Origin of the sequence: Endozoicomonas montiporae CL-33 (assembly GCF_001583435.1) — a bacterium.
Lineage (GTDB): Bacteria > Pseudomonadota > Gammaproteobacteria > Pseudomonadales > Endozoicomonadaceae > Endozoicomonas_A > Endozoicomonas_A montiporae.
Window position 1 is genome coordinate 4,187,330 of record NZ_CP013251.1, and the last position, 115,343, is coordinate 4,302,672.

A 115,343-nucleotide genomic window follows, 5' to 3' on the forward strand; every position below is an offset into this window, starting at 1 on the left:
AATGAAGTCCTTAATCTGCTTAACAGAATCATCTAAATCGTTACCGGCCTTAATAAGCGATACATCGGTTTTTCTTTTGGCAACCGCCTGTTGAAGCCTTCGTGTATCAGTGCCAGCCATTTCTTCAGCCTCTGCAATCACTGATCGGGCTTCTTCTTCGCTGACTGTGCGCCCCTCTCTGTTGGTCGCCTGCTTTTTTTCTGCTTCACCCGCAGAGCCTTCAGGGTTCTGCGGGTCAGGTAGTTCAGGCTGAGGGTTTGATTTTGACGGTCCCGGAGCATCCATTAGAAAATGACCTTGTTATACGATTATAATCTGTATCGACCAGCCCGGGAATTTCTCAGGAAGAGCGATTCTGAATGGTTTTGAGGTAATCCATCGCCAACGTCCGGGCATCGCTGCGCAAGCAGAGATCACTCTTCCTCAACTCAAGATAAAGGCTTGCTGCAACAGTGGTTGCATTCAACAAAGATTGCTTGTCAGGAGTAGCCACCGTTTTTTTAAGCTTCTCTGTGAAATCAGGCAACAGCCGCTCAATATTGCGCACACCCCGGGCATCATACCCGGCTTTCTGTAACGCCATGGAACCCAGCACCTGCATTCTCAGAAAGCTAAGAAACTCCAGGGCTTCGAAATACTCACCCCGGCCAATTTTGATGCCCGCGTAGTGCATCCAGACCCAGAAACGATCTTCAACCCATTGAGGATCGACAGCCGGATAAGCTCCCTTTCCCTGACTTAATGCCTTCTCAAGCCTTGAGTCTCTGGACCAGAGTATCACCGGTTCATCCACCCGAACGGCTGCGTCCTGCACTTTCAGAAATTTAAAGTCCACATGGAGCGCTTCAGGACTGACGTCCCTGTTTCATCATGCATTTCCAGCACTGTCCACAGACGACATCAACAAAGCAATGTATGAAAACGACCTCTTATACCAATTCCGTTTTCTAAATATGACCATGAGCAAGCCAATCCAAATCGCTGGGCAAGGAAGAACGACGAGTAATAGCTGGAGCTGGCTATTGCGAGGAGTTCTGACGCAGCACCAGCGGTTTGGAATGGCTGCGCAATTCATGTTTAGAAGACGGAATTGGTATTATCTACAGAACAATGGAAAGAAAAACAGGAGCGAAAGATGTATCTTGTATTGATCCTGATTGCCGTGGTCGCCTTTGTTGTCATTGCCACCTCCCGTTACAAACTTCACCCCTTCATAACGCTTTTACTGGCAGCCTTTGCCACGGCACTGCTGGCAAGGATGCCACTGTCTGATATTGCGCCCACCATCAGTGCCGGGTTTGGCGGTATTCTTGGCTCAATCGGTATCGTTATTATTCTTGGCACACTGATCGGAACGATTCTGGAAAAAACCGGAGCGGCCATTACCATGGCTGACTCGATTATCAAACTACTGGGGGAACGCTTTCCCAAGCTAACCATGTCCATTATTGGTTATCTGGTCTCCATCCCCGTATTCTGCGATTCCGGTTACGTCATTCTGAACTCGCTCAAACATTCAGTCGGTAAACGGCTGAATGTGTCTGCAGTCGGCATGAGTGTTGCACTGGCAACCGGCCTGTATGCAACACACACTTTCGTTCCTCCCACTCCGGGCCCAATCGCTGCAGCTGGTAATCTGGGGCTGATGGAAAATCTGGGGCTGGTGATTGGACTTGGCAGTATTGTCGCTGCCTGTACGGCTCTGGCAGGTTTATTCTGGGCCAGCAAGGCGACCAAACACCTGACCTGTGAAGAAGATCAGGAAGTGGTAGAAAGTTATGAAGAGCTGAAAGCTCAGTATGGCGAACTGCCCTCACCCGCTAAAGCCTTCGCTCCTATCATGGTTCCGATTGTGTTGATCTGTCTGGCATCCATCGCCAACTACCCCACCAAACCTTTTGGTAACGGTAACAGCTTCCAACTGCTACTGCTGTTTCTGGGTACACCACTGAATGCCCTGATGGTCGGTCTGGGTCTGGCGGTCACTCTGATCCGGGGTGAAAAGCGCACAAAGCAGTTCACTGACCTGATTGGTGCCAGCATTCTTGCCTGTGCGCCTATCCTGTTAATCACCGGAGCAGGTGGTGCATTTGGACGAGTTCTGTCTTCTACTGATATTGGCACCTACCTTGGTGAAGCCCTGTCCGGCCTTGGCATCGGCATATTCATGCCCTTTGTGGTAGCTGCTGCCTTAAAGACAGCACAAGGGTCTTCCACTGTGGCACTGGTCACCACATCGGTTCTGGTAGCACCCATGCTGGGCGATATCGGCCTTGCCAGTGAAATGGGTCGTGCTCTGACGGTTCTGGCTATTGGTGCGGGTGCTATGACGGTATCCCATGCCAACGACAGTTTCTTTTGGGTGGTTTCACAATTCAGCAAAATGAATGTAGGTACTGCCTATAAAGCACAAACCATGGCGACACTGGTACAGGGCATTACCGGTATTGCTGTCGTCTATATGATGAGTCTTGTGCTTCTTTAATACCTTGCAGCTCACTAATTCAAACCGTGAGCTGGTCATTCCACGGATACTGCCCTGCATTTCCTTGCAAACCATCTACACTCTTTATCTTAAGTGAATCTCACAATCTTAAGTGAATCTCACAACCTGACTGTTAACGACTTGCGACCACCATGCAGCTTATGATCATCAGCTTGCCTGCAAGCGAACAGGTTGCCAACCTTAATCACTCGCTGAATGCCGACGAGCTGTTTATCGGTCAGTCAGAGTCCTGCCAGATCCGATTACCTGATCGTCAGAACCTTGTTACTGACCAGCATATCCGTCTGATTCGGGAAGACAGCCAATGGTATGTGGAAAACCTGAGTGACCACCCATTGCGTATTAACCAGGTAGAAGTGCCGGAGCGAGCCCGTCAACGCATGCTATTAAGCGACGGCGACATTATTTTCTGTGGGGACTATCAACTGGCTGCCAGTGATTTCAGCCCCTGGCTCGGCAGCTCTGACCTGCTTGAACCCCCTGATCTGGTCACCGCACAAAATCAGACACCGGACTACTGCGTTCTCCCAACCACCAGTGAAGAACACGAAACTGATCTGAACGATCCTTTTGCCCTGGAACCGGTAACCATTGACAACACTGTAAAATCTGAAGTCAACGACTGGCAAAAGCCTCAGGATGATACGGCCCTGGTGGAACTCTCACCGTCCTCAACCATGAGTCATGTCACCTCAGAACCAGTCAGCAGCCAGAGCCTGCAAAGCCGCAGCTCATTAATCGATGTGCTGTCTGAAGCGGATGAACTGGATAATGACTGGAACATTCATCGGGGGCTCTGGTACGGAAAAATTACTCAGCCGCAGGAACCCGCCGAGACCTGTTTTCACTCACCACTGTCAACAGAAAATACAGACAGCACTCATCCGGTGGTCACCCGGATTCCACGCATTTTTTCCCCACCGGCTGATGCCGGAAAGCAGTCGAAATCAACTTCCCGCTCGTCAGGTGCACACCAGCGATCCATCTGTCAGGCAATGCTTTCAGCGCTTGATCAGACAATGGCAGACTTCAGCCCGGATCAGCTGCTTAAACAATTTAAACGACCAATGTCGTCATCACCGGTCACTGACACAAGCCGGACAAAACGGATACGACATTACCTTGGCTGCCAACCGAGACGACCGGAAAGAAACGATTTCCAAAATGACTACCAGCATTTTTACCAACAGTTAATGACCAGCAAACAATACCGGCTATTGTTTTTACAGCGGTTTCGTCAGGCACTGAAAGAACAGGAGCATCCGGTCGGGGACATTGATTTAAGGAGTGGTGATATAAATACCGATGGTGTCAATAGCGACGATGTAAGGAGCAACGATGATGGAACGTAAAAAAGCCGTCTTTGTGCTAATCATGGTGGCCATACTTCTGTTCGGCTGCAGTTCAAAACAACCACCCCGAACGACACTGACCCTGAACATCGAGGCAGGCTACGACATCAATACAACCAGCCCCGGTCAGGCGGCTCCGCTGCAAACGCGCCTGTATGAACTCGGCAGTAAAACATTATTTGAACAGGCAGACTTTCTTGACCTCTACCTGAAAGACGCCAGTACTCTGCAAGACAGCCTGAATCGGGATAGGGTGGAGCCTCGCGGCTCCACTCCTCCCACAACACCCAGCGTACGGGTCCGTACTGGGCGTTTCGGTTAGTTAAGCGTCTACCATCAGCACAAACATGACAATGGAAGGGTCAGTGATACAAGACATATGACTCACACCACCCGCCGGGCTTTTGTAATCCTGTAATGCCGATATAGTCTCAGCTCTTATGACCTTGCAGCTTTCGGTTCCGCCGTCACCGCTTGGCATGAGCACCAGTGTTTGCTGGCCTTTGTCTGCGTCCGATATATCGAGAAACAGAAACTAATCACCGCTCTAACCGTTCAGGCCTTCACTGACTTCGCCAGCTACTATGCCGTCTGCTGACTTCTGTATGGCGATCAGGACATCTTACGATGACCTCAGTCTGAAATATCAGACACCAGACAGACCTCCCGAGGTAAGTTACACCGCCTTCCCTGCACAACTGCCGGATTTACTGTCCGAGTGTCCGGATGAGTATGGGACTTCGTCATCACATGCTGACTCGTCCTCACGCAGACAGCCTCATATCCGATTTCTATTCGTCAGCTCGCAGTTTTGCTCCACACTGCCTTCAGTCTGCACCTCGCGATACAAACCTTGTGCTTCGCTAGCCCTTCGCCCTCATCTGGCTGGGCAGGGGACTTTCACCCCCAAGCTGTGCAACATGCTCGGCACACATGAACTACCCCGGAGCAAGCTCCGGGGTATCAAGTTAGCTTCTGAGTAACTCCCCATGAGCTCGCCGGTTAGCAAGCCCCTAACCGACAGCAGTTTCAACCGGCGTTAATGTGAAGCCCATATCTTTAGCCTTCTGCTTCAGGGTTTTCAAAACTCTTTCTCTGTACCGCTGCTCAAAGTATTCCTGACCTTCATCTACATACTGGCTCCCATGCTTGAGCATACTGTAAACCAGCCTTGCCAGCTTATGCGCTGTTGCCGTAATCGCCTTTGGAGCACCAAGCTTGCTTCGCATTCTTCGGTAATAAGCACCCAAAGCACTTTTTGATCTGGTCAGTGAATAAGCCGCCAACCTGAATGCTGTTGCGGCTGCGCCTGGCAAACGCTTGGTTTTCCGGTTCAGAACTTTACCACCGGATATTTTGGTTCCGGGACAGAGCCCTAACCAGGAGGCAAAATGTTTAGCGGAAGGCCATCGACTCATATCCAGACCGATTTCTGAAACAATCTTCAGAGCCGTATTTTCATCAATGCCATCGATATCAGTCAGATCGACACCACTCACCCGGTTGAGCTCTGAACGCACATCAAAGTCTGGAGCGCAACGGGACTTCCGTTTTTTTGAAGGCTTATCTGGCGTAGAAGGCTTTTGAGAGTCTTTATCATCTTTGCTGTCAAATGTGTTGAGCTTCTGTTCCAGAGCTTTGTCACAAGCCCTGATTTTTTCATCATAAGTATCGTAAAGTTCAACAGCTTGCCGCAGAGCAAATACATGCTCATCCCGATAATGCCCCTTCAGGGATTTGGCGATTTCTTCCTCGGATTTTTTGCAGTGCTTGTCACGATATTTAGCCAACTCCACAGGATTCCGCTGCCCATTCAGTATGGCGCGGATAATAGTCATACCGGTTTTTCCGGTAATATCAGTCACCACATTATCCAGTAACAGATTCATCTGTCGAAGTGCCTTTTGCATATGCTGGATGTGGGAAGCACGGTAGCCAACAATAGTGTCACGTTGTCGTCTATAAGATCGTAAAGAGCAAACCTGCTCATCAGGGCGGAACGCGCCATTGAGCAACCCGTAAGTATGTAACTGCAAAAGCCATTGGCAGTCCAGAACATCATACTTACGTCCGGCAACATTCTTTACATGTCGTGCATTGACCAGCTTTACATCAAGTCCCCGGGATTCCAGTATTTCAAACGCAGGTATCCAGTAAATTCCGGTTGACTCCATCACAACGGTGGTAATGCCAAGCTTTACGAGCCAGTCAGCCATAGCTTCAAGGTCTGCGGTAAAACAGCCAAACGAACGCACCGGTTGTTCATCTAACTCTTCTGGCACAGCAACAAAATGTGACTCTGACCCGATATCAATACCGGCGGCAAAGAGATTGATTTTCTCCAGATGTCCAGCAATACGCTTTTTGACTCTGTCAGAATGGGAACGGTTGGATTTGCTGCGGCGAGACATGGTTTACCCTCTATACTTCCGTGCGAAGGCATATCCGGATATGGGGCTGTCGATGATTCGCATTCTTCCGAACGAGATCGCATATTGCGTCATCAGTGATGTTGTCGCCAGCTCCCCGACCACGCTTTCAAACGGGCAAAAGGCACCAGTGTGTTTACGGTCTCTGGTCCGGATATGTCTTCCTTTCTATCATAGGCATGTAGACAGTAGTTGGGAGAAAAGTTACTCATAGATGTTCAGCCGAGCCCGGCTTGGAGCGCTCTAGAGTAGACGCTGTGGGTTAAGACTGCCTGTTTCAGGCCAGTAATCCGAAACCGTAGATTACGAGTTCAGGCGCTTGCGACCGTCAGACCGACTTCCTGACCATACGACAGTTCAAGGTTATGCCCGTCCGGATCTTTAATAAACGCCCAGTAGCCCGCAGGGTAACCGGTATCCACAGGCTCACGAACCAGAATGTTCGCTTTACGGGCACGGTCGCATAATTGATCCAGCACCTCCCGTGATTCACAACCCACTCCGATATGAGCAAAAGGTCCAAGGGTGGGGGCAGGCTGGTTTGATTCCATCAGTACAATCACGAAAGGTCTGGTTTTATCGGATAGCCAGACCACTCGTGTTTCATCCGGCTTCAGGCCACGCTGGTGAACCACTGACATGTTGGCATAGTCGGCATAGAACTGAATGCTGGCATCGATGTCCTGTGACGTCAGGGCGATATGGGTCAGGCCGATACCCTTATTCATCCAATGTTCTCCCATCATACGGGCTGTTTTTTTATTCTTGTCACCTAACCATACTGGTAATTCCTATTTCGAGCTATAACTATGTTCGAGCTATAACTATGTTCGAGCGATAACTATGGCAAAAGTTTCCAGTGACGAGAACAGGCAAATAACACCCACAAATCTAATAGCCAACTATCGAATCCACTGATCAATATCAGTAAAACATTCAATTTAACTGATAAGGTCACTCACCATACAATGCAGTTAGTGATTTTTTAATGTTCTGACAAGCTTTCTGGTTAAGGTTTCCATGCGCTTCCAAGCCGCTGTCGAACCAAAGTCTGCTTACCAACGATAGCTCCATTGGGCCAGAGCCTGACAGAACCTTTGCCAGCCTATACAAACAGGCAATACCAGACATAAACACAGTAATGGTATTCTTCTGGTGCGCAAAAAAGGTCAGAACCGGACACGGCACCAGCACTGATAAACAGCAATCAGAACCTTATGTGGGCGATAAAGCGGTTATTGAAACCCGGGCCCGGACTCAAGGGCTGCCAATATGAAAGCAGCCAGACAAAACGATTATGATGAAAAAAAGTTTACTGAATTTATTCTCCGGGTTGTTACTCACAGCCACTGCAGCTTCTGCCCAGATGGTTATTGTGCCGGATGCGCCCCGGGTCAATGCCAAAGGCTATGTGCTGATGGATTTCCATTCCGGCAAAGTCATTGCGGCCTCTAATGAACATGAAGAGCTGGCGCCCGCCAGCCTGACCAAAATCATGACCAGTTATGTCATAGGGCAGGAGCTGAAAAATGGTCGTCTGGCCCTGGATGACAAGGCCACTGTCAGCCGCAATGCCTGGGCCAGGAACTTTCCCGGCTCTTCTCTGATGTTTATTGAAGTCGGTGAGAAAATTGCGATTTCTGATCTGTACCGCGGGCTCGTAATTCAGTCAGGTAATGATGCCTCTGTAGCACTGGCAGAACACGTTGCAGGCAGTGAAACGGCCTTCGTACAGTTGATGAACAACTGGGCTCGGCAGATAGGTATGACCAGCACGCACTTTACCAATCCTCATGGTTTAGACAGTGACGGCAAACACACCACTGCTCTGGATATGGCAAAGCTGTCACGGGCTTTGATTCGTGATATCCCGGACCAGTATCCGTTGTACAGCGAACGCTCTTTCGAATGGACAGGCATCACCCAGCAAAACCGCAACAAGCTGCTGTGGGATAAAAGCCTGAACGTCGATGGTATTAAGACCGGTTATACCGCAGATGCCGGTTTCAGTCTGGTAACCTCTGCTACTGAAGACGACATGCGTCTGATTACCGTGGTGATGGGAACCCCCAGCGAACAGGCTCGTATGGATGAAAGCCGCAGGTTGCTGCAATACGGTTTCCGCTTTTTCGAGACCAACAAACAGCTGAATGAAGGCGAAACCCTTGAAAACGCCAGAATCTGGCAGGGTCAGGTGGACTACGTACCAGCCGGTGTCTATAACGATGTTTATATTACGCTGCCAACGACCCAGATGAACCGTATGAGCATGTCTTATGAAATAGACAGCGCTCTCACAGCCCCTATTGCCAAAGGTGACAGCATTGGTACTGTAACCTGGACAGTAGGTGAAGAGGTTGTGGAACAGCGGCCGATCATTGCTCTGGAAGCGGTAGAACGTGGTGGACTGGTGAAACAACTGCTGGACACAGTTCGTCAGTTTATTGATTCTTTGAAAGTCAAAATATTTGGCTGATGAACCGCTTTTGCTGCAGGCTGAACTGAACGCTATTACTCAATCCAGCCTGCATATTATTAATAAATTAATGGTACTGACTTAACTACTTCCTACATGAAAACAAAGAGCTGTAGGTTGGGACGAACGAAGTGACTCCCAACACGGTGAGCCTGTTTTCAAAGGTTGTTTTGATGCCGTCATACTGGTGCGCTATATGGACAGTCACCGTGTTGGGAGTCGCGTTCCGCTCGTCCCAACCTACGCCCGGATTCACCAAATGACGTGTCAGATGTCTCTATTATCAGGGCACTTGACCTTTGGTCATCACCATTGATCAATAAAGTTCAAACGAATATTTAATGGGAAATACTACAAGACATTGGATGCCTGAAGGTCTGAAATATATTCTGGTATCGTCACTGGCATTTGCACTGATGTCGAGTTGCGTCAAACTGGTCAGTACTTACGATATTCCTGTGCTACAAATTGTGGCAGCAAGGGCATTTATTTCGCTGCTTTTGAGTTATGCCGTCATCAGGCGCAAGGGTATTCCGGTGCTGGGCAATAACAAGCTGCTGCTGACCCTGAGAGGAGTGGCTGGTGTGATTGGTCTCATGTGTATTTTCTATGCACTGACCATATTGCCATTGGCAGAAGCCAACATTATTCAGAACCTGACGCCTGTTTTCACTGCCGTTCTGGCTATCTCGTTACTTGGAGAAAAGGTTCACCGTTCAACCATTGCCTGCATTGCATTGTCACTGATTGGTCTGGTTATTACCGTAAAGCCGGGACTTCTGGTCAACAGTGCGACGGATCTGCCAGCAACGGGTGTTATTGCAGCGTTGTTTGGCGCGGTGGCCAGTGCCATTGCCTATACCACCGTGAAAAAACTGAGCACCACGGAAGACAGCTCGGTCATTGTCTTTTATTTTCCTCTGATCGCTCTGCCGGTATCCCTGACGTTACTGGGAACCGATATTGTGATGCCGGAAATAGAAGCTCTGGTATTGCTGATTCTTATCGGAGTACTGACACAATTGGCACAAATCTGCCTGACCAACGCCATGCGGGTGGAAGCCGCCAACCGTGTGACCGCTTATTCGTATATCCAGATTATTTTCTCAATGATTCTGGGCGGATTGCTGTTTAATGAAATACCGTCTGTCTGGACATGGTTGGGGGGCAGCCTGATTGTTACAGGCGCCCTGATTAACGTGTTTGGTAATGTACGGAAACAGAGTCAGGTCAGCGATATGAAAACCCGCACCACCTGAAACATAAAAAACTCCGGACACAGTGGCTATTCTTTTTATTCACCACTGTGTCGGAGAGGATTGTGCATCCTTTCACCGCTCGGAACCTTGTTTGTAGATGAAAAGTTCGTAAATGAAAAGTTCATAGATGAAAAGTTCAAAAATGAAACATTCAGAGGTCAAAAAACGGCTGCAATAGTCGTGGAATCAATCCTGTGAATTTCAGCGGTGCATCCGTTGCGATCAGGCAGATACAGTCTTCGTGTGTATCTACCATGGGCTGATGACTGATATCACCGTCCAGATCGGCAATATCTCCTGCACGGAAACGGCCCAGTTCATCGCTGTAAGAACCCTGCAACACCAGAGTAAGCTCCGAGCCGGTATGGCTGTGCTTGGGCATACTGGTTCCGGGGGCGATTTTCAACAGTCGCAACTTGCCTTCCGGAGCGGGGATGATGAACTGCTTCATTCCCGGAGCCATAGTGCGCCAGTGCAGCTTATTCAGGTCTTCGCCCAGCATGGGCTGCAGGGGAGCCGGAACATTACCCACAGCCTTGACCGGTGAGGACTGGAAAGGTTCCGGAGCAACGTTGTCGAGCATGGCCAGCATATTGTCACGGGCACCGTCAGACATTGTCACCGGTTCCAGCTGTTCCAGCAGGGTACGACCAACATCTTCAGCATCAGAAACCGCCTTCCGACAGTGTTCACAGCTGGACAGATGGCAGGCAATGACCATGGCAATGGATTCCGGCAGGCTGCCAGCTGCATAACTCATCAGTGAACTGGGGTCAGGATGATGGATAGCTGTCATGATTCCCCTCCTGTGCTCAGGTCTGCGTGACCTATTTGCTTACGCAGTTTGTCAAAGGCCAGGCGCAGACCGGATTTCACACTTCCTAAAGGAATGTCCATATCGTCTGCTATTTCGCGGTGGGACTTCCCTTCAAAATACACTTTATAAACCAGTTGTGATTGTTGGTTGGGCAGGCTGTTAATGGCCTGCCGGAGCTTGTCAGAATCGGCCGAAGCATAGCTGGGTTCGAAGCCGAAGTCGGGATAAACCTCCATCGGAACAATGAAGCCCGGCTTATCTTTTCGCATCCGGTCGATCCACAGATTACGGGTAATCCTGAAGATCCATGTCGAGGCAGTGGCTTTATCAGGGTTATAACTGCCACAGTGACGCCAGACCGATAACATGGCTTCCTGAACCAGTTCTTCTGCCATTTCACTGTGCGCCCCTTTTCGTATCAAGTGGTTTTTGAGGCGAGGGGCAAAGTAATCGTACAGACGCACAAACAGTTGTTTGTCCCGGTATCGGGCAAGATCGACCAGATTCTGCCTGAGTGCATCCGGAGTAGTGTTGTCTGATTCCATATTGTTTTTATACGCAATAGCAGTGGGTATCATGTCGGCTGCCACAGTGTTGTCTTATTCGCTTTTACGGCGGGCAACCGATTTCAGATCTTAGAAGCTGTTCACGATCTTGTTGTCATACGATGAGTTAACGACGACTTTTTAAGATATGTATGACCTTCAGACCTGTCCATAGTAGAACAATAATCAGACCCAGCATAACGCTAAATACACCCAAGGGCAGAAACAGGCTTTCATGAAGCCGGCCCGCATCATCTACGTATTGGTAAAACCGGTTTTCAAGCCAGAGAAAAATAAAACCTGCCAGAATAAGAGTCAGCCCCGGAAATAACACATATCTCTTTGAATAATACTGTCTTTTTTGCTGTTTCAATACATTGAGCTCCTTTCCGTGACTGCTCCCCCAACTAAAGAGGGTGTCGCAAAACCCACTACAAGCCGGTAATCTGGATATAAAGTAGCTTTACCGGCTTCAGTATGACAACAAGACCGCAAATCAAGATTAATACAGCTCCACAGCTCGATATTTTTTCAGGTGCAGCCAGTAGTCCGGATCACAAAAAACACGATAAGCCCAAAGGATCAGGCAACAAAACAGACAAACGACGTTTTGTTGCTCCGAACCCCAACGCCATCACCCTTGGCAACTCTAACTTGAAAGAACACCTTGAACTAACTGGTCAGAAAACACCTTTTACTGTTGCATCCCTTCTTGATGAGCAAGACTGGTCTGATTTTGAGCAAAGGTATGCCTCAGAAGGTCGCCCTCCTTATTCACCCCGTAACATGATGGGTTTGATTCTCTATGGCATTATGCAGGGCATTACCTCGCTGAGAACTCTGGAGCGACTAGCCCGTGTTGATCTTGGCTGTATGTGGGTTACCGGTGGGATTTTTCCAGACCACGCCATTATTGGTCGCTTCATCAATATGCATAGCAAGTCCATGGCCGGTGCATTTTTTGAAAGCCTGACACGAGCCGTCCTCAAAAAGACGAACTCTGATGGTAGCTGTCTGGCTGGTGATGGAACGGTCATAGAAGCCGCCTGCTCAAGCTACAACCTGATGAAGCAGGAGGCTGCACAACAGGCTCATGAAACAGCACAAAAGCAAGCTGACAACCATCCAGACTGTCCTGAAAACAAAAAGAAACTGGAGATGGCCAGCAGTACTCTCGAAGCAGTTATTGAACGCAACGAGAAGCGAAAAAAGAATGGTAAATCAGGAAGTGCTGTCGTTAGCCCTACAGAGCCTGAAGCCGTTGTTCAAAAGATGAAACGGGGGCGAGGTTATACAACGGGTTACAAACCATCCGTGTTAGCCAATAACAAGCGGGTGGTACTGGCTCAGGCTGTTGATCCCACCAATGAAACAACTGTCGTAAGTCCAATGCTTGATCAGTCAATGCAGATCACGGGCAAACCAGTAGATGAAATGCTTCTGGATGCTGGTTACTTCAATGATGAAGTCATTTCAACCAGTCTGGAACGCGACATCAGCCTGCTATGCCCTGAGGGTAAAGAGCCAGGCAAGCCCAAAGAATCCAAAAAGTTCCAGAAGGGACATTTTTATTATGATGAGACTAATGACGTTTATCGTTGCCCTGCAGGAAAAGAGCTGGTTCTCATCGGGCAGATAAAGGGAAGCATTCGCACAAAAGAGCAAAAGATATATGGCAATGGACCGTGTGAAGGTTGTCCTCTCAAAGATCAGTGTACGACCAATAAGAAAGGGCGCCGCATAAAACGCTATGCGATGGATGATGCCAAGGATGCACTGAGGCAGGTTATGCAGCACCCGAAAGCTAAAAAGTCTTTCAGCAAAAGAAAGGCGATGGTTGAGCCTGTCTTTGCCTATTTACGGGATATACAGGGGTTAAACCGTTTTCGTCGCAAGGGGTTGGAGAAAGTTAAACTGGAGTTTGGCTTACACCTGCTGGCCTATAACCTGAGCCGGGCTGTAAAAGCCAGTTTTCACGCTATTTTCAGGTACAACAGGATTCTCTGGCTGTACTTTGAGCGGTATCGGCCATTTGACAGAAAATGGGGCAGCTGGGAAAGAGATCCAGTGAAGCGTCATTCTTTGCAGAGAAAAGTGCTTCACTGGGTTTAAATTTTGGCTTTTAAGACACCCTCTAAAGTTGGGGGCTTCTGACTTCTCAGGCAGCAACCAGCACTGTGCTGGATTTACGCTTGCCTCCATCAGCAGAGACGGACAGCCCTTCCGCCTTTAATTTCAAAATACCTTGCTTCTTCACGTTGATGGCAGCGTTGATGTCACGATCTGCGACATACCCGCATTCACACGTCCATGACCGGATATTCAGCGGCATTTCCTCTTGCTTTCGATCACAGCAGGAACACGTCTTCGAGGAAGCAAACCACTGGTCGATCTTCACCAGATGCTTACCTGCCTGTTTCGCTTTGTAGTCGAGCTTGATGACAAGGGAGTGCCAGCCTGCATCAGCTATGGATCGGGCAAGGCAATGGTTCTTGAGCATGTTCTTGACCTTCAGCGTTTCCACAATCACCGCTTGGTTTTCGTCAATGAGTTGTCTGGAAAGTTTGTGCTGAAAGTCATTACGGGCAAAGGCTACACGCTCATGCGCCTTTGCCACGAGTAATCTTGCTTTGACTCTGCCTTTAGAGCCTTTCTTGCATCTTGATAAAGCCTTCTGTTTTCGCTTCAGGTTGCGTTGTGCATTTTTTATGAATCGGGGATTGCCGGTTTTTACTCCGGTACTGGTAATGGCAATGTCAGTTAAACCAACATCAACGCCAACTATGCGAGAGCTTTGCAGTTCGGTTATCTGCCTCGCTTCAGACATATCATCTTCAGCCAAAACAGAAGCGTAGAACTTACCTGTTGGTGTTTTGGTCAGAGTGATGGACTTGACTGTTCCGGTTATTTCTCTGTGAATCCTTGCCTTGATTGGTTTGCACTTGGGGACTTTGACCCAGTTTTCGCCCACAGCAACCGACATGCAATGGTAACTACTCTGTTTACCGTGTTTCGACTTGAAGCGGGGAAAGCGGGCTTCCAGCTTCGGGTTAAAGAAGTTCTGGAACGCCTTGTCCAGATTGATAACAGACTGCTGCAAGGCAATCGAATCAGCTTCTTTCAGCCATGAATATTTGCGGCTTTTCTTGGCAGTGACCAGCAGAGGTTTCAGGTCTTTTCTCGGGGAAAGATTCTGCTCCCGTACCTTATAGTAATGAGTCTTTATCGCCAGTGCCTTATTCCAGACCATACGCACAGCACCAAACTGACGGTTTAAAAAATCCGTCTGTTCTGGCGTTGGGTAGATGCGTACTTTAGTGGCTTTAAGCATTGGTGTATATCTGCTATATACTTTGATTTAAATATTTATAACGCATAATAGCAGGTTGGTGTATTTTGACAATACGAAAAGGTAGGCACTGCGCTTTTGAGCTTCACGCCCACTTGGTTTTCTCCACCAAATATAGAGGTAAAGTGTTTAATGATAAGCACCTCAAGACTCTGGAAAATATTTTCCGGCATGTGTGCAATGAGTTTGAGGTAGAGCTGATCGAATTTAATGGAGAAACTGACCATATACACCTGCTCATTCACTATCCACCAAAAGTACAGCTATCAAAGCTAGTGAATAGCCTCAAAGGGGTCAGCAGCCGAAAAATGAAGCTACATCATCCAGAACTGGTAAAGCCTGCCTATTTGAAAAATGCTTTATGGGCAAGAAGTTACTTTGCTGGCAGTTGCGGCGGCGCAAGCATTGATGTGCTCAAAACCTACATTGAGAATCAAGCCAGACCTGATTAGGAGTCCTTGCGGACTCCCGCCTTATATCCCCTGCCTAAAGAGGGTGTCTTAAAAGTCAAAACTCAAATCCAGTGAAGCACTACTTTTTGCAAAGCATGATGCTTCATTGTGATTCTTCCCTTATTCGTTCGTTTGCTGCCAAATGACCAACGTGATCCAGATAGCAACCAGAGAAGCCAGTTTAACCATAAAATGACGTAAATACTGACTTTTACAGCACGACTCAGGTTATAGGCCAACAGGTGTAGGCCAAATTCCAGTTTAACTTTCTCCAGTCCCCTGCGACGAAAACGGTTTAACCCCTGTATATCCCGTAAATAGGCAAAAACAGGCTCAACCATCGCCTTTCTTTTGCTGAAAGACTTTTTAGCTTTCGGATGCTGCATAACCTGCCTCAGTGCATCCTTGGCATCATCCATCGCATAGCGTTTTATGCGGCGCCCTTTCTTATTGGTCGTACACTGATCTTTGAGGGGGCAACCTTCACACGGCCCATTGCCATATATCTTTTGCTCTTTTGTGCGAGTGCTTCCCTTTATCTTGCCGATGAGAACCAGCTCTTTTCCAGCAGGGCAATGATAAACGTCATTGGTTTCATCATAATAAAAATGCCCCTTCTGGAACTTTGCTGACTCTTTGGGTTTGCCTGGCTCTTTACCCTCAGGGCATAGCAAACTGATATCGCGCTTCAGGCTGGTTGCAATAACGTCATCATTGAAATAACCCGCATCCAGTAGCATTTCATCAACAGGTTCACCCGTTACTTGCATTGACTGGTCAAGCATTGGGTTTACAACAGTCGTTTCATTGGTAGGGTCAACAGCCTGTGCCAGTACCACACGCTTGCTATTGGCTAATACCGATGGTTTGTAGCCTGTCGTGTATCCTCGCCCCCGTTTCATCTTTTGAACAACGGCTTCAGGCTCTGTGGGGCTTACGACAGCACTTCCTGATTTACCGTTTTTCTTTCGCTTCTCATTGCGGTCAATAACTGCTTCGTAAGCACCGCTGGCCATCTCCAGGTTCTTTTGATTTTTAGCGGAATCTGGATGGTTGTCAGCTTTCTGTTGCGCTGCTTCAAGAGCTTGCTGCGCGGCTTCCTGCTTAATCAGGTTGTAGCTTGAGCAGGCTGCTTCTATGACCGTTCCATCACCAGCCAGACAACTTCCATCGGAGTCTGTTTTTTTGAGAACAGCTCGTGTCAGGCTTTCAAAAAATGCACCGGTCATGGACTCGCTATGCATGTTGATGAAGCGACCAATAATGGCATGATCTGGAAAAATCCCTCCGGTAACCCACATACAACCAAGGTCAACACGAGCTAATCGTTCCAAAGTTCTCAGCGAGGTAATGCCCTGCATAATGCCATAGAGAATCAAACCCATCATATTACGGGGTGAATAAGGAGGACGTCCTTCCGGGGCATACCTTTGCTCAAAATCAGACCAGTCCTGCTCATCAAGAAGTGCTGCAACCATGAAGGGCGTTTTTTGACCAGCCTGCTCAAGGTGCTCTTTCAGGCTCGTGTTACCGAGGGTGATAGTGTTGGGGTCAGGAGCAACAAAACGACGATTGTCTGATTTATGGCCTCCTGATCGTTTGGATTTGTCCTGCTTTTTGTGATCAGGACTACTGGCTGCACCTGAAAAAATATCGAGCTGTGGAGCAGTATTAATCTTTATTTGCGGTCTTGTTGTCATGCTGGAGCCGGTAGAGCTACTTTATATTCAGATTACCGGCTTATGAAGGCTTTTGCGACACCCTCTAAAAGTCAGGGGGCTTACGGCGAAAATGCTAACAACCATTTATATGGGTTAGCAGCACGATCACCTTTGTCACCTGACAACCCTGAACGTCGGACTTTTCAGTCACTCTGACCTACCAGGTATTTTTCAGGGATAGAAAATGAACGTTCAAGCAAATATATGCCCCGGGCTGATATGTGGCTATATACCTGACATCAGTTCTGCGTCAAACAGTGACTTAAATCACACATACCTGACTTTTGCTGAATTCGACTGTACCCGGCAAAAGTGTCTCGCTATGCTGATCCGAAAACTACATTTTAAACCATGAATTATTACAAACTCATGTTACGCACCCCTTCATCGACTGAAGTTTCTGGAACGATGATTTCAATGCAGTGAGATAAAGCTTTGCCCGCAACTCAAAATGGTTTAAATCAAGCTTATTAGCCAGCACCTCGAGACGAAATGCCGAATATATCGACATAAACAGATGATTACTCTGCGTCAAAACTGTATAAGTCGGTGACTTGGCCATTGACGCATTAGATTTGAGTGTTTTATGGAAGACTTCAACTTTCCACCGTTTTTTGTAGATCGCCTTCAAAGCCTCTGCGTCACACTCAAGATCACTGCATATCAGATAGAGAATGCCCTTACTGCCATCTTTGTTTGTAAAGACCTGCCGGAACAGCAGAACGGGGAAGTCCACGCCTGCAATCCAGCCTTTGATAGGCTTTTCTTCTGAGAAATCAATGGAATCTATGCGCTGTGAGCGCCCCCGACTTTTATCTTCCTCACTCAGCGAAACCTTCCGGTTTGACTTGCTGGCCATGACAAAATGCTTATCGCATTCGTGTCGTATATACAGCATGTTGTCGTTAGAACAGAACCAGCTATCTGCCAGCACGTAACGAAATTTGAGCTGATTATCACAGCAAACTTTCAGCATCTCCCGAAAGTCTTCGTTCTTGGTGGTTTCAGCCTTGCGTTTAACTTTTTTAGTTTTTACGTCGGAGTATTGAATAGGCTTTTCGATAAGCTTGTAGGCCACGGGAATAGAGATATCACCGACATGGTAAACAAAGTTGAGAAGGTTGATACCTTTTACCGAACGACCAAAGGTGTGATCAAAGTGCCATGCAATCAGGTCGTTCTCATCAGTGTAGAGTTTCTCCTGAATAGTGTCGTCGGCAATAAGTACTCCATCATCGCGCTCTTCCTGACGCACAACGGCTTTAACATGGTGCCAAAGAGTCTTACTGTCGAAGTGATTACGGGACAGAAGGCGTGTTACCTGATCATGGCTGTATGCGCCGTCCAGCAAAGATGACAGCTGTGTAGCTGTCGTTTTGCCGAATGAGGACAGCAGGTAATCGCTATACAGCTCAAACAGCTCTGTGTTCATGCTCTAAAGCATGGCAGATTTTTCTGGGTGCGTAACATGAGTTACAAATACTGGGGAAAAGCAAAGTACGAGCCGGATCACCACAGCAGTGAATACCATCTGCTGCCCTATCACTGTCTGGATGTCGCTGCGGTAGCAGATCTCTGGCTAAGTGAGTCAGGTTCCCTGCTCTCACAAATCTCAAGGCACTTGAACACGCCCCCGGAACAAGCAAAAAGTGTTGTGCTGTTTTTCATACTTCTGCACGATCTGGGCAAGTTCGACGCCCGCTTCCAGAATTTTCGGGAAGACATCAGGGTCTCATTGCAGGGAAGTGAATGGGAAGTCGATGCCGATCCCGTTTATTATTCTCACGGACCATCTGGTTATAAACAGTTTTGCAGACTCTACGATACCAATGAAGCAATGAAAGCTGTGGCCGGTCATCATGGCTATTGTGACACCCTGTTCGACTACCACCCGCCTGAAGCAGACGACGAATTACTTGAACTTGATGATAAAGCTCGCAAAGAATGGATTCAGTTCTGTCTGAACTTCTGCCGCCTCAGCTCTGTCCCTGATGTTGGAGACATCCCGCTACTGGCGGGGCTATGCAGCGTGTCAGACTGGATAGGTTCATCAATTACCAACTTCACCACCGACTCTGACATTGATCTTTGTGATTACTACCAGCAAACCCTTCCAAGAGCAAAAAAAGCCCTGACAGACGCAGGCATTATTAACCCACTACTGGGGGCGGGTTTTAACTTCCTGTTCCCAGACTACCAGCCCCGAGGCATCCAAACCCTGCTGGGGCAATTACCACTGGAAGCCGGTCTTACCCTTGTAGAGTCAGACACCGGTTCAGGAAAAACAGAATGGGCTTTGGCCTATGCGTCCAAACTGATTGAATCCAACCTTGCCGATGGCATTGTGTTTGGCTTGCCAACTCAGGCAACAGCGAACGGTTTGTTCGACCGGATTGGCGAAGCCGCTGACAAACTATTCCCCGATGCCAAACCGACTCTGGCTCATGGCAAATCCCGCTATCTGTTTTCTGATGAGAGTGGCTTCTTGCACCAATCCAATAAACGGGCTTTTTTAGGGTCAGTATCCGTCGCCACTATCGATCAGATTCTGATGGGAGTGCTTAGTATTCGTCATCAGTTTGTTCGCTCCTTCGGCACTCGTAAGTCCGTGCTGATCCTGGATGAAGTACACAGCTATGACGCCTACATGACCGGTTTGATTGAACAGGTGCTGAAAGGTCAACATGAAGCGTTCTCAAGTGTCATACTGCTCTCTGCCACCTTGCACGATCCTTTAAAAGAAGCATTGCTCTCATGCTATCAGGGGCAATCACACACCAAACACTACCCGCTGATTAGTCATACGAGTTTACAGGGCACTACCCGGCACTTTTCATTAGACCACTCCTCTGAACCGACCAAAGTCATCACAACACAATGCTGGCAAAGTGACGACCTGTTGCCTACTGCCGACCAGTTGAAAACCGTTAGGGAGTGGGTCAATCAAGGGGCAATGGTCGGAATAATCTGTAACACCGTAAAAGCCGCCCAGCGCTTATACCACCGATTAAACGACGGCTCATTGAATGTCCCCATAGACCTGTTTCACGCCCGTTACACGTTTTCAGACCGACAACACCGGGAAGAACAGGTACTGGCAAGTTATGGAAAAAAAGCTCCACGGCAGGGGCGTTTGCTAATTGCCACCCAAGTCGTTGAGCAGTCACTCGATCTCGACTTTGATGTTCTGATCAGCCAGATAGCCCCCGTAGAATTTCTGATGCAACGAATGGGGCGGTTGTGGCGACATAACCGATGCAATACCGAACTGCACCCTCGTAGCGAGGTAGTTAAAACACCACTGTTTATTACGCTGTTGCCAGAGCCTCCCACTACTGCGCTGACAAAACAGGAGTGGAAACAGCACTATCAGGACAGCGGCTATGTGTACAAAAATATTCGTCTGCTGTTCCGCACAGAAGTCTATCTGAAACAGCGTCAACAAATGTCATTTCCGGCCTGCTACCGGGAAGCGATCGATTATGTGCATCAGGTTGATGCCTGCGACGATGAGCCAGACGCTCTGACGATCATTGCTGAAGAACACAACATCAGAGCACAAGGGGCTAACTACACTGCACGATTGCTAAGCAACCTTCAGTCCAGGCCACTCAGTGATATCGATCCACGCTGCGCTCTGCTAACCCGTGACGGGGAAATGAGTGAATCCGTTGTTTTGTTCAACGCAAAAGGCGAACTACTCCATGGCGGGCATTTTGGCGAACAGCAAGATCGTGAAAACAGCACCGTAGCACTGACAAAGAAGCACGTTAAAGGCACCAAAGATGAAAAAAACTATTGCACCAGGGCAGTGGTTGGAAAAGACATCATTTACAACGAAATGGGTGTTATTGAATCTGACCTTGTCAATGAACTGAATACAGGAAGTTAAAAATGTACCTATCAAAAGTGGTGCTGAAAGCCCGCGACAGTTACGAGCAACATCAGGCTATCTGGAGTTTGTTTCCCAATGTGCCCGAAAGAAAGCGGGATCACCTCTTTCGCATTGAGCAAACCAACCGTTCAAATTCTACGGTCCTGTTGCAATCGAGTACTGAACCCGAGAGCAACGAACACGTCAAAGTACTTGCCTGTAAACCCTTCCAGCCGGAAGTGCTGGCGGGTGCTTATTACAAATTCAAGCTGCTGGGCTATCCAACCAGACGCCTCAACCAGAGCAGAAAAATTATAGAAATTAAAGACCCTGATGAACGGGTGCAATGGTTGCAGCGGAAACTCAGCGGAGCCAACGTGACCGTCACTGCTATGGACAGTTTTCTGGTTCCCTATAAAAACAATACCCAGAGCCGGTTTGTCTGTTTCGAGGGCATTCTCCAGGTAACAGATAAAGCACAAATTGACCGGGCTTTGGTCATGGGTATTGGCCGAAAAAAACACGCAGGGGCAGGTCTGTTGTCGTTAGCACGAAGCGGCCAGGAGCAGTAAGGAAGAAAAATGATTTACCAGCAAATTTATGAAGCATTTCAGGGGCTATCGAGCGGCGACCAGTCAGAGCTTAAACGGTGCAACCTGAAAAAGCTGATCAACGCACCCGCCTATTTCAGAGTATTGAAAATCAGCGGTGCCAAAGACAATCCTCAAACCCAGCGGATTCTGTACCTGTATTCCGGCATTGACGTCTGCAATGACGAACAAAGCACTTCCGTTGCTCAGGCGCTATTCAATGCCGGCGTGAAGGAAGGACAAGTCCTACAGATTAATCGCAGTGGCGACAACAGCATCGACTACCTGAAGCGCCAGTTAACCCGTTGCAACAATATAGACATGCACGACCTTGGCAAACTATCCCAGTTCTGGGGCGACCACAAACGGCGAGTGCTGTTAAAACAATTCATCCTGCTGGATAACCATCCGGCCTGAAAATAACCCGCTTTCAGTAATACACCGCCTATCAACAGTGACAGAAGAAAAAGGAAGCAATCCATGACAACGTTTATAAATATCCATGCCCTGATTTCTCACCCATCCTCCATGATGAACCGCGATGATGCCGGATTGCAGAAAACAGCTGTTTTTGGTGGAAGTTTACGCAGCCGTATTTCCAGTCAGTGCCTGAAAAGAGCCATCCGAAACAGTGATGTGTATCGGGAAGCCGTTGAAGAGACCTCCATTCGCACCAACAAAGTGGATGAACTACTGGCATTATGCAAAGAGCAAATGCCCGACACAGATGGCAAACTGATTGAAGATGTATTGCTGAATCTCGGCTCCAAAGCCAAACCGGTTAAAAACAAAGAAACCGGTGAAACATCACGCCAGTTCGATGCCGTTCAACCTTATGCAATAGGCGCTATTCGCGAAGCCGTTAACCGGGTGCAGGCAGGCACACCACTCAAAGAATTGAAAAAAATGGTACACATCCCTACCTACGATGTGGCGCTTTCCGGTCGCATGGATGCGAGCTGTACCGAACGCAATGTCGAAGCGGCCATGAGTGTTGCTCACAGTCTCACGACCCATGCTGCCGACATAGAAGTAGACTGGTTTACAGCCTGCGATGATCTCGCCGAACAAGGCTCCGGGCATATTGGCACAACCGAGTTCAGCTCAGGTGTTTTTTATCGCTACGCTTCTATCAATGTTGATTTACTGGCGGCCAATGTGAAGGCGAGCCTCTCAGATGTTCAACCCATCATTAACACATTGATTCGATGCTTTGCCCAGGTCACACCGGACGCAAAACAAAAAGTGTTTGCCGCCCACAACTCTGCTGAATTTATTATGGCAGTACAATCAAATCAGCCATTGTCATTAGCCAACGCATTCAGAACGCCTGTGGATAATACAGGGGCTGTCATGGAAGACTCTATTACCGCACTGGGCAAACACTACGAAAAACTGACAGCAGCGTATGAACTCAGCAGCCATGCAAAAGCGCTGGACTTAACCGGAACACTGCAAAGCGAAAAAATAGCGCAGGTGAATACCATCAGTGACCTCCACTTCTAAGGTGGAAGCCATGAAAACACTCATACTAAAAACCGAAGGACTGTCGGCCTACGGTCTGCAAACCTTCGATGTCCATAGAAAGGTCAACCACTTTCCAACCCGTTCAGCCATTCTTGGTATGCTCGGTGCCGCTTTGGGTATTACCCGGGCACGTCACAACGAACTGGCAGCATTATCACAGCAAATAACGGTGGCTGTTCAGGTGAATCAATGCGGCGAGAAAATGCTGGATTACCAGACAGTCCAAAACTTCCGCAGCCCGCACGGAAAAATACAGAAAGGCCAAACCAAGCCTTCGTATCGGGAATACTGGTGTGACAGCGAACACACCTTTGCTATTACGGCTGCCAGCGATGTGATTGATCGTCTGGCAGCAAAAGTACAGGCACCCGAGTTTACAGTGTTTCAGGGGCGTAAATCCTGCCCCCTGACCAGGCCACTGTTTGAAACAATAGTGGCGGATGATAACCCGGCTAATGCGCTCATTACTTTGGGAAGTCCGGGGCAAATCTTCAGTGATGTGAGCGGCAACCATCCGGTTGCCACGATTCAAGTCCGTGATCTGACCACCCGTTCACCCCGCAAGTACGCGATGCGAACCGTTCACGTGTGCGGAAAAAAGACAGTGGACAACCAGCTTGCTGCCGGTAGTGGAGGGTTAAATGAATCTGCTTAAAGACGATTTTATTTCGACTACCCGTGGGAAGGTCTCGCTGAAAACAATTTTAACCAGCGATGAAGACTACCCGCTGCAATACTACTTTGATGAAATCCAGTTAGCGATGCTGCAATTACTCAGCTCGCTCACAACCGCATTGCTGAGACCCACTGTAAAGGAGCTGCAAGACTACCTGAAGAACGGTGTCACTGAAGCACAATACGACGAAGCACTGGCAACGTGTAATCCTGAATGGTTTGAGGCGGATTGTTTTATGCAGTCCAGACCACCGAAAGGTGCGAAGTTTTTAGACGCACCAATTACCAAGTTGGTATCAGGTATCGAGTGTGGAGGGTCTCCAAACGCCAGTGGATTATTTTCTGATATTAAACAAGTTGAAACGGTCTGTACCGATTGTATTCACGGACTTAATTACAATTTGCACATGAATATTAAAGGGGAATGTTTTAGTAATACAGGTGCAACCGGTATTCGTGGCGGAGGTGCCATTAGCACACTGATTTCCGGCAAGAATACAAAGCAGACACTTTTGAGCAATGTGGTCGCTACCGATTATTTCGCAGAGTATGCCAAACTCGATGATGGCGCTGAAGCATCACCCATGTGGGTGAAACCACTCACCGGTAAAATCTATCAGGCTCCCCTTATTGGGTTGGTTCGGGGGCTGTTTGCTCTGGCCTACCATATTGGTTTCCAGATAGAAGACACGGCTTGCACTTGTGACGTATGCGGCCACCCTTCAATACAGTCTGTTAAACCTAAATTCATCACTTGAGAATCCCGACTAAACTGTAACCCCATCTGCGAAGAGGGATACAGATGATTTTTCCACCAAAATCTGTTCACCCAAAAGGTGAACTTAAAGAACTCAGCAAAAAGTGCTCAACGACCTCTCTTGAAGTGGACACGTTTGAGGGAAAAATCCATGTTGAGTGGGAACCTGGCGCATCAGTCACACCAATGGGGCAGTTACCCTTTTTTATTCAGTTTTTAAAAACAGGTTGTAGATTTGAACCATGGGTTGAAGATTGCCCTTTAACTTACAAAAGCAATAACGCACCTGAAAAAGTTAATGTAATAGGTTCCCTTTTTCTCTCAATACTCTCAGGTCACAAACGTTATGCTCATATTGGAACGTTAACCGGGGATGGAGTGAATCCCAAAGGGTGAAAGTCTCATATTGACTGGTACTATAATTCCAAGTCACCTTTCTGCATGGGGAATGGGATGACATTGTCCATACCCACTTCCGTGACCTTGGCGCAGTAGGTCACCGCCAGTAACTTCCAGCCATTGTCGAACATGCCACTCTGAATTAATGACCTTGCTGTCAAAATACCTTGGCCTCCGGGATGCCGCCACCTCATTCCAGAACACTTCATTCGCTGCGTTACCAAGGTTTTACAAGTAGCCTCAATAACCCCTGAGCCTATTGGCAAGTTGTGCGACAAGTGTTCAGCATAGTTCATGCGGGTTCGATTACTTCTGAAGTACTCCAGCTCTGTTTTCAACTTCGATCGACGAGGGTGTCGTTTATGCTGGTAAGCCAGAGCTTTGATGACTTTTTCAACACCTTCGGGCTCCTCTTTGAGGATGTGGCGATAGGTGATGAACTTTTCTCTGGATTTGTTGCTGTTTTCACCATAGGACAGGTCAAACGCTTTCTTCAGGTGCTCTGCGGCATGATAGAAGTCTACAACCTCGTGACCTTCAGGGAGTTCATTGGCAAGGTAGGTCCAGTTGTCTTTTGCCCCATCAGCGACTTTAACAAGCGTCAGATCTGGCCTCTGTCGAAGAGCTTCGCTCAGGAGTGCGGAGAGTGATTGTTTCAAAGTCACTTTCTTGCTTTCAGGCATTCGACTCATCCTGACCGTTGAGAGGCGTTCACCCTGTGCATCGTAAAACGACAATGTTCCACAACTGGCCTCCTGACAGCCAGCAGGGCCACGGGTTCGCTTGCCATCGACTCTATTCTGTTCCCGCTTTTCCTGACGTTTACCATCTTTCATCGGCAACATGACGCCATCAAGAGAAGCGGCCGCAGTCACAGCTTCTTCAGGAACCTTGACGCTTTCCCAGAGAAAGTCTTCAAAGGCTTCCCTATTGGGTTCCCACTGCGCATTGAACTTTTTGGGTAGTCTGGCCAGAGAGCTTTCCGAGGGCGTCATGTTCCCTATCAGATCAAGTAGGCTTTTAGCCTCTCCGGGAGGCATTTGCGCAACCATCCAGACAGCTTGTTTAGCTGCTTTTGGTGTCCAATACCCCTCTACAATACCTGCCTGTAGCTCCAAAGGGATGATAGAGTGATCCTTACCGTTACGATAGAGCGTACGCAAAACCCGGACAGGGCCGACAGCGGATTGATAAGTTTCTGAAGATCGCAACACCCGATGGTAACAGACACCGCTTACCTCAATCGCAGGAACGTCAATATCAAGCCCGGTCAGGTCTTCTGCCAGAACGCTTTGCTCTGCTTCGATAAAGAGTTTATGGATCTCACCTTCATAGTCTTCAAAGTGCTTGATTGGGCTGTGTTCCTGACGAAGAACGGCCAGTTTTTGCTCAAGCTGTTGGATAGCATGACAAGAAAAATTGGCGGCTTCAGCTAGTGGCTGACATACTTGCATCGGGGCGGCCTTTCACTGTTGCGGTATCTTTTACAGTAACGATCATAGCGGTGTTTGGCCGTTCCTATGTAAGTCCAGAGAAAATTTGTAGCTGCTGTATAAACCACGGACGGCAAGCCCAGAAAAAATGGTCAGTATGAGACTTTCACCCATCCCAAATTACTGGGTATGACAAAGGTAGTCAGTGATGATTCTGCTCGTCGGGGTTTACTCAAAATAGATGAGAAAGAAGGTGTTGAATGGATGCAGCATCATTTGCAGGAATGCTATGAACCCTTATTAAAGTTACCATGGATATTAGATGTCGACGTTACGATAAAAACCATTTACGGAAGTCAGGAAGGAGCAGAAACAGGTTATAACCCTCATAAGAAAGGGCGTCCTTCACATACTTATCATTCTTACATGATGGCTAATTTAAAGCTGGTTCTTGATGTTGAAGTTCAGCCCGGTGATAAAGGAAACAGTAAGCATTCATTGCCCGGTTTAATAAATCTATTAAACCGTCTACCAAAAGAGTGTTGGCCTGAATTTGTTCGAGGTGATTGTGACTGGGGCAGTGACAGAGTGATGTCAGAACTCGAACAAGCAAATTGTGGTTATCTATTCAAAGTAAAGAAGACAGCCAACGTCAAAAAGTCCATATACCATGCGCACTGTAGCGGGGGATGGGTTCGCTACAACAGATATTGGGAAGGCAAGGAGTCAGAATTAAAACTAGGTGGTTGGGAGAAATCAAGACGAATCATTATTGTTCGAAGAAGATTATCAGGTGATTCTCTGTTGCTGGAGAAAGAGAATAATAAGAAGCAAAAAGAAATCGCTTTTATCTCAGACCCTGAAAACATCAAACTCTTTGAGTACTCAGTATTAGTGACCAGTCTTGATAATGACGTTGTATCCATCATAGATCATTACAGAGACAGAGCTGACTGTGAAAATAATTTTGATGAAATCAAAAATCACTGGGGATGGGGAGGTTACACAACCAAGGATATAAAGCGATGTCGTATTCTATCAAGGATGGTTGCACTGGCATATAACTGGTGGACTTTGTTTGTAAGACTGAGCAATCCTGATTCGCATAAAGAAGCAATAACCAGCAGGCCATTATTGATGAGTGCTATTGGCAAGTTAACAGAGAGTGGGCGTAAGAAAAAATAACGATTACCAGTCAGCATAATTTGATAAAAAAGATCCAAACAATGCAGGAAGATCTCTGTGTATTTTTTGATGCCATTAAGAAGACTGCAGCGCAGTTGACTCCAATTGATATCTGGTGCCGAATATTAACGAGGGCTGTGTCGAAATTTTTAACAAAAGGTGAAATTATTACGCCTGTCCAGCTTATTAACTCAAGTTAAGCGAAAGCAAGGTTTAGCAGGATAGTAGCTGGCATTGCTCTCTTAGAGCGCGGTGGGTAATCGCTCAACTGCTGAATTTAGGTTAAACAGTTTAATCGTGAAAAATACACCGGCAGCTACGGCTCTAAAAAAGCTGGTCGTGACGGAGGAGCCGGTTGGTGGCCTCACCCCTATACACCCACAACGTTGAGAGAAGAAGGAGTCTTTGCCGTTTGCGCGCGTGATCACCATTGGCAATCATGGCAGGAACTCAGCAGTTGCATTATTGGAAAAGAAACCAATAAAGCGACTTTTGCGCCTGCCTTTATTGTCAGGCAGTTCCAGCACATTAAATACCAGGATCAAACCAACCTTCTGGTAGGAGGAAATATCGCGGATCAGGGGTCAGTAACAGGTCGTGTCTACGATTTGTATTCCATGCCATCATCACTGAGCCAACGATTAAGCCGGGTAACTCAGGTAATAGATGCAGGCCTTGAGCAACAAGAACGTTTGTCTCTGGCATTGAATAAAATGTTTGGAGCCGGATACGACAAACACTTTGTGTCTGGTATCAAAGACAGCATCATTCAACGATTCAGCGCCAACGCACAGCAAATTATCCAGCAAACACTTCTGGATGTAGAGCGCAAAGAAGCTAAGGCGCTGAGAGAACAAGCGGTTGATGAATTACAGGAAGAAGCCCGCCTTTTATTTCTGGACACACAACGAAAATATCAACACGACTTGCCATTGTTCAAAGCTCTGATAAAAGGTGAACCGGCACTGTACAAAACCTGAGTCAAAGGATTGGGATTATGTCATTCATACCCATCAAACCCATCCCCGTGAAGGATCGTGTTTCTATGATATTCGTGGGTAAGGGGCGCATTGATGTTAAAGACGGTGCTTTTGTCATCATCGACGAAGTAAAAGGCGACAGAAAACATATTCCGGTCGGCTCAGTGGTCAGCATCATGCTGGAACCGGGCACACGAGTTTCCCATGCTGCTGTAAAACTGGCAGCAACGTCAGGCACCCTTTTGATCTGGGTGGGAGAATCGGGTGTCCGCTTATACTCGGCAGGACAACCCGGTGGGGCACGTTCAGACAAACTGCTGTATCAGGCAAAGCTGGCACTTGATGAAGAACTTCGTCTTAAAGTTGTCCGGAAAATGTTTGAGTATCGTTTTGGAGAACCCGCACCGGCAAGACGATCGGTTGATCAACTCAGGGGAATCGAAGGCGCAAGAGTTCGCAAAACCTACCAGCTACTGGCAAAGCAATACGGCGTTGAGTGGAAAGGTCGAAAGTACGACCCCAAAGACTGGGACAGTGGTGACCAGGTCAATAAATGCCTGAGTGCTGCTACTTCCTGTCTTTACGGAGTCACCGAAGCGGCAGTACTGGCGGCAGGCTACGCTCCGGCCATAGGGTTTATCCATTCAGGCAAACCTCTGGCCTTCGTGTACGACATTGCAGACCTGTTCAAGTTTGAAACCGTTGTCCCTGTTGCTTTTCGGATCGCCGCCAAAGGAACAGCAAAGCCTGACAGGGATGTACGCATTGCCTGTCGCGACAGCTTTCGCGAGACCCGGCTGTTAAAGAAAATTATTCCAACCATTGAAGAAATACTCGCGGCAGGAGACATTGAACCTCCACCACCTCCGGAGGACGCACAGCCTCCAGCTATCCCGGAGCCGGTTTCAAATGGCGATATCGGTCACAGGAGTCGTTAAGTATGGGAATGCTCGTAGTCGTCACAGAAAACGTGCCACCCAGACTCAGAGGGCGTTTGGCAATATGGCTATTACTCGATGCTGCAGTTTTTGATATTTGAGGGAGAGCAGGAAATGGCAGGGTGGCATAAGAGCAGACTACTACTGCAGCTCCGAATTCAAGCCTTGCGAGATTCCATCATAGCCACAGCAGCAGGTTGGAGGTAAGATCTCATAGGAACTTAATAACCGTCAAGTGTCGTATCTTGCTAATTCGCCCATTACCCGTTGTCACTGCCTTTCTGGATGCTTTGAATGATTCGCTCAAGTCCATCAATTCCTCTGCGCAGTTGAGTAGATCCCAGAAAGTGGCACTGGGCGTTTTTATCATGGGAATCGTGGTAACTAAAACTATTAACTGGGCTGCTTTTGAGCGCAGAAGCTTAGGCAGATTCAAAGCGACCCGTCTGTGCTGGATGTTTTATCAAGCAGAAATTGCATGGCAAAGCCTGCTACAGGCCAGCGTCAGAAATATTCTTCTACGCTATGGAATACAAAGTGGAACCCTTGCTATCGACGATACAGGAAAAAAGCGCACTAAAAGGACTTCAAAAATCGACGGTGCCCATAAGATAAAAGACAAATCAACAGGTGGTTATTTTAATGGGCAGGAACTGGTGTTTATGGTGCTCGTTACTGAAGTAGCTACCTTTCCAGTAGGGTTTCGCTTTTATATTCCTGACCCTGAGTTATCTGCATGGAGGAAGAAAGACAAGGCGCTCAGGAAGCAAGGCATTCAGAAAAAAGAACGACCGAACCGTCCTGAGCCAGATCATGTTCGTTACCCAACCATGCAGTCGTTGACGCTGGTTATGCTGCAAGAATTTGTTGATTCGTTTCCCAACATTACGATCAAAGCAATTCTCGCTGATGCACTGTATGGCACAGGAGACTTTATGGATAAGGCTGCGGAAATAACAGGCGGAGCCCAGGTTGTCAGCCAACTGCGCTCGAATCAGAAAGTATCCAACCGAAACCACTCGGAAGCGACTCTCAAAGCTTACTTTTCGCGCCAGAAAGGCGCTGAAACTCAACTCATAATACGCGGTGGCAAAGAAGAGCAGGTCACGATGCTGGCTGCTCGGCTGTATGTTAAGGCTCATGGGAAAAGACGTTTTGTTATTGCCCTGAAGTATGAGGGTGAAGAGGATTATCGCTATCTGGTGGCTTCAGATATGTCATGGCGGCATACCGACATAGCCAGGATTTACACCTTGAGGTGGTTGGTCGAGGTTTTCATTCAAGACTGGAAAGCTCATTGTGGCTGGAACAGGTTGAGCAAACAGCAAGGTGCTGACGGATCGCAGCGCGGCGTGATCCTGAGCCTGCTGTGCGAACACATGCTGTTACTGCACCCTGAGCAATTCGTCCTACTGAAAAACAAACAGGCCGGAATGCCCGCAGGCTGTCTGATCGAACGCCTCAATGCAGAAGCCTTGCTTGCTACGGTGAAATCAGTGGTTGAATCGGAAGATCCAGATACCGAGCTTAAGGCTCTGGCCTTAGCCTTAGAGCATACTTTGCCCAAGCGGGAGTCGAGCAGGCATATGGCTGGTAGAGACCTGGGAGAACAAAAGGCAACTGACTCACTCAAAGCACACGCCCGGAAGTTTAAACTTTTAGATGCAGCTTAGAATCGAGATAAATACGTTACTTGTTTAGGTAAAACTGCAGCATCGAGTATTAGAAATCAGAGCAGGTGTTTATGTAGGAAGCGTGACACGACGAATCAGGGAAATGATCTGGGAGCAAATCGTCGGGCTGGCTGAAGATGGCAACGTAGCGATTGCCTGGGCCACCAACACAGAGTCCGGTTTTGACTTCCAAACCTATGGTAATAACCGGCGTATTCCGATCGATGAAGACGGCTTACGTTTAGTACTTTTTCAACCTGATACCTGAATAAATCAGTAGCTCTTTAACAATAAGCTTTTACTCTAAATGTCTGGTAAGATTTACAGTGCTGTTAACCAATTGATACGCAAGTCTATTTTTTTAGACTGTCTCCCACGACCGTGGGGATGAACCGTCGTTGTTGAGAATGCGCCAGAAGGAACGACACTGTCTCCCACGACCGTGGGGATGAACCGAGTTCGAGACAGGCGGCAAGCAGAAAATACCCCTGTCTCCCACGACCGTGGGGATGAACCGTGCGGGGCTTTTTTTATGCCTGTAGGAAACTACTGTCTCCCACGACCGTGGGGATGAACCGCGAAGCCTTCCAGTAGTTTTTCAGGAGATAGACTGTCTCCCACGACCGTGGGGATGAACCGCTGGGATTCCTGGTCTTTAGTTAGATGAATCACTGTCTCCCACGACCGTGGGGATGAACCGCAGCAGACGACAGGCGCAGAATTGCAGAGGCACTGTCTCCCACGACCGTGGGGATGAACCGAGCTTATCGAGTCCCGGATTGTTGATGTTGATCTGTCTCCCACGACCGTGGGGATGAACCGAACGGCAGTCCAGCATGTAGCCAGTACTACACCTGTCTCCCACGACCGTGGGGATGAACCGAACGTGCTTACAGCAACAGCCTGTCAGGGACGCTGTCTCCCACGACCGTGGGGATGAACCGCCTCTTCATTCTCAATGGATGCTGCTTCTGGCCTGTCTCCCACGACCGTGGGGATGAACCGGGCAGTAACTCACTACCTTTCATTGATTCTGTCTGTCTCCCACGACCGTGGGGATGAACCGGCTTTTGCCTGACCACTGGGAGATACGAGCCACTGTCTCCCACGACCGTGGGGATGAACCGGACTATGCAGCCGTGATTATCGGCAGCAAAGCCTGTCTCCCACGACCGTGGGGATGAACCGCTGGCACCATTGATCCGGACAGAACAGACGAGCTGTCTCCCACGACCGTGGGGATGAACCGTCTACCGAAAGATGAGCAATTGCGGATGTCTACTGTCTCCCACGACCGTGGGGATGAACCGCCCTGAAGAAGTGGCTTCTATCATTTCGGCTCCTGTCTCCCACGACCGTGGGGATGAACCGGTAAGAGTACCAATTTATCAATTCATTCGGCACTGTCTCCCACGACCGTGGGGATGAACCGGAAAAAATCGTACGCTAAGGTACAGTCGTACACTGTCTCCCACGACCGTGGGGATGAACCGTGGGGCCGCTATCGTGAAGCCGAACTGGTTGTCTGTCTCCCACGACCGTGGGGATGAACCGCCAAGAGCAAGAATCACCCGTGAAGCCAGAAACTGTCTCCCACGACCGTGGGGATGAACCGTTATGAGGACGAAGGGAATGGTTGGTTCAGGCCTGTCTCCCACGACCGTGGGGATGAACCGCTCTTTCGTCAACATGGAATGAAATTAATAACCTGTCTCCCACGACCGTGGGGATGAACCGGTTACATTGCTGACCCGCAGCATCAGCAGCCACTGTCTCCCACGACCGTGGGGATGAACCGCAGCAGAAGAGCTGATGATGGGAACGCTTGCCCTGTCTCCCACGACCGTGGGGATGAACCGCCCTTTCTTCTGCGCTCAATGTTGGACACGTACTGTCTCCCACGACCGTGGGGATGAACCGAGGACAGCGGATCTCTGGGCTGATGCCAACCGCTGTCTCCCACGACCGTGGGGATGAACCGCCGGATCAGTCCGGCATTATTAGCGGAGCAGCCTGTCTCCCACGACCGTGGGGATGAACCGTGCCTGGTTACTAACGGTTTTATATAGATTGCCTGTCTCCCACGACCGTGGGGATGAACCGAACTAACGACAGCCCACGTCAAAACCATTGCTCTGTCTCCCACGACCGTGGGGATGAACCGTGGCGTGTATGGCTGGAGCGCACATTGTCACGCTGTCTCCCACGACCGTGGGGATGAACCGGGTTTTTTAATTACTTTTCAGACTCTCTATTTCTGTCTCCCACGACCGTGGGGATGAACCGGGCTAGCACTACCAAAACAAGAATAAAAAGGACTGTCTCCCACGACCGTGGGGATGAACCGCGGGAACAGGTGTATCAGGAAGGCATGTTCCTCTGTCTCCCACGACCGTGGGGATGAACCGTGATGTCCCACATGTAGCAGGAATTGTTAGCCCTGTCTCCCACGACCGTGGGGATGAACCGTCACCAAGCGACTCCTGTGTATTTCCTCCGGACTGTCTCCCACGACCGTGGGGATGAACCGACTTTTAAATCAGCTTTAGATTCAGGGTCGTCCTGTCTCCCACGACCGTGGGGATGAACCGCAAATTGCGGAAATAGAATACAGGTGTATGGCCTGTCTCCCACGACCGTGGGGATGAACCGGTCGAGGTGATCAATGATCGCAACGGTAACGTCTGTCTCCCACGACCGTGGGGATGAACCGCCCTTGATATATCTGTCAAAACGGTTACCCGGCTGTCTCCCACGACCGTGGGGATGAACCGCGATCAACAAGGAAAAATACGAGCAGGATGAACTGCCTCCCACGACCGTGGGGATGAACCGAGTAGAGGTTACATATACGCCTGCTCCTGACACTGTCTCCCACGACCGTGGGGATGAACCGATCAATGACGATAACTTGCCTAATTGCAGGCACTGTCTCCCACGACCGTGGGGATGAACCGCTAACCCTAATATGGGCGTGTCTGTTTATAGGCTGTCTCCCACGACCGTGGGGATGAACCAGTTGCAATAGCTTTGCCCACATTTCTCGACCGAAAGACCTCGATCAATTGGTAAGGGAGAACATTGCACAATTCTCTGAAGTTCATTTATTCTTTCATTGATCCACTCATTCAATGAGCACGTAACAAGATCCGTATCCCGAATTTTTACCTGACTTCCGGACGGAACCTAATGAAAGACCATGGACTCAACATTGCAGTGATCGGCTCAGGCATCAGTGGCTTGTCCGCTGCCTGGCTGCTGTCCCGACAGCACAATGTGACACTGTTCGAAAAAGACGACCGGTTCGGTGGTCACAGTCACACCGTCAATGTTGAGGATAATAACCAGAATATCCCTGTGGACACCGGCTTTATTGTTTTCAATGAAGCCACCTACCCAAACCTGACCGCATTCTTTGACCATCTTAATGTAGATGTTACAGACACCGATATGTCCTTTGCCGTATCCATGAACAATGGCCGGATTGAATACTCGGGTACTGATATAAACGGTTTGTTTGCACAAAGGCTGAATGCCATCAACCCCGGTTTCTGGCGAATGTTGATTGATGTGGTCAGGTTCTACCGCGCAAGCCACGAATGGCGAGCCACACTGACGGCATCCACCACACTGCGTGAACTGTTATCCCGTCACAGCTACAGCCGGAAATTTATTGATGAGCATCTGGTTCCCATGGGTGCCGCCATCTGGTCAACCCCTGCGGATAAGATGCTGGATTATCCGGCCCTGGCATTTCTGCGCTTTTGCGAAAACCACGGTCTGTTGCAACTCACAGATCGCCCCCAATGGAAAACGGTAAAAGGCGGCAGTCGTGAATACGTCAGTAAAATCATTAGCCAGCTCGGCAGCAACACCTTTCAAAATCGCTGCGTTCGAAAAATAAAACGTTATCCGGACAAAGTAATCGTCAGCGACCTTCAGGGCACTGAGTGGGCTTTTGACCATGTGGTGATGGCGTGTCACGCAGACACGACACTGCAACTACTCAGCGAACCCGACGAACTGGAACAATTGCTTCTGGGGGCATTTACCTTTCAGCGCAACACTGCCGTACTGCACAGCGACAAGCGTTTCATGCCACAACAACAAAGGGCCTGGGCCAGCTGGAATTATCTCGGTACTGACCAAAAAGGGCCTTCCGTCACCTACTGGATGAACCGCCTGCAGCATCTGGATGGCAAAGACCTGTTTGTGACGCTTAATCCGGCTATGAATGTTGACCGCAGTTTGATCCACGGCAGCTATCTTTATGATCATCCGGTATTTACCAGAGCTGCCATAGAAGCCCAGCAACGACTCTGGGAGCTTCAGGGGCGTCAGCGTACCTGGTTCTGTGGCGCATGGTTTGGCTACGGCTTTCATGAAGACGGCCTGCAATCAGGTCTTGCTGTGGCTGAAGCTCTGGGCGGACTCAAACGACCGTGGTCGGTAGAGGGCGAAAATAATCGCCTTGTTCTGCCGGAATCGTACGGAGCCAGTCATTCAAAATCAGGCTCCGACAACAGGACAACATCTGCCAGCAAAACAGAGAGTGTTGTATGAAATCAGCCATCTATTGGGGAAGTTTGATGCACAACCGAATTCGCCCCAAAAAGCATCGTTTTCGCTATCGCATGGCGTCATGGCTGATCGATCTGGATGACCTGCAACAGCTGGATAAACGCTTGTGGCTGTTTTCTTTTAACTCATTCAACCTGATTACTTTTCAGTCTAAAGACTACGGGGATGGCTCCGGCCGCTGCCTGAAGCAGCAAGTTAATGAACTGCTGGTTGAAAATAGCATTCAAGCTGCTGACCGGGTTGAGCTGATGTGCTCGCCCAGAATGCTGGGGTATGTGTTCAATCCATTGTCGGTCTATTTCTGTTATCGCAATGATCAGCCCCTGGCAATGGTTTATGAAGTGACCAATACATTTGGGGAACGGCACTCCTATGTGATTCCGGTAGAAGACAGCGATCAGACATTGATCAACCAGACCACCAGCAAGCGCCTGCATGTTTCCCCATTCTTCGCCATGAACTGCCAGTACCGATTCCGCGTAAAAATCCCTGATAACAGCCTGTCACTGGGCATTGAACTATTAGACGAACAGGGAAAGCTGTTTGCAGCCGTATTTCAGGGACAAAAGAAAGCGCTTAGTAATCAGCAAACGATTCTTCAGCTCTGTCTGCTGCCCTGGCAAACCCTGAAAGTGATCAGTGCGATTCACTGGGAAGCTCTGAAACTCTGGATAAAAGGCATCAAAATTGTCAGACATCAACCGGCAGAGCAGCCATTCAGCTGGAGCCTTGGTAAAAGTCTTGTCAGGAAAGGAAACCACTTATGAACACCTCAGAAGAGCTGACCAATCGCTCGACTGCGACCACAGACTCCTCGTCAGTATTTAGCCTGCCTTTATGGTGGCTAAAGAATAAGCTGGACAATGCCGGTGTCAGCAAAATGATCATCACGCTTGAATCGGGTGAAGAGCTTCATACCGGCACACTCAGAGAAGACACCAGAGTGGCCCGAATCAAACTACACCGCCCTCTGGCCCTGATGAAAGCATCACGGGCTGGCATTAACGGTCTGGCAGAATCTTATATGTCCGGTGACTGGAGTACTGCCGATCTGGTTGCCGTTACAGACTGGGCGATGGTGAATGAAAAAATACTGGCTTCGTTATTCGATCCAAACTGGTTCAGTGGAAAAATACAGAGACTACTTCACCTGCTAAACAACAACAGTCGTAAAGGAAGCCGAAAAAATATTGCGGCTCACTATGACCTTGGAAACGCGTTTTACCAGCCCTGGCTGGATAGCACCATGACCTACTCCAGCGCCTTGTTTCACCATGACAATGAATCGTTAGAGCAAGGGCAACACAATAAATACAATCAGGTTCTGAACTGGCTGGACGTTCAACCTGATCAAAGCGTTCTGGAAATAGGCTGTGGCTGGGGCGGCTTTTCAAAAGCGCTGGCTAAACGGCAAGACAGCAATTATCACGGTGTAACGCTTTCCACAGAGCAGCTGACTTATGCCCGGGAAACCAACAAAAGTCATCGCCATCAGTTCAGCCTGACCGATTACCGCGACATAAACGGCCAGTATGACCGGCTTGTGTCTATCGAAATGATTGAAGCGGTGGGAGAAAACCACTGGCCGGTCTACTTTAAGAAACTCTATGAAAGCCTCAAGCCCGGAGGCATTGCAGTTCTGCAAGTCATTACCATTGATGAAGATCGCTTTGACGATTACCGCAAAGGTGCGGACTTTATACAGCGTTATATCTTTCCCGGCGGCATGTTGCCCACTCATCAGATTATGCAGGATCAAATAGCTCATGCAGGTTTGAAGATGGAAGGCACGCTGGCCTTTGGTCAGGACTATGCGAGAACCCTGAATGTATGGATGAAGCAATTTAATGCCTGCCGGCCTGACATGAATCTTGAGGGTTTTGATGATCGTTTTCACAAAATGTGGAATTTTTATCTCGCCTACTGCGAAACCGGTTTTAAGTGCAACAGCATTAACGTGCGCTTCTACAAAATAAAAAAACAATGAGCTGGAATCATGACAATGGAGCAATACAATGACAAGGAAATTCATTTACCAACTGTTTGGTTTGATGTCACTGATCTGGCTAGCGGGGTGCAACACAATGAAACCCGATGATTACGCCAACACTACACCCGTGCTTAAAATTGAAGATTACTTTCAGGGACATACATTAGCCTGGGGTATGTTTCAGGATCGTTTTGGTAAAGTGCGAAACCGTTTTAAAGTCGAAATGGTGGGCACCGTAAAAGACGGTGTACTAACGCTGGATGAGGACTTTTTCTACGAAGATGGCTCCACCTCTAACCGTCTCTGGAAAATCAAGATTCTAGGTGACGGATTATACGAAGGAACCGCAGGCGACGTCATCGGACTGGCAAAAGGCAAAGCCGCAGGTCACGCCTTTAACTGGACTTACCAGATGGATCTGCCCATTGGCGACAGCAAATGGCGAGTGACGTTTGACGACTGGCTGTTCCTGCAGGAAGATGGTGTGCTTATCAATGTAGCCACTGTTACCAAGTGGGGCATAACTCTGGGCAAACTAACCTTCGTCTTTGGCAAAAAAGAGCCTTTGGAAGAAGCGTTCAAGCCATGAAAACTGCAACCGTACGACAATCACAATGACAACAATAACAATGACAACAAAAAAGAACGTTATCTGGATTACCGGTGCCAGCATGGGCATTGGCAGAGCCCTTGCCCTGGAGCTGGCAAGCCGTGGACATACGGTTATAGCCAGTGCCCGAAGTGAAGATAAACTGACGACACTGGTTGAAGAGTCCGCCTCACTCCCCGGCTCGATTCATGCCTACCCTCTGGATGTCACCCATCAACAAGCTGTAAACGACGCGGTGGCTGCCATTCAAAAAGATTTTTCAACCATTGATCAGGCAATCCTGAATGCCGGTACATTTCTGCCAATGCAGGGCAACCGGTTCAAAGCCGATGTGATTAAACAGCAGTTTGATCTGAATGTGTTTGGTGTCAGCTATTGTCTGGAAGCATTGATCCCGGTCATGAAGCAACAAAAGCAAGGATTGCTGGCAATCAATGCTTCATTGGCCGGTTATCGCGGACTGCCCAAATCGGCGGCCTACGGTGCCACGAAAGCTGCACTGATCAACATGGCAGAATGTCTGAAACTGGATCTGGACAGGGAAGGGATTGATGTGAAAGTGATCAACCCCGGTTTTGTAAAAACACCCCTGACGGATAAAAACGATTTCCATATGCCGTTTCTGGTCGATAGTGAACAGGCCGCCAGAGTGATCAGTGATGGATTAGCCCGAAGTCGGTTTGAGATACGTTTCCCGACCCTTTTTGCAGGCTTATTGGGATTGCTGAAACACCTGCCCTACCGGTGCTATTTTGCTCTTGTGAAGAGAGCAAAAATCTGAACAGCATGCTGCAAGAGCTATTGCAGCATGCTTTCCTGAATATACGTCAACAACAAACCCGTTCTTTGCCTGACTTCTTCTTTGCTACTATCCAGCAGGCCCAGAGACAGAGCGTTGATCATGGCAACGGTCATTTCTGCACAAAACTCCGGCGTCAGCCCGGGTTTTAATTCTGCTTCCCCTGCCCTGTACATATGCTCATAGCCTGCCTGCATGGAATGCGACTGTTCGGAACCAGTTAGGGTAGAAAGGTTTGCCAGCATGTAGTTAATGAGTTCTTTTTCAAACGCTTCGGCATGAATAATAAAGAGCTCCATCTCACCAATAATAAAACCAAGTTGGGCTGCAAGGCCATTGTGGTGTTTGATGGCGACGGCAATGTTTTCCTGCAATCGGTTAAACAACCGTATCTGGCAGACTTCCAGAATCAGCTCCTGACGGGTGCCGTAGTAGTTATAAAAGGTTTTCTTGGCAATATCTGCAGCTTCACACAGATCATCCACTGTTGTATTTTCCAGCCCTTTAAGGCTGATCAGCCTGACAAGTTCATCCTGAATTTTTTCCCTGACCGCCCGTTTTTTTCGTTCCCTGCGGCTGATTACCTGTACTGTCACTAACCCGATACTCCATTATCTTCATAAAAAAAGACACTCTGTGAAACAGGTCACAGACTGAGACTACCTTGTCGTCCATTTGGACGACTTGCATACAAAAGTACACCACGGTATATTTTTTCACAACCATTCTCTGGGCTATACCACCAGACAAACAATAATAAGGAAGCCAACCATGGGTGCTGCTGAAGAAAATCTGCCTCCGGTAGAAAGCGTGTTTAATCCGATGTCGAGTGCCTACTGCCAGAACCCTGTTCCCCAGTGCCTGGCTCTTGCTGAACGCGGACGGCTGGTATGGTTTGCCCCCTGGCAATCCTGGATCATGACTCAGCTTGATGATGTGATGGACTGCTGGAAGCGTGAATATCTTTCCTCTGACTTCTATGACTGGGAATACGCTAAACCCCGGCCTCCTGAAAGCGAATGGACCAACTTCGAACGCGCCATGATTGGTCACAGCTTACTGGCAGACCATACCCACCATCGTCTGATTCGGAAAATTGTGTCTCCGGCCTTCTCAAGGAATGTGGTTGATGAGATACAGCGCCGTATTGACCCTGACATCAAAAAACTTTACGCCGATCTGGGGGAGCCTGAGTCCTTTGACTTTATTGAAAAAGTTGCCCGGCACATACCTTTTATTTCTATAACCCGAATGGTAGGCGTGCCTGAAAAATACTGGGACGATATCAAACCCTGCATCATGAAGTTCACCGAAGCCTGGAACCCTACCCTGCCTCAGGAGCGCATACAGGCAGCTGTGGATGCCAGTAACCGGGCCATTGATATCATTATCGAGATTCTGGCGGAAAGACGTAAATTACCTCACCAGGAAAACGACTTCATCAGTGTACTGCTGAAGGCAGAAGAGACTCATGAAGACTTTGTCGAAGGCGATATCATCACGCTGATTCTGGCCCTGATCGGAGCTGGTGCTGACACCACCCTGATTGGACAACAGTGGACCGCTTATTCACTGGCTAAACATCCGGAACAGGCCCAAATAGCCCTTTCTTCTCCCGAAGCGTTTACCAATGCATTCAGTGAAGTCATGCGCTGGGGCAGCCCCGGCAAGATGGGCTTTGCCCGTTACGCGTCTGAAGATATGGAACTGCTCGGACAACAGGTTCGAAAAGGACAGATGATTCTGCTGATGCCGCACCTGAAGAACCACAACCCGGCTATTTTTGAAAATCCGGAAGTGTTTGACGTTCAGCGCAAGTTCGACCCGGATGTGCTGTTCGGCTATGGTCCCCGTTTCTGTATCGGTGCATCGCTGGCAAAACGTCAGCTCTATTTGTCCATGAGCGAGATGTTCAAGCGATTCCCGAATCTGTCTCTCGAAAGTGAACCGGAGCGTGATGAAATGGATCACAACTCCATCGCGTTCAAAAAACTCATGATCAAAACCAACTTATAAAGCTTGATAAGTCGTGTTTGATAAGTAGCGGTTGATAATAAGAAGGATAAACGTCATGACTAAACGATACGAACAACCTATCCCCTTTGGCTGGTATGCCATTGAGTATTCTGACAAGCTCAAGGCGGGTGACGTAAAACCATTGCAGTATTTTGGAGAGGAACTGGTTCTGTTCCGGACTGAATCCGGTGAAGCACAGGTACTGGACGCCTACTGTCCACATCTGGGGGCGCACCTTGGACACGGCGGCTTAGTGAAAGGTGAAAGCATCAGCTGTCCGTTCCACGCCTGGGAGTTTAATGGTGAAGGGATGGCAACCAACATTCCCTACGCCAAGCGCACGCCACCCAAGGTGAAAAACAAGCAGTGCATAAAAAGCTATCCGGTGGTGGAGAAGAACCAGATGATCTGGGCCTGGTACCATCCTTACGATGAAGCGCCTACCTTCGAAGTGGAAGAAATTGCTGAAATCGGTCATGAAGACTGGTCAGAAGTTTCAACCTATGAGTGGACCATTCCAACCATTATTCAGGAAACCGGCGAAAACGCAGCGGATCTGGCTCACTTTATTACCGTTCACGGAATGCCGAACATGCCTGAAGGCGATGTTATTTATGATGGCGTTCGTCGTATCACCGAGTTTGACGGCAATGCCAAAGCGGTAAAAGAAGATGGCACCATTGACCGGGACGACACCAGCAACAACGAAGCCATTCACCTGTATTCAGCCAATACCGGCCCCGGGCTGTCATTGCAGCGCTTCTCCAGAATGTTTGATATCGTCATGATGGGTACCATGACACCCATTGATGACCAAAGCATGCAACTACGCTTCAACTTCACCCTGCCTAATGCTGCAACGGATATCAAGAAAGCCATTGCTGAAGGCATACGTAATGAAATTGTGCACCAGGTTGAGCAGGATATTCCTATCTGGGAACACAAAAAGTATCTGCCCAAGCCCATCCTGTGCGACGGCGATGGCCCCATTGGTCAGTACCGCCGCTGGTTCAAACAGTTCTACGCTGAAAAGCCTGTAGAAACCACTGAGAGTAAAGAAGAGTTGATTGCCACGGTATAATCAGCCTTCCCCAGCGGGCAGGCAGATAGCTGCCTGACCGCTTTTCTGACCACAACCCATAATAACAATAAGAGAGCACCATCATGAGCACCGGACCTCAGACGCCTCCAGGTGAAATTGTTAACTGGCCGATGTTGAAAATTAAATACGACACCGACCCTTCTGCCATTGCCAAACTGCTGCCTCCCGGCATTGAGCCCGGCACAAAGCCTACGGTTACCATTACCATCTACAACTTCCCCATTTTGAACGAGCCCGAGTTCGGCTATGTCATCAGTGTCGATGCCATTTGTGACGGTGTGGAAGGCGAGTACCAACTGTGTAATGGTATTGATCAGGAAGCACCGGTACAAAGCTGTCAGGAACGCTGGGGACAGCCAAAATTCATTGCTGAAACCCAATATTACCGGATGATTGATACCGTTACTGCCAAGTGTACTCATCAGGGTTATACCTTTCTGGAGTTCACCGGCAAAGTCACTGGTGTCGATGAAGACGCAGGTGATGTTGTGACCAACGACTGGTGGGTGAAGTTCTCCCGCTCCGTCGATATGATGCCCGGCAAATACGATCTTCCCCCCAAGGTCGTTCATGTAAGAAGTGAATTCGGCACTGCCCATCAGGAAATTCTGGACGGTGAACTGACTCTGCGCGAAAGTCCATGGGACCCTATTGCCACTCTGCTGCCTATCAAGAGCGAAGTAAAAAGTGTTCTCTGGACGCCGGTCTTTAAAGATCGCCAATACGCAGACTACAAGCAGCTGGACGGAGAAGCCTTCTGGCCCTTTACCGAAACCATCAGTGGTTCACGCTGGCCTGGTTTGTGCGGTACACCCATTAAGAAGTTAAGTACTCAGTAATATATAGATTGTTTAATTTCCTCACCCTTAAATAAGCCAGCGTTGTTAATAACGCTGGCTTATTCTTTCCTGAAAACAGCCTTGAATCACTTATCAACAAATCGTCATCAATGAACCAATCCAAAAAATAAAGAACACTTTAGATAAGCCAAAGAAATTAGAAATAAACGCTTATTTAAAAATATACCTCCAGACACTCTGATTAAGCTATAGAATCACATCTGAAAAAACAACCGGTTTATTAATTAACGATCATTCAAAAATCAAGTCAGCTAAATTTATACGCTACAAACAGTAAATGGATTCTCCATTTAATTACAACAACGTAAGTACTCGGCCATACGGAATCGAATATTTCTGGCTTATTGGGCAGGTGCTGAACAAGGCGTTTATGCCCTTGGGTGCAACGGCGGGAGCATAGCGAGCTATGTGACCAGAGTTGGAACGCCGTGCAGTGCCTGAACAATGAGTCAGAAAATATGATTTCGTATGGTCGAGTACTTAAGTTTAAGTGAGGAAGTTCAGACGATGCGTTATCTCGAATTTAAAAAAGTGGCAAGATGGTTTGTTTACTTTTGCCTGTTTTGCACCCCTGCTGAACTTGCTTTTGCACGCGGTTTATCGAGCACAGTCACTACAACAAATCTTCCCACTAACGGTACTATAACCACTCCAACTGTCACAACCCCAGCAGCATCTCTGGCTGATAAAAATGCTGCGTTGTGTGATAGTGATGACATCGATACAGATGATAAAGATGCCTGCCTTGATGTCATGAGAAGGTTATCAGCGCTATCCAGAGAATTTAAAAAAGTAAAAGTCTATACAGAAGGGTGGTTTTTCTCTGAAGCAACCACCATCGACGCCAGCTCACCAGACACGGTACACATAATATCTGGAAATCTGACATTGAAAAAGGGCAGTGTCGCAGCTGCTAAAAATATTGCCATCATGGGTTATGGCAAGCCAAAGCTCTGGCTAACATCAAGTACATTTGCTACTTTTGATTCGGTCATTGATTTAAGAGCTGACGATGCAATTGTTGATGGTCTACAGATCGACCCAAAAGGTTATGTGACTCATATAACTAAACATGCCGTTAATCACTTTATTAAGGTTTCTGGCAACAATGCATCCATCAATAATGTCAGCCTGTTAAATGCAGACTTATCAGGAAAGGCGGTTATTCATGCAGTAACACAGCCTGCAGAAAAACAAAAAGCTCTAAAACTGACTGATATTGATTATGAAGTGGGAAGTGGAATAGCCCTGAGTTCAGCCCTGATCATTGATTCTTATGATTCCGTATTCATGAAAAATATTCGAAATCACAACCTGACTCCAGATTGCATGCTGTTTTTATTAAAAGACGTTGGTACATTAAACATGCAATCAGTGACGTCTTACATTGATAATACCCATTACAATGGATTAACAGGTATCGTTATTGTCTACACTCAGGCCAGATCGGATCTTCAACTATTATTCAAGAATGTAGACCTCAAATTTGAAGCAACTGAATTACACCCACCTGTGATTATTGCAGCCAAAGAAACTATCAGTGGTACATTGACCTTTACTGGCCGCAATACATTTGACACTTCCTCAATTCGCTACCCTGAAGGCCTGATTGTCCATAGTGAAACTGGGCCAACGACGGCACCCTTTTTTTTAAAAACAACCTCTACTGGTGCGAATACAAATGCAACGCCTGAGTACTGGTGGTCTGAATTACCGTCCTGCGCACTGGAAACAAACCAGATCAAACCCTATCTTCATTCAGGCTCCGATACACCAGATTCATCGGCTCTTCATCCATCAAGCCAGTTAAAGACACCCACCCCTGCCTTAACGTCAACACCTGAACTGCCCGCTATGACCATTACACCAGGGCTTTCTTACTCATCAGAATCGGTAACAACAACCAGTACAAAGGTCCGACCAGAACCTGCCCGTACACTATCCAGCGATACCAAAAGCACACCCAAGTCATCTACATTGACACTTTTATCGACCCTTCCAAATAAAGAAACGTCAGGAACGAAGCCACAACTGTCCTACGATCAGTTCAGCGGTTCGTTATCTCCAAAAGGTGTAACAACCAGAAACACAGACACAGAAATCAGTTCGAAAGTTACAGTGTCAACAACTGCAACAGCATCGGGCAGCGACGGTGGTTCAAATTTAAATTACCTTCACTTTTTATGGAGTACTATACCCACGTACATTGTAACCACTCTTGCATCGAAAGAAGTTTGCGTAAGGTTTCACAATAAGGCAGCTTGTTATACCGCAGTCATAACTCGACTGGGACTACCTTACTTCAAAAAATACGGCTGGTTTATGAATGCTATGTATGGTGATTTGATGGTCAATCCACAAGATATGCAAATGAATAATGTCCAACCGCCCGAGCAGCCTGTATATGATGACGTCCCTCTCCTATAGCCTGTACATTCATTATCACTTTGTGGTTTGAGGCTCCTTTTGGTGCCTCAAACCGTCAATGGTTAAAAACTTCTGACGAGCCAGAAAAATACGTGTCAGCCGGTCATCCGGCTTCAGCCAGGTGGCACTGAGTACCAGTGATTTAATTGTCTCAGGATAATCAGCAGCCAGACTCTGGGCTATCGCACCTCCCAGTGAATGACCGACAAAATGCGCTGTTTCAATACCCAGTGCATCCAGCAGAGAAGCAACATCTCCGGTCAGTCTCGCAAGGGTTTCCGGCTCATGTGCCTGATTCGAACTTTTGCCGAAGCCTCGGTGGTCAAAAGTAATGACCTGGAAATACCGGGAAAAATACGTCAGTTGCTCATCCCAGAATGACGCTTTGCCATTCAGGCCACTGATAAAAACAACCGCGTCACCCTGCCCTTTGGATTTATAGTTAAGTTCTGAACCATCGGACAATTTAATTAACGGCATTCGCTTACCATCCTTTTGGTCTCTGATAAAACGCTTGCTGTCCCGAAATGCAATGAACGTGTAGACAGCCCTCATACTCAATAAACATAAATAAATGTTTGCTGAAACCCAAAGGGTCTGCAGCAAGTATAGGTTCGTGATTCACTGATGATAATTAAGATGTAAGAGCTGAATATTGAGTCAAAATTAAAACAAACCAGTCAACCACGACTATTATTATTTGCGTTTATTCCGTGCTTTGATCAACAAGTTGTTCATCGTTTCATTTAGACGACAAAAGTCTTTTAATGCCAAGAGCCTGAAGCAGGCCAGCAATCATACTGGAGGCAGTATGCATACTTCCTGTGTTATGACGTCCCGATTCAGAACACTCATCTACATTGCGACAACAACATTCATACTGCATCTTCTCACTGCCTGTTCAGAGACTGAAGAACAGAGTGTCGATGTAGTTCGCCCTGTCAAGCTGTTCACGGTCAAAGACAGTGGCCGGGAAAACATCAGAGAATTTCCCGCCACAGTGAAAGCCACTGAAGAAGCCGAAGTGTCCTTCAGGGTGTCGGGTGAGCTGGTTGAGTTGCCGGTACACCCGGCGGATGAAGTAAAAAAAGGGCAACTGTTAGCCAAACTGGATGATCGTGACTTCAAAAATACAGTCGCAGTGCGTCAGGCAGACTACGATCTGGCTGCATCAGACTATCGACGTATAGCCTCTCTACGAGCAAAAAAAGTCGTGTCTGTCGCCGATTACGATCAGGCCAACGCCAAGCTCAAATCCTCCAGAATTTCCCTGCAGCTGGCAAAAGATCAACTAAGGGACACTGTACTGAATGCACCTTTCGCCGGACGGATTGCACAGACCATGGTTGAAAACTATCAGTCGGTTCAGGCGCAGCAACCCATATTGATTCTGCAGAGCAGCAATACGCTGGATGTCAGCATTCAGGTACCCGAAAGCATTCTGACTAAAATTCGTGAAGAGGAAGTTAATTACGATTATTTCCCTACCGTGCGCTTTTCTGGCAATCCAGATAAAGAGTATTCACTGACTTACAAAGAACACGACACCCGCGTTACACCGGGTACCCAGTCTTATACTGTGGTCTTTACCATGCAGGCTCCCAAAGAGCTGACCATCTACCCCGGTATGGGAGGTACTGTCACCATTGACCTGTCAAAAGTGACTTCCCGTTCCAAAGCACTGGCTGAATATATCGTTCCAATGACCGCCGTTCTGAAAGACGACAGCACAGGTAAAAACTCGGCCTGGGTTTACAATCCGGACACCGGCGTTGTCAATCCGGTTGAAGTGTCCCTTGGACCCATTACAGATCAGGGCATTACAGTCATGACCGGCCTTGAAGCCGGTGATGAAATTGTCAGTGCAGGACTCAGTCGGCTGCACCCGGACATGAAGGTTAAGCCACTGGAACGCGAGCGGGGGCTGTAGCCGTGAATATTGCCGAGTATTCTATTCGTAATCCGGTGATCAGCTGGACGTTTGTTGTCCTGCTGGTTGTAGGAGGAGCCGTCTCTTTCCTAGGGCTGGGACAACTCGAATTTCCTGAATTCCCGATTCCTCAGGCCATGGTCATAACGGCTTACCCCGGAGCTTCTCCAGAGCAGGTTGAAGAAGAAGTCACCCTGCCCCTTGAACGAGCCATTCAACAGCTTGAGTATGTTAAAAACATCGACTCGATATCCAGTGCCGGACTCTCACAAATAACCGTTGAATTGCTCGATACCTATAAAGCCAGTGAGCAGCCACAAATCTGGGATGAATTGCGGCGAAAAATCAACGATACACAACGTAGACTGCCTCCCGGCGTAATGCCATCCATTGTTAACGATGACTTCAGTGATGTGTATGGCGTGCTCTTCAATATCAGCAGTTCCGATTACAGTTACCGGGAGCTGGAAAACTATGCCGACTACGTACAGAGGGAGTTGTCTCTGGTTGACGGTGTCAAAAAAGTCAGCTTGGCAGGTACTGTTACCGACCAGGTCATCATTGAAATGTCCGAAAGCAAACTGGCTGCTCTGGGTATAAACCCGGCTCGAATCCTGAGCCTGATCCAGAACCAGAATGTTGTATCCAACGCTGGTCGTGTATTTGTCGAAGGACAGTCCATTCGCATACATCCAACGGGCGAATTTCAGGACATACAGGAACTTGAACGACTATTAATCAGCAACCCCGGTAGTTCTGAGCTGATTTATCTGGGCGATATTGCCACCGTCAGCAGAAAGCCGGACGAGACTCCGGTCAACCTTTATCGAAGCAATGGTGAAAAAGCCATCTCCATGGGTATATCGTTTTCTAAAGGCGTCAACGTGGTTAATGTGGGTAAAGCGGTTAATAAACGTCTGGCGGAACTTGAATACAGTCGCCCGGTAGGCATTGACCTGGACATTGTCTATGACCAGCCAGGCGTGGTGAAAAAATCCGTCGCCGATTTTCTGATCAACCTGGTGGAAGCGGTGGTCATTGTTATTGTCGTGCTGCTGTTCACCATGGGGCTTCGCTCAGGCATTCTTATGGGCACCATTTTGCTGCTAACCATTCTGGGCACCTTTATCGGCATGAACATCATCAATGTCGAGCTAGAGCTGATTTCCCTTGGTGCTCTGATTATTGCTCTGGGTATGCTGGTTGACAATGCCATTGTTGTGACGGAAGGGGTTCTGGTTGGGTTGCAGAAAGGTCTGTCCAGAATGGAAGCCGTTAAAACCGTTGTCAGCCAGAACCAGTGGCCTCTGCTGGGAGCCACCGTCATCGCGATTATTGCCTTTGCCCCTATTGGTCTGTCATCCAACTCCACAGGGGATTTCCTGATCTCCCTGTTTCAGGTACTGCTGATAGCCCTGTTAATCAGCTGGGTTCTGGCAATCACCATCACACCTTTATTCTGCTACCTGATGTTCAGTGAGCCCGCAGAAGGCATGGTGGGCGATCAGGTTGATCCTTATAAAGGGGCGCTATTTACTGTTTATCGCAGCCTGCTGAAAGTAGCTTTACGACACCGGTTAACTTCTTTGGCTCTGACTATTGCTGCACTGGTTGCCGCAGTCATTGGCTTTGGCAGTATTAAACAGTCGTTTTTCCCGCCTTCCAACACACCCATCTTTTTTGTGGATGTCTGGCTACAGGAAGGCACCGATATCCGGGAAACAGAAAAAACCCTGCAGGCGATAGAACAGGAAGTCATGAAATACCGGCAGGTCAATAACCTGACAACCGTTATGGGAATGGGTGCCCAGCGCTTCATTCTTACCTACGCCCCGGAAAAAATGTACAGCAGCTACGGTCAGCTGATTATTGAAGTTGCAGATCTGAACACCATCCGGCAGGTCATCCCTGAGATGCAGAAGGATCTTGAGACCCGGTTTCCGGATATTGACTTTAAATTCAAAATGCTTGAGAACGGCCCGACACCTGCTGCCCGGATAGAAGCCCGTTTTTACGGAGCCGACCCTGAAATTTTGCGCAAACTGGCTGCACAGGCCATTGCCATCGCCGAAGCAGAACCCAGCGCCTATGCCATCCGTAACAACTGGCGGGAACAGGTCAATATTATCCGGCCACAGTTTGATGAAGCTGCAGCACGTCGCAGCGGATTATCCAAACAATCCATTGACCAGACCATGCTGATCAACTTTTCCGGCAAACAGATTGGCATCTACCGGGATGGCAGTCACCTGTTGCCTATTGTGGCAAGATCACCAGACTATGAGCGCCTGAATGCCGACCGTATCAGCGATTTACAGGTATGGAGTGATGAGCGTAATGCCTTTATTCCCGTCAGTCAGGCCATCACAGCTTTTGACACCGAAACCGAAAATCCACTCATTATGCGCCGGGACCTCAATAGAGTGCTGACCGTGCTGGCGGATATCCATCCATTCAGTGAAGAAACCGCAGACTCTGTGCGGCAAAAAATACTGGCTGACATTGAAGCCATGCCACTACCTCCCGGTTACTCAGTGGAATGGGGAGGCGAGTACGAGTCATCAAGAGACGCCCAGGAAAGTATCTTTACTTCTCTCCCTGTCGGCTATCTGATCATGTTTCTGATTACCGTTTTTCTGTTCAGCACCATACGACAACCTCTTGCTATCTGGGCAACGGTACCTTTAAGCATTATTGGTATTGCAGCGGGTTTACTGTTGTTGAGAATGCCATTTTCCTTTACCGCCCTGCTGGGAATGCTCAGCCTCTCGGGCATGATCGTAAAAAACGGCATTGTTCTTGTTGAACAAATTAATATCGAAGCGGCTCAGGCATCAACCACCCTGCAGTCTGCCATTCTGGATGCCTGCATCAGCCGGGTAAGGCCGGTTTGCATGGCAGCACTGACCACAATGCTGGGCATGATTCCACTGGTGTTCGATGCTTTCTTCAGTTCCATGGCCGTTACTATTATTTTTGGTCTGGGGTTTGCCACAGTGCTGACACTGGTTGTTTTACCTGTCATCTATGCCTTGCTGTATCGCATCCGGTTTGATCAAACCGAGCCATGATCCGGATTTTTTACCTCAGGGCTATCCCAGGCTCAGGGCTATCCCAGGCTCAGGGCTATCTCCGGGTTATTCTCAGATTCAGCCTCTGAACCAGCCTTCGGAAATTCGTTTTTGCGGATTTCCGAAGTCATCATAAAAGAATTATCTGTAGATAATTCCAACAAAAACGAATATTATTCGAAAATTATTTTACAACGGTAATCTGATGTCCAGACAACAAAAGCGCCAGCAAAGAGAAGCAGAAATCCTTTCAGCCACTATGAAGCTGTCGGAAGAACGCAGTTTTCTCGACCTGCGCATGTCTGATATTGCCAAGGCAGCCGACTGCTCCATGGGAGCCATTTACTCGCACTTTTCCAGCAAAGAAGACCTGCTACTGGGGTGCGCGGATACCATTTGTCGAATGCGAATGCCCTTAAAGCAGCGAGTTTCTCAACAGGAGCTGCCTCCCCATGAGCATCTCGCTCTGATCTGCCTTTGCATGTGGCTTTACGATGATCTGAACCCGGGACATTACCGCCTTCAACAGCTGGCCATGAATCCATCTGTCTGGGAGCGGGCATCTACCCAGCGTTATCAGTCTATTAATGATTTCAGTAACGACATGTACGCCTGGATGAAAGTGATTTCTAAAGAAATTCTGGATCAACATCCAACCCTGCAACATACCGAAGAGCTGGCTCTGGAACTTGAGCTTGGTCTCTTTTCCTGCACATGGGGCCTGTTCCAGATAAAAGAATCCGGATTTCAGGTGTTCGACAGGGTACTGTCTGGCGATAATGCTTATGAAATGCACAAACGACAGATCAAACGTTTTTTTGCAAGCTGGGACATCCACGCTGACGACATTGACGAACGGCTGGACATGCTTGAAGTTCTGGCTAGAACTATTGTTCTGGAAGAAACAAACAACATGTAATTAACTGCCTCTTTACAGCAGTTTCTTTGCGATCACTAACGAATAATATTCGTTTTAAATTCGAAAACCACTTCACTCACATATCAAGGATAGGGTCTCCATGAAACCAACTTCCCTTGCCGGGTTTGTACGCGCTGCGATAACGGCAACCGTTTCTCTCAGCTTACTGACAGCCTGCTCACAACCTGCAGAAGAGCAAACCAGCGTTGTGCGACCGGTAAAGCTGTTTGAAGTGGTTAACCGACAGGCACAGAACCTGCGCGAATTTCCGGCTATCGTCGCTGCCAGCGAAGAAGCATCACTCTCTTTCCGGATTCCGGGGGAACTGCTGCAGTTCCCTGTGTCATCCGCAATGATTGTGGAAGAAGGACAACTGCTGGCAAAGCTCGATGATCGGGATATTAAAAACGAAGTCGTCGCTTTGCAGGCTGATTTTGATCTGGCTGCATCCGACTTCCGCCGTATTCAGTCCCTGCTTGAAAAACAGATGGTTTCACAGTCTGACTTTGATAACGCCAACACCCGTCTGAAAGCGTCCAGAGTCAACCTGCAACTGGCCAAAGATCGTCTTGGCGATACGGTTCTGACCGCACCTTTTGCCGGACGAATTGCCCAGACCCTGGTAGAAAATTATCAGTCCGTTCAGGCACAGCAGCCTGTGATGATTCTTCAGGATCACCAGACACTGGACATCAGTGTTCAGGTACCTGAAAGCATTCTGACACAGGTACAGGAAGACCGTGTTGACCCGTCTTACCAGCCAGTGGTGACTTTTGCCGGGAATAACGGTACGGAATACAAAGTATCTTATAAAGAGCATGCCACCCGTGTGACACCGGGCACACAGTCCTATGAAGTCATTTTTTCCATGCCTGCACCCGAAACGTTTACTGTTTATCCGGGCATGGGCGCAACACTGGCCATCGACATGACCCGGATCTTGGGTAACGGCAATCCCGGCTCTGAATACATTGTCCCCATGACTGCGGTACTGAAAAACAACGCCAGCGGCCAATATCAGGTATGGGTGTATAACCCGGATACCGGGACCGTGACTCCAAAAGCAGTGACTGTCGGTCGCATTACTCAATCCGGAATTACCGTCACCTCCGGTCTTGAAGATGGTGCGCAGATTGTATCCGCAGGCCTGAGCCGCTTGCGCATCGGTATGGAAGTCAAGCCACTGGAACGTGAGCGCGGAGTGTAACCATGAATATCGCTGAATATTCAATCAAAAACAAAGTCATCAGCTGGACCCTGGTCGCACTGCTTCTGGTTGGGGGCATTGTGTCGTTTAATAATCTGGGGCAGCTTGAGTTTCCCGAGTTCCCTATCCCCCAGGCGATGGTCAATACCGTTTACCCGGGCGCGGCACCGGAACAGGTTGAGGAAGAAGTCACTCTGCCACTGGAGCGCGCTATTCAGGAGCTGGAGTATGTGAAACACATCACCTCGGTATCCAGTGCCGGAACGTCGCAGATCATGGTTGAGTTATCAGAGGATTACAGTTCTGATGACCAACCACAGATCTGGGATGAACTGCGCCGCAAAGTGGGCGATATTCAGGGGGCTTTACCGCCCGGAGTCTTACCGTCCATCATCAATGACGATTTCAGTGATGTGTACGGTATTCTGTATAACATCAGTGGTGAAGATTACACCTATCGCGAACTGGAAGACTACGCCAATATATTGCGTCGTGAACTGACCATGGTTGAAGGGGTTAAGAAAGTCTCGATTGCCGGAACGGTTACGGAACAGGTCATCATTGAGATCTCCCAGGCCAAACTGGCGTCGCTGAACATTAACCCCGGTCTGATTTATGGTCTGATCCAGCATCAGAATACGGTATCCAACGCTGGACGAATGCTGATTGAAGGCCAGTCTGTGCGTATTCACCCTACTGGTGAGTTTCAGTCCATTAAAGAGCTGGAACAACTGGTGGTGAGCATGCCCGGCAGTTCAGAGCTGGTCTATCTGGGCGATATCGCCAATATCTACACAGCCTTTGATGAAACCCCGTTTAATCTTTACCGCAGTAATGGTGAAAAAGCCCTGTCTCTGGGTATTTCGTTTGCCAAAGGTGTCAACGTAGTCGACGTTGGTCGTGCTGTTGACCAGCGCATGGCCGAGCTGGAGTCCAGCCGCCCTGTCGGTATTGATCTGACAACGGTTTATGACCAGCCTGATGTCGTTTATGAGTCGGTTAACGACTTTATCGTGAGCCTGATTCAGGCGATTGTGATTGTTATCGTTGTACTGCTGTTTACCATGGGTTTACGATCCGGCCTGTTGATGGGCGGCATTTTGATGCTGACCATTTTCGGCACCTTCATCGGCATGAATATTCTGTCCATTCAGCTGGAACTGATCTCGCTGGGTGCACTGATTATTGCCCTGGGTATGCTGGTTGATAACGCCATCGTCGTCACAGAAGGCGTTCTGGTCGGCCTGAAACGAGGCCAGACCCGCATCGAAGCCATCAAAAGCATTGTGGAACAGAACATCTGGCCTCTGCTGGGTGCAACCGCCATTGCCATCATTGCGTTTGCGCCTATTGGCCTGTCACCGGATGCTACCGGCGACTTTATGCGATCCCTGTTTCTGGTACTGCTGATTTCCCTGACCATCAGCTGGGTTCTGGCTATTACCCTGACACCATTTTTCTGTCATATGGTGTTTAAGGACCCGGACCAGACGACATTGACCGGTAACCCGGAAGATCCGTACAAAGGCATTCTGTTTGTTGTTTATCGCACCATTCTGAACAAGGCCCTGAGACACCGTATTATATCGCTGGTACTCATCGTCGCTACACTGTTTGCAGCCATTGTTGGTTTCGGTCATGTGAAGCATGCGTTCTTCCCACCTTCCAACACGCCTGTTTTCTTTGTCGATGTCTGGATGCAGGAAGGTACGGATATACGACAAACGCAGGAAAATATGCGCGCCCTTGAACAGGAAGTCCTGGCCTTTGACGAAGTACAAAATGTCACCACCGTCATGGGCATGGGCGCACAGCGTTTTATCCTGACATATGCTCCGGAAAACATGTACAGCAGCTACAGTCAACTGATTATTGAAACCGACAGCCTGCAGACCATGGAAACCCTGCTGCCACAGGTGCGCGAACGATTTGAAAGCCAGTATCCGGAGTATGAATACAAATTCAAATTGCTGGAAAACGGCCCTGCGCCTGCAGCCCGAATTGAAGCCCGTTTCTATGGCCCCGATCCGGATGTACTTCGACAGCTGGGTGCCCAGGCCATTGAAGCGATGGAAGCGGTGCCGGATGCAGTGGATATCCGTAACAACTGGCGTGAACACGTATCCATTGTTCGCCCACAGCTGGATGAAGCAGCAGCCCGTCGCAGTGGCATTTCCAAACTGGCTCTGGACAGCACCCTGCTGGTGAATTTCAGTGGTCAACAAGTGGGTCTTTACCGCGAAGGCAGTTACCTGATGCCCATTATTGCCCGCGCACCGGAAGCCGAACGTTTTAATGCGGATCGCATTGAGGATTTGCAGGTATGGAGTCAGGAGCGTAATGCGTTTGTCCCTATCAGTCAGGTCGTAAAAGGTTTTGAAACCGAAACGGAAAACCCGCTGATCATGCGTCGCAACCTGAAACGAGTCCTGACCGTTCTGGCAGACGTGGCACCGTTCAGCAGTGATACGCCCGAATCCATGCGTCAGAAACTGAAAGACGGCGTTGAAGCGATCCCGCTGCCTGAAGGTTACAGCCTTGAGTGGGGTGGCGAGTACATAATGTCGAAAGAAGCCAACGAGAGTGTTTTCAAATCTCTGCCAATGGGCTATTTGTCGATGTTCCTGATCACCATTCTGCTGTTCAGTACTTTACGACAGCCGCTGGCTATCTGGTCTACCGTACCGTTGAGTATTATTGGTATCGCGGCAGGCTTGCTGCTGCTGGATATGCCCTTTACCTTCACTGCCATGCTGGGGATGCTGAGTCTGTCGGGCATGGTGTTGAAAAACGGTATTGTGCTGGTTGAGCAGATTAATATCGAAGCGAAAACGGCTTCATCCATTCAAAAGGCCATTTTGGATGCCTGTGTCAGTCGTGTGCGTCCGGTCTGCATGGCAGCACTGACCACCATGCTGGGCATGATTCCGTTGATTGCTGATGCATTCTTCAGCTCTATGGCGGTCACTATTATCTTTGGCCTTGGCTTTGCCACCGTACTGACACTGGTGGTGTTGCCGGTGATTTATTCACTGCTGTACCGCATTCGTTTTGACCTTTAATTAATACCGAATGAACCCCGGCATCCTGTTTTTTTCAGGGGCCTGAGCAACCTTTGCCGGGGTTCGTTACTTCTATACATCTCCTGCCTTATAATCCCGTCAGAATACCACTCAGGGATTAATCACTATGATTCGCTTTGCCGTTATCGGAACCAACTGGATCAGTCATGCTTTTTGTGAAGCGGCTCACAATACCGGATTATTCAAACTAGCCGCAGTTTATTCCCGCACACTGAAAACAGCCCATACCTTTGCCTCCCGATATCAGGTCGATACTTGCTATGACAACCTTCAGGCTATGGCAGAAAACCCGAATATTGATGCCGTTTATATAGCCAGCCCCAACTCGCTACACGCACCACAGGCAGAGCTTTTCCTGAAACAGGGCAAGCATGTGATAGGAGAAAAACCCCTGGCATCGAATATTGACGAGGTGAAACAACTTATTGAAATCGCTCAGACTAACAGCGTCGTCTTAATGGAAGCCATGAAGACACGCTACGTGCCAAACCTTCAGGTATGCCGTGAAGCATTGCCATCACTGGGCAGAATTCGTCGGGCACATTTCAGTTATTGTCAGTATTCATCGCGCTATCAAAAATACCTTGAAGGAGAAAATCCGAACACCTTCAACCCCGAGTTTTCAAACGGCTCCCTGATGGACATTGGCATCTACCCTCTCACGGCAGCCATTGAGCTATTTGGTAAACCACAGAACGTTCTGGCCAGTGGTAGTCTGCTGGATTCCGGAGTCGATGCTCATGGTTCGCTGACTCTGAAATACGACGGTTTTGAAGTATTGATCAGTCACTCGAAAGTCAGTGAGGGACTAACTCCCAGTGAAATTCAGGGCGAATCAGGCTCGCTTCTTATTGACCATATTTCGAATTGCCGCAGGGTGACGCGTCAACTCAGAGGCGGAACATCTGAAGAGCTGACCGTCAATCAACCTGATAACACGATGGAGTATGAAGCAAAAGTCTTTGCGGAATTGATTAAGAACAGACAATACCAGCATCAGGGGCTAACCCAGTCGCTAATCATCAGTGAAATTATGACTGCTGCCAGAAAAATGATGGGTGTCGTTTATCCGGCAGATAAATAAGCACTCGATCGCCTGGCATCATAACAATGGACTGATAAGCTGCAGGGTATTTTCCAGCAGCTTTCTACGGAAAGGGCGTTTCACCCAGTCTGAGAGTTCTACCTGTTCCGACATGGCAATGTAGCTTTCCAGCAACAGAGCCATGGTCTGACTGAAAGCGCGGTCGTAGATGATCAGTGTGACCTCAAAGTTCAGCCACACACTGCGCATATCCAGATTAACGGTTCCAAACAAAATGATTGAACGATCCACCAGTACACATTTGGTATGCAGCAGTCCGCCTTTGAACTGCTGTATCTTTACACCCACATTCAGCAGTTCTTCGTAATAAGAACGACTGGCGTAGTGCACCATGCGGGAATCATTTTTCTCCGGCACCAGCAACTGCACATCCACCCCGCGCATAGCAGCAGAGCGCAGTGCCGTTAACAGTGCTTCATCCGGAATAAAATAAGGCGTTGAAATCAGCAGTTCTTCCTTGCTTTCATAAATAGCCGTCAGCAATACCTGATGGATAGATTCCCGCTCAGCATCCGGCCCCGAGGGCATGATATGTACACAGGCTTTATGGTCATTCAACTGGCTGGCTGGCATTTCGTAGGTTGACTGAAACACCGAAAAAGGCTCTCCGGTTTCAAGCGCCCGGTCCCAGTGCACAATGGTGGACATCACGTGGGCAGCCACACCTTCCATTCGAACCATGGCGTCCACCCAGCGCCCGACATTGGCATCCGCCTTAAAATACACCGGGTCTACCAGGTTAAAGCTACCCGTCCAGGCAATATCATCATCCACTGCCAATATTTTGCGATGATTGCGAATGTCCATACGCTCTACAAGCATTCGCAGAAGTCCCACGGGAAGTGACTCCGTTACACTGATCCCTTCCAGACGAAAACGCTTACCCCAGTACTGTCTTAAAAAACGGCGACTGCCTACACCGTCCAGTACCACTACACAATCAACACCGCGCTTGGCAGCTCTGATCAGGGCTTCAGCCAACTCTTTACCACGACCTGTGGCATCCCAGATATAGAACTCAAGGGCAATGCTTTTTTTTGCCTGTTCAATATCATGAAGAATGCCATCAATAATGGCATCGGTTTCGTGAAAGAGTTGCAGGTTACTGCAGGGCATGCCCAGAATGCCCAGCGCCTGTTCAGACAGGGTATAGATACCGGCATGCTCACGCATCGCATCGGTTTTTACCGTAGTGTTTGATATAACGGAAGTCAGATGTCGGGACCACTGTTCATAATCCGGATACAGTTTTTTCAACCGCCTGATACGCCTGATTCCAAGACGACGTGGGCCAAACAGCAAATAACAGATAAACCCGGCAACGGGCAACGCAAACACCAGCACCAGCCACGCCAGCGACACACCAACGGAGCGACGATGCATAATGATGTTCAGCGCGAACGCTGTAATGAGGGCAAGATAAACGCCCCCAAACAGAATGCTATACCAGGAACTATCCATTAACTGCCATGAAAATTGTTATCAGGAAAACAACAAGTAGCCGTAGTTATTCCACAGCAGCTTTCCGGTCATAATCAACGAGATTATCACAATCATCGGCCGAATGATCTGCTGGCCACGGCTCATAACCACCTTGGAACCCAAACGGGCACCGATCAATTGTCCGGTTATCATCACCAGACCCACTTTCCAGACAACAGCACCACCCATAATAAAGAACAACAGGGACGCGATATTACTGGTGCAGTTCAACACTTTAGTATGAGCTGTCGCTTTAGTCAGGGAAAAGCCCATCAGGCTGACAAAGGCAATAGCAAAGAATGACCCGGTTCCCGGCCCGAAGAAGCCATCATAAAAACCAATACCAAAACCCGCCGTTAAAGCAAACAGGTTCATGGTAAAGCGTTGTTTACAGTCGGTGTCACCGACACTGGGGGAGAACAGGAAATAACCGGCAATACCGATCATCAGGAAAGGAATGATATGCTCCAGCACACTGGCATCAATCATCTGCACCAGAGTAGTACCCAGCGCACTGCCAACAAAGGTCAGGACAATGGCCAGCTTCAGATCACTGAGCTTCACCATACCTTTGCGGACAAAATAATAACTGGCTGAAAAGGCGCCACCGCTACTTTGCAGCTTATTGGTCGCCAGAGCCTGGGCAGGGTTCAACCCAACTGCCAGCAAGGCAGGAACCGTAATCAATCCGCCACCACCGGCAATGGAGTCGACAAACCCTGCCATCAACCCCACCATGAACAGCAATAACGCCCAGTCCAGACTCAATACAAATTCCAAAGCCAGCCTCTTGGTACAATCCAACATTTATAAAAAGCAACGCTATTGTACGTACTTATCTATGGCTCGGCATGAGGGAACATCCGGTGTTTGCTGGCTCAATGCCACTTTACCTTAGTTGAACTGCAGAACAGCTATACTGATTTTTCCAAGTCTCTGAAGAAAACAGAGGTTTTTATGAAGACTATTGCATTTCTTCTTGCCAGTGGCTTGTCCACTCCCCTCTTTGCAGCATCCCTGACCTTTGATGATCAGACAAAGGATGTGCCGGACACCTTTGGCTTCAGTGGCAGAGGTGCCGGATTTGTCGGCAACCCACTCCAGTTTTTTAACAAAGTAGACGGAAAGACATTCAGGATTGTTCCGCTTACCAAAGAAGGCGTAAAAATCCCCTACAACACCACTGTTCAGCTGCAAGATGCAAACAATGACCAGGATCCGACATACGAACCCTATCCGACGGGGAGTATTGGTTGGGCCGCTGATAATGAGGACGTGGAGCACCCCACTTACCGGTTTGATATATTTGCCGGCGGCAAGTTCTACTTCCGCCCCGAGATGCTTTATGAAATGATCGTCGAAATAAACGGCAAGGAAATTGGCAGAAAAAAAACCGACATCAACAGCAACTGGGATCCGCTAACACTGCATAAAGTCCCCTTCGATAACAACAGTGTCTTAAAGGTAACGCTAAAACCAATTGCTTCCGATGATATTATTATGCGCCACCACGAAGATCAAAAAATCAAATATGGTGAGATCATCGAGCAGGACACTGTTTTGCCAGAACAGCAGGACACTGTTTTGCCAGAACAGCAGGACACTGCTTTGCCAGAACAGCAGAAAGGGAAATCGGAACTCTAGAGAAAACAAAAAAAGCCTGCTATTGCAGGCTTTTTTTGTAAAGGAAATATGGCTGGGGTAGCAGGATTCGAACCTGCGCATGACGGGATCAAAACCCGTTGCCTTACCGCTTGGCGATACCCCAACAATGACTTTATGACAATGAGGTCATGAAGACGGAATGATGGTAGCTAGGGGCAGATTCGAACTGCCGACCCCAGCATTATGAGTGCTGTGCTCTAACCAACTGAGCTACCTAGCCATCAAACTGGATGCGAATTATCAGTATTTCACAGTATTCTGTCAACTGTTATATCGTTGAGTTTTATATGAAAATCCTCAACCACCCGCTGAACAGAACGAAAAAAGCCTGCTTAGTGATTAAGCAGGCTTTTAAGAAAAATGGCTGGGGTAGCAGGATTCGAACCTGCGCATGACGGGATCAAAACCCGTTGCCTTACCGCTTGGCGATACCCCAACGATGTCTTTATGACAATCAGGTCACGAAGACGGAATGATGGTAGCTAGGGGCAGATTCGAACTGCCGACCCCAGCATTATGAGTGCTGTGCTCTAACCAACTGAGCTACCTAGCCATCAAACTCTGCTGACCACCTGTGAAAAGGTATTGGTCAAATATGGCTGGGGTAGCAGGATTCGAACCTGCGCATGACGGGATCAAAACCCGTTGCCTTACCGCTTGGCGATACCCCAACAGATGTCTTCAGGACGATTTGGAAGTTACCATCACTTCAATCAATGTCAACCAGTGATCTGGTGTTTGACTGAAATGGTAGCTAGGGGCAGATTCGAACTGCCGACCCCAGCATTATGAGTGCTGTGCTCTAACCAACTGAGCTACCTAGCCCAAAAGACGAAGCGCATTTTCGGGATTTATGCTTTGTCTGTCAACCACTTGGACTGCTTTTTCAGCAAATACCTACAGATAGTCAGACATTACAGACATTTTTTACACAGGTGGAACACGCACAAGCCCTCCTTCCAGAATGGCGAAAAGCTTGTGCGTGTTTTATAGGATTTCAACAGAAGCTATTCAGGATCAGAAGTTGTACTTCAGTGAGTAAATTACACCATCCTGATTTTCTGCATAGCCAAGCTTGTCACTGGCATAGCGATACTGCAAACCGGCAGTGATGCTGTCAGTGGCATGCCACCACAGCTCCAACGCACCGTTATGGCCTGTTTTCTCTGACTTATTATTAACACGTAAATACTCTTTATCCCGACTGAATTCCGTTTCATGCCAGTTAAACAGAGTGAACTTCTGATTTATTGCACTGAAATCGTAGCTGGCTGTCCAACCCAGAACATAACCGTTACTGCCGTTGAAATAAGTAGACTGTGCATGATGAGCCGCCAGGAAGGGCTTGAAGAAGAAATTTCTGCCTACAAGGTTATAACCAAAACCGTAGAAGCGGTTTTGTTCATCAAATTTTTGGCCACTGATATCAAAGATCTGGCCAAACAGGTTAAAACCGGTATCCCCAATATTGACGCGTGCGTTACCTTTCATAGCAACACGACGACCATCGTTTACCCTTCCGTCTTCATGACGAGCTCTTACAGTTCGTCCACTACTTTTTGTGGGGTTTTCAAGATCAAGGAAGCCGTAAAGTTCACCCCAGGAATAGCCAGAACCCCCTTCCAGCCTGATGTAGGTAAAATCACGTTGCTCGGTTTTATTCTCTGTGCTTTTTGTCCAGTCCAAATGGTTCAACTGTATATTGCTAAAGCCATACAGGTATTCAGCATTTACAGAAGTTGACAACATGCCTGCGGGCAGAGCTGTAACCGCAAGAGCAGCAGCGCGTATTGGTTTCATTTACACGACTCCGGCTTTAATAATAATTATTTGAAATGATTGTTATAAGATCTGTGTTTGTGGAGAGTCTTTTTGATCGAACCAGTCCTTGCCGCTAGAAAGCTGACTGAAGTCTGGCTGATTGGAATAATAATGGATTACTTTGCTAGTTTTTCTGCGCCAGACCAACAAACGTAATCAAATGCTCCCATTGATTAACAGCAGTTTATTTAACAAATAAATTCCTCCGTTCACCCCTTCGCCTATCAAACAGTCAATATCAGGCTATATTTGCCCATAGCGTTAATAACCTGCAGGAAGTCATCTGCCGTGCTGTCTTTCAATACACGCCTTACACCGGTCGATCTCAGCTCCCTGACTCCGGACTCTCTTAATGCCAACACAATCCCTGATGGTCTGGCAGGCATTGATATAGGCATACGCCCCTGCCGCCGAAGCGGGCCCAACCTGTCAGCCTGTGAAACCGGTCGTCAGCTGATTATTCATAATTACGGACATGGTGGTGCGGGATGGTCACTGAGCCATGGCAGTGTTTTGCACGCCCTGTCCCTGTTTGAAGCCAGAAAGTGCAACAAGCAAGCTCCTGTTACGATTGTGGGAGCCGGGGTGATGGGTCTGCTCACCAGTCTCTATCTGCACGAACGCGGTTATCGAAATTTGGAAATCGTTGCCAGCGAATTCGAAGGCATCACGTCCTGTCGCTCAACGGGTTATTACGCCCCTCTGGCAATGAGCCTGAACAATGAGAAACAGCAGGCATTTATTAATGACATAGGCTTTAAAACATTCTCGACATTTCAGGCTATCGAACAGGGTGAACATCCTTTATTCAAACGTGGCATCAGTCCGGTGCACGTTTATGCCGGAGTGGGAGGGTATTCAGAAAGCATACTGGACACTGAAACCGGGCTTGAACCTTATGTAGAACAAGGACTGCTGCCTGAACCTGTACTGGGCGAGATAGATTTCGGCAACGGTCAGAAACATATAATGCGCCGCTTTCAGACCTACTTTATGAACACGCCGGGCATTATGGAAGAGCTGAACGAGCTACTGGATCAAAAAGGCATTCGTCGTACACAGAAAACCGTCCATGACTTCGGTGAACTGAAAAGCGATATCGTTTTTAACTGTTCCGGCATTGGTGGGCAACAACTGAACCACGACAACAACGTTCATCCTAACCTGGGTATTTTATTACTGTTAAAACAACCCGACATGGGTGCACTGCACTATATCATTTACACCCGCTATCGCAGCCCGCTGTCTGACTCTGATCATGATAACTACATCTATTTTATGCCCAGAGGTAATGGTTTACTGGGAGCCACGTTTATTCCCAACAACGACGGCACCGATGAAGCTGAAAACCTGAAGCAAATCCACCGTATCGTATTTGAGAACAAAGCTTTCTTTGGTACATAAGTGGTAACGGTACTCGAGGTATCCGGCCAGCTAATATTGAGCGAATAATGCCACAGTTCAGTGGCATTAATTCTGTGCTTTGGTGACGAGAACCACACTCAATTACAACCTATGCTCACTCGTCATTACTGTTGACTGGAAGCTGAAAGCTTCAACATTTAGAGAATCCAGATTGCTTATTTACAATGATGCTCAGCTTAATCCTTCTGCTTATAGATTTTCTAAATCTCACTTACACGAGACAATAGTTTATAAAGATTCCCTAATCTTCATTAGCATGAGTTCTTTTATCATAGGGTCCTGAATCAAATAAATTAACTCACCAACATCAATACTTTGAAGATAAATATCCTTCTTAATATGACGAAATACAAGTTTTGCCGCAGGAACATCCCGTTCAAAACCAACTTTACTTTTAATGTCTTTGATGAAAACATCCACATCACGCTGGGATACAATATCATCTACATAAGCACTATACTTCCAAGCTGGATGATCAGGCTGAAGAGCAAGCCAGACAACATCTGCCAATGCTTCAGTATTATTATGCTTTTTAATAATCGAACCATTCACTTTTTTAATTAATGTTTCATCAAACCCAAACCGATTTAATGCAAGGGCTTTTTTTCTGGGGGCATAGCGATTCTGAAAAAAATCTTCCAGAGCAGTACCTTTCCAATGCTCTCTAAGATCATCATTTACAGCTTGCTGAAAACTTCTCCATTCATAAAACGGCACTTTATTCATACTAATCGCTTTTACCAGACTGAGATTACCCGCAACAAGCATTAACGAATGTGAATAAAACAGTAAAGCATCATACTCTTCCTGACTCGGAATAGCCCCGGGCTTAACTATGGTAATTGTCTTTCCACCAAAAACATCAGGTACATAGATTGTTTGACAATTATCTTTTGAGACATAACGTACTACACCAAAACCAAGATCTTTAAACAGTTGAGTATATTGCGGATTGCGAACATCATCCTCACTGACATTAATGACCATTACAGGTTCGGATTGATCCATCTCAGTAATAATTGTCAGAAATTCTTTTAAGAAAGCAAATTCGTGATGATAAGATACATAGTATGGTTTAGCCTTAATAGCTTGCAGTTGGGTTGAAAAATCTCCATACCCTGCCAACGCTTCTCCAAGCCAGGGTTTGCTAATAAAAAGCCGCCTTAAACCCTGACTCAGTGCAGTTTTCTCAATATCACTATGTCTTTCATACTCAGCGACTTTGTTAATAACATCCGAGTTAAAAGGCATCCCTACATATCTTTCCCCAAGACCGAAAACAAGTGACTGCGATTCATCTGAAAAGCAGCTATTTTTTTCTTCACACCGCCTTAGCCCCTCCAATTCTTCTTCTACTTCCTCTTCGTCGCCATCACGACTGACTATGCGAGCACTACCTTGTGAATCAGCAGACACTGATTTCCAATAAGCTGCCATGTTACTCAAATGAAATTCTCCCTGCTCATATGCCGGCTTATCTGGAGCAGGATAGTCAGAATAGTACTGAATAAACAATGATGAATTATTAAAATTCGGACTTAGGCCGAAATCTTCCGACAGAAACAGAACCAGTCCACTGTCATCAAGAGCATCAACAGGCCGACATATATCTTTATTGTATTCTTGATCATCCATCAACCAACGGATAGGTAAATTTTTGGTCTCTTCGAAGTATTTGTAAAACTTCTGCTTTTGTTGTTCGTCAGTTTTTACTGCTAATTCGATAGAGGCATCATCAAGCTCTCTAACTTTTCGTAATTCTTTATAAGCCTCCAAAAGGTAAGAGAAATCGCCCATATCTTCTTCAGCCACGGTAGCCAGTGTAATTTTTTTTACAACCGAGGAATTCATATCGGGTGCTTTATTAAGAATCAAAAACCACTTAGCGATTGGATGCTCAAGATTAACTTCTCTTTTTTCCAGCTCGGAGGCAAGGCATAGATCTACAAAAGATATTAATATTAAAAACAAACATGTATATGAATTTTTTTTAAAATCTATTAAGAATTTTATACTCTTCATTATGATACTCCTGCAATTCCTTTCGTATATCAAGTCCCATAATCACAACATCTCGCATACGTTTTTTAGACCATAAATCTAATACACCTATCCAAGCCAAGGTCAGTATCACTAACCTATTGGTTTGAATTTTATTGATACTTTTCAATCTATGTTCCACCTGACAAATAACAGATTATAAAAAACAACAGGAATCGCATTATGGGCAGATCTAATTCATCAATTTTTTCAACAGGTCACCTACAACATATCTGGTATACCTACCCTGACAACCACGTGGAGAAAATTATTTCACAAGAACGCAACAATTATGGAAGGGTAGCCACTATACAGTCAGCAAGACAGGCGCCCACAGGCCATCTTCACGGTTAACATCGATGGCAGCAGAAAAGACAGTTTCTGAAGTTGTGAAAAACCTGACAACTGCAGTTGCATTGATGGAAATGCAACTGAACCACAAGAACAACGTTCATCCAAATCTGAGGGGTTATTACTGTTAAAAACAGCCCAGTATGAATGCACTGCATTATGCTTGAGAACAAAGCCTTTTTCGGTACATAAACAACGCCAGATAACACAGGAAGCTGGCCGTCATACCACAAAGCATGGCGCCAGCAGCCAGCGCCTCATCGTGAACGTACCACTTCCACAGAAACACGCCAAGCAACCCGCTGACAAATGGCATATAAAAGAAACTTCTTGGATTATTATGAAAAAACAGGGCAAACATCATGGGTGGAAACAAGGTAGGCGCCCAGATTTCAAAGCTGTTCACCAGCAAATCAAGAATGTCATCAGCCTGACAGGCAATGATCATTGCACCAACACCAATAACCAGCGTTGCCAGACGACCATACTTCAACAACTGCTGGTCACTGATACCAGCCGCGAGCGGTGCCAGCACATCATTGGAAAAGGCTACTGCGGCCGAGTTCAGGTAACTGTCGCAGGACGACATCACCGCCGCCAGCAAACCCACCAACAACACCATACTTAACCAGCCAGGCATGCGCTCCAGCAAAATGGTAAAGGTGTCACGAGGGAGCTGGTTAGCGTCCAGAAGATGGGCAACAGTTCCTAGCGCACCACTAAGCAGCACCACAAATGAAACGATCAGTGCTGTGACATAAACCGCCGTTCGGGCCTGACTGACACTTCTGGACATTGTGACCCTCTGGATAGAAATAGGAATCAGCGCATCACCCAGAAAGAACACCATAAACAGCAGCCCCATTCCCAGAAGGGAAGTATTGCCATCTATCAAGCTGTGAAGATTATCAATATTGTGATCATAAAATGGCTGCCAGCCACCTGTCAGGTGCACACCCCAGACAACCACCGCCAGCATGGCACTCAATAACAGAACTGCCTGAATAATATCGGTAATCACCACTGAGCGGACACCACCCAGACAGCTATAGAGAATGACCGTCACACTCAACAGCATTGCCGCCGCAAAGTGCCAGTCAGCGGGAAGCAACATGGCAGAGACTCTCTGCATCGCTACCACCTGTGCGCTGACAATTCCCATACAGAACAGCAACCAGAGCACTCCGGCAATTAAACGCACATCCCGGCCACCAAATGCTTTACCCAGTATTTCACCGGACGACAAACAGTCTCGCCATTTGAATATCCGCGGAACCAGCCAGCCCGACAGGATCAGCTGAAACGTAAAACCCATGCAGGCAATGGTATAAAACCAGCCAGAAGCATAAGACTTTTCCGCTGCTCCCATTAAGAGCCCGGCTCCAACACCACTGGCCAACAAGGTGCAATAAATCGCAAACGAGCCAAATGCATTTCGATCCAGAGCAAACACCGAAAATTGATTGACCGTTTTTAAATGCCGCACGCCGTAAATTAAAAATGCTATCGAAATGAAGATGATAAACAACAGTTCCATTCCAAAACCCATTCTGTTTCATTTTGTTTGAAGCTGTTATTTATAGCCGATCAAATCATTTTTTTTCATTTAAAACCAAATTAACCCAATGACCACGGCACAGGACTTGCTTAATTAAACAGCCACTGAATATTTAATCATCAATCAAAAGGAGCATGCGAATTATCACTAAGCCAACAAAAAATTATGCTTTGACACAAAGCCTGAATATTCAAGTATCATACTGGAGTTTCCTGTTTTTTCTGTACTTCGGGGACCCGATTTGGGGAAGTGCAGCCAACCAACAGGCAACACTTGTCTGACTTGCTCGATAGGGGATTTTTAATGCTAAAAAAGAAGTTTTTTAAAACAAAAAGCGAAGCTGAAGTTACTTTTGAGTTCTCCAGAGATGACATTAAATCCGTGGAGCTCGCCGGTGAATTCAACGAGTGGCACCCACGAAAAATGAACTATGTCAAAAAGGACAAGGTATTCCGTACCAAAGTCCGCCTGCCAAAAGATTCCACCTTCCGTTTCAAATACTTGCTGGATGGTGAAACCTGGGAAAACGACTACAAGGCGGATGCTTATGTACCGAATACCTTTGGTACCGAGGACAGCGTGGTAACCACCCGGAAGAGTGCCTGACCGGACACAATATCTGGTTAACCTGCCTATGGCAAAAGAGTCAGCACTGCTGACTCTTTCTCTTTAAAACGTTTTAACCTTCAAAACGATAGCCGTTTTAAACGTTAAAACGGAAATGCATGACATCGCCGTCTTTAACGATGTACTCTTTACCTTCCAGACGCAGACGACCCGCTTCCTTTGCTCCCTGCTCACCATTGTACTCGATAAAATCGTCGTAAGAGGTGACTTCAGCACGGATAAAACCACGCTCAAAATCGGTGTGGATCACACCCGCCGCCTGAGGTGCAGTAGCGCCTACTTTAACCGTCCATGCACGCACTTCTTTCACACCGGCCGTGAAGTAAGTCTGCAGATTCAGCAGCTCGTAACCTGCACGAATGACGCGATCCAGCCCCGGCTCTTCCATACCAAGATCCTGCAGGAACTCATCGCGCTCATCGTCTTCCAGCTCGGAAATTTCGGCTTCCAGCTTGTTGCACACAGGTACAACTACTGCACCTTCCTGTTCAGCGATTTCGCGTACTTTATCCAGATAAGGGTTATCTTCAAAACCGTCTTCATCGACATTGGCAATGTACATGGTCGGCTTGGTGGTCAACAGGTGGAACATGCGCGCCAGAGCTTTTTCATTATCATCCAGCGTCAGGGAGCGAACCGGAAGACCTTCTTCCAGATGCGGAATCAGCTTTTCCAGCAGGGCTTTCTGGGCAACGGCTTCTTTGTCTCCACTCTTGGCAACGCGAACAACACGCTGATGTTGCTTCTCGCAGCTCTCCAGATCCGCCATGGCCAGCTCGATGTTAATGATACCGATGTCCGCTTCCGGATCGACCTTGTTAGACACGTGAATAACGTTATCGTTTTCAAAGCAGCGAACCACATGGGCAATAGCATCGGTTTCACGGATGTTAGCAAGGAACTTGTTGCCCAGACCTTCACCCTTGGAAGCACCTTCAACCAGACCAGCGATATCAACAAATTCCATGGTGGTTGGCAACACTCGCTCCGGGCTGACAATCGCTGCCAGTTTATCCAGACGAGGATCAGGCATAGCTACCACACCCGCATTGGGTTCAATGGTACAGAACGGGAAATTTTCGGCGTCAATGCCCGCCTTGGTCAGAGCATTGAACAGGGTGGACTTTCCGACGTTGGGGAGACCAACGATGCCGCATCTAAAACCCATAAGAGTTACCAGCCTTATCTAAAAAAACAAATTAAATGAATGGGGGCGGATTATAAGGACTGCAAGACAATAATTCACCTGATTTAAACCGTTCCCGAACGCTGCAGAAAGCACTCCAAAGCCGGTCATTTACGGCTCTCCACCTACTCAAATCGGCTAAAAACCAAAATTTGTACTAGTCTTCTGCTGCAATATTCTATTTCCAGTTTGTTATGAGTGACGAGATTTTCAATGCCTGACAAGAATAAAACCGTGGCGGTTGTCTGCGGCGGCCCCTCCCCGGAAGCCGACGTTTCCCGCATCGCTGCTAATCGACTGACGCCGTCACTGAGCAAACACTACGGTAAAGTCGTTAAGCTGGAGCTGGACAAACAGCTGCCTGAACAATTAGTCAGGCACGAAGTCGATGTGGTCTTTCCAGCCACTTATGGCCCACAGGGAGAGGATGGCTGTCTTCAGGGCTTACTGGAAGTGATGGGCATCCCCTACATTGGCTCTCGTCCACAGGCCAGCGCCAATGCCCTGAACAAAGTCACAACCAAACGACTTCTCAGCCATCTGGGCATGCCACTGGCGAAAGATCTGGTGATTCGCGCTTCGGATAATCTTGAAAGAAACACTAATAACTGTCTTGAACAGTTAGGCGAGAAAGTCATCATCAAACCCTTCTCGCAAGGCTCCGGTATCGGTATTCAGTTTGCCGAAGGATACGACCAGCTAAAAGCCTGCCTTCAGGAAAGCTTTAAAAAAGACAACGAGTTACTCATCGAAGAATTTATTGTCGGCAGGGAAATTACGGCTGGCGTCCTTGAATTAGAAGCCACACAGGTTCTTCCTGTCATTGAGATAACCACCTGTGATGGTGCCTGGTACAGCTATGAGTACCGCTACAACCCGGGCATGAGTGACCATATTATCCCCGCGCCTCTGCCACCTGAACAATATCAGCGCGTACAGGAGCTAACCCTGCTGGCTCACACCGGGCTGGGTTGTCGGGATATCAGCCGTTCCGATTTTATTGTGCCATCGTCCGGTGAGCCGGTTCTGGCAGAGCTGAACAACCTGCCCGGCATGACACCGACCAGCCTGTTCCCTGACAGCGCCCGACATGCGGGCATTGAATTTGACGATCTGGTCTGCCGCCTGATTGATCATGCGTTGACGCGACATGAACAAAAAACGGAGCCAGATTACTGTTCGGGCTATTGGGAACTGCCTGAACTGGAACTGTCCAAGTCTTCCTGAAGCTATTATGTCAATCGCAGTTATTAAGGGCTGAAGGCTACAAACCCTCAGCCTTTAAAAGTGTGCAACTCCTGAACCGCCTTCTGGCGAGCACCGTTAACCACTTCAGCAGTCACCCGTACAGCTTCATCGACGACGGCATCAATACTCTGACGATCCGCAACCGATGGCTTGTTCAGCACGTAGTTCACCACTTCCTTGCTATTTCCCGGATGACCTATCCCCAGCCGCAGACGCAGGAAGTCTTTGTTATTACCTAATGAAGCAATAATGTCGCGCAGCCCATTGTGACCACCATGACCGCCACCCTGCTTCAATCGCCCAACCCCCGGCGGCAAATCAAGCTCATCGTGTGCCACCAGAATAGATTGCGGTGGAATCTTATAAAATGTCGCCAGGGCGCCGACAGCCTGACCGCTGCGATTCATAAACGTTGTCGGGTTTAATAGGCGGACATCCTGACCATTAATGCTCACACGCGCGGCGTGACCAAAAAACTTCTTTTCCGGCTGCAGAACGGCACCATATGCTCTGGCCAGCTCTTCCACAAACCAGAAGCCGGCATTATGGCGGGTGTCATCATACTGAGCGCCCGGGTTCCCCAAGCCCACAATCAGCTGTATGGCGTTTTCTGACGGTTTAGCCATAGTCGAAACAAGCTCCTGATCGGTATTTTAAAATCGTATAAATTCTACACATAAAAAAACAGCCTTCATCACTTAAAGCAATGAAAGCTGTTTTCGACAGCCCCGGACTTACCCAGAGCTGCTACTACTGGCAACAGTAAGAACTAAGTCTTACTCTTCGCCAGCTTCTTCTTCAGAAGCTTCGTCTTCTTCAGCAGCGCCGCGAGTCTTCTGCACGCTGGCTACGTCCAGATCGTGGCCTTCGCCCTGCAGCAGAGCAACCAGCTGAACGCCTTCTGGCAGAGTCAGGTCAGACAGGTGTACGTGACCACCCAGCTCAACTGCAGCCATGTCTACTTCGATGAACTCTGGCAGGTCAGCAGGCAGACACTTAACTTCAACTTCAACGCGAGCGTGGTTGATAGCGCCACCAGCCTTAACACCAACACAGGAATCTTCGTTGATGAAGTGCAGAGGTACGTGAGTGGTTACAGCGTGAGTAGCGTCTACGCGCAGGAAGTCCATGTGCATAGCGTATTCTTTCGCAGGGTGACGCTGAACGTCTTTCAGGATAACCTGCTGGTCAGTACCTTCGATGTCCAGAGTAACGATCTGGGAGTAGAAGGACTCAGCTTCCAGAGCTTTACGAACTGCTTTACCCTGCAGAGTTACCTGCATTGGCTCAGCTTCGCCACCGTAGATGATGGCAGGTACTTTATCTTCGTGACGCAGGCGGCGGCTCGCACCTTTCCCCACATCTTTACGCGCAACAGCGCTCAGAATGATAGCTTCAGACATTTTCTTTCTCCAGAATGCCGCCCTTCCACATCAATCTTGCGACCAGACTATGGGAGTTTAAAAGCGGCTGATATAAAGGCGACGTATCATACCTGCAACCCGAAACAAAAAAAAGCGCAGTGACCGAAATCACTACGCCTTTTTTTCCGACCTGTATCAGTAAACTATCTTAATGAAACCACCAGTCTTGCTGAAAACAGCAATTTTACTGGAACATGGCACTGATGGATTCTGCATTGCTGATTCTGCGCACAGATTCAGCCAGCAGCGGGGACATATCCAGCTGACGGATACGACCCAGAGCCTGAGCAGCCGGGCTCAGAGGGATGGTGTTAGTCACCACCAGCTCGTCCAGCTGGGAGTTAGCCACGTTTTCCAGTGCGCGACCGGACAGAACCGGGTGCGTGCAGTAAGCGATAACCTTGGTAGCACCCTTCTCTTTCAGGGCAGCGGCTGCAGCACACAGGGTACCGGCTGTATCGACCATATCGTCTACCAGCACACAGGTACGGCCGGAAACATCACCAATGATGTTCATGACTTCGGATTTGTTCGCTTCAGGGCGACGCTTGTCGATAATCGCCAGTTCGGTGTTCAGGCGCTTGGCTACCGCACGGGCACGTACTACACCGCCGTGGTCAGGAGACACCACCATCAGATTTTCGTGACCCTGACGCTCCATGTCGTCCAGCAGAATCGGGGAACCGTAGATATTGTCTACCGGAATGTCGAAGAAACCCTGAATCTGGTCAGCGTGCAGGTCTACCGTCAGAACCCGGTCTACACCCACGCTGGCAATCATGTCAGCAACGACCTTGGCACTGATAGGCACACGACTGGAACGAGGACGGCGATCCTGACGGGCGTAGCCAAAGTATGGCAGCACCGCAGTGATTCGAACCGCAGAAGAACGGCGCATGGCATCGGCCATCACCAGCAATTCCATCAGGTTATCGTTGGTAGGGGCACAGGTGGACTGAATAATAAAAACGTCCCTGCCTCGCACATTTTCCTGAATTTCAACAGCAATCTCGCCGTCGCTAAAGCGGCCTACATAAGCCTTGCCTAAAGGAATGTGCAGGTGATTAACAACCTTGTGGACCAGCTCTGGGTTTGAGTTGCCGGCAAACACCATCATTTTCGACACGGGTAAGTACCTTGTTCTCGACGTGGGTGTAGGAGGATGATTCTTTGTGTGCGATGTTCGCAGCAGTAAGGACTGCCACTAGCAGGAAGAGAAGGTTCAGCAAAATGGCTGGGGTAGCAGGATTCGAACCTGCGCATGACGGGATCAAAACCCGTTGCCTTACCGCTTGGCGATACCCCAGTAGCTTTGGAGGCTACAAATTCGTTTGCAATGAATGCTGTAGCTGTGGAAATCATGTCGTACATGCTTCGAGCTGATGCACTGCTTGCAGGTTCTGCAATGTGCGGTGTAGCGGAGATGTATTCACGCCACGGGCAACAAATGATACTACTTCTGAACCAGTGTCAGAGCTTATCGTCGCCTGAGCCGCTTCCGCTTGTTCGCGACTGGCAAACGGCGCAAATACGCATGCACCCGATCCGCTCATCATAGCCTGCCCTATGCTCGAATTTCCGGCATTATCCAACAGCTGTATGCAAGTTTCAACTTCAGGATAAAGTCGCCGAACCAACGGCTCAAAATCATTATGCAGCAGATTATGACGCCTCTGTTCTTCGTACGTTTCCAACGCGGCGCACACTTTAATAGCCGGTGTATCTCTTGTCAATTCCCTGTGGGCGTACATCTTTACGGTATTTACATGACAATCAGGCACTAATACCAAGTACCAGCACTCGGGCGGACAGGCAGGTGTCAGAACCTCTCCTACCCCTTCGGCAAATGCAGCAAAGCCCCGTACAAATACAGGAACATCAGCACCCAGTTTGAGACCCAGTTCTGCCAACTGCATTTCTGACAATTGCAAATTCCAGAGTTCATTCAAACCCAGCAACGTCGTTGCAGCATCCGAGCTGCCACCACCAACACCACCGCCCATAGGCAGGCGTTTGTTCAGGCGAATACGGGCACCCTGCTTTGTTCCCGTTTCTTTCTGCAGCAAACGCGCCGCTTTAAGAACCAGATTGTCGTCATTCACCAGCTCAGGCAGGTTGCATTCAAGCGCCAGAGAATCCTGCAGGGAAAAACCCAGCTCATCGCCATAATCCAGAAACTGAAACAGCGTTTGCAAGGCATGATAACCATCAGGACGACGTCCGGTGATATGAAGAAACAGATTAAGCTTGGCAGGCGCTGGTAACACCAGTTCAGACTTCATGGCTTGCAACCGTAACCGTTAAAAGATAAATGTTATTTAAGCTGCCAGCGTCTGGCAACCAGTGTTAATTGAATGTCGTCTTTTATCACTCTGATGCGTCCCGGCAAAGACACAGGAGACTGGCTCTGGTATTCCAGATAATCAATGGTCCAGCCTGCCTGCTGCAAGTGCGATAGCTGTCCCTGATTGTCCAGCTGCATAGACGTTTGCTGAATATCCGGCACCGGCATTCCCTGAACCCAGAATCGAAGATAACTCACCGGCAATTGCCACCCTGTCAGATCATACAAGAGCGACTCGGGTGTGCTTCCCTGATAACGCTTGCCGTCCGCCTCCACCAGAATGCCCAGTTCACTGCTCTCAATCTTTGCCAGTGATTGCCCCAGCGGGCCATCCAGATAGACCGTAAAGCTCTGCTGATTCTGTAACCATTCCACGGACATGGAGCCAGACTGACCGGGTACTCGCAGCCCCAGCCTGCCCACCAGCTGCCAGTGATCCATACGCTGCAGTTCTTTGTAACGGGTTTCCCAGAGCGTCTGCCGAAGTTCAAGGGGCAGGTCAGGTTCTTTAGGTGCCGTTGCACAGCCGCTGATCATGATGACCAGCAGCAGCACGGGCAAAGCAAATAGATTTCGCATGACAGGTTAAGGTACACCTTTAAATGACGGGTTATTATCGACCAGTCATGGCTTGGAAACCACCGGAGCAGAAGCAGCTTTACCGTTCCCTTGCGATTTTGCCTGCTTTTCCAGCCTTTCCCTGGTTGTCCTGAGAATCTCGCTCTCAGGCTTTTGCTTCAGTGCCTTGTCCCACAGAGCAATGGCTTCCTCTTTACGCCCCATCATCCACAACACTTCCCCAAGGTGCGCGGCCACTTCGTGATCAGGAAATCGCTCATAAGCCTGTTGCAGATATTTCAAAGCACCTTCAAGGTTACCCAGCCGGTACTGAATCCAGCCCATGCTGTCCATAATGGCAGGGTCTTCGTTATCCAGTGCATACGCCTTTTCAATCAGTTCCAAGGCCTCTTTGTGACGGTCGGTTCGATCGGCCAGCGTATAACCCAGGGCATTCAGTGCTGCCGCATTTTCAGGCTGAAGCTTGATAATGGCACGCAAGTCTTTTTCCAGAGCATCCAGTTTACCCAGCTTTTCCTGCACCATGGCCCGGGCATAAAGCAGGTTGATACTCTCCGGGTGACGCAACACTGCCGCATCAAACACGTCCAGAGCTTCATTGTATTTCGCTTCCCCAACCAGTATTTCCGTTTCCAGCATATACAGTTGCACGGCATGAACCGGATAACGATTACGAGCTTCATCCAGATGTTTTCTGGCTTCTTTCAAACGCCCACGGGATAACATCAACTGCACCAGCGCCACCTGGGCACGCATAAATTCCTTACCCGGAGGCACATTGCGGAAGTACGCTTCGGCTTCCTTCAAATGCCCTTTTTTCTCACTGATACGACCAAGGTAGTAGCTGGCAGTCCCTTTGCGCTGCCCCAGTTTCAGCAACCGGTTAAAGTACGTTTCTGCCCGGTCCAGCATATCGTTTTCAAGAGCAATCAACGCGAGGGACATGAGGATTTCAACATCGTGTGGCGACTGCTTCAGCAATTCTTCAAATTGTACCCGGGCTTCATCCAGCTTGTTCAGGTGAACCAGAACACGCGCATAGAGCAATCTAAGGCGAGGACGGTCCGGATGTTTATCAACAGCGTCCGCCAGCATCTTCTCGGCTTCATCGCCCCGACCCAGTTTATTGAGAATGCGCCCTTTCAGTATCAGCGCTTTCACATACTCAGGATCACGCTGAAGTAACTGATCCGCCAGTTGCATGGCTTCTTCGTTACGACCTGCCTGCTGCAACAAAATAGCTTTTCCTAACTTCAGCGAACGATGATCGGGGTACTCTTTCAATATGACATCGAAAGTTTGTAACAGCCGGTCGCGGTCTTCTTCCGACAGCTCTGCTGCACTGGACGCCAGAAAATCAAAATTGGCTTCACCCTGTAAATCCAGCGCTTTTCGCATCTGGTCAACAGCGCGATCCAGTTGTCCGTCCCTGACCAGTTCTATGGCACTGGCCTGCAGAGCTCTGGCGTCATCCGGTGCCAACTCTGCCCATAACAGGGCAGCATCTAAAGAAGCCTGCCGGGCACCAATAAACATACTGATCTGGTAGGCTCGTTCAGCCACACCGATGTCGCGGGTTTTGTGCGCCTGTTTCAGATAATTACCCAGAGCCAGATCGTAGCGTTTGCGCTGCCCGCCCAGTTCGGCAACCAGCAGATCATAAACGGTTTCAGGTTCGAATGAGCGTACCGGCTCCTGCTCGACTTCAATGGTGATATTGTCAGTCACCGGCGCTCCGGCACCCTGTTCTGACTGAATTCCCTGTGTGGCAACACACCCCCCCAGAGCAGCCAGGCCCAGAGAGAACACCGACACTCTGGCCAGCAATAAGGAGAAACTTTTGAGTTCCTTCATGAATGGTATGCCTTTACCCAATTGGAATGAATGTCCACCCGCTCATCATGACACACCCCGAAGTACTTAGACACAGAGTTTGCAGTTGCAGGCGTTCCATAGGAGAATTGATCGGCCGAAAGGCCATACGTTACACATTGAAGGTGTGATTTATAACAAGCGTTATCAAAAGGGTTATGACAACAGCTATAACAACAACCATCAGGTTGTCTTAACCAGAACCTTCATATTGTGCAGGATGGTCATCATTCGTCCCGACAGCGATGAATAATAGCAGTATCGATAAAAGCAGCATGTCGAGAATCAGGAGTCCAATGGGGTACCTAACAGCCGGAATCAACCATAAAACCGCCCCCGTCTCACTCAGGGAGCAGGTTGCCTTCGCCCCGGAGCAACTGCCTGAAGCACTGCACGATGCCTGTCGCTTTCTGAACACCAGGGAAGTGGCCATCCTCTCCACCTGCAACCGCACCGAACTTTATCTGGGCAGCCAGGTTAACCAGCAGCTCGCCCTTGACTGGCTCACCCAATACCACAACCTTGACCACCAGTTGCTTCAGGATCACAGCTACATTTACAAAAACGAATTAGCAGTACGCCATATTATGCGGGTAGCCTGCGGACTGGACTCCATGGTACTGGGTGAACCGCAAATTCTCGGACAACTGAAAAGTGCTTTTGCCACGGCACAGGAAGCAGGCACTGCCGGTTCTTATCTGTCCCGACTGTTCCAGTTCAGTTTTACCAAAGCAAAGCAGGTTAGAACCGAAACCGCCATTGGCCGTCAGCCGGTTTCTGTTGCTTATGCCGCCACCACACTGGCTAAACAGATTTTCTCGGATCTGAGCCAGAATACCGCCCTGTTGATTGGTGCCGGAGAAACCATTGAGCTGGTCGCCAAACATCTTCATCAGCAAGGCGTTCGCGACATTCTTGTGGTTAATCGAACCATGAGCCGAGCCCGCATGCTGTCGGATCAGTTTGGCGGACGCAGTGCGCTGTTGTCGGACATTCCCCATGTTTTGCCTCAGGCCGATATTGTGATTTCTTCCACCGCCAGCCCGGTTCCGGTTCTCGGCAAAGGTGTGGTTGAACGCGCCCTGAAACAGCGCAAACACCGCCCTATGTTCATGGTCGATATCGCCGTTCCCAGAGACATTGAGCAGGAAGTCGGCGAGCTGGCAGATATTTACCTGTATACCGTGGACGACTTGCAGGATGTGATCGAAGACAACATGCAGCAGCGTCAGGAAGCCGCTTACGAAGCAGAACATATTGTGGAAACCGGCGCCGACGAGTTTATGGCACAACTGCGGTCGCTGGACGCCGTCTCGTTGTTGCGCGCCTACCGTCTGCAAACGGAAAACATCAGAGACATAGAACTGGAAAGAGCCATTGTCATGCTGGGAAACGGCACACCCGCAGAGCAAGTACTGACGCAGTTTGCCAGAACCCTGACCAACAAACTGATGCACACACCCAGTGTCCAGCTAAAAAAAGTAGCATCAGAAGGTCTGCAGGATCGTCTTGAGTGGGCCGAGGAACTGCTCGGCGTCAATGACAACGACTAACCCCTGTGACTCATAGGTAATAGCTTCAACAACTCTCCCCGGTTATGACACAAATCGGCCAGTGTATAACCATTCAGAACCTGTATAAATGCAGCCAGCGCATCAGCCAGAACGCCCCGCAGCCGACACTCGGGCGCCAGACAACACTCCAGCGCCTGACAATCCACCAGCTCCAGTGTGGACTCCATAACACTCACCACATCAGCCAGATTAATGCGATCTGCAGGCTGGTTAAGGCTAAATCCGCCCCCGTTACCCCGAATCGTTTTCAGGTAACCTTCCTGCCCCAGCTTTTGAACGATTTTCATGACATGACTGCGGGATAGTCGGTAAACATCGGTCACTTCCTGCACTGAAATCAATCGATCCGGTGGTTGAAGAGCCGAATAGATAAGCACTCTTAAAGCGTAATCCGTCTGCTTCGTCAGTTTCATTAATGTCTCGCCCCAATTTTTCAAGCATTCATGAAAACTATAACTACAATTGATTCATTTCAAATGAATCTTTGAAGTAAAAAACGAGACAGGAGTAAATATCATGAACCTGAGCGCTGAGACTGTTCAAACGGTAAAAGCCACTGTTCCGGTGCTGGAGGAGCACGGCGTCGCCATCGTTGAGTATTTCTACAAAGATATGCTGAGTGAAAATCCGGAGCTGCTTAACGTTTTCAACGCGGCTAACCAGCGCAGCGGGCGCCAACAGGCAGCTCTGACAGGAGCTATTTATGCCTACGCTGCCAACATCGATAACCTTGACGCTTTAACGTCCACTGTTCAGCGAATAGCCTACAAGCATGTCAGCTTTAACATTCTGCCAGAGCATTACGGCATTGTTGGCAGACACCTGATTAAAGCCATGGCTCATGTATTGGGCGATAAAGCCAGTTCCCGGATCCTTGATGCCTGGTCAGAAGCGTACAATTATCTTGCCAGCCTTTTCATCGATGTAGAGAAAACCATTTACCATGAAAAAGAGAATGCCGAAGGTGGATGGCGCGGCACCCGCCCGTTTCGCATCAGAAGAAAGGAAAAAGAAAGTGACCTGATTACGTCATTCTACCTTGAGCCCGTCGACGGCAAACCTGTTGCTCATTTTTATCCGGGTCAATACATCAGCATTTATATCCGACCCGATGACTACGACTTTCACTGTATCCGCCAATACAGCCTTTCAGACGCACCGAACGGAAAGCATTACCGGATTTCAGTGAAACGCGAAGGCAGTGAAGCATCAAAAGGCCTCATCTCACATTACTTACATGACTCCCTGAATGTTGACGACATTGTTCAACTGAGTCCGCCCGTAGGTGATTTTTTTCTTGATCCGGAAGAAACTACCCCCGTTGTACTCCTCAGTGGCGGCGTAGGGCAAACACCGGTATTAAGCATGTTAAACACCCTGACCATCAACAAATCAGACCGCCCTATTCGATACGTACACAATGCCATAAACAGCCAGGTTCACGCCTTCGGCAAACACACCAGAGCACTTTCAAGTCAGCATAACAATATCAAACAGTTCCTGTTCTACGACGCACCCACCCAGCATTGCTCCGGGCATGATTTTACCGGATCACTGGATATGGACAGCATCCGTCAGGACATTCAACTTCCCGGTGCCCACTATTACTTTTGTGGACCAGCAGGTTATCTGTCCATGATCAACAGCACACTGAAAAGCTGGGGTATTCCGGAAAGTCATATCCATTATGAAATCTTTGGTCCGGATCATTCTGTATAGAGCTAACTGGCTTTATCCCTCAGAACCCTCAATAAAACAAGGGTTGAGGGGTAAGGCAAGCCGTTTAAAGCGAAAGCCTTACAGTTTCGCCTTTACATGAACGACAAAGTCTGTCTAATATCAAAGACCAAAAGACCATAACAACAATAAGAACCATGTTCCTGCTGCTTAAACCCTTACTGCTGAGTATTGGATTGCTGCTCACAGTATTCTGTTTACAGGCTAACCAAACTTTCCAATCCCCCCATAATGTTATCCTGATCATTGGTGATGGCATGGATGACCAGCAGATTACAATTGCCAGAAACTATCTGGCAGGAGCCCATGGACGAATTACCCTCGATCACCTACCTGTTAGAAGCAGTGTTCAAGTATTGACGGTCAGCACATCCGACCCTGAAAAACCCATTTATGTCGCCGACTCGGCCAACAGTGCAACCTCTATGGCAACCGGCGTTATAACCAGTCGTGGCAGAGTAGGCACCAGCGCCTATGACCAGCCTGCCTCTGACATCTATTGTCGAACTGGCCAGACAATCTGGTCTGAAGGCAGGCATTGTTACCACCGCCAGCCTGACGGATGCTACTCCTGCGTCGTTTATTGCCAAAGTCAATCAGAGGGACTGTGAAGCGCCGGACATGATGAAGGATGCTCTCATCTACAATCGAAAACCTGTTGACTGCGCACAACATCGAAAAGTCAGTGGCGGGTTGGGTTCCATTTCCGAACAACTGGCTGCCTCCGATGCCAACATCCTGCTTGGGGGAGGCAAACAGCATTTTAACAAGCTCAATGAAGAAGGCACGAACACCATACTGAATCAGGCTCAAAAACATGGATTTCATGTGGTAACTGAGCCTGACGCTCTGGACAACCTGCCAGACAACAGCAAAGTACTGGGTCTGTTTGCTGATTACAATCTGCCAGAAAGAATGGTTTACAGTAACAACGGTGACGCATCCAAACCCGACCCCAGCCTGTTAAACCGCCTGCACCGATTTCTTGGCTCAGTCGCCCTGCCCGACGTAATGAGTTGCAGCCAAAACCCTGACGACAAAAACACCCCCTCACTACAGAAAATGACCCGAGCTGCCATCAAACACCCGTCACAGGATAACCCCAGAGGCTTTTTTCTGATGGTGGAATCTGCATCCATCGACAAAGCCGCTCATCAACGTCGTGCCTGTGGTCAGATCAGTGAGTTACAACAATTGCTGGAAGCGCTTGATGAGGCTTTGTTGTTTGCAGAAAGCCACCCGGAAACCCTGATTCTGGTGACTGCAGATCATGGGCAGGCTGCGCAGATCATACCCGACACCAGTCTGTTTGATGAATATGATCTGCCCAACAAAACGCCAGGGTTCATGGTACGCCTGACCACGCCTGAAGGGGGCATTATGGCCATCAACTACGCAACGAATACGCTGTTTGCCGAAGAACACTCAGGCGTCAATGTTCCCCTGTTTGCCAACGCCGCCGGGGCTGGCCAGATTCCTGCCATGATAACCCAGCCCGATATTTTTCATCTGATGGCCCGTTATTTAGGCCTTGATCCAACCCTAACCACTCAAACAGCACTTGCAAAAACAAAACAATGACAACAAGGATGCCGCTGTAATGACATTTTCAGATAAGTACAAAGGTCGATACGCCAACTTTTTAATCGGTCTGGCATGGACAGTGGAAATCATTGCCGTTCTGATCGGCCTGACCATTGCTATCGTGGTATCAACTTCAGCTAGTGAATCTCTTAACAGTCAGGAAACCACCCATCTGTTCGGCAGCAGCGCGCCCATTCTCGTTGCCGGTTTACCCTTTCTGCTGGTTGCTGTTGTCGAGCTTTGTAAAATACCACTGACGTTTGCCTTCATGGCCGTGAAAAACGTATTCTGGCGCGGTCTGTTCCTGTTTTTTGTCGCCTTTCTCTGCCTGATCACCTTCGAGACCATGCTGAACGGTTTTGAGCGTAACTTCTCCAACCTTAATTACGCCATTGATACCCGCAAAAACAACATTGAAAACATTGATGCAGAGATTGAGCTGCTCAACCGCCGTGCGGATCGTTTGCAAGTGTTTACAGCTGACGATCTGGCCAGGGAAACCGAAGCATTACAGCTTGACATTGATGAGCAGTACCGCACCAGCGTTAACCGCATTAATTCTGAAACAGAAGCCGTCATCAGCGGCATTGATTACGACTATCAGGAAACACTGGATGCAGAAGTTCTGGGTCTGATGGAGCGTCGTGACAGTTATTACAACAACTGGAATACCGAACGACAGCAGATTGAAGATCGCTTTTCCGAACTGTTACTGGGCAACCTGTCTGACAGCCGCAATGAACGCCAGCGACTGCTGCAGGAGCTGGAAGCCCTGAAACAGGAAATGAATCAGGCACTGGTCGCTGCCAACTTTTTCACCCGCACAACCATTGATAACAAATACCGTCGCCTGATTGCCGCTAAAAACCAGCAGATAGACCAGATCACTACCGGCTATCTAGGCGGAGATGCCCTGACCAAACAGGCGACCATGGAAGAACAGCTGAAGCAGCAACTGTCCTTTGCCAATAGTAAATATGAAGGCCGAATCAGTGAGATTAACCAGCGTATAGAAGACAAGAAGCAATCCATCATCGATCAGGACGATGCTAATGCCCGACTGCAAAGCGATGTTCTGGCGAATGCCGATCGCAGCCGTGCCAGCTTTTTGTCCATCAAGCTGAACCAGGAAGGAGAACTGGCTCAATACACGGAAGGCAAGCAAGCTGAACTCGACGCCATCAGCGGTCAGGTCAACGAACTGGAGGACGCCGTATTTCTTCTACAGAATGATCAGCGTAACGTTCAGGCTGAAATTAATCATATGATTAATCAAAATCAGGTGTATCGACTGGCTATGTACGCTTTTGGCAAAGAATCGCCCACCGACGTTGACCGGCAGATGGTGGGTATTGTTGCTCTTATCTGGTTCGGTTCGCTGGCTCTGATCGCTTCAGTCACTGGCGTTATGCTGTGTCTGGCAGGCTTTTACCTGAAACGGGAACTGATGCGCGCTGCTGAAGCAGCTGAGCCACCTGAAGCCACTGAACAGGCTGCCACAGAAAGGGTTAAAACAGTGACTGATGAGCAAGAACCTGAGGAAAGAAAAACCCGTGAAGTGGTTGAATACAGCTGACTTTACAGACGTCAGACGGGAAGCAAAAGCTTCCCGTCCTTATACCAATACCGCCTTCTAAACATGAATTGCGCAGCCATTCTGAACCGCGGGAGCTGCGTTGGAACTCCTCGCAATAGCTCGCTATTACTCGTCGTTCCGCCTTGTCCTGCAATTCAGAATGACTTGCTCATGGTCATATTTAGAAGGCGGCCTTGGTATTACTTCTCTGGTGACTGCTGTTTCGTTACTTTCAAGAGATCACCCTGATCCGTCAGCAAATAAATGGCTCCTTTTCGATCCACTTCAATATGGCGCAACCGCTGCTCGGGAGTGGATATCAAAGATTCCTGTCCTGACACATTATTACCGTCCATTCTGACCCGCCGAACTTCTCTGGACACCAATGTGGTTGCCAGCAAATCACCTTTCAGCTCGGGAAACATTGCCCCGTAATAGACGACAAGTGATGAAGGTGCAATGGACGGTGTCCAGTCCACAAAAGGCTGCTCCATACCCGGATATTCTTTATACGGTGTAATAGTGGCACCGGTATAATCCCTGCCATAGGTAATCACCGGCCAACCATAGTTTTTACCGGGTTCAATAATATTGATTTCATCCCCTCCCTTGGGGCCATGCTCATGGGAAATCACCTGTTTTCTTCTACTGTCATAAAACAGCCCCTGAGGATTTCTGTGCCCCAGTGACCAGATAGCAGAATGCGTGCCCTTTTCACCCACAAACGGATTATCTTCAGGAATTGAACCATCATCGTTCAGCCGTACAATTTTACCGATCAGGCTATTTTTTTTCTGGGAACTTTCACGGAAGTTATAGCCATCACCCGTTGACAGCAACAGCGTCTGGTCAGGCAAAAAGAGAATGCGCCCACCGTAGTGAACCGGCGTATTCTTGGCCGGTGTGACAGTAAACAACACCTGTTGTTCAACCAGCTTTAATCCCTGCAGTTTTGCCCGCATCAGACGCAAAGCGTTGGCATCACGATTTCCATGGGCATAACTGAGATACAGCCAGCCATTCTTTTCATAATCAGGGTGAAGCTTGATATCCAGCAACCCTCCCTGTCCCCTGAAGAACACTTCCGGTACACCTTCAACAGGCTCTGATACCTTGCCATCGCTTATCCGTCGTAACTGGCCACTGCGCTCCGTTACCAGCAGGCTCTGATCTGGCAGGAAAGCCATGGACCAGGGTGACTCAAGCTCGCTGACCAGTGTTGACAAAGTGTACGATGAGCCAGAAGGCACCGGGCTGGATCTGACAGTGGCCGCCATCATCACCAGGTAGATCAATGTCATGATATAAAGAACAATCCACTTGAACGGTAATTTTCCCATGATCACACCTCTCCCTTAATTCGCCTGTTCACCGTGGTAAACACTACGCCCCCAAGGGCGCCTGAAAGGCACTGGCAAACCAGCCCTGCAGTACTGCGCGCCCCTGCCACCAGAGTGACCTCAAAAATCGGATACATTGCCGCAAAAATGGTGAGTATGGTGACAAAACCTGCCAGGGGAAATACCCACAAACCGGTCTGCAACTTTTTCCTGATCCAGCCTGCAAAACCAAAGGCCGGAAGAAAGCCAATGGCAATAACAGTACCGTAACCCGGTAACAGGCCGACCAGATCGTTAAGAGTTGTGTAAAAACGCGAGGAATAAGAAATTGCGACGCCGATCTGTTCCAGGCCAGCCAAAACAAACTGGCTCTGAGCAATACTGCCAACAACAAAGGTGACTACGACAGCCAACAGCCATGCTGATAAGTGTTCCTTCATAAGCTCTTTTCTTAGTAATTATTATAAAACGGTTACTTTCGCTCCGTCATGGCTATTAGACTGCTACTGCCGCAAAATGTCCAACCTGAAAAAATAGTCTGACTGACCGATGTCAGCAGCTCCGGCAAAAGCAATGGTTGTTTATCAAACAGACATTCAGACGATGCAAGAACATGAAAAGAAAAGACTTTCCCGATGGTGCCGCACTGGTGATAGGCGGCAGTGGTGGTGCAGGCCGGGCGATTTGCCTGAAGCTGGTCGAAAGCAATGTCCCTGTCGTCTTCACTTACAACAAAAACCAGACCCGTGCAAATGAGCTGGTCAATGAAATTACGGAGCTGGGCGGAGAAGCTCAGGCTATCCAGTTAAACGTCAGTGACCAGCAGGGCATTAAAGAGCTTCTGGAACAAACCAGTCAGCAGTACAAGCAGATTCATACTCTGATTATGGCTATCGGCTACGATATTCCTCAGGACTACCTTGCTAATGTGACGCCGGAATTGTGGCAAAGCATTCTGCAATCGGATGTTAACGGGTTCTTCAACGTGACACATGCTGCTATTCCTTATTTAAGGGAAAGTCAGGGTTCTATTGTTCACATCAGCTCTGCAGGTTTGTTCCGTTACCCACCCAGAGACGTATTATCCGTTGCGCCTAAAGCGGCCATTGAGGTGATGATCAAGGCCATTGCCAAAGAAGAGGGAAAATACGGCATTCGTGCCAACAGTGTCGCCATAGGGGTGATTGAAACCGGCATTTTCCTGCGTCTTAAAGAGACTGTTTTTGATGAAGCATGGCAGGAAGCAGTAAAAGCCGGCCTCTGCCTGCCTCGTTTTGGTCAGGCAGAGGAAGTGGCTGAAGCAGCCATATTTCTTGCTTCCAGCAAATCGTCCTATACAACGGGCCAGATTATTACAGTTGATGGCGGCTACCACGTCTAGTCCGAGAATAGTCTGCGTCATACCCCAGTGGAGTGAAGAGTTCAGACAGCTTGTTCAACAGCTTCTGACCAACACCGGTTGGGGCATGGCTGTTACTCCAGTAAGCGATCACAGGCACTCTGGCAACGGCTGACTTGTAGTTGAGAATCACCAGCTGCCCACACTCAACCTCTCCTCTGATATCGTTCATTGGCGCAGGGCACCAGCCAATGCCCTGTCTAACCAGCGACAGTCCGGTTTCATAATCAGGCACCTCGGTATAAGCCCGGGCATCAAAAAACTCTCGCATTCCGGCAATCAGAATGCCTTTATGAGTCATAAGGTCTGTATCGGTGATTTCCTGCATTGAAGCCAAAGGGTGCTCCGCACTACAACATAAAGCAAACTGGCACATACCCAATTGTCTGGTAGAAAAATTTTGTACATTTTGTACTCTCGGAGCAGAGATCACGCCCAGATGAACTTCAGCATTGGCAAGACACTCATTCAGCCTGATCGTGGTCATCTGACGTATAGTAATTTCATGCTCAGGAAAATATTGGCAGAAATAAGAAACAACAGCCTTGCGATAGGCAACCGGCAAAAAGAAATCAAACCCGACAATAAGACTGCTATCTGCTCGCTTCAGGGACTCAATAGCATCGTGAAGATTCACCGTATCACTCAGAACCAGACGACAGTAGGGCAGCAACTTCCTACCGTCTTCGGTCAACGTAGGTCTATAGGTTGTGCGATCTATCAGTTCCAATCCCCATTCCACTTCCAGATCGGAGATCCAGGCACTGATTTGTGACCGGGATCGGTGCAACTGTCGGGCAGCTGCTGAAATTGAACCGGTTTCGTGCACCGCTACAAACGCTGAAATAGAGGCATACTTCATGGAATAACCCACAGGGCTGTACTTCAGATCGTCAAGATTAGCGCCAGACGGGTATAGAAGGTGTAAACCTCTGTGTCAGAATTGGTAAAAAAGCGCTGTTAATTTATTTTCATAAAAAATTTTATTCTTATAAATCAACTACTTATAAAAAAGTGTCGCAATTTTGAGACATTTTCTGTTCTGTCAGAAAGTCCTGTCAATCACGACAATAGGCCCATCTTCAAACAGCAGGAGCACGCCAACCAAGACTTTACGTCTTCGCTTCTGTTTTGAATCACAAGGAGTTCAATATGAAAAAGCTCACAACTGCTGCCCTGATTGCTGCACTGGGTGTATCTGCTAACGTAATGGCTGCCGACTGGTTTGTTGGCGGTAGCATTGGTGCCGGTTTTAATGATCAGTCTGTTTCCGGCACTAACCTCAGAAAAGCTGATGACCCTATTCGTTACGGCCTGCACGTCGGTGCCTACCTGAATGACAACATGCGTGTTTACGGTTCTTACAACACTGGTAAGGACGACGCCAAGCGAAACGGCGTAAAAACTGAAATGACTCAGGAACAGTTCCTGCTGTCTGCCGACTACCTGTTCGGCACTGGCGCCCTGAAGCCTTTTGCTGGTCTGACTATTGGTCATGACAATACCGAGTTCAAGGTAAGCGGCGAAAACGGCTTCAAGAAAGACAAAGGCAACATCGCCATGGGTGGCCAGGTAGGTGCCGTTTATGCCTTGGGCAACTTTGATCTGGAAGGCGGTTATCGCCACCTGTGGCATGACACCAAAATCCGCGCTAACGGCGCAACACTGAAGAACAAGAGCGATGGCAACCTGTACGCATCTGTGTCTTACCGTTTCTGATACACGACTTTAATGCTGTGTGACTTGGCGGCCCGATTTGGGTCGCCTCTTTTGCTTTTGGCTGAAAATAATGGATAAGGGAATTTAACTTCTTCCGAATGATACTTCAGCGCTTTCAAAAAACTACGGTCCATTCCCCTCCGACTATTTTTTTACACAAAAATCATTCATCAACCTGAATTGAACTGGTTAAACTGCCCACTTTAAATCACTTTCAACACTTCCCCGCACTCAACCTGCTTTTATGACGAGTTGCACAATCAGACACAAAGGGACTTATACCAATACATGTTTAGAAGATGGAATTGGTATTATATCCCCGGCTACCAGACTGCCTGAGCTTAAACCTTCGCCCCTCCCTAATTCCTGATACACTACGCCCATTCAATTTTTCATAGCATCTGACCGTTCACTGTCGGATGCAGAAGTGACCGAGAACACACCGAGACGATGAAAGACTCTACCTTTGTCAGCCTGAGCAGTAACCTGACAACCAAACTCGACAGCCTGCTGGACCGTTATGAAGAGATCGCCGCCCTGTTGAGCGATCCGGGAGTGATTGGCGATCAGGACCAATTCCGCAAACTGTCCAAAGAGTACGCCGAACTGGAGCCTGTGGTACAAGCGTATCAGGAATACCGTCAGGTCATTGACAATATGGAAGAAGCCCAGACCATGATCGGGGAAGACGACCCGGACATGGCCGAGATGGCAGAAGAAGAATTGCAGGAGGGCAAAGCTCAACTCCCAGAGCTGGAGCAAAACCTGCAACTGCTGCTTTTACCAAAAGATCCACGGGACGCATCCAACACCTTTCTGGAAATCCGAGCAGGCACCGGTGGCGATGAAGCCGCTATTTTTGCGGGCGACCTGTTCCGCATGTACTCCCGCTACGCAGAAAAGCAGGGCTGGAAAATTGAAATTATCAGTGCCAACGACGGTGAACACGGCGGTTATCGGGAAATCATTACCCGCTTTGTCGGTAATGCCGTTTATGGTCGCCTGAAGTTTGAATCCGGCGCCCACCGGGTTCAGCGTGTGCCGGAAACAGAGTCTCAGGGACGCATCCACACTTCCGCCTGTACGGTCGCTATTATGCCAGAACCGGACGAGCAGGAAGCCATCGAAATTAAAAAGGAAGACTTGCGGGTAGATACCTTCCGCTCTTCCGGCGCCGGTGGTCAGCACGTTAATACCACCGATTCGGCCATTCGTCTGACTCACCTGCCCACCGGTATGGTGGTGGAATGTCAGGACGAACGCTCTCAGCACAAGAACCGTGCCAAAGCGATGGCATTGCTGTCTGCAAAACTGCAAACTGCACAGGATGAAGCCGCGGCCAAGGAAATCAGTGATGCCCGCAAGAGTCTGGTCGGCAGCGGTGACCGTTCGGAGCGAATCCGTACTTACAACTATCCGCAGGGACGAGTGACCGATCATCGCATCAACCTGACGCTGTACAAACTGTCTGAAATTATTGAAGGCGATCTTGATCCGGTGGTTGAACCACTGTTGCAGGAGCATCAGGCAGAGCTGTTAACAGGCCTGTCCAATGAGTGATTACCGGATTGATCACTTATTAAAACAGACGACAGAACAACTTAAAGACAGTGCGACTGCCCGTCTGGATGTTGAAATCCTTCTCTGCCATGTTCTTGGGAAAGACCGCAGTTTTCTGTTTACCTGGCCTGAATATGAACTGAATGAACAACAGCTGTCTGATTTCAGACGGCTAGTCACTGAACGGATAAAAGGGACACCTGTTGCTTATTTAACCGGTGCGCGTGATTTCTGGACATTGAAATTGTCTGTGTCTCCTGCGACATTGATTCCACGCCCTGATACGGAACTGCTGGTTGAACAGGCTCTCGCCAAACCGCTACCTGATAACGCAAGAGTGGCTGATCTGGGCACAGGCACCGGTGCTATTGCTCTGGCACTGGCTAGTGAAAAACAACGCTGGGCTGTAACCGGCGTTGATAAGTTTGAAGACGCAGTCACACTGGCCGAACGGAATGCACTGAAGAACCGCATTACCAATGCTGTTTTTTCTCAGGGCAGTTGGTGCGCGAGTCTTCCAGGCGACCACTTTCATATGATTGTCAGTAATCCGCCTTACATCTGCAGTGACGACGAACATCTTAGTCAGGGCGATGTACGGTTTGAACCCGAAACTGCTCTGGCGTCGGGTGCAGACGGTCTGGACGACATCCGCATCATTATTCAGCAGGCAACGACAAAATTGGTCAATGGCGGCTGGCTCTTGCTTGAACACGGTTACCACCAGGCTGAATCCATCCGTCAGCTAATGGGCAACGCCGGATTTGACAAAATTTCGACGGTTCAGGACCTGTCCGGCCATGACCGGGTAACGCAGGGTCAACTCTCTAACTGATAAACCTTGATACCTGACGGGATGGAATGCGCAAAACTGATAAGTATTTTTACTAACAAATTACTTCCTGTCAGGCACTCCCGGTCTTATAATCGCCCAGTAGACATCTTTTTGATTGGCCACTTTCAACGGCAGTTATGGACTTAAGTGCTCTGCTCTTTGTCTTTCGGAGAACCCTGCTACTGCGCCCAAAGCTCATCTCGAGTGTTTAACCAAAAAGCTGTTGTAAAATTATCCTTATGCATTCTCGGTATGGCCTGTCTTTCTGACACAGCAGAGCCATACTTAAGGAACAGAAACGGGAGTCGCAATGCATTTACGACGGCTACATCACTTTTTACGGCAAGACTACGCGGTTGGCGTTTTACTTATTGTTGCTGCAATTCTTGCAAAAATCGCCGTAAACTCGCCACTGGCTGAATATTACGACCTGCTTCTTCAGATGCCGGTTCACTTCAGCGTTGGCCTGCTGGAAATCAATAAACCCCTGCTGCTATGGATCAATGACGGTCTGATGGCTGTTTTCTTCCTGCTGATTGGTCTGGAAGTAAAATATGAAATCCTCAGGGGCGATCTGAGCACTCCGGCACAGATCGCACTGCCCGGCATTGCAGCTATTGGCGGTATGGTCGTGCCCGCTCTGGTATATATCTTTTTTAATTACAACGACCCACTGGCCATGCAGGGCTGGGCAATTCCTGCCGCCACCGATATTGCCTTTGCTGTCGGAATTCTGGCGTTGCTCGGAAAACGGGTACCCACTTCACTGAAAACCTTTCTGCTGGCTCTGGCTATTTTTGATGACCTTGGCGCTATTGTTATTATCGCCCTGTTCTACACGTCAGATATGTCCATTGCTTCCATGGTGCTTGGTTCTATCTTTCTGGCGATTCTGGTTATCCTGAACCGTATGAACGTCGCCAAAACCGGCCCCTATTTGTTTGTGGGGGCACTGCTGTGGATATGCGTGCTCAAATCCGGTGTTCATGCCACTCTGGCAGGCGTACTGCTGGCGTTCACCATACCGTTAAACCTCAGGGACAGAAAGGGTCGCTCACCACTAAAAGCTTTGCAACACAAACTGCACAGCAGGGTAAACTATTTCATTTTACCGGTTTTCGCCTTTGCCAATGCGGGCATCGAGTTAAACTGGCCTCAGTTACAGTCACTGCTTTCACCCATTCCACTGGGAATCATGATGGGTCTGTTTGTCGGTAAACAGCTGGGCGTATTCGCCTTCTGTTATGTCGCTATCAAGGCCGGTGTCGCCAAAATGCCCCCCGGAGCCAACTGGATGCAGCTCTACGGCCTGTCCATTCTATGCGGTATTGGCTTTACCATGAGCCTGTTTATCGGCTCTCTCGCTTTCGAAGATCTGGGTATTGCCTATCTGGCAACAGACCGGATCGGGATTCTTGCCGGGTCATTCCTGTCAGCCGTGGCCGGTTATTACGTGCTGAGACTCAGCTCTTTGCCCAAAGATCCACCGCCTATTTCTGCTGCAATAACGCATCCACAGCAAAATAGAAGCGATCAATAATTTTCTCTATACTCGCGTTTCAAAAGGCTTTAAAACAAACGGCGGTATAAGTGGATGGGATCAAAGGCAGCGTTACTGGTCAATCTTGGCTCTCCGGATAGCCCGACTGAAGAAGATGTTCGTCGATACCTGAACGAATTTCTGATGGACGGCAATGTCATTGATCTGCCCTGGCCGCTACGCCGCCTGATCGTCAGTTTGTTCGTACTACCCAAAAGACCGGCACAGTCGGCTGAAGCTTATGCTTCGGTCTGGACTGATGAAGGCTCTCCACTGATTAACATCAGCTACAAACTGCTGGAACAGGTTCGACAGTACACCGACATACCTGTTGAGCTGGCCATGCGCTATGGTCGTCCGGATATGGAAAGTGCCATTGTTAAACTGGCAAGCAAGCCGGAAATCAAAGAACTACTGCTGTTTCCTCTCTACCCACACTATGCCATGTCCACCGTGAAAACGGTCATCGAAAAGGCACAGGCGATCATTTCAGACAACCAGCTGCCCATTACTTTATCAGTGCATCCTGTATTTTATGATCACGATGGTTATATTGATGCTCTGGTTAACAGCGCCCGTCCGTGGCTGGAAAAAGACTATGACCATCTGATATTCAGCTATCACGGTGTACCTGAACGACACATCACCAAAGACGACCCAACCAACAGTCATTGCCTGAAATCAGGCGACTGTTGTCATAAGCCATCACCTGCTCATCACACCTGCTACCGCCATCAGGTGTACCGGACTTCAGCCAGTTTTGTTGAAAAAGCAGGCATTTCTGTAGACAAGTACAGTGTCTCCTTTCAGTCCAAGCTCGGACGGGATAAATGGCTTGAGCCTTCCACTCTGGAAACCATTGAACAGCTGGCAGAACAGGGAGCAAAAAAAATATTGGTCATTTGCCCTGCGTTTGTATCGGACTGTCTGGAAACTCTGGAAGAAATCGGTATGGAAGCCAAAGAGGCCTTCATCAAAGCAGGCGGTGAATCCCTTGAACTCATCCCCTGTCTGAATGACAACCCGGACTGGGCAAAACTGGTCAGCGGCTGGCTGGAGCAACCGCTTAAAGCCTGATATTTGTCACCTATAACAGCTACAGGGTTTTCATAAAACTCTGTAGCTTCTGATCAGCAAACAGCCTCTCAAGCACATCACTCAGCACCTGATTCACCAACTGTTCATTTTTCTTGTCGGAAGGTGCCTTGGGAACCCGTTCCGAGATATCCGCACTGTAAGACCCTTCAAAGCGCTTACCCTTGTGCAATACCGCCACCCGGATTCGGGTCTGGACTTCCACCGACGTTACATAGCTGCCTTCCGGTACCCGGTATTCCAGCGAATCCAGATAAACCTGAAACTGCGGCGCTTCACCAGAGGTAACAACAGACACTCCCATTTCTCTTAACCCGCGTTCAACGGCCGAGCGCAGCGCCAGCGGCAAATTGTCTCTGGCGGTAATTTCATTGCTGTCGTAAACCCCACCACGAAAACCGATAACCGGTGTCAGTCGCTCATCGAAAACCGTTACCGATACACTGGAACTTAATGAGTTCCGAACAGATTCAGCCACCGTAACAGAAGGGTTAACCTGAATACTCTGAGGGCTCATGGCACAGCCACCAAGAGCCAGCATGGCCACCAGCCCTGCTTTTGGCAACAGACTCTTCCAGCGTAATTTTGTTGTCATCATGAAACTGCGTCCTTCGTTTTACTCAGTGGCTCTTTAATGCCCCCGTTGTGTCCCAGTAGTTTCCATAGTTCACAACGGCTTGGCAAATACGCCGGATGAATATATAGTGCAGACAGAGAAGTAAAAATACCTACAAAACGAATCAACACGATGAACTCTGCAAACACAACCTTTACAGGTGCAGACTGCCAGTCGGTCTGTCGAGTGAACAGCACGCATTCCATTAAGAACATCAAGAATCGGTTCCTACCCGCCCGTATGCTTCTACTACTGCCTTGAGCAGACTATCTAACTTCACCTTCGACCCGGATCCACGATGAACAGTTAACCAATAACTGATCATTGAACGGTATTGGATCAAGCATAAAAACATTCCGTGACGTTATGAGTGCCACTCACAATGGCTACCTGCACACGGCTAAAAACCAGACACTAATTATTCCAATAATTTCAGGAGCCCCGCATGAGCAACGAACAGGTTATTATTTTCGATACCACATTGAGAGATGGTGAACAAAGTCCCGGCGCTTCGATGACCAAAGACGAGAAGCTGCGCATCGCCAAGTCGCTGGAAATGTTAAAAGTGGACGTGATTGAAGCCGGTTTCGCCATGGCCAGTCCCGGTGACTTTGATGCCGTTAAGAGCATTGCAGAAACCATCAGAGACAGCACTGTATGCAGCCTGTCCCGGGCGCTGGAAAAAGATATTGATCGCGCCGCTGAAGCCTTAAAAAACGCAGAACGTGGCCGTATTCACACATTTATCGCAACATCCCCCATCCACATGCAGCACAAACTCTGTATGAAACCGGGCGATGTGGTCGAACAGGCCGTTTTTGCCGTCAGACATGCCCGCAACCTGATTGATGATGTCGAGTTTTCCTGCGAAGACGCCGGTCGCTCTGATCTGGACTTCCTGTGTCGCATTATTGAAGCCGCCATTGATGCAGGCGCCTCCACCATTAACATTCCGGATACTGTCGGCTATGCGGTACCTCACCAGTTTGGTAACACCATTGCTCAGCTGATTGAGCGCATTCCCAACGCTGACAAGGCGGTTTTTTCCGTACACTGCCATAACGATCTGGGTCTGGCGGTTGCCAATTCGTTGTCAGCGGTGGTCAACGGCGCGCGTCAGGTCGAATGCACCATTAATGGTCTGGGTGAACGGGCTGGTAATGCATCTTTGGAAGAAATCGTCATGGCCATCAAAACCCGCAAAGACGAGCTGAACGTGACGACGGGCATTAATACCGCTCAAATTGTACCCGCCTCAAGGCTGGTGTCCGGCATTACCGGTTTTCCGGTTCAGCCCAACAAAGCCATTGTTGGCGCCAATGCCTTTGCCCATGAATCCGGTATTCATCAGGATGGCGTGCTGAAGCATCGTGAAACCTATGAAATCATGAAAGCTGAAGATGTAGGCTGGAACACCAACCGCCTGACATTAGGCAAACTGTCTGGCAGAAACGCCTTTAAAACACGAATGTCCGAACTGGGTATCACGTTTGCTGATCAGGAAGAACTGAACGAAGCCTTTTCACGCTTCAAAGTACTGGCTGATAAAAAGTCCGATATTTTTGATGACGACTTGCAGGCACTGATGAGTGATGTTCGCAATACCAACCCGGCAGAAAAATACCAGCTGGTTGATTTGCAAGCCTACTCGAAGATTGGTGCCATGCCGGAAGCCAAGCTCACCATTAACGTGGATGGTGAAGCCACTGAAGTTCGTAGTCAGGGTGACGGTCCGGTGGATGCGATTTTCAAAGCCATTGAAACAATTGCCAATTCACGTGCCCGTCTGGCATTGTATAATGTCAGCGCAATTACCAGTGGAACCGATTCCCAGGGCGACGTCAGCGTTCGTCTGGAAAGGGAAGGCCGCATTGTTAATGGCTCCGGCGCAGACACCGACATTGTTATTGCCTCCGCCAAGGCTTATATCAATGCGCTGAACCTGCTGGAATCGGATCACACCAAAACCAATCCGCAAACAGGAAAAGTCTGACCGTTAATGACTGGCAGGATTACAGAACAGACCCGACAGGACTATCTGGATGCGATGGGAATACAGACATGGTTCCCTCGCACCGTCCTGCCTAACGCTTTACCCCATCGTGACTTCGACTTTCCGGAAACCACCCCGGAACCCGAAGAAGCACCGGGGCTTTCGGCCCGGGAAGCCATGCTGGCTCTGGGCTTACCGGAACATCAGGAGCAACCCGCACCAGCACCTGTGGCTCCTACCCGCCCGACTCTGGTGGTTACCCCTGAAAAAACCGAGCCACCAGTCCGTGAGACCACCAAAAAGGATAAACCCGCACCAGCGACCAGTCAGTTCCGGCTGGTCACCCTGGCACCCAATGATGAATGTCTGGTGATTGCGGAAATGCCGCACTCCGGCCTGAACCAGTTCTCTCGATTTCACACGCGTCTGCTGAATGATATTTTACGCGCTATTCAGCACAGCTCTCACCCTGAGCTTCCGGTCAGTGAATTTGTCTGGCCTTTGGGGAACATGGGTCTGATTGGACAGATGGATCAGGATGACTCATCAGCCGCTGACGCGGTTTGTGCTTACCTGAGCAACCAGTTCGGGCTGGCTCGTCGCAAGCTGGTACTGCTGTTTGGCCCGGCTGCTGCCCGTTTTGTTATAGACCCCGAACGCAGTTTCGAAGAGCTGAGAGGTGTTCAGCCCGGTATGCACGCCGAACAACACTTTGCTGTCAGCCATGGTCTTAATGAACTGATGAAACTGCCCAGTCTGAAAGCCGATGTCTGGACAGACCTGAAACCCTTGCTGACTCTGCAGAAATCCGCTGCCAAAACCTCTGCTTCCAAGCATTCAACTGAAAAGAATTGATACCGACCAGTATGCTGTCCTTTCGCGATATGACTGAGCAGGATCTTCCCTGCGTCACCCAACTGGAAACTGAAGCCAGTGAACACCCCTGGAAAGCCCGACACTTTGAAGACAGTCTGGGCAAATCAGGCTACATCTGCTGCATCGCCAGTCTGAATGAGCAGCACGTTGGCCACGGCGTATTAATGACCGTGGCTGATGAGGCTCACCTGTTGATCATCACCATCAGTAAAAGCTGTCAGGGCAAAGGTTATGGCAAACAACTACTGCAACACCTGGTCATGCAGGCACGCCAGAACGCTGACACACTGTTTCTGGAAGTTCGGGAATCCAATGTTTCAGCGTTTAACCTGTATCTTAATGAGGGTCTGGGGGAAATTGGCCGGCGTAAAAACTACTACCCGGCCAATGAACATCATGCGTCCGAGGACGCTATTGTGATGGCTCTGGACTTAAGTGTTTAAAGCTTCTTATGGGCACTCGTCCAAAGGAGTTCCTATCAAAGGGTCGTACCCGCAGCTTTCATCAGGTGAAGAACGCGGCACCAAAGAAAACTCCACTTCAAAGGACTGCCACGACGGCAGTTCAGGTGCCTTCAGAAACTTCAGATAATCATAGCTTTTTGGCAAACTGAAAAAGCGCAGTCGTTTATACTCTTCGGGCTTCCGGGTCTCTTCGTGTGCGAAGTACCACTTCTGATGCACAGCGCCCCCGGCAAAACAGCTCTGTAACGCCAACTTCTGGTTTAGCCAAGTCAAACAATAGCTATAGCCCGCCAGCTTATTAAACAACCGTTTATTCACCAGATCATGACGCCATATGCGATCATCCCCCTCACAGGTTTTCACAACCACATTGGCCCCCGCGTAGCACGGCTCACCTTTTACCAAACCGGTTTCACAGGCCTCCGGAAGACTCAGCCCAAGGCAGGATGTGCTTTCTCTTACCGAAAGACGAATGTCCCTGGTCAGACGATTGGATACCCAGTAAAAATCAGGCTTATCTTCCCAAACGACCGGAACAGGTGGCGATGGTTGCTCTTTGTCTTTGTCTTTGTCTTTGTTCTTATTTTTATCTTCGTCTTTATCCTTATCGTCTCCTGGCTCAGTGCCGGTCTCCTTATCTTTATCTTTGTCCTTGTCTTTATCCGTTTCAGGCTGCCATACGACGTTATCCCCAAACTCCGACTGGCCGCATATTTTTTGACCACTTGCCGGACTCAAGTAACATTGCCACTGCCCATGATAGAAATACTTAAACTGCAGGGGCTGAATAACTACATTGTCTCCTTTCAACAAGTGCAGATAGCTTCCTCGATCGTCTTTATCAACAGCACTGGATAACACACCCGAGTCATCAAACAACCAAAGCTGTCCGGGTATATTGTTCTGACAAGGCAACAACTCAACAGATTCGACCATTCTGCTCAAGCACATGGAATCCGGATAAGCCTTGCTGTGGAGTTTTTTCTTCGTAAAGTCATAAGTCCACAACTGCTGTGGCTTTTCCGAATGACAGCTGACTAGCGTTGTCCGGTTCCGGGGATAACATTGACTGCTGTCATCCGGATCCTGATGGACACACGTGCCTGCATCCAGCTCACTGGTGGTCGTTTCCAGACAGGCAGCGCCGTAATGTTGCTGGAGCACAAAAGCCTCTGCTACGACCCGCTCGTCCGAAGAAACCGCCGCAGCGTGCACAGCAGACAATAGTAAATACCAAAGCAGTATCAGTGCCTGACAACAGGTTAATGGGTGGAATCTGATCATCTGTCCCTCCATGGACGAAGAGTCACCCATCGACTAAACCGGAATATTGATTCCGTAGGACAGGTGACTGATGAAGTGGTTTCCCGATATACAGATTCAGAAATGAAAAGTTCTTTTTCTCATATTTTACTTTAGAAAAAGAAGAAATTTCGGCAACTAACGCAAAGGCTCAGTTGAAATAATGCCCATTCATTCATCCAGCAACAAACATAGCGAAAAATACTGAACAATACCCACTACCCAGTTGCAAATCGGCAGGTATAATTGCGCGCCTGTTATCGTCAGTAGAAAGGTTCTTCAGCGTTGATTATCTTCACCGTCACCAGCAACATCACAGGTCAAGTCTATGTCGGCAGTACCCGTAACGAGCTTGAAAGCCAGTGGGAAAGAATGGTGGCTGCAGCGCAGCAAGACTTGGACTACCCACTCTATCGCGAGATAAGGATCAACGGCGAAGATGCTTTTACCGTTGATGAGTGGGACAGGGCCGAGAATCGTCAGGAACTGCTTGAACTGGAGCAGGAAGCCATTGACCATTTTGGGGCTAAAAGCCTGCGAGGCTACAAAACCAGTACGGTTAAAATTCTTCCTAAAAAGAAAACCCGCCAGCGCAAATCATCCATAGAAAAAGAGCTGGCTGCCATTTTCTCCGGGGAAGAGTCTGAGACTGAAACACCACCCAGCCTGACCATCAAGTCTTCCGATTCTAAAGAGACAGCGACTTCTGCTGCCTCAAAGACTGCACCTGCTGCCAGCAGACCCGCTGAACCTAAACCCGTCAGCAAACAGGAAATCACCAAAGAGAGTATCAAAGCCGCTCTGGCTAAAATTGCCGAGGAAGAAAAAGCCAAAGAAGCAGCAGAAGCCGCTAAAAAAGCAGCCGCTATTCAGACCACCGCCGGTTCTCAGGCAAATGCCACTGTTAAGATGAAGAGCATCAGCCTGAGCGATGACATCAGCACTCAGCTGGCAGCCATCACAGCCGCAGCAGACGCTGTTCTGTCTGGCGACAGCCAGGCAGCTGAAAACCTTCAACAACTGCCTGAAACAGAGCCTGAAGAGGTTTGCATTGAAGAGCAGCCAGTTATTGCTCCTCAGCCAGCTGTTGAGGAGCCCCAACCAGAGCCGGAAGTCGTCGTTAAGCCGATCTGTCCGAAAGAGCTGCGCATTGTTGAAGCGATTGAGCGCCAGAGAGAACTGCGTGCCCAGAAAAGTCAGGATGTGATAGAACAGGAGCGCAACAAGCTGGCAAGCCTTCTGGCTGAACTGGATGCCCGCGCCAGAACCCTGCACACAGGCGTACTGGCTGCTGTTGCCTGATTCATTGCAATAACTGACAGGCCTCCATCTATAAACCAGCCGCTGGTTTTTTTTCACCTGCCTGAAACCAGTGGCTGTGTCATAGACCTGAACAAAGCAGTTATCCACTGATAGTCAGCCGGAAAGAAAAAAATACTCACAGGCTAACTGCACAAGCCTCACACGGCTTATCAACAGCGATCAATCATTGACGTTCCAGCCACTGAAAGAGATGAGTTTCCTCCATCCCAACTTCCCATTAACAATATCAATGTCGTATAACAACATGAAAATGCTCATTTTTTGTAAGATATTTCTTACAAAATGAAGGTCATCCATGGGTAAATATAATTACTTAGACGTATAAATGCAGAGCCTTTTACACGCCATTTAAACGTTGGAAAATAGTCACAGCTTCTGTGGATAACTCTGTGAAGTACTCAATAAAAATGTCACAGAGACCTAGAATAACAGCCCCTGCAACAGATTGTTTGTTTTTTGTACAGCAATTTTTAGAACCTCAATATGTAGTGGTTCAGCCAGCCAAAGACCCCTAGTAAACAGGAAATCGTCCTCATCTTCGCCCACAACCACGCCCGCTCATTTCGACATATACCAATACCCCATTAAAAAACCAGACATTACAATCTAAAACTTTGATTGAACACACGTTCAAACAATACGATCGAACCATAGTTCGATTCTAGTGAACACAATACAGCTGTATAACAGAGAGGAATCTATGTTCAGCAGGGAATCACTTGATCGTTTTTTTGGGCTGAAAGCTCATGGGACAGATATCAAAACGGAGGTGATCGCCGGTTTCACCACCTTTATGACGATGGCGTATATCCTCATCGTTAACCCGCTGATCCTGAAAGATGCAGGGATGGATTTCGGTGCTGTGTTCTCAGCCACTGCTATCTCGGCCATTATTGGTACCTTGGTGATGGCTTTGTGGGCCAAGTTGCCGTTTGCACTGGCTCCGGGCATGGGTCTGAACGCCTTCTTCGCTTACGGCGTTGTTCTGGGGATGGGCTACTCCTGGCAAATGGCACTGACAGCCATTTTGCTTGAAGGTATCATCTTCCTGATTCTGACCGCGCTTAATATCCGCGAAGCCATTGTTAACAGCATTCCTCTGAGTCTGAAAAAAGCGGTTTCCTGTGGTATTGGCTTGTTCATTGCGTTTATCGGACTTCAGAATTCCGGCATTGTTGTGGCAAACGACGCCACCATGGTTGCGGTTGGTGCCCTGACCGATCCAAAACCACTGCTGGCCCTGATTGGTATTCTGATTACCGGTGTCATGCTGGTGAAAGGGGTTCAGGGTGCCTTGCTGATTGGTATTTTCGCAACCACGATCATTGGTATTCCGATGGGTGTTACCAGCCTGCCAGATTTCAGTAACGGCCTGACACCACCTGATATTTCCCCAATTTTCTTCCAGTTCCAGTGGGATCAGGTGTTTACCATCGATATGGTCATCATTCTGTTCACTTTCCTGTTTGTCGATATGTTTGACACCGTTGGTACTCTGGTCGGCGTATCCACCAAAGCCGACATGTTGACCGAAGAAGGTGAAGTGCCTAATTGTAAGCAGGCTCTGTTTGCTGACGCCATCGCAACCACCGCCGGTGCGTGTCTGGGTACCAGTACGGTGACCACATTTGTTGAGAGTGCATCCGGTGTCTCTGCAGGCGGCCGCACCGGTCTGACCTCGCTGACTGTAGCGGGCTTATTCCTGATTGCCCTGTTCCTGTCACCACTGTTCCTGATGGTGCCCGGCGCTGCTACTGCACCTGCACTGGTTTTGGTGGGTCTGTTTATGATGTCGCCCATTAAGGAAATTGATCTGGACGATTTCAGCGAGTCCATTCCTGCTTTCCTGACCTTGTTGTTCATGCCTCTGACTTACTCCATTGCGGAAGGTATCATCATTGGCATGCTGTCCTACATTGGCCTGAAAGCACTGAGCGGCAACGCCCGTCAGGTTTCCATTATTTCCTACATTGTTGGCGTTCTCTGCCTGGCAAAACTGGCTGTATAACGCGTGACTGGCAAGTGTAACTTGCCAGAAAGATTAAAAACCGGCGACCTCGCATTCAGTACCTTGTATAATGCGCGCCGGTTTTTATTTACCCTCTGAACATCATCATGTCATTAGCCGTAGTACAGCCCGAACGATACGAAGAACAACTGGCCGAGAAGGTCAGCCAGGTTTATGCCGAATTTGAGGCTTTTGATATTCCGGAACTGGAAGTGTTCCGTTCCCGGCCTGAACACTACCGGATGCGAGCCGAGTTTCGTATCTGGCACGAGGGAGAACACAGTTTTTACCGCATGTTCGATCCCGACACCCGCCGGCCTTTCAGCGTGCAGGACTTCCCGGCAGGATCAGAGCGAATCAATGAGCTGATGCAACCGCTGATGCAGCGCATTGAACAGAGCGACGATCTGCGCAGGCGCCTGTTCCAGGTTGAATTCCTGACCACCCAGACTGGCGAAGCCCTGATCTCCCTGCTCTACCATCGCCAGCTGGATGATGCCTGGCAGGCAGCCGCCAACAGCCTGCAGGAGAGGCTGGACATCAGCATTATTGGCCGGGCTCGCAAGCAGAAAATCGTTCTGAAACAGGATTTTGTCACCGAAGAACTGACTGTTAACGATCAGAGATTCCGTTATCAACAGGTTGAAAACAGCTTTACCCAGCCCAACGCCGGTGTGAACGAACACATGCTCGGGTGGGCCAGCGATGTCTGCCGGGATGAGCAAGGCGATCTGGTGGAACTTTACTGTGGTAACGGTAACTTCACCTGCGTTCTGGCCAGACAGTTTGACCGCGTGCTGGCGACCGAGATTTCCAAAACTTCGGTCCATTCAGCCCATGAAAACTTCAGAATGAATAGCGTTGACAATGTTGCTATCGCACGCCTTTCCAGTGAAGAGTTCACTCAGGCCATGAATGCTGAACGTGAGTTTCACCGACTGAAAGACATTGATCTGGACAGTTATCAATTCTCAACCATTCTGGTGGACCCGCCACGTGCTGGTCTGGACAAGGACACTGAAGCTCTGGTTCAGCGATTTGAGAAAATCGTTTACATTTCCTGCAACCCTGAGACCCTGAAAGAGAATCTGGAGACCATTAACCAGACCCATAAGGTTGAACGGATCGCACTGTTTGACCAGTTCCCTTATACCCATCACCGTGAAATGGGTGTTTTTCTGACCCGCCGCCAATAAAGTTCGGGATGAGCACAGCATCCGGTCAGGCTGTGCTCGACTACACTGATACCTGCTAAATCAAGAATGATGAAAACAAGGCAAGGTGTGCGGCGTGTTGTTCAATAATAAATACTCTTTAAAAAGCAGATTATTCCGGTCGCACTGGCTGTGCCTGCTTCTGTCCTTCGCTATCGTTGGGTTTCAGCCTTTTGGCGATAGCCCCGATCAACCGGAAGTCCTGTTTATTGCTTATGACCAAGGTGAAAGTAACGCTTTTCTGGAACTCAGAAAAACACTGACGCAGAATTTTATCAGCTATCGTGTGATTGCCTTTGGGCGAGCCAGTGAGATATTCAATGATCACTCATCGCAAGCTGGCATCAGCAAAGATCGCCAACAGCAATTGAAACAGAGCCGCAACAATGAGTTATCAGCCAGTGAGCTGCAAAATATCATTCAGTCGATCAACCCTAAAATTGTCTATTCAGGCATGTCCAGCATTATTCAGGCTCAGCTGATGAATGCGTTCAAAGACAAAGGTACCTATACCATTGCCTTCTACGATAACTTTGATCCAATAATCGGCAAAGAATATGTTCAGCCGTTTCTAAGCAACGTAAACCCGCCGGATGAATACCATATCCCGAGTAATTCCACCCGCACCAGTTTTTATGATCAACCAACGTTTGCTCAAAGCGCCCTGAATGTCAGTGGCAATCCGGCACTGGAAACGTGGGATAGTGTCTATCAAAAGACAGACGAAAACACCATTCGGCAAGAGCTGAAGATTAAAAAAAATCAACCCATCGTCGTTTTTGCCGGTGGCTATGACAACACCTATGAAGCCTACCTTAGAGTGTTTATTGACGCGACACGCTTAATGCCGTCCATTCGGTTTCTGATCACTTACCACCCTAAAACAGAGGGAAAGCTTGAAAAATCCATCGTTCGGGAGTTAGCTGCAAACAATGTGCAGGTTATCGAGAAGGGAACCTATTCAACGACAGAGCTGAGCAAACTGTCTGAGGCCGTTGCTGTCCATAAATCCTCAATTGGAGCTCAGGCACTCTATAAAAATAAACCCGTACTTTTTGTTGCGGAGCCAGAGTTCACTAATTTCCTGATTCAAAAACAACTCGCCTCTCTGGCATCATCGCCTGAACAGGTAAAAAACAAATTATTATCTGTAATTAAGGCTGACAAGCATAGCTCCGGGCTAAGTCGTATAGGTGTACCAGAGAAGCCTTCTCAAACCATCACTGACTTGCTGCTGTTGAAACTTAGAGGCAGTCGCTGACACATCCTTATTGGTTGAAATAATAGTTTGTGGTTAACTGTGCTGAGCATCAAATTGTTCAAGGAGAACCCTGCATGGTAGCCAGCCCAACCCGTTTAAAGGTTGTAATGGGTTTGCTTGCCGCAGTCGTTATTGCTGCAGCCTCTTTACTGGTGGTTGCCAATTTACTGATTAATGTAAGCACAGAAAATTATCTTTATTCTGACATAGACAAACTGCCAGCCAATAAAGTCGGGTTACTACTCGGAACCAGCAAGTACTCAAGGACTGGCGGCAACAATGATCATTACCGGTTACGGGTCGATGCCGCCAGCAAGTTGTTCAAGGCCGGTAAGATTCAATACGTTCTGATCAGTGGCGACAATGCCACCCCCTACTACAACGAGCCCAGCACCATTCGCAGAGACCTTCTGAAACTCGGCATACCCGCAGAAAATATTTACCGCGACTATGCCGGTTTCAGAACGCTCGACTCCATCATCAGAGCCAAGGATGTGTTTGGGCTGAATGAATTCACAATCATTTCCCAGACTTATCATAATAAGCGTGCGCTTTATATCGCACGAAATAATGGCACGAATGCCATTGCCTTTAATGCCGGAGACGGCAGAAACAGTGACCTGACCAACCGCACCCGGGAAGTGCTTGCCAGAATGCTGGCCCTTCTGGAAGTACACTGGTTCGACACTGAACCCAAATATTTAGGTCCGGTGATAGATATAGGAAATACACCCCCAACATAAAAATCAGACAGGAAGCAGACAATAATGCATCGACTTTTCATCCTGATTATTGCTGTTTTCCTGAGTCTATCCACCTTCTACAGACCCTATGCCGAAGAGAGTGTCCCCCGTCAGCGTGAAACATTAACCGTTGGTGTTTTCCCACAGGACTATCCGCCGCTTCACTGGCATGATGCACGTAAAGGCATCATCGAAAAGCTGCTGGATAAAGTCAGTTCTGTTAGCCACTTTGACTTTGTTTTCTCCAAAGCTCCCTTTCATCGTCTGATCATGAAAGTGGAAAAAGGCAAGATTGATCTGGAGCCCTGGACATCGGAGGTCTGGCGCACCCGGGTCAAAGACAATGCTTATTTCACCTCACCTTACACTGAACATTGTGAAGTTCTGATTTTCCAGAAAGATAGGAGTTTCCCGGTTAAGCGTCCTTTTGATCTGGCAGGTAAACGACTGGGAGTCGTAAAAGGCTATGCATTTCAATCTTTCAGCAAACTGTTTGCCAAAAACGTTATCTATCGGGTTAATTCCAGCAATGAAGAACGTGTTCTCAACCTCCTGAGCCGTGGTAGAACGGATGCGGCTCTTATTGACGAGCTTATTGCTGACTACCTGCTCAAAACAACTTATTCACAGGCATTTGTAAAAAGCAGTACATTTGACTGCGTTCCAGTGAGTTTTATGTTCCACAAAAGTAAGCTCAGACAGGGCGTAGAAATTAATAAGATTCTTCAGACACTGAAAAAAGAGGGCTTTATCGAACAATTGCTAAAAGGCTATTAAGTAATTTTTACAACTCAAGATTAAGAAAGGAGGAATTTCTGACATACTTTCTGATTCTTTCCATGATCTTGGGCAACCACTTGTCCAAACGTCGGGTTTCACGAATCAGCTCATCAGCCAGTCTGGGATTATTTAAGTCGTTAAAAACAAATCCCGCCAGAGTTGCCTCATTGAAACGTAGCTTCTTTACTGCATTCTGAAAATCTGCCCGACGGGTAACACCCGCCATGACCATCATCACAGCACCGTCAACCATTCCACAAATGGACTCTGCAGGTATGTTGTTACGGTTTATGGCCCTGAGCGGGGAGGTGTCGAACACAACGACATCATAGCGCTCAAGCCAGTGCTCTATTAATTTATTCATTTTGCTTATATTACGAAACATCAGGACATCGGTATCACAGGGAGCAGGAAGAATATCAATTTCGGCTTCATCATCGTGCATGATGCAGGCATCGGCAGAGTCTGGATTCGGCACCCAGTCTGTATGAAGGCGTCCGGACATATCGCCCAGCTCAGGATGAAACAGGTTAACTTCTACCAGCAAGGTGTGCTTACCATCGGCTTCAGCACGTTTGCTCAGAGCATAGGCCATGGTACTGCACCCTTCACCGGGATTGGTCGAAGTAATAGCCAGAGTCCGCATACCACGTCCGATGGTATTGCTATATACCATTTCGACTTCAATGTAGTTAATGGGTAGTTTGATCATTACTGCCAGACTCTAGCGCCTAACAACGTGAAAATAGACGTAAAGCCTAATGCATCTCTCACAATATCCATGAAGTAAGCCCACTTGGTATTCTTAACATCAGGTATAAAAATAGTGTCACCGGGTCTCAATACAGGCAGTCGTCCGTCAACAGGGTTTTTCATGTATTCTACAAGATCAAAGGTGTAAGCCTGATTGTTGTCGGAAGACGAGCTAACGATAATAATTTTCTCTATCAGAGCCGTACTGGTTGGGCCACCTGATTGCGCCAGAATATCCAGAATATTCATGTCCGAGGTAAAATCATATCGCCCGGTTGATTTGACGGAACCCAGAACACGAACCGTCTCATAACTCTTTTTCTGAACCCAGCTGCGATTACGGGAAGGTATAAATATACTGTCACCACTGGACACATGCGGCAGAAGTGTTTCGTCGCCAGTTTCAAAGTATTCAACCAGATTTAACCGGCTAACCCTTGGTGCCAGACCATTTCGGTGAATAACCCTGATATTGGTCAGATCTGATTCTTCCGTGGGTCCCTGTGCAGCAGAAAGAATATCCAGTACATTCATCTGATCAGTAAAAGCGTATCGTCCCGGAGAAACGACAGCACCCATTATGTAAATAGCCTGATCACTGGACAGCCTGACCCATTGGGACTTATTGTCGGAAGGGTCTTCAGGCAGTTCTGGAAATATAACCGTCACACCACCTTGCAGGCTTGGCAGTGAACTCCAGTTACCGCCACGATCAATAAAATGCTGAAGGTTAAACACTCTGCTTATTGCCTTACCGTCATCGCCAGTGCTTACTATTTTTACATTCGCTATATCCGCTTTTTCCGTAGGCCCTCCTGAATGAGATAGCATATCCATAAAATTTATGCCCTCTGACCACAGATAGCGGCCAGGCTTTTTAATGGCTCCCATCATGCTTACAGAAGAGCTGGTTGGAATTTTCAACCATGAATCATCTATGAGTGTACTTTTTTGAGGAATAAAAATTGCATCTCCGGGGTATATCTTCGGTACTTTTACATCAGAACCTTCTGCGTACTCCTGTAAATTGAAGCGCACAACATTACCATCAGCCCTGAGCACCCTGACCATACTGTTATCCGCATGACGATTCGGGCCTCCTGCGTTGGCAAGGACATCCAAAAAGCCAACTTTCTCACCGATTTCGAAAGAGCCGGGTTTTTGAACCTGGCCCATCACATAAACGATTCTTCCACCACCAGTGACCGCTTCAACCTGTATCGGTACATAGATCGTTGACCCTTCTTTAAGAACGGGTAACTGACCCGCATCACCATTATCAAGGTACCTTTTCAAGTTGAATAAAACAGGTTCACCATCCCCAATCAAACGGATCTGTTCAACATTGGCATAGCGATTCACGCCTCCTGCACGAAGAATGGCATCGACAATGGTCATACCCTCAATATGAGCAAAACTGCCCGGTTTATAGACCTGGCCAAAGACCTTTATTGCCGTTGCATCTTCAGTGGGGTCAAGCCCTGTTGAAGCGTCAGACGCCTCTCCATAAACATTACTTAAGTTAGGGGAGGAAGGCACAAAAATCGTATCAAGCGATTGCAATGGCGGAATAGCTGATGGATCACCGGAATCCAGATATTTTTTATAATTAAAGGGTATTGTTTCATCACCTCGCTGAATCTGCAGTTTATTGAGCTGTGCTCCATCCTTTAATCCGCCGGCAAGTTTGATTGCAGTCTGAACGTTGCCTGTGTCAGGCATGTCCACTTGCCCGGGCGTTTTAACAAAACCCAAAACCGTCACCAGCAAGCGTCGTTCTTTAGCGAGAACGGAGAGTTTATCCAAACCCAGATAGACACTCGACAGTGATTTATAAATAGCTTTCTCGGCTTCTTCCAGAGTCATCCCGCCCAGAGATACCTGACCCACTTCAGGAAGCGTCACTGAGCCATCTCTGTCTATCAAAAAATCCTTATTAAAACCGTCTTCACCTGGCAGATTAATGGTAACAATATCACCAGGTTTAATGACATCACTTAAATGATCATTTGGGCTTTTCAGTGTTCTTTTACTGATCTTCTGGGTTTCAGACTTATTTTTCGGAGCTAATACGCTCCTTAACTGGTTAGCCATATCAACCTGGCTGCCTGACTTAGTAGATGTATTAGTGACTACATGACTGAAATCAGGATCAATATTGTACTTAACTTTTTCTGGTTTATTTTTATTACTATTACTATTGCTATTACTGACTACAGTTTTCTTCTTGAGTGAAACAAGATAAATATCACCATCCATAACGGTGAGGTCTTTTAATGTTTCTTTGGTAAAATGTTTTTCTCTGTTCCCCCGAATAACTTTAATATCAGGTTCAAAGGATTTTCCATCATATAAAGCGTTAAAGTAATTTAACTGCCAGACAGGCGACAGTTTGGGTTGTACATAATTACCGGGTTCAAATATGTCGCCAAGAACAGTAATATTGGCCAACTCATCTTCCGCGTAGCTGATAACTGAACTGACAGGGTGCTTATCTCCTATACCAGTTTTAACCATAAATAACAGAGAAGCCAATTCAACACCAGAAAGGTCTATTAACTTATCGTCGAGTGTAAGCCCGCCGTTTTCATCAACTGCCCTTATTGGAAAGAGTGGAATATTCTGATCATTAAACACGACAATCATACTTCCTGGCTTCACTACTCTTGCAAAAGCAGAATCCACCAAGAGCATCAAGAGAATAAAACTAGTCAGCAAGATGGACTTCATTATTCTCCTCCTGCTTGAGCTTTATTATTCTTAAATTTCTATGCAAATCCTTAATCAGGGCCCGACGATCAGGTTTCATTGAAGCTACCTCAAACCACATACCGTCTTCACTGACTTTTTTCTGACCCGGTTTGACATAATGAACAACAACCTGATTCTTTCTGGCTCCATGGTTAGAAAAATATAAGACAATCTCGTCCACCTGCTCTGAGAACATGCTGGCATAGATGTTAATACTCAGCTGATTAAAATCATTGAGGGAGTTAGCCGCAAGTTTAAGCCTTCTTTGAAAATCTTCTGCCAGCTTGCCTTCATCCGTCACTTGATTACAGTTACAGTTCAACAAGTCACTTAATCTATCCAGATATTGATGTACGATATCTTTGCTTTTATTTTCGGCTTTGTATTTAAAGCTTGTCAGACACTCGCTTCCTTCCACCAGACCTATCATTAACTCGGCAATGTAATCCAGCTGATCCATCAGCTCTACTGTACTGAATTCAGCTCCAAGATAAAGTCTGTTTTCAAGTTCTCTACTGGCTACTGACAACATTCTTTTCGCCCTGTTCATCTGCCCGGGCAAACAGTAATCCGCTCCATTATCTTCTAGTATTTCCAAACGCGCCATCGCTATATTTACAACACTTTTTATATATTGTTTGTCCTCTTCTTCCTCAATATTTTCCATAGCGTCAGGCCAGCTATCACAGCCTGCCAGAAACACAAACAGAAAAACCATCCCGATACGCCTGATATAGGAATAGTTTTTATTGAGTACAACTTTCTCAAAAAATAATTTAATGATTCGACATATAGTCATCAACATTATTGTACTGTTTAATTGTCTGATTGATTCTCAACATACTCAGCAATTCATTGGGCTTGCCCGTCACACCCAACAAAGCCAACTGCCTGTTTTCAATTTTAAGGCGTTTATAAAGAAAAACTAACGCTCCAATTCCTGAAGAGTCCAATTCTTTCACCGAGCTCATATCAACCAGTACATCACCCGCACAATCTCTAATGAGGCGATCGAAATGAGCCCTGACATCATTCACGGTGTCAGCATTAAACTGACTGTTCAAAGCGATAATATCGCAGGACTGAGCACTCCAAGTTGCGTAATCCATTACCTTCAACTCCTTTTTATTTGACACAGCTATTCAAATACATCTTCATACCACTGAATAGATGATGAACTAACGCATCTTTTAATAAGACTATTTTCCAGATTAGACAATCAGACCAACTTAATCATCTTGTCATATATCAATTAGCAATACTCATAAGTTTAAAAATAGTGATTGCCAATCAAAACTGGGTTTTGCCAAAATATCCACTACTTTTTTTCATTAAGTCGTTTTCCAGTTTCATTAGACAATTAACAAGCCTTCAAAAGATTATTTACAGCCTTATAAAAATTCCATTTTTTTATTAACGAGCAACTATGAATCTCTCTATAGTTAAAGTCACGATGATTGAGGAATTATGAACAGCCGAATCACAAGATTCTTCTCGTTAATAACCCGAATCAAAACATTCCTATTAGCCAGACAGCATTCATCGACGTATTTCTGTAGGGATTTTTTTGAATGGATGGCATTACAGAAGTAAGACTGTATGGATACTGAACAGGGCTTTATCCTGAAACAGAAACTCTCAATAAAGCTGCTGAAAGTTGTGCTTCTGGCCGCATTCTGTCTGGGTTTTTTACTCAGCCTGATTCAGATATTCATTGATGCCAGACAGTCCAGCATCGCCATTGATTCTGAAGCCCAGCAAATGCTCGCAATGATTCGAGAACCCTCCTTAAGGGCTGCATACCGGATTGAGCCCCAGATGGGTGAAGAAATTCTGACAGGTTTACTTGAACACAAGTCGGTTCATATTGCAGCTATTAAAATCCCGGATGAACCCGAGCTCGCAGTCGTAGAAAGACCCCTGTCAACTTCCCGATACCGACAGTTTTCTGATTATATCTTTGAACCTATTCGTATCTATCGGGTCAGTCTGGATAACAAACCTCCTGAAAGCACTCATTACGGGGAGCTGCTGCTGGCAATAGACACTGCCTATTACGGACGGGAATTTATCCAGCGATCCTTTGTTGTCATGCTTTCAGGACTTATACACTCAATGGCAATGGCACTATTGCTGTACATGATTTACACACTGCTTTTGACCAAGCCACTAAACCGACTGATTCGAAATCTGGCAAAAATTAACCCTGACCACCCTGGTAAACACAAACTCCCAATGCCCAGAGGACACAGACAGAATGAACTGGGTCTCTGGGTTCGCACTGCCAACCAGCTGCTCGACTCCATCGAAAGAAACTTTCATCTTCGCCAGATAGCCGAAGAGCAAATCATGCGTCTGTCTCAATATGATTACCTGACACGCCTGCCTAACCGCCGAACCCTGCAAAAGTACTTACAGGACCTGATCAAAGAGGTTGGGGAAAGCCAACAAAAGCTTGCCATTCTCTGTCTTGGCCTGGATGACTTTAAGTCTTTGAACGCACAGTTTAACTTTAATGCTGCAGAACACATTCTGGTCAAAATCTCCGACCGTCTCAGAAACCGGATTGGCAACAGAGCTTACATTGGCCGTCTGGGAGAAGATCAGTTTGCTATCGTCCTTTCATCCATAGAGCAACCCTATGAAGCAGCTGAAATGGCCCAAGAACTGTTGAAACAACTGGCCAGGCCTTTCGAAATCAATGGCGAACCCATCACCATCAGCGCCACGGTCGGAATAACACTGTTTCCGGATGATGGACAGGATGTCGATAACCTGCTGCAACAATCCGAGTTCGCCATGATCATGGCGAAATCCCGCAACAAAAACCGTTATCAGTTTTATATTGCCACCATTGATACCGAAATTCGCCAGCGCAAGAAACTGGAAATGGATTTGCATATGGCTCTGGAGCAGAGTGAACTGAGCTTGCGATTTCAACCTCAGGTAAACCTTAACTCATCCAGAATCATCGGCGTAGAAACACTGCTACGATGGAACCATCCGGACAAAGGCAACATTTCACCTGATACCTTTATTCCAATAGCCGAAAACAGTCTGGATATTATTCCCATCGGTGACTGGGTGCTGGAGTCGGCCTGTAGCTATCTGAGCGCCTGGCGGCAGTCCGGATTTGATGATTTGCGAATGGCCGTCAATTTGTCCGCCGTTCAGCTTCAGGATAAAAGCATTGTAGAAAGGGTTGAAGGTCTGCTGAGCAAATACCAGATCCCTGCCGATAAGCTGGAGCTTGAAGTCACCGAAACCTCCATTATGGAAGACATCGAGGTTTCATGTGCCCAGCTGAACCGCCTTAAGGAAGTCGGTGTCATACTGGCACTGGATGACTTTGGAACAGGCTATTCATCATTAAGCTATCTGAAACGCTTCCCGTTCGACAAGATCAAAATCGACAAATCCTTCGTTGATGGTCTCCCGGACAGCAAAGAAAATACCGTGATCGTCGAAGCAATCATTCAGCTCGGCAAAAGCTTTGGTCTTGAAGTCATTGCAGAAGGGGTAGAAACCATGGCGCAGGAAAAACATCTACGCCATGCCGGATGTCTGGAAGGTCAGGGGTACTTCTACGGTAAACCCGTGCTTGACGATGAATTTCTTGATGTGCTGAAAAACTGGGACAGGGACCAATAAACGCAACAGAGCATGGAACGGATGTTATGGACAGCCCGGATATTGCAATATTTCTTGATTCCCGCCAGCTCGGGGGAATCGAAACCCATGTACTTCATCTGGCCAGAGGACTGAAACAGTTCGGCTATTCACCTGTGATCCTGTTTTACTCTCGCTACAACGCTGATCACCCTCTTGAACCCTTACTGCATCAGCATAAAATCCCTTTTCAATACCTTGCAGGAAAAATCAACAGCCTTTACCAATGGTGCACCCAATACTCTCCGGCACTTCTTCACACCCATGGCTATAAAGCCGGGCTATTTGGCAGGGTCACTGGAAGGCTGACCAAAACACCGGTTGTTTCCACATTCCATAACGGTGATCTGGGCACCGGGCTCGTCAGACTCTATACGTGGCTGGATCAGCTCACCTGCCGGCTTTCGACTAATATTGCCGTCAGTCCTGAAATCGCCAATCGCCTTCCGGCCCCGGTCAAGCTGATGAATAACTTCATTGAAGCCCCACAGTGGCAAATGAACAACGGCTCGGAAATTGCCTTTGTCGGGCGCTTAAGCCACGAAAAAGGACCTGATCTGTTTCTGCAATTAGCCAAACACTTGCCGGATAGACATTTCACCGTGTATGGCTCCGGTGATATGCACGGCTCTCTGGCCACCAGCAGAGCCTCAAACGTCAGCTTTACCGGGCAAATCATCAGTATGGAACCTCACTGGCATCAGGTTGGTCTGCTGTGCATCACCTCCAGACAGGAAGGCTTGCCTCTGGCTGCTTTGGAAGCCATGGCTCACGGGGTTCCTGTACTCAGCTTTGCGGTTGGCGCACTGCCAAAACTGATTCAGTCTGGCAGCAATGGCTGGATTATTTCAGACGGTGATATCAAGAAAATGAGTCAACAGGTACAGGCTTGGCTGAAGCTGTCGGATGAGGAGAAAAGATGCCTTGCAAACAACTGCATTGAAACTGTTCGAAAACAGTACTCTTACGATGCAGTGATCCCTGATCTGCTGTCACTGTATAAACAGGTAACGAACCAAAAAGGCTACATCTGGCCAGAGCCTGAACCAAAACAAGTCAAAGCCCTGTCCCGGGAACAGTAATGGAGTCATCAGAAGTGATAACTCAAAGTTTGCCCTGAATAGAGAATGAGGCAACCACATGGAAGTGGGTCAACATGTCATAAGAGGTTTGAAAATTGGTGCCATGCTCAGGCTGGCAGCCCAGATTTTCACTTGGCTAAACACCCTGATTCTTATCCGTCTTCTGACGCCTGATGATTATGGTCTGATGGCGATGACCATGGCATTTATTGGTATCTTTGCCCTTATGGGGGATTTTGGTATTGGTAAAGCCATCATTCAGACTGAAGAATTAACGCCGCACATGCTTAGACAGGCATTTACCGTCAACATTATCTCGTGCGTAACATTTTTTCTTCTTTTCTATTGTACCGCTCCATTAATTGCAGATTTCTTTTCCGAACCACGGGTCACTATTCTGGTGCAGGCAATAGCCGTTCAACATCTGATTATGATTTTCCACACCCTGCCCTATGCGCTGGCCAGTCGGAACATGCTGTATCAGCAAAGGGAAAAGGTACAGTTTGTCACAACCCTTAGCACCAGTATTTTCACACTGATTCTTGCAGCATCAGGCGCTGGCATCTGGTCACTGATTCTTGGTCATCTGTTTATGCGAACCGTTGCTATGATCGGTTTCTTCCGGTTGCAACCCTGCTGGATTTTACCGGCCATGAGTTTTCGGGGTTTTTACCAGACGGCTGTCTTCAGTGGTATTGCCACGGTAAACGATGCACTGCGTTATCTCTATAACATTACTCCTACCCTCAGTATCGGTCGCCTGTTAAATAAAACCGATCTGGGAGTGTTTTCGGTTGCTTCCAATCTGGCCAATCTGCCCGGTGACAAAATCGGCGAATTACTGAACCATCTTGGCCTTTCTTCTTTTGCCAAGTTGCAAAACGAAAAAAAAGTGGCTGGTCAATACCTGATAAAGTCAGTCCAGTTAGGCAGTCTGGTACTGTTTCCCATGTACTTTGGGATGTGTGCAGTGTCTCCGGAGCTAATCACCCTTGCATTATCTGACAAATGGACAGCAGCCATCATTCCTTTCCAAATTCTCTGTTTATGCAGCCCCTTTCGCATGCTCTCGGAAATATTGGCAACGGCAGTCACCGCCGTTGGAGAACCAAAACGCAACACACGGGCCCTGGCAGGTTCCATGCTGATGCTACCCATGGTCATTCTGGGTACACAGTACGGTGTACAAGGTGCCTGCATCGCATGGTTGGGCATTAGTCTGGTCAGTTTTGCCCTGCACATCAAAACCATACTTCCCCTGTTTTCTGTCTCTGTAAAAGAACTATTCGTGGCAATGATGCCGAGCTTTATCAGTGCTTCCGTTATGCTGGCAGGTTTAACGTGGTTCAGATCCTCTTTTGCTGCAGATTTAAACAGCTGGCTGTTTCTGGTATTCAACATTTTACTGGGAGCCATACTTTTCGGAACGACGTTGTTGATTGGTTTCCGAAAACAAGCTTTTACCGTGATTGGTTATCTAAAACACTAAGGTCTGGGAGGCACAGGAGCTATTCATTATGGTCGCCTCATGGATAGAGTTAATCGTTCAAAGCAAGTATCGCGACAGAGCGGTGGTTGTATACTGTCTGCTTGCTGCGATACCACCATTAATTCTGCCTCACCCTATTGCCCTACTGCCGTTGGCTGCCATACCACTGGGGTTACTCTTTATTCTGAAAAAACCCTTTGTTGTCTGTCTTACCTTTATCTTGTTCTCTTTCTTTCGTTTGCATGAAGTGTTTCCTCAGCTCGATCCCATTAAGATTCCGTTACTGACGGCACTGGGCTCCTACTTTGTACTGGCATGGCATATTATTCTCACCCGGAAAGTTAAAACTTACTGGCGCTACGAACACACGGTTTTTGCCCGTTTTTTTGGCTGGGTAGTGGTCAGCATTGTTTTTGCAAGCCACGCTCCTTCTGCTTTTGCCAGTTTTACCAGTGTCTACATGAAAATCGGCATAATGGTGCTGGCTATCTCCTGGCTAATGACCGAAACAAACCACTTTAAACTGGCTCACCTTCTCATTCTGGGTGCAGGTCTGACGGTGGGTTGTATCACTCTCTACAACAAAGCCAGCGGCATTGGTCTGGTTGAAGGAACACGCGTCACCATACCTGGCACCAGTCTGGGTGACCCCAATGACTTATCCCTGGTGCTCAGTTTTCCAATGAGTTATGCCATTGCCTTTGCCGCGACCCGTGGCACCGGAAAAATTAAAACACTCCTTGGGCTGATTGGTTTTGGCGTGTTCATTTCTGCCATTATTGCCACACAAAGCCGGGGTGG

98 protein-coding genes, 7 tRNA genes, 1 pseudogene and 1 CRISPR repeat array (2 of these 107 running past the window's edge) are annotated in these 115,343 nt (G+C 48.1%); of the genes and pseudogenes, 63 read left to right on the forward strand and 43 right to left on the reverse strand.

The genetic code is table 11. The annotated features are described in order from the left end of the window. Positions 1-285, reverse strand: partial view of a hypothetical protein gene (locus EZMO1_RS19150; RefSeq protein ID WP_034876202.1) — the 5' portion only. It extends 3,480 nt beyond the left edge of the window; 285 of the gene's 3,765 nt are visible here — the first part of the coding sequence; its start codon is at positions 283-285; its stop codon lies off the left edge, out of view. A gap of 55 nt (positions 286-340) precedes the next feature. After that, positions 341-835, reverse strand: coding sequence for a hypothetical protein (locus EZMO1_RS19155; protein ID WP_187300031.1), 495 nt, complete (start codon positions 833-835; stop codon positions 341-343). Positions 836-1,135: 300 nt separating this feature from the next. Between EZMO1_RS19155 and EZMO1_RS19165 the strand changes: the two genes are divergently transcribed. The 3 genes from EZMO1_RS19165 to tssJ all read left to right on the forward strand — a co-directional run bounded on the left by EZMO1_RS19165 (position 1,136) and on the right by tssJ (position 4,180). Further along, positions 1,136-2,485 (forward strand): GntP family permease, encoded by a 1,350-nt coding sequence (locus EZMO1_RS19165; protein WP_034876198.1) that lies wholly within the window; start codon positions 1,136-1,138, stop codon positions 2,483-2,485. A 152-nt stretch (positions 2,486-2,637) separates the two neighbouring features. Further along, positions 2,638-3,858, forward strand: a complete 1,221-nt coding sequence (locus EZMO1_RS19170) for an FHA domain-containing protein (protein ID WP_034876195.1) — start codon at positions 2,638-2,640, stop codon at positions 3,856-3,858. Continuing rightward, complete coding sequence (tssJ, locus tag EZMO1_RS19175) at positions 3,845-4,180, forward strand: type VI secretion system lipoprotein TssJ (protein ID WP_051789988.1); 336 nt, start codon at positions 3,845-3,847, stop codon at positions 4,178-4,180. Before EZMO1_RS19170 ends, tssJ begins: the two co-directional genes overlap by 14 nt. Here the strand turns inward: tssJ and EZMO1_RS26990 are convergent, their stop codons facing one another. From EZMO1_RS26990 to EZMO1_RS19185, 3 genes are all read right to left on the reverse strand, one after another. Next, positions 4,181-4,339 carry a hypothetical protein gene (locus tag EZMO1_RS26990; protein WP_160173990.1) on the reverse strand — a complete coding sequence of 53 codons (159 nt, stop codon included), beginning with the start codon at positions 4,337-4,339 and terminating at the stop codon, positions 4,181-4,183. It lies immediately after the preceding gene. 532 nt (positions 4,340-4,871) lie between these two features. Continuing rightward, entirely contained in the window at positions 4,872-6,269 is a 1,398-nt protein-coding gene (locus EZMO1_RS19180) for an IS110 family RNA-guided transposase (protein ID WP_061509657.1), read from the reverse strand. A 329-nt stretch (positions 6,270-6,598) separates the two neighbouring features. Then, positions 6,599-7,033: a VOC family protein gene (locus EZMO1_RS19185; RefSeq protein WP_201772199.1), complete on the reverse strand. Its 435-nt coding sequence runs from the start codon at positions 7,031-7,033 to the stop codon at positions 6,599-6,601. Positions 7,034-7,584: 551 nt separating this feature from the next. On the opposite strand from EZMO1_RS19185, the gene EZMO1_RS19190 reads away from it, so the two are divergent. Continuing rightward, positions 7,585-8,763, forward strand: a complete 1,179-nt coding sequence (locus tag EZMO1_RS19190) for a D-alanyl-D-alanine carboxypeptidase family protein (RefSeq protein WP_086936425.1) — start codon at positions 7,585-7,587, stop codon at positions 8,761-8,763. A gap of 365 nt (positions 8,764-9,128) precedes the next feature. Continuing rightward, a complete protein-coding gene (locus EZMO1_RS19195) occupies positions 9,129-10,022 on the forward strand; it encodes a DMT family transporter (protein WP_034876193.1) in 894 nt (297 codons plus the stop codon). Between the two features lie 151 nt (positions 10,023-10,173). Here EZMO1_RS19195 and EZMO1_RS19200 read toward each other — a convergent pair whose 3' ends face one another. The 3 genes from EZMO1_RS19200 to EZMO1_RS28280 all read right to left on the reverse strand — a co-directional run bounded on the left by EZMO1_RS19200 (position 10,174) and on the right by EZMO1_RS28280 (position 11,718). Next, positions 10,174-10,818, reverse strand: coding sequence for a ChrR family anti-sigma-E factor (locus tag EZMO1_RS19200; RefSeq protein ID WP_034876191.1), 645 nt, complete (start codon positions 10,816-10,818; stop codon positions 10,174-10,176). Next, entirely contained in the window at positions 10,815-11,429 is a 615-nt protein-coding gene (locus tag EZMO1_RS19205) for a sigma-70 family RNA polymerase sigma factor (protein ID WP_051789985.1), read from the reverse strand. Before EZMO1_RS19205 ends, EZMO1_RS19200 begins: the two co-directional genes overlap by 4 nt. Positions 11,430-11,511: 82 nt before the next feature. Further along, positions 11,512-11,718: a DUF3955 domain-containing protein gene (locus EZMO1_RS28280; RefSeq protein ID WP_034876189.1), complete on the reverse strand. Its 207-nt coding sequence runs from the start codon at positions 11,716-11,718 to the stop codon at positions 11,512-11,514. A 143-nt stretch (positions 11,719-11,861) separates the two neighbouring features. Between EZMO1_RS28280 and EZMO1_RS19215 the strand changes: the two genes are divergently transcribed. Next, positions 11,862-13,496 (forward strand): IS1182 family transposase, encoded by a 1,635-nt coding sequence (locus EZMO1_RS19215; protein ID WP_051789983.1) that lies wholly within the window; start codon positions 11,862-11,864, stop codon positions 13,494-13,496. Between the two features lie 46 nt (positions 13,497-13,542). Here the strand turns inward: EZMO1_RS19215 and EZMO1_RS19220 are convergent, their stop codons facing one another. After that, positions 13,543-14,715 (reverse strand): RNA-guided endonuclease InsQ/TnpB family protein, encoded by a 1,173-nt coding sequence (locus EZMO1_RS19220; protein ID WP_061509658.1) that lies wholly within the window; start codon positions 14,713-14,715, stop codon positions 13,543-13,545. Between the two features lie 47 nt (positions 14,716-14,762). Between EZMO1_RS19220 and tnpA the strand changes: the two genes are divergently transcribed. Continuing rightward, the gene (gene tnpA / locus EZMO1_RS19225; protein ID WP_413783201.1) at positions 14,763-15,185 is read left to right on the forward strand and encodes an IS200/IS605 family transposase; all 423 of its coding nucleotides are present in this window, start codon (positions 14,763-14,765) and stop codon (positions 15,183-15,185) included. Between the two features lie 62 nt (positions 15,186-15,247). Here the strand turns inward: tnpA and EZMO1_RS19230 are convergent, their stop codons facing one another. Next, the gene (locus EZMO1_RS19230; protein ID WP_086936405.1) at positions 15,248-16,885 is read right to left on the reverse strand and encodes an IS1182 family transposase; all 1,638 of its coding nucleotides are present in this window, start codon (positions 16,883-16,885) and stop codon (positions 15,248-15,250) included. A gap of 388 nt (positions 16,886-17,273) precedes the next feature. Then, positions 17,274-18,338 (reverse strand): IS701 family transposase, encoded by a 1,065-nt coding sequence (locus EZMO1_RS19235; RefSeq protein WP_034873259.1) that lies wholly within the window; start codon positions 18,336-18,338, stop codon positions 17,274-17,276. Positions 18,339-18,374: 36 nt separating this feature from the next. Here EZMO1_RS19235 and cas3 point away from each other — a divergent pair, with 36 nt between their 5' ends. The 7 genes from cas3 (at position 18,375) to EZMO1_RS19270 (ending at position 24,725) form a co-directional block, all read left to right on the forward strand. Further along, positions 18,375-20,798 carry a CRISPR-associated helicase/endonuclease Cas3 gene (gene cas3 / locus EZMO1_RS19240; protein WP_051789982.1) on the forward strand — a complete coding sequence of 808 codons (2,424 nt, stop codon included), beginning with the start codon at positions 18,375-18,377 and terminating at the stop codon, positions 20,796-20,798. A gap of 2 nt (positions 20,799-20,800) precedes the next feature. Further along, positions 20,801-21,352, forward strand: coding sequence for a type I-E CRISPR-associated protein Cas6/Cse3/CasE (gene cas6e, locus EZMO1_RS19245; protein ID WP_034876184.1), 552 nt, complete (start codon positions 20,801-20,803; stop codon positions 21,350-21,352). A 9-nt stretch (positions 21,353-21,361) separates the two neighbouring features. Further along, a complete protein-coding gene (locus tag EZMO1_RS19250; protein ID WP_201772197.1) occupies positions 21,362-21,787 on the forward strand; it encodes a hypothetical protein in 426 nt (141 codons plus the stop codon). A 63-nt stretch (positions 21,788-21,850) separates the two neighbouring features. Continuing rightward, positions 21,851-22,876, forward strand: a complete 1,026-nt coding sequence (gene cas7e / locus EZMO1_RS19255; protein WP_034876182.1) for a type I-E CRISPR-associated protein Cas7/Cse4/CasC — start codon at positions 21,851-21,853, stop codon at positions 22,874-22,876. Positions 22,877-22,886: 10 nt separating this feature from the next. Further along, on the forward strand, positions 22,887-23,552 hold the full coding sequence (gene cas5e, locus EZMO1_RS19260; protein WP_051790161.1) for a type I-E CRISPR-associated protein Cas5/CasD: 666 nt from the start codon (positions 22,887-22,889) through the stop codon (positions 23,550-23,552). Beyond that, positions 23,539-24,330, forward strand: a complete 792-nt coding sequence (locus tag EZMO1_RS19265; protein ID WP_082212090.1) for a type I-E CRISPR-associated protein Cse1/CasA — start codon at positions 23,539-23,541, stop codon at positions 24,328-24,330. The genes cas5e and EZMO1_RS19265 overlap by 14 nt, the downstream gene beginning before the upstream one ends. Positions 24,331-24,374: 44 nt before the next feature. After that, on the forward strand, positions 24,375-24,725 hold the full coding sequence (locus tag EZMO1_RS19270) for a hypothetical protein (RefSeq protein WP_051789980.1): 351 nt from the start codon (positions 24,375-24,377) through the stop codon (positions 24,723-24,725). A gap of 20 nt (positions 24,726-24,745) precedes the next feature. Here the strand turns inward: EZMO1_RS19270 and EZMO1_RS19275 are convergent, their stop codons facing one another. Further along, complete coding sequence (locus EZMO1_RS19275; RefSeq protein WP_034872942.1) at positions 24,746-26,182, reverse strand: hypothetical protein; 1,437 nt, start codon at positions 26,180-26,182, stop codon at positions 24,746-24,748. A 168-nt stretch (positions 26,183-26,350) separates the two neighbouring features. On the opposite strand from EZMO1_RS19275, the gene EZMO1_RS19280 reads away from it, so the two are divergent. From EZMO1_RS19280 to EZMO1_RS19325, 11 genes are all read left to right on the forward strand, one after another. Next, complete coding sequence (locus EZMO1_RS19280) at positions 26,351-27,346, forward strand: transposase (RefSeq protein WP_061509660.1); 996 nt, start codon at positions 26,351-26,353, stop codon at positions 27,344-27,346. A 386-nt stretch (positions 27,347-27,732) separates the two neighbouring features. Further along, on the forward strand, positions 27,733-28,326 hold the full coding sequence (locus tag EZMO1_RS19285; protein WP_236632019.1) for a type I-E CRISPR-associated protein Cse1/CasA: 594 nt from the start codon (positions 27,733-27,735) through the stop codon (positions 28,324-28,326). Positions 28,327-28,343: 17 nt separating this feature from the next. Next, a complete protein-coding gene (cas1e, locus tag EZMO1_RS19290; RefSeq protein ID WP_034876177.1) occupies positions 28,344-29,264 on the forward strand; it encodes a type I-E CRISPR-associated endonuclease Cas1e in 921 nt (306 codons plus the stop codon). A gap of 8 nt (positions 29,265-29,272) precedes the next feature. Next, positions 29,273-29,365 (forward strand): type I-E CRISPR-associated endoribonuclease Cas2e, encoded by a 93-nt coding sequence (gene cas2e / locus EZMO1_RS25835; RefSeq protein ID WP_420809948.1) that lies wholly within the window; start codon positions 29,273-29,275, stop codon positions 29,363-29,365. A 144-nt stretch (positions 29,366-29,509) separates the two neighbouring features. Further along, positions 29,510-30,937, forward strand: coding sequence for a transposase (locus EZMO1_RS19295; RefSeq protein ID WP_145912468.1), 1,428 nt, complete (start codon positions 29,510-29,512; stop codon positions 30,935-30,937). Positions 30,938-31,019: 82 nt separating this feature from the next. After that, on the forward strand, positions 31,020-31,205 hold the full coding sequence (gene cas2e / locus EZMO1_RS19300; protein WP_420809910.1) for a type I-E CRISPR-associated endoribonuclease Cas2e: 186 nt from the start codon (positions 31,020-31,022) through the stop codon (positions 31,203-31,205). A gap of 98 nt (positions 31,206-31,303) precedes the next feature. Then, positions 31,304-33,955: a CRISPR direct-repeat array (repeat unit 29 nt; unit sequence CTGTCTCCCACGACCGTGGGGATGAACCG). 171 nt (positions 33,956-34,126) lie between these two features. Then, positions 34,127-35,500: an NAD(P)/FAD-dependent oxidoreductase gene (locus tag EZMO1_RS19305; RefSeq protein WP_034876173.1), complete on the forward strand. Its 1,374-nt coding sequence runs from the start codon at positions 34,127-34,129 to the stop codon at positions 35,498-35,500. Then, positions 35,497-36,285 carry a DUF1365 domain-containing protein gene (locus tag EZMO1_RS19310; RefSeq protein ID WP_034876171.1) on the forward strand — a complete coding sequence of 263 codons (789 nt, stop codon included), beginning with the start codon at positions 35,497-35,499 and terminating at the stop codon, positions 36,283-36,285. Before EZMO1_RS19305 ends, EZMO1_RS19310 begins: the two co-directional genes overlap by 4 nt. Continuing rightward, complete coding sequence (locus tag EZMO1_RS19315) at positions 36,282-37,505, forward strand: SAM-dependent methyltransferase (RefSeq protein WP_034876168.1); 1,224 nt, start codon at positions 36,282-36,284, stop codon at positions 37,503-37,505. Before EZMO1_RS19310 ends, EZMO1_RS19315 begins: the two co-directional genes overlap by 4 nt. Positions 37,506-37,533: 28 nt before the next feature. Beyond that, positions 37,534-38,097 carry a DUF3833 domain-containing protein gene (locus tag EZMO1_RS19320; protein ID WP_034876166.1) on the forward strand — a complete coding sequence of 188 codons (564 nt, stop codon included), beginning with the start codon at positions 37,534-37,536 and terminating at the stop codon, positions 38,095-38,097. A 40-nt stretch (positions 38,098-38,137) separates the two neighbouring features. Then, entirely contained in the window at positions 38,138-38,899 is a 762-nt protein-coding gene (locus EZMO1_RS19325) for an SDR family NAD(P)-dependent oxidoreductase (protein WP_034876164.1), read from the forward strand. A 17-nt stretch (positions 38,900-38,916) separates the two neighbouring features. Here the strand turns inward: EZMO1_RS19325 and EZMO1_RS19330 are convergent, their stop codons facing one another. Further along, complete coding sequence (locus EZMO1_RS19330; protein WP_051789976.1) at positions 38,917-39,513, reverse strand: TetR/AcrR family transcriptional regulator; 597 nt, start codon at positions 39,511-39,513, stop codon at positions 38,917-38,919. Positions 39,514-39,688: 175 nt separating this feature from the next. Between EZMO1_RS19330 and EZMO1_RS19335 the strand changes: the two genes are divergently transcribed. The 4 genes from EZMO1_RS19335 (at position 39,689) to EZMO1_RS19350 (ending at position 45,322) form a co-directional block, all read left to right on the forward strand. Beyond that, positions 39,689-40,933 carry a cytochrome P450 gene (locus EZMO1_RS19335; RefSeq protein WP_051789974.1) on the forward strand — a complete coding sequence of 415 codons (1,245 nt, stop codon included), beginning with the start codon at positions 39,689-39,691 and terminating at the stop codon, positions 40,931-40,933. 55 nt (positions 40,934-40,988) lie between these two features. Next, positions 40,989-42,014, forward strand: coding sequence for a Rieske 2Fe-2S domain-containing protein (locus EZMO1_RS19340; protein ID WP_051789972.1), 1,026 nt, complete (start codon positions 40,989-40,991; stop codon positions 42,012-42,014). An 83-nt stretch (positions 42,015-42,097) separates the two neighbouring features. Continuing rightward, positions 42,098-42,874, forward strand: coding sequence for an acetoacetate decarboxylase family protein (locus tag EZMO1_RS19345; RefSeq protein WP_034876162.1), 777 nt, complete (start codon positions 42,098-42,100; stop codon positions 42,872-42,874). Between the two features lie 528 nt (positions 42,875-43,402). Continuing rightward, a complete protein-coding gene (locus EZMO1_RS19350) occupies positions 43,403-45,322 on the forward strand; it encodes a hypothetical protein (RefSeq protein WP_034876160.1) in 1,920 nt (639 codons plus the stop codon). Between the two features lie 15 nt (positions 45,323-45,337). Here the strand turns inward: EZMO1_RS19350 and EZMO1_RS19355 are convergent, their stop codons facing one another. Then, entirely contained in the window at positions 45,338-45,802 is a 465-nt protein-coding gene (locus tag EZMO1_RS19355) for an alpha/beta fold hydrolase (protein WP_160174060.1), read from the reverse strand. 331 nt (positions 45,803-46,133) lie between these two features. Here EZMO1_RS19355 and EZMO1_RS19360 point away from each other — a divergent pair, with 331 nt between their 5' ends. From EZMO1_RS19360 to EZMO1_RS19385, 6 genes are all read left to right on the forward strand, one after another. Further along, entirely contained in the window at positions 46,134-47,252 is a 1,119-nt protein-coding gene (locus EZMO1_RS19360; protein WP_051789968.1) for an efflux RND transporter periplasmic adaptor subunit, read from the forward strand. A 2-nt stretch (positions 47,253-47,254) separates the two neighbouring features. Further along, complete coding sequence (locus EZMO1_RS19365; RefSeq protein WP_034876158.1) at positions 47,255-50,323, forward strand: efflux RND transporter permease subunit; 3,069 nt, start codon at positions 47,255-47,257, stop codon at positions 50,321-50,323. Between the two features lie 205 nt (positions 50,324-50,528). Continuing rightward, on the forward strand, positions 50,529-51,242 hold the full coding sequence (locus EZMO1_RS19370; protein WP_034876156.1) for a TetR/AcrR family transcriptional regulator: 714 nt from the start codon (positions 50,529-50,531) through the stop codon (positions 51,240-51,242). A 100-nt stretch (positions 51,243-51,342) separates the two neighbouring features. After that, a complete protein-coding gene (locus EZMO1_RS19375; RefSeq protein WP_051789967.1) occupies positions 51,343-52,449 on the forward strand; it encodes an efflux RND transporter periplasmic adaptor subunit in 1,107 nt (368 codons plus the stop codon). A 2-nt stretch (positions 52,450-52,451) separates the two neighbouring features. Beyond that, positions 52,452-55,511: an efflux RND transporter permease subunit gene (locus EZMO1_RS19380; RefSeq protein WP_034876154.1), complete on the forward strand. Its 3,060-nt coding sequence runs from the start codon at positions 52,452-52,454 to the stop codon at positions 55,509-55,511. A 127-nt stretch (positions 55,512-55,638) separates the two neighbouring features. Beyond that, entirely contained in the window at positions 55,639-56,616 is a 978-nt protein-coding gene (locus EZMO1_RS19385) for a Gfo/Idh/MocA family protein (protein ID WP_034876152.1), read from the forward strand. An 18-nt stretch (positions 56,617-56,634) separates the two neighbouring features. Here the strand turns inward: EZMO1_RS19385 and cls are convergent, their stop codons facing one another. Beyond that, on the reverse strand, positions 56,635-58,098 hold the full coding sequence (cls, locus tag EZMO1_RS19390) for a cardiolipin synthase (RefSeq protein WP_034876150.1): 1,464 nt from the start codon (positions 58,096-58,098) through the stop codon (positions 56,635-56,637). A gap of 21 nt (positions 58,099-58,119) precedes the next feature. Beyond that, complete coding sequence (locus EZMO1_RS19395) at positions 58,120-58,899, reverse strand: TSUP family transporter (RefSeq protein WP_201772196.1); 780 nt, start codon at positions 58,897-58,899, stop codon at positions 58,120-58,122. Positions 58,900-59,163: 264 nt separating this feature from the next. Between EZMO1_RS19395 and EZMO1_RS19400 the strand changes: the two genes are divergently transcribed. Next, positions 59,164-59,763 carry a hypothetical protein gene (locus tag EZMO1_RS19400; protein ID WP_152557044.1) on the forward strand — a complete coding sequence of 200 codons (600 nt, stop codon included), beginning with the start codon at positions 59,164-59,166 and terminating at the stop codon, positions 59,761-59,763. Between the two features lie 49 nt (positions 59,764-59,812). On the opposite strand, the gene EZMO1_RS19405 is transcribed toward EZMO1_RS19400, so the two are convergent. The 7 genes from EZMO1_RS19405 to EZMO1_RS19435 all read right to left on the reverse strand — a co-directional run bounded on the left by EZMO1_RS19405 (position 59,813) and on the right by EZMO1_RS19435 (position 61,584). After that, positions 59,813-59,887, reverse strand: a tRNA-Gln gene (locus EZMO1_RS19405). Positions 59,888-59,927: 40 nt separating this feature from the next. After that, positions 59,928-60,004: transfer RNA gene (locus EZMO1_RS19410), tRNA-Met, on the reverse strand. Positions 60,005-60,145: 141 nt separating this feature from the next. Next, positions 60,146-60,220 (reverse strand) — tRNA-Gln (locus EZMO1_RS19415). A gap of 40 nt (positions 60,221-60,260) precedes the next feature. Further along, positions 60,261-60,337 (reverse strand) — tRNA-Met (locus EZMO1_RS19420). A 43-nt stretch (positions 60,338-60,380) separates the two neighbouring features. Beyond that, positions 60,381-60,455: transfer RNA gene (locus EZMO1_RS19425), tRNA-Gln, on the reverse strand. A gap of 77 nt (positions 60,456-60,532) precedes the next feature. After that, a tRNA-Met gene (locus tag EZMO1_RS19430) sits at positions 60,533-60,609 on the reverse strand. A 192-nt stretch (positions 60,610-60,801) separates the two neighbouring features. Further along, complete coding sequence (locus EZMO1_RS19435; RefSeq protein ID WP_034876146.1) at positions 60,802-61,584, reverse strand: outer membrane protein OmpK; 783 nt, start codon at positions 61,582-61,584, stop codon at positions 60,802-60,804. Positions 61,585-61,893: 309 nt separating this feature from the next. Here EZMO1_RS19435 and EZMO1_RS19440 point away from each other — a divergent pair, with 309 nt between their 5' ends. Continuing rightward, positions 61,894-63,009: an FAD-binding oxidoreductase/lyase gene (locus EZMO1_RS19440; protein ID WP_034876144.1), complete on the forward strand. Its 1,116-nt coding sequence runs from the start codon at positions 61,894-61,896 to the stop codon at positions 63,007-63,009. A gap of 249 nt (positions 63,010-63,258) precedes the next feature. On the opposite strand, the gene EZMO1_RS19445 is transcribed toward EZMO1_RS19440, so the two are convergent. Then, positions 63,259-65,052: a hypothetical protein gene (locus EZMO1_RS19445; protein WP_145912678.1), complete on the reverse strand. Its 1,794-nt coding sequence runs from the start codon at positions 65,050-65,052 to the stop codon at positions 63,259-63,261. 526 nt (positions 65,053-65,578) lie between these two features. Next, positions 65,579-66,970, reverse strand: coding sequence for a sodium:solute symporter family protein (locus tag EZMO1_RS19455; RefSeq protein WP_034876138.1), 1,392 nt, complete (start codon positions 66,968-66,970; stop codon positions 65,579-65,581). A 312-nt stretch (positions 66,971-67,282) separates the two neighbouring features. Between EZMO1_RS19455 and EZMO1_RS19460 the strand changes: the two genes are divergently transcribed. Next, positions 67,283-67,585, forward strand: a complete 303-nt coding sequence (locus tag EZMO1_RS19460) for an isoamylase early set domain-containing protein (RefSeq protein ID WP_034876136.1) — start codon at positions 67,283-67,285, stop codon at positions 67,583-67,585. Positions 67,586-67,682: 97 nt separating this feature from the next. On the opposite strand, the gene ychF is transcribed toward EZMO1_RS19460, so the two are convergent. Then, entirely contained in the window at positions 67,683-68,774 is a 1,092-nt protein-coding gene (gene ychF, locus EZMO1_RS19465) for a redox-regulated ATPase YchF (protein ID WP_034876126.1), read from the reverse strand. Positions 68,775-69,005: 231 nt separating this feature from the next. Between ychF and EZMO1_RS19470 the strand changes: the two genes are divergently transcribed. Next, the gene (locus tag EZMO1_RS19470; RefSeq protein ID WP_051789965.1) at positions 69,006-70,019 is read left to right on the forward strand and encodes a D-alanine--D-alanine ligase family protein; all 1,014 of its coding nucleotides are present in this window, start codon (positions 69,006-69,008) and stop codon (positions 70,017-70,019) included. Positions 70,020-70,066: 47 nt separating this feature from the next. On the opposite strand, the gene pth is transcribed toward EZMO1_RS19470, so the two are convergent. The 7 genes from pth to EZMO1_RS19505 form a co-directional block, all read right to left on the reverse strand. Beyond that, positions 70,067-70,666, reverse strand: coding sequence for an aminoacyl-tRNA hydrolase (pth, locus tag EZMO1_RS19475; RefSeq protein ID WP_034876125.1), 600 nt, complete (start codon positions 70,664-70,666; stop codon positions 70,067-70,069). Between the two features lie 150 nt (positions 70,667-70,816). Further along, positions 70,817-71,443 (reverse strand): 50S ribosomal protein L25/general stress protein Ctc, encoded by a 627-nt coding sequence (locus EZMO1_RS19480; RefSeq protein WP_034876123.1) that lies wholly within the window; start codon positions 71,441-71,443, stop codon positions 70,817-70,819. 205 nt (positions 71,444-71,648) lie between these two features. Continuing rightward, positions 71,649-72,590, reverse strand: a complete 942-nt coding sequence (locus EZMO1_RS19485) for a ribose-phosphate pyrophosphokinase (RefSeq protein ID WP_034876121.1) — start codon at positions 72,588-72,590, stop codon at positions 71,649-71,651. A 105-nt stretch (positions 72,591-72,695) separates the two neighbouring features. Then, a tRNA-Gln gene (locus EZMO1_RS19490) sits at positions 72,696-72,770 on the reverse strand. A gap of 52 nt (positions 72,771-72,822) precedes the next feature. Then, on the reverse strand, positions 72,823-73,746 hold the full coding sequence (ispE, locus tag EZMO1_RS19495; protein ID WP_034876119.1) for a 4-(cytidine 5'-diphospho)-2-C-methyl-D-erythritol kinase: 924 nt from the start codon (positions 73,744-73,746) through the stop codon (positions 72,823-72,825). A 32-nt stretch (positions 73,747-73,778) separates the two neighbouring features. Next, positions 73,779-74,387 (reverse strand): lipoprotein insertase outer membrane protein LolB, encoded by a 609-nt coding sequence (gene lolB / locus EZMO1_RS19500; protein ID WP_051789963.1) that lies wholly within the window; start codon positions 74,385-74,387, stop codon positions 73,779-73,781. Between the two features lie 45 nt (positions 74,388-74,432). Beyond that, positions 74,433-76,241: a tetratricopeptide repeat protein gene (locus EZMO1_RS19505; protein ID WP_051789961.1), complete on the reverse strand. Its 1,809-nt coding sequence runs from the start codon at positions 76,239-76,241 to the stop codon at positions 74,433-74,435. Positions 76,242-76,555: 314 nt separating this feature from the next. Between EZMO1_RS19505 and hemA the strand changes: the two genes are divergently transcribed. Continuing rightward, complete coding sequence (gene hemA / locus EZMO1_RS19515) at positions 76,556-77,812, forward strand: glutamyl-tRNA reductase (RefSeq protein WP_034876115.1); 1,257 nt, start codon at positions 76,556-76,558, stop codon at positions 77,810-77,812. Here hemA and EZMO1_RS19520 read toward each other — a convergent pair. Beyond that, entirely contained in the window at positions 77,809-78,246 is a 438-nt protein-coding gene (locus tag EZMO1_RS19520) for an Rrf2 family transcriptional regulator (protein ID WP_034876113.1), read from the reverse strand. The genes hemA and EZMO1_RS19520 overlap by 4 nt on opposite strands. Before the next feature lie 103 nt (positions 78,247-78,349). On the opposite strand from EZMO1_RS19520, the gene hmpA reads away from it, so the two are divergent. The 4 genes and pseudogenes from hmpA to EZMO1_RS19535 all read left to right on the forward strand — a co-directional run bounded on the left by hmpA (position 78,350) and on the right by EZMO1_RS19535 (position 82,730). Next, positions 78,350-79,552: an NO-inducible flavohemoprotein gene (gene hmpA / locus EZMO1_RS19525; protein ID WP_034876111.1), complete on the forward strand. Its 1,203-nt coding sequence runs from the start codon at positions 78,350-78,352 to the stop codon at positions 79,550-79,552. Between the two features lie 275 nt (positions 79,553-79,827). Further along, positions 79,828-79,995: pseudogene (locus tag EZMO1_RS28285) on the forward strand (hypothetical protein); the annotation flags it as partial. 49 nt (positions 79,996-80,044) lie between these two features. Beyond that, positions 80,045-81,151, forward strand: a complete 1,107-nt coding sequence (locus EZMO1_RS19530; protein WP_051789959.1) for an alkaline phosphatase — start codon at positions 80,045-80,047, stop codon at positions 81,149-81,151. Positions 81,152-81,170: 19 nt separating this feature from the next. Next, complete coding sequence (locus EZMO1_RS19535) at positions 81,171-82,730, forward strand: coiled-coil domain-containing protein (RefSeq protein ID WP_145912679.1); 1,560 nt, start codon at positions 81,171-81,173, stop codon at positions 82,728-82,730. Positions 82,731-82,930: 200 nt separating this feature from the next. Here the strand turns inward: EZMO1_RS19535 and EZMO1_RS19540 are convergent, their stop codons facing one another. Together EZMO1_RS19540 and EZMO1_RS19545 are read right to left on the reverse strand one after the other, a co-directional pair. Further along, the gene (locus tag EZMO1_RS19540; RefSeq protein WP_201772195.1) at positions 82,931-84,070 is read right to left on the reverse strand and encodes a PQQ-dependent sugar dehydrogenase; all 1,140 of its coding nucleotides are present in this window, start codon (positions 84,068-84,070) and stop codon (positions 82,931-82,933) included. Between the two features lie 2 nt (positions 84,071-84,072). Next, positions 84,073-84,510, reverse strand: coding sequence for a hypothetical protein (locus EZMO1_RS19545; protein WP_051789956.1), 438 nt, complete (start codon positions 84,508-84,510; stop codon positions 84,073-84,075). A 173-nt stretch (positions 84,511-84,683) separates the two neighbouring features. Here EZMO1_RS19545 and EZMO1_RS19550 point away from each other — a divergent pair, with 173 nt between their 5' ends. Continuing rightward, positions 84,684-85,451 (forward strand): SDR family NAD(P)-dependent oxidoreductase, encoded by a 768-nt coding sequence (locus EZMO1_RS19550; protein ID WP_034876109.1) that lies wholly within the window; start codon positions 84,684-84,686, stop codon positions 85,449-85,451. Here EZMO1_RS19550 and EZMO1_RS19555 read toward each other — a convergent pair. Next, positions 85,423-86,331: a LysR family transcriptional regulator gene (locus EZMO1_RS19555; protein WP_034876108.1), complete on the reverse strand. Its 909-nt coding sequence runs from the start codon at positions 86,329-86,331 to the stop codon at positions 85,423-85,425. The two genes, EZMO1_RS19550 and EZMO1_RS19555, sit on opposite strands and share 29 nt — an antisense overlap. A gap of 290 nt (positions 86,332-86,621) precedes the next feature. Here EZMO1_RS19555 and EZMO1_RS19560 point away from each other — a divergent pair, with 290 nt between their 5' ends. The 5 genes from EZMO1_RS19560 to hemH all read left to right on the forward strand — a co-directional run bounded on the left by EZMO1_RS19560 (position 86,622) and on the right by hemH (position 92,200). Next, positions 86,622-87,188, forward strand: a complete 567-nt coding sequence (locus tag EZMO1_RS19560) for a porin family protein (protein WP_034876106.1) — start codon at positions 86,622-86,624, stop codon at positions 87,186-87,188. A gap of 474 nt (positions 87,189-87,662) precedes the next feature. After that, positions 87,663-88,748 carry a peptide chain release factor 1 gene (gene prfA / locus EZMO1_RS19565; RefSeq protein WP_051790158.1) on the forward strand — a complete coding sequence of 362 codons (1,086 nt, stop codon included), beginning with the start codon at positions 87,663-87,665 and terminating at the stop codon, positions 88,746-88,748. Beyond that, positions 88,741-89,583 (forward strand): peptide chain release factor N(5)-glutamine methyltransferase, encoded by an 843-nt coding sequence (prmC, locus tag EZMO1_RS19570; protein ID WP_034876102.1) that lies wholly within the window; start codon positions 88,741-88,743, stop codon positions 89,581-89,583. Before prfA ends, prmC begins: the two co-directional genes overlap by 8 nt. A 310-nt stretch (positions 89,584-89,893) precedes the next feature. Then, positions 89,894-91,123, forward strand: a complete 1,230-nt coding sequence (gene nhaA, locus EZMO1_RS19575) for a Na+/H+ antiporter NhaA (protein WP_051789954.1) — start codon at positions 89,894-89,896, stop codon at positions 91,121-91,123. 54 nt (positions 91,124-91,177) lie between these two features. Then, positions 91,178-92,200, forward strand: a complete 1,023-nt coding sequence (gene hemH / locus EZMO1_RS19580) for a ferrochelatase (RefSeq protein ID WP_034876100.1) — start codon at positions 91,178-91,180, stop codon at positions 92,198-92,200. A 19-nt stretch (positions 92,201-92,219) separates the two neighbouring features. Here the strand turns inward: hemH and EZMO1_RS19585 are convergent, their stop codons facing one another. Continuing rightward, a complete protein-coding gene (locus EZMO1_RS19585; protein WP_034876098.1) occupies positions 92,220-92,816 on the reverse strand; it encodes a YajG family lipoprotein in 597 nt (198 codons plus the stop codon). 463 nt (positions 92,817-93,279) lie between these two features. Between EZMO1_RS19585 and EZMO1_RS19595 the strand changes: the two genes are divergently transcribed. The 3 genes from EZMO1_RS19595 to rimI are packed head-to-tail and all read left to right on the forward strand — an operon-like array spanning position 93,280 to position 96,146. Continuing rightward, entirely contained in the window at positions 93,280-94,827 is a 1,548-nt protein-coding gene (locus tag EZMO1_RS19595) for a 2-isopropylmalate synthase (RefSeq protein WP_034876093.1), read from the forward strand. Between the two features lie 6 nt (positions 94,828-94,833). Then, positions 94,834-95,682: a uracil-DNA glycosylase family protein gene (locus tag EZMO1_RS19600; protein WP_034876091.1), complete on the forward strand. Its 849-nt coding sequence runs from the start codon at positions 94,834-94,836 to the stop codon at positions 95,680-95,682. A gap of 11 nt (positions 95,683-95,693) precedes the next feature. Beyond that, positions 95,694-96,146, forward strand: coding sequence for a ribosomal protein S18-alanine N-acetyltransferase (gene rimI / locus EZMO1_RS19605; protein WP_034876090.1), 453 nt, complete (start codon positions 95,694-95,696; stop codon positions 96,144-96,146). 6 nt (positions 96,147-96,152) lie between these two features. On the opposite strand, the gene EZMO1_RS19610 is transcribed toward rimI, so the two are convergent. Then, entirely contained in the window at positions 96,153-97,451 is a 1,299-nt protein-coding gene (locus EZMO1_RS19610; RefSeq protein ID WP_160174058.1) for a ricin-type beta-trefoil lectin domain protein, read from the reverse strand. Between the two features lie 303 nt (positions 97,452-97,754). Between EZMO1_RS19610 and EZMO1_RS19615 the strand changes: the two genes are divergently transcribed. From EZMO1_RS19615 to EZMO1_RS19640, 6 genes are all read left to right on the forward strand, one after another. Continuing rightward, the gene (locus tag EZMO1_RS19615) at positions 97,755-98,771 is read left to right on the forward strand and encodes a GIY-YIG nuclease family protein (protein WP_051789953.1); all 1,017 of its coding nucleotides are present in this window, start codon (positions 97,755-97,757) and stop codon (positions 98,769-98,771) included. Between the two features lie 721 nt (positions 98,772-99,492). After that, the gene (locus EZMO1_RS19620) at positions 99,493-100,800 is read left to right on the forward strand and encodes an NCS2 family permease (RefSeq protein ID WP_034876085.1); all 1,308 of its coding nucleotides are present in this window, start codon (positions 99,493-99,495) and stop codon (positions 100,798-100,800) included. A gap of 107 nt (positions 100,801-100,907) precedes the next feature. Continuing rightward, on the forward strand, positions 100,908-101,996 hold the full coding sequence (trmA, locus tag EZMO1_RS19625; protein ID WP_034876084.1) for a tRNA (uridine(54)-C5)-methyltransferase TrmA: 1,089 nt from the start codon (positions 100,908-100,910) through the stop codon (positions 101,994-101,996). A gap of 94 nt (positions 101,997-102,090) precedes the next feature. Continuing rightward, complete coding sequence (locus EZMO1_RS19630; protein ID WP_034876082.1) at positions 102,091-103,275, forward strand: hypothetical protein; 1,185 nt, start codon at positions 102,091-102,093, stop codon at positions 103,273-103,275. Positions 103,276-103,349: 74 nt separating this feature from the next. Then, a complete protein-coding gene (locus EZMO1_RS19635; RefSeq protein ID WP_034876080.1) occupies positions 103,350-104,018 on the forward strand; it encodes a SanA/YdcF family protein in 669 nt (222 codons plus the stop codon). 24 nt (positions 104,019-104,042) lie between these two features. Next, positions 104,043-104,795 (forward strand): substrate-binding periplasmic protein, encoded by a 753-nt coding sequence (locus EZMO1_RS19640; RefSeq protein WP_034876077.1) that lies wholly within the window; start codon positions 104,043-104,045, stop codon positions 104,793-104,795. A 7-nt stretch (positions 104,796-104,802) separates the two neighbouring features. Here the strand turns inward: EZMO1_RS19640 and EZMO1_RS19645 are convergent, their stop codons facing one another. From EZMO1_RS19645 to EZMO1_RS19660, 4 genes are read right to left on the reverse strand one after another with little or no spacing between them, the layout of a single operon-like run. After that, positions 104,803-105,510 carry a CpsD/CapB family tyrosine-protein kinase gene (locus tag EZMO1_RS19645; RefSeq protein ID WP_051789949.1) on the reverse strand — a complete coding sequence of 236 codons (708 nt, stop codon included), beginning with the start codon at positions 105,508-105,510 and terminating at the stop codon, positions 104,803-104,805. Further along, on the reverse strand, positions 105,510-108,281 hold the full coding sequence (locus EZMO1_RS19650; RefSeq protein ID WP_051789948.1) for an SLBB domain-containing protein: 2,772 nt from the start codon (positions 108,279-108,281) through the stop codon (positions 105,510-105,512). Before EZMO1_RS19650 ends, EZMO1_RS19645 begins: the two co-directional genes overlap by 1 nt. Beyond that, positions 108,259-109,101: a hypothetical protein gene (locus EZMO1_RS19655; RefSeq protein ID WP_222842146.1), complete on the reverse strand. Its 843-nt coding sequence runs from the start codon at positions 109,099-109,101 to the stop codon at positions 108,259-108,261. The genes EZMO1_RS19650 and EZMO1_RS19655 overlap by 23 nt, the downstream gene beginning before the upstream one ends. Further along, the gene (locus EZMO1_RS19660; protein ID WP_051789946.1) at positions 109,079-109,411 is read right to left on the reverse strand and encodes an STAS domain-containing protein; all 333 of its coding nucleotides are present in this window, start codon (positions 109,409-109,411) and stop codon (positions 109,079-109,081) included. Before EZMO1_RS19660 ends, EZMO1_RS19655 begins: the two co-directional genes overlap by 23 nt. 490 nt (positions 109,412-109,901) lie before the next feature. Between EZMO1_RS19660 and EZMO1_RS19665 the strand changes: the two genes are divergently transcribed. The 4 genes in view from EZMO1_RS19665 to EZMO1_RS19680 are tightly spaced (at most 58 nt apart) and all read left to right on the forward strand, a layout consistent with a single transcriptional unit that may run on beyond the window. Beyond that, positions 109,902-111,953, forward strand: a complete 2,052-nt coding sequence (locus EZMO1_RS19665; RefSeq protein ID WP_051789943.1) for a putative bifunctional diguanylate cyclase/phosphodiesterase — start codon at positions 109,902-109,904, stop codon at positions 111,951-111,953. Between the two features lie 26 nt (positions 111,954-111,979). After that, the gene (locus EZMO1_RS19670; RefSeq protein WP_051789942.1) at positions 111,980-113,053 is read left to right on the forward strand and encodes a glycosyltransferase family 4 protein; all 1,074 of its coding nucleotides are present in this window, start codon (positions 111,980-111,982) and stop codon (positions 113,051-113,053) included. 58 nt (positions 113,054-113,111) lie between these two features. Beyond that, entirely contained in the window at positions 113,112-114,542 is a 1,431-nt protein-coding gene (locus tag EZMO1_RS19675) for a lipopolysaccharide biosynthesis protein (RefSeq protein WP_034876073.1), read from the forward strand. Positions 114,543-114,570: 28 nt separating this feature from the next. Next, a protein-coding gene (locus EZMO1_RS19680) for an O-antigen ligase family protein (RefSeq protein ID WP_082212080.1) crosses the window boundary here: on the forward strand, positions 114,571-115,343 show its 5' portion. Its footprint extends 730 nt past the window's final position; the window shows 773 of its 1,503 coding nt (coding positions 1-773); its start codon is at positions 114,571-114,573; the stop codon falls past the right edge of the window.

What these genes read in the sequence shown, in the direction of transcription:
- EZMO1_RS19235 (WP_034873259.1), bottom strand. Translation starts at nt 18,338, where the DNA reads ATGAACACAGAGCTGTTTGAGCTGTATAGCGATTACCTGCTGTCCTCA.
- EZMO1_RS19480 (WP_034876123.1), bottom strand. Translation starts at nt 71,443, where the DNA reads ATGTCTGAAGCTATCATTCTGAGCGCTGTTGCGCGTAAAGATGTGGGG.
- trmA (WP_034876084.1), top strand. Translation starts at nt 100,908, where the DNA reads ATGTCATTAGCCGTAGTACAGCCCGAACGATACGAAGAACAACTGGCC.
- hemH (WP_034876100.1), top strand. Translation starts at nt 91,178, where the DNA reads ATGGGATCAAAGGCAGCGTTACTGGTCAATCTTGGCTCTCCGGATAGC.
- EZMO1_RS19550 (WP_034876109.1), top strand. Translation starts at nt 84,684, where the DNA reads ATGAAAAGAAAAGACTTTCCCGATGGTGCCGCACTGGTGATAGGCGGC.
- tssJ (WP_051789988.1), top strand. Translation starts at nt 3,845, where the DNA reads ATGATGGAACGTAAAAAAGCCGTCTTTGTGCTAATCATGGTGGCCATA.
- EZMO1_RS19190 (WP_086936425.1), top strand. Translation starts at nt 7,585, where the DNA reads ATGATGAAAAAAAGTTTACTGAATTTATTCTCCGGGTTGTTACTCACA.
- EZMO1_RS19610 (WP_160174058.1), bottom strand. Translation starts at nt 97,451, where the DNA reads ATGATCAGATTCCACCCATTAACCTGTTGTCAGGCACTGATACTGCTT.
- EZMO1_RS19675 (WP_034876073.1), top strand. Translation starts at nt 113,112, where the DNA reads ATGGAAGTGGGTCAACATGTCATAAGAGGTTTGAAAATTGGTGCCATG.
- EZMO1_RS19385 (WP_034876152.1), top strand. Translation starts at nt 55,639, where the DNA reads ATGATTCGCTTTGCCGTTATCGGAACCAACTGGATCAGTCATGCTTTT.
- EZMO1_RS19375 (WP_051789967.1), top strand. Translation starts at nt 51,343, where the DNA reads ATGAAACCAACTTCCCTTGCCGGGTTTGTACGCGCTGCGATAACGGCA.
- EZMO1_RS19645 (WP_051789949.1), bottom strand. Translation starts at nt 105,510, where the DNA reads ATGATCAAACTACCCATTAACTACATTGAAGTCGAAATGGTATATAGC.
- EZMO1_RS19535 (WP_145912679.1), top strand. Translation starts at nt 81,171, where the DNA reads ATGACATTTTCAGATAAGTACAAAGGTCGATACGCCAACTTTTTAATC.
- EZMO1_RS19185 (WP_201772199.1), bottom strand. Translation starts at nt 7,033, where the DNA reads ATGATGGGAGAACATTGGATGAATAAGGGTATCGGCCTGACCCATATC.
- EZMO1_RS19220 (WP_061509658.1), bottom strand. Translation starts at nt 14,715, where the DNA reads ATGCTTAAAGCCACTAAAGTACGCATCTACCCAACGCCAGAACAGACG.
- EZMO1_RS19350 (WP_034876160.1), top strand. Translation starts at nt 43,403, where the DNA reads ATGCGTTATCTCGAATTTAAAAAAGTGGCAAGATGGTTTGTTTACTTT.
- EZMO1_RS19530 (WP_051789959.1), top strand. Translation starts at nt 80,045, where the DNA reads ATGACCAGCCTGCCTCTGACATCTATTGTCGAACTGGCCAGACAATCT.
- EZMO1_RS19230 (WP_086936405.1), bottom strand. Translation starts at nt 16,885, where the DNA reads ATGACAACAAGACCGCAAATAAAGATTAATACTGCTCCACAGCTCGAT.
- EZMO1_RS19325 (WP_034876164.1), top strand. Translation starts at nt 38,138, where the DNA reads ATGACAACAAAAAAGAACGTTATCTGGATTACCGGTGCCAGCATGGGC.
- lolB (WP_051789963.1), bottom strand. Translation starts at nt 74,387, where the DNA reads ATGCGAAATCTATTTGCTTTGCCCGTGCTGCTGCTGGTCATCATGATC.
- EZMO1_RS19460 (WP_034876136.1), top strand. Translation starts at nt 67,283, where the DNA reads ATGCTAAAAAAGAAGTTTTTTAAAACAAAAAGCGAAGCTGAAGTTACT.
- EZMO1_RS19265 (WP_082212090.1), top strand. Translation starts at nt 23,539, where the DNA reads ATGAATCTGCTTAAAGACGATTTTATTTCGACTACCCGTGGGAAGGTC.
- EZMO1_RS19320 (WP_034876166.1), top strand. Translation starts at nt 37,534, where the DNA reads ATGACAAGGAAATTCATTTACCAACTGTTTGGTTTGATGTCACTGATC.
- cas6e (WP_034876184.1), top strand. Translation starts at nt 20,801, where the DNA reads ATGTACCTATCAAAAGTGGTGCTGAAAGCCCGCGACAGTTACGAGCAA.
- EZMO1_RS19165 (WP_034876198.1), top strand. Translation starts at nt 1,136, where the DNA reads ATGTATCTTGTATTGATCCTGATTGCCGTGGTCGCCTTTGTTGTCATT.
- rimI (WP_034876090.1), top strand. Translation starts at nt 95,694, where the DNA reads ATGCTGTCCTTTCGCGATATGACTGAGCAGGATCTTCCCTGCGTCACC.
- EZMO1_RS19505 (WP_051789961.1), bottom strand. Translation starts at nt 76,241, where the DNA reads ATGAAGGAACTCAAAAGTTTCTCCTTATTGCTGGCCAGAGTGTCGGTG.
- EZMO1_RS19435 (WP_034876146.1), bottom strand. Translation starts at nt 61,584, where the DNA reads ATGAAACCAATACGCGCTGCTGCTCTTGCGGTTACAGCTCTGCCCGCA.
- EZMO1_RS19305 (WP_034876173.1), top strand. Translation starts at nt 34,127, where the DNA reads ATGAAAGACCATGGACTCAACATTGCAGTGATCGGCTCAGGCATCAGT.
- EZMO1_RS19520 (WP_034876113.1), bottom strand. Translation starts at nt 78,246, where the DNA reads ATGAAACTGACGAAGCAGACGGATTACGCTTTAAGAGTGCTTATCTAT.
- EZMO1_RS26990 (WP_160173990.1), bottom strand. Translation starts at nt 4,339, where the DNA reads ATGCCAAGCGGTGACGGCGGAACCGAAAGCTGCAAGGTCATAAGAGCT.
- EZMO1_RS19340 (WP_051789972.1), top strand. Translation starts at nt 40,989, where the DNA reads ATGACTAAACGATACGAACAACCTATCCCCTTTGGCTGGTATGCCATT.
- EZMO1_RS19665 (WP_051789943.1), top strand. Translation starts at nt 109,902, where the DNA reads ATGGATACTGAACAGGGCTTTATCCTGAAACAGAAACTCTCAATAAAG.
- EZMO1_RS19315 (WP_034876168.1), top strand. Translation starts at nt 36,282, where the DNA reads ATGAACACCTCAGAAGAGCTGACCAATCGCTCGACTGCGACCACAGAC.
- EZMO1_RS19355 (WP_160174060.1), bottom strand. Translation starts at nt 45,802, where the DNA reads ATGCCGTTAATTAAATTGTCCGATGGTTCAGAACTTAACTATAAATCC.
- EZMO1_RS19670 (WP_051789942.1), top strand. Translation starts at nt 111,980, where the DNA reads ATGGACAGCCCGGATATTGCAATATTTCTTGATTCCCGCCAGCTCGGG.
- nhaA (WP_051789954.1), top strand. Translation starts at nt 89,894, where the DNA reads ATGCATTTACGACGGCTACATCACTTTTTACGGCAAGACTACGCGGTT.
- ispE (WP_034876119.1), bottom strand. Translation starts at nt 73,746, where the DNA reads ATGAAGTCTGAACTGGTGTTACCAGCGCCTGCCAAGCTTAATCTGTTT.
- EZMO1_RS19445 (WP_145912678.1), bottom strand. Translation starts at nt 65,052, where the DNA reads ATGAAGAGTATAAAATTCTTAATAGATTTTAAAAAAAATTCATATACA.
- EZMO1_RS19540 (WP_201772195.1), bottom strand. Translation starts at nt 84,070, where the DNA reads ATGGGAAAATTACCGTTCAAGTGGATTGTTCTTTATATCATGACATTG.
- EZMO1_RS19640 (WP_034876077.1), top strand. Translation starts at nt 104,043, where the DNA reads ATGCATCGACTTTTCATCCTGATTATTGCTGTTTTCCTGAGTCTATCC.
- EZMO1_RS19360 (WP_051789968.1), top strand. Translation starts at nt 46,134, where the DNA reads ATGCATACTTCCTGTGTTATGACGTCCCGATTCAGAACACTCATCTAC.
- hmpA (WP_034876111.1), top strand. Translation starts at nt 78,350, where the DNA reads ATGAACCTGAGCGCTGAGACTGTTCAAACGGTAAAAGCCACTGTTCCG.
- EZMO1_RS19370 (WP_034876156.1), top strand. Translation starts at nt 50,529, where the DNA reads ATGTCCAGACAACAAAAGCGCCAGCAAAGAGAAGCAGAAATCCTTTCA.
- EZMO1_RS19555 (WP_034876108.1), bottom strand. Translation starts at nt 86,331, where the DNA reads ATGAAGTATGCCTCTATTTCAGCGTTTGTAGCGGTGCACGAAACCGGT.
- EZMO1_RS19560 (WP_034876106.1), top strand. Translation starts at nt 86,622, where the DNA reads ATGAAAAAGCTCACAACTGCTGCCCTGATTGCTGCACTGGGTGTATCT.
- cas7e (WP_034876182.1), top strand. Translation starts at nt 21,851, where the DNA reads ATGACAACGTTTATAAATATCCATGCCCTGATTTCTCACCCATCCTCC.
- EZMO1_RS19215 (WP_051789983.1), top strand. Translation starts at nt 11,862, where the DNA reads ATGACAACAAGACCGCAAATCAAGATTAATACAGCTCCACAGCTCGAT.
- EZMO1_RS19660 (WP_051789946.1), bottom strand. Translation starts at nt 109,411, where the DNA reads ATGGATTACGCAACTTGGAGTGCTCAGTCCTGCGATATTATCGCTTTG.
- pth (WP_034876125.1), bottom strand. Translation starts at nt 70,666, where the DNA reads ATGGCTAAACCGTCAGAAAACGCCATACAGCTGATTGTGGGCTTGGGG.
- EZMO1_RS19275 (WP_034872942.1), bottom strand. Translation starts at nt 26,182, where the DNA reads ATGCAAGTATGTCAGCCACTAGCTGAAGCCGCCAATTTTTCTTGTCAT.
- EZMO1_RS19655 (WP_222842146.1), bottom strand. Translation starts at nt 109,101, where the DNA reads ATGACTATATGTCGAATCATTAAATTATTTTTTGAGAAAGTTGTACTC.
- EZMO1_RS19600 (WP_034876091.1), top strand. Translation starts at nt 94,834, where the DNA reads ATGACTGGCAGGATTACAGAACAGACCCGACAGGACTATCTGGATGCG.
- EZMO1_RS19310 (WP_034876171.1), top strand. Translation starts at nt 35,497, where the DNA reads ATGAAATCAGCCATCTATTGGGGAAGTTTGATGCACAACCGAATTCGC.
- cas2e (WP_420809948.1), top strand. Translation starts at nt 29,273, where the DNA reads ATGCTCGTAGTCGTCACAGAAAACGTGCCACCCAGACTCAGAGGGCGT.
- prmC (WP_034876102.1), top strand. Translation starts at nt 88,741, where the DNA reads ATGAGTGATTACCGGATTGATCACTTATTAAAACAGACGACAGAACAA.
- EZMO1_RS19345 (WP_034876162.1), top strand. Translation starts at nt 42,098, where the DNA reads ATGAGCACCGGACCTCAGACGCCTCCAGGTGAAATTGTTAACTGGCCG.
- EZMO1_RS19635 (WP_034876080.1), top strand. Translation starts at nt 103,350, where the DNA reads ATGGTAGCCAGCCCAACCCGTTTAAAGGTTGTAATGGGTTTGCTTGCC.
- hemA (WP_034876115.1), top strand. Translation starts at nt 76,556, where the DNA reads ATGGGGTACCTAACAGCCGGAATCAACCATAAAACCGCCCCCGTCTCA.
- EZMO1_RS19195 (WP_034876193.1), top strand. Translation starts at nt 9,129, where the DNA reads ATGCCTGAAGGTCTGAAATATATTCTGGTATCGTCACTGGCATTTGCA.
- EZMO1_RS19455 (WP_034876138.1), bottom strand. Translation starts at nt 66,970, where the DNA reads ATGGGTTTTGGAATGGAACTGTTGTTTATCATCTTCATTTCGATAGCA.
- EZMO1_RS19250 (WP_201772197.1), top strand. Translation starts at nt 21,362, where the DNA reads ATGATTTACCAGCAAATTTATGAAGCATTTCAGGGGCTATCGAGCGGC.
- ychF (WP_034876126.1), bottom strand. Translation starts at nt 68,774, where the DNA reads ATGGGTTTTAGATGCGGCATCGTTGGTCTCCCCAACGTCGGAAAGTCC.
- EZMO1_RS19270 (WP_051789980.1), top strand. Translation starts at nt 24,375, where the DNA reads ATGATTTTTCCACCAAAATCTGTTCACCCAAAAGGTGAACTTAAAGAA.
- cls (WP_034876150.1), bottom strand. Translation starts at nt 58,098, where the DNA reads ATGGATAGTTCCTGGTATAGCATTCTGTTTGGGGGCGTTTATCTTGCC.
- EZMO1_RS19180 (WP_061509657.1), bottom strand. Translation starts at nt 6,269, where the DNA reads ATGTCTCGCCGCAGCAAATCCAACCGTTCCCATTCTGACAGAGTCAAA.
- EZMO1_RS19595 (WP_034876093.1), top strand. Translation starts at nt 93,280, where the DNA reads ATGAGCAACGAACAGGTTATTATTTTCGATACCACATTGAGAGATGGT.
- EZMO1_RS19620 (WP_034876085.1), top strand. Translation starts at nt 99,493, where the DNA reads ATGTTCAGCAGGGAATCACTTGATCGTTTTTTTGGGCTGAAAGCTCAT.
- EZMO1_RS19200 (WP_034876191.1), bottom strand. Translation starts at nt 10,818, where the DNA reads ATGACAGCTATCCATCATCCTGACCCCAGTTCACTGATGAGTTATGCA.
- EZMO1_RS19335 (WP_051789974.1), top strand. Translation starts at nt 39,689, where the DNA reads ATGGGTGCTGCTGAAGAAAATCTGCCTCCGGTAGAAAGCGTGTTTAAT.
- EZMO1_RS19280 (WP_061509660.1), top strand. Translation starts at nt 26,351, where the DNA reads ATGACAAAGGTAGTCAGTGATGATTCTGCTCGTCGGGGTTTACTCAAA.
- cas5e (WP_051790161.1), top strand. Translation starts at nt 22,887, where the DNA reads ATGAAAACACTCATACTAAAAACCGAAGGACTGTCGGCCTACGGTCTG.
- EZMO1_RS19380 (WP_034876154.1), top strand. Translation starts at nt 52,452, where the DNA reads ATGAATATCGCTGAATATTCAATCAAAAACAAAGTCATCAGCTGGACC.
- EZMO1_RS19650 (WP_051789948.1), bottom strand. Translation starts at nt 108,281, where the DNA reads ATGAAGTCCATCTTGCTGACTAGTTTTATTCTCTTGATGCTCTTGGTG.
- cas1e (WP_034876177.1), top strand. Translation starts at nt 28,344, where the DNA reads ATGTCATTCATACCCATCAAACCCATCCCCGTGAAGGATCGTGTTTCT.
- EZMO1_RS19545 (WP_051789956.1), bottom strand. Translation starts at nt 84,510, where the DNA reads ATGAAGGAACACTTATCAGCATGGCTGTTGGCTGTCGTAGTCACCTTT.
- EZMO1_RS19170 (WP_034876195.1), top strand. Translation starts at nt 2,638, where the DNA reads ATGCAGCTTATGATCATCAGCTTGCCTGCAAGCGAACAGGTTGCCAAC.
- EZMO1_RS19585 (WP_034876098.1), bottom strand. Translation starts at nt 92,816, where the DNA reads ATGATGACAACAAAATTACGCTGGAAGAGTCTGTTGCCAAAAGCAGGG.
- cas3 (WP_051789982.1), top strand. Translation starts at nt 18,375, where the DNA reads ATGAGTTACAAATACTGGGGAAAAGCAAAGTACGAGCCGGATCACCAC.
- EZMO1_RS19470 (WP_051789965.1), top strand. Translation starts at nt 69,006, where the DNA reads ATGCCTGACAAGAATAAAACCGTGGCGGTTGTCTGCGGCGGCCCCTCC.